This window comes from Paralimibaculum aggregatum (assembly GCF_030270585.1).
Taxonomy (GTDB): Bacteria; Pseudomonadota; Alphaproteobacteria; order Rhodobacterales; family Rhodobacteraceae; genus Thermohalobaculum; species Thermohalobaculum aggregatum.
In genome coordinates this window covers 1-89,572 of record NZ_BSYI01000018.1, presented here as the reverse complement: position 1 = coordinate 89,572, position 89,572 = coordinate 1, and the positions used below count along the sequence as shown (strand labels likewise).

Below are 89,572 nucleotides of genomic sequence, written 5' to 3'. Positions count from 1 at the left end.
GCCCGCGCCGGCGGGGCTGCCGCGGGTGCTGATCGCCGAGGACAACCGCACCAACCAGCTGGTCTTCCGCCGCATGCTCGAGGCGGAGCCCTGCGAGATCGCCTTCGCCGCCAACGGCCTCGAGGCGGTGCAGCTTTCCGAGAGATTCCGCCCCGATATCATCCTGATGGACATCTCGATGCCGGAGATGGACGGCTATGAGGCGACTGGGCGCATCCGCGAGACCGAGGCCGAGACCGGCCGGCCCCCGGTGCCCATCGTCGCGCTCACCGCCAACGCGATGTCCGGCGACCGCGAGCGCTGCCTGCAGGCGGGAATGACCGACTATCTCGCCAAGCCCGTGCGCAAGGCCGAGCTGAGCGAGGTGATCGCGCGCTATGCGCCGGAGGAGAAGATGCGCGCCTGAGCGCCCGCCATCGGCCCCCTGGCCTCAGCGCGGCCCGGGCAGCGCCTCCATCCGCTCCGCGAGCGCGATGTCCTTCTCCGTCAGCCCCCCGGTATCATGGGTGGTCAGCACCACCTCGACCCGGTTGTAGACATTCTTCCACTCCGGGTGGTGGTTCATTGCCTCGGCCTCGAAGCCGGCCCGCATCATCCAGGCCAGCGCATCGCGGAAACTGCGGAAGCGGAAGGTCTTGGCGATTGCCGCGCCATCGGCGGCGCGGGCCCAGCCGGCCTCCGCGAGCGCCGCCGGCACTGCAGTTTCCTCGGTCATCCGTCTCTCCTCCGGTCAGCCCCTCGGGTCGGCCGCCCGGATCGATCCCGGGGCCGGCCCGGGTCAACCCTGACCGGTGAACGTGGTGCTGTCGACCACGAGTTGCACCCGGTCGGAGCAGAACCAGGTGCGGCCATGCTCGATCGGGCGCCCCTCAGGATCGACGTCGAGCGCCTCGGTGAGCAGGACCGGATGCACCTCGGGCATCTTCAGGTGCCGCGCGATCATCACGCCGGGGCGCTCGGCGGTGAGCCGCGTCCAGAGCCGGCGGTAGTCGCTGATGCCGATCCGCGCCATCGCGCCGGTGACCGACTGCTCCGCCTTCAGCGCCTCGGCAAGGCCCTGCAGCCGCTCCAGCGGGAAGGTCGAGCGGGCATAGGTGATCGGCACCTCGTCGGCGAGGCCGATCGACTCGGTCACCAGCACCGGGGCGCCGGTCTCGATCTGCAGCGCCTTCGCTTCCACGGGTTCGGCCGGCAGGCGTTCCATGCGCAGCCAGATGCGGTTGGCAGCGCGGCCGCGGTCGGCGAGGTTGCGGCTGAGGCGGGTGCGCGGGCCGATCATGTAGTCGAAGCGGCCCTGGGTCACATAGGCACCCGAGCCGCGGCGGACATGGATCCGCCCCTCGCTGCGCAGGCTCTCCAGGGCGCGGCGGACGGTGTGCCGGTTCACGCCGAAGCGCTGCGACATTTCCGCTTCGGTGGGCAGCTTGGCGCCCGGCGGATAGAGACCTTCGTCGATCTCGTCGCTGAGCGTGTCGAATATGCGCTGCCACAACGGCATGCTGCGGGGGCGGTCGGACGCTGTCACAAAAGCTTCTCCGGTTTTCGACAGACTGGGCTGGTGCGTGGCTTGCCATGCTGATATGTTTAGACAACTAGACGTCATACAGCAGGGCAGGGTGGTGCACCCGGTTTTATTCATGTCATGACAGATCGCAAGCCCCAACGTAAGGACTGGATGTCGCTTTTTGCAAAAGCGGCGGAGGATCGGCTCGCCGAACTCTGGCAGGCGGCGGCGATGGCGCCGGATTTCACCTGGCTGCGCAGGCCCGAATCCGGGGCGGTCATGCTGCGCGGCCTGGCCGGCGGGCAGGGCGCTCCGTTCAATCTCGGCGAGATGACGGTGACCCGGGCCTCGGTGCGGCTCGCCGGCGGGCAGGTCGGCCATGGCTATGTCGCCGGGCGCAGCAAGCGCAAGGCCGAGATCGCCGCGCTCTGCGATGCGCTGATGCAGGACCCGGCGGCGGCCCCGGCGGTGGAGGCGGCGATCCTCGGCCCGCTGGCGCGCGAGGCCGAGGCGGCGGCGGCGAAGCGGGCCGCCAAGGCGGCGGCCACGAAGGTCGAGTTCTTCACCATGCAGCGGGGCGAGGACTGATGCGGGGCGAGACGGCCACAGCCGCGCCTGCGGCGGGGGATGCGCTTTCCGGCGGCTTTGCCGACCCGGCGCGCGACGGAGCGGCGGCGTTCCGCGCCGTGCTCTCGGCCATGGCGCATCCGGGGCGCATCGAGCGGCTCGCCGGGGCGGCGCCGCCGGCCGGGATCTCGCCCGCTGCGGGTGCGCTGATGCTGGCGCTGGCCGATGCGGAGACCCCGGTCTGGCTGCCGGAGCGGCTCGCCGGCGGGCCGGTGGCGGAGTGGTTGCGGTTCCACACCAATGCCCCCGCGGCAGCCGGCCGTTCCGCGGCGGCCTTCGCGCTCGGCCGCTGGGAGGAGCTGGTGCCGCTCGCCGACTATCCTGCCGGCTGCCCGTCCTATCCGGACCGCAGCGCCACGCTGGTCGTCGATCTGCCGGCGCTCGAGGGCGGCCCGGCGCTGACGCTCTCGGGGCCCGGGCTCGCCGCGCCGGCACGGTTCGCGCCGATGCTGCCGGCCGAGGCGGCCGCGGCGCTCGCGGAGAATGCCGCGCGCTTCCCGCTCGGCGTCGATGTCTGTTTCGCGGCGGCGGACCGGGTTGCCGCCCTGCCGCGCAGCACCAGGCTGGAGGGCTGACATGTATGTCGCGGTGAAGGGCGGCGAGCGCGCCATCGACAATGCCCATGCCTGGCTCGCGGAGGAGCGCCGCGGCGACCCCTCGGTGCCCGAGCTCAGCCTCGCGCAGATCGCCGGGCAGATGCGCCTCGCGGTCAACCGGGTGATGGCGGAGGGCTCGCTCTATGACCCGGAACTGGCGGCGCTGGCGCTGAAGCAGGCCCGCGGCGACATGGTGGAGGCGATCTTCCTGATCCGCGCCTACCGCACCACGCTGCCCCGCTTCGGCGAGGCCCGGCCGGTGGAGACCGCGGCGATGGCCTGCCAGCGGCGGATCTCGGCAACCTTCAAGGATGTCCCCGGCGGGCAGGTGCTGGGCCCGACCTTCGACTACACGCACCGGCTGCTCGACTTCAAGCTGGCCGCCGAGGGCACGCCGGCGCCCGCGCCGGAGGCCGCGCCGGGGCCGCAGCATACCCCGCATGTGCTGGGCATTCTCGACCGCGAAGGGTTGATCGAGGGCGAGCCGGAAGGCTCGGAGACCCCGCCCGATCTCACCCGCGAGGCGCTGGATTTTCCCTGTGACCGGGCGCTCCGGCTGCAGGCGCTGGCCCGCGGCGACGAGGGTTTCCTGCTCGGCCTCGCCTATTCCACCCAGCGCGGCTATGGCCGCACCCACGCCTTCGTCGGCGAGCTGCGCGTCGGCATGGTGGCGGTGGAATTCGAGATTCCCGAGCTCGGCTTCGCCATCGAGATCGCCGAGATCGAGCTCACCGAATGCGAGACGGTGAACCAGTTCGCCGGGAGCAAGTCCGAGCCGCCGCAGTTCACCCGCGGCTACGGGCTGGTGTTCGGCCAGTCGGAGCGCAAGGCGCTGTCGATGGCGCTGGTCGACCGGGCGCTGCGCTGGCGCGAGCTCGGCGAGGAGGATACCGGCGCCCCGGCGCAGGACGAGGAATTCGTTGTCGCGCATTGCGACAACATCCAGGCCACCGGTTTCCTCGAGCACATCAAGCTGCCGCATTACGTCGATTTCCAGGCCGAGCTCGAGCTCGTGCGGCGGATGCGCCGCGAGGCAGCGGCTTCGGCTGCGGCTGCGGCCAGCGAGGCGGCGGAATGAGCCGGTCGCTCAAGGCGGTGGTCTTCGATGTCGGCAATGTGCTGATCGGCTGGAATCCGCGCCTCGTCTATCCCGACCTCACCGATGCGCAGGTGCGCTGCTTCTTCCAGGAGGTGGGGTTCCAGGAGTGGAACGTGGCGCAGGACCGCGGGCGCAGCTGGGCCGAGGGCGTGGCGGAGCTGATCGCGCGCTATCCCCACCGCGCGCCGCTGATCGAGCGCTTCCGGCGGGACTGGCACAGGGCGGTTCCCGGCCCGGTGGACGGCATGGAGCAGCTGCTGGATACGCTCGATGCCCGCGGCGTCGCGCGGCACGCGATCACCAATTTCTCGGTGGAGCGCTGGATCGAGTGCCAGGCCCGGTTCCCCTTTCTTGCCAATGGCTTCGGGGTGACGGTTGTCTCGGGGCGCGAGCGCATGGTGAAGCCCGACCCGCGGATCTATCGCCTGATGCTGACGCGGGCCGGCCTCGCGCCGGAGGACTGCATCTTCGTCGATGACAGCGCGGCCAATGTCGCCACCGCGCGGGCGGTCGGCATGGAGGGCCACGAGTTCCGGACGGCGGCGGGGCTCGCCTCGGATCTGCGCAGGAGGGGGCTGCTGGCATGAGCGGGCACGAGAACGCATCCGGTGCGGCCGGGGCGGAGGCCTACAACTTCGCCTATCTCGACGAGCAGACCAAGCGGATGATCCGCCGGGCGATCCTGAAGGCGGTGGCGATCCCGGGCTACCAGGTGCCCTTCGCCAGCCGCGAGATGCCCATGCCCTATGGCTGGGGCACCGGCGGCGTGCAGGTGACCGCGGCCTGCCTGACCGCCGAGGACCGGCTGAAGGTGATCGACCAGGGCGCCGACGACACCACCAACGCGGTCTCGATCCGCAAGTTCTTCGAGCGCACGGCGGGGGTGAAAACCACCGAGGAGACGGAGCAGGCGACGATCATCCAGACCCGCCACCGGATCCCCGAGGCACCGCTGGCGGAGGGCCAGATCATGGTCTTCCAGGTGCCGATCCCGGAACCCCTGCGCTTTCTCGAGCCGCGCGAGACCGAGACCCGCAAGATGCATGCGCTCGAGGAATACGGGCTGATGCATGTGAAGCTCTACGAGGACATCTCGGTGCATGGCCACATCGCCACGACCTATGCCTATCCGGTGCTGGTCGAGGGCCGCTACGTGATGGACCCGTCGCCGATCCCGAAATTCGACAACCCCAAGCTCGACGACAGCCCGGCGCTGATGCTGTTCGGCGCGGGTCGCGAGCAGCGCATCTATGCGCTGCCCCCTCATACCCGCGTGCAGAGCCTCGATTTCGAGGATCACCCCTTCGATCGCGGGCACTGGGACGAGGACTGCGCGCTCTGCGGCGATGCCGGGAGCTATCTCGACGAGGTGATCACCGACGATGCCGGGGGGCGGATCTTCGTCTGCTCCGACACCGCGCATTGCCGCGCCCGCCGCCAGGCCGGCCATGCCGGCGCTGCCAGCGCACCCTATGAGGAGGCCGGAGCATGACCATGATGATGGATCGCCTGCGCAGCGCCGACCGCCGGCCCGCGCCGGTGGCGGCGGACGGCGCCCGCGGGCCCCTGCTGACGGTGGACGGGCTGGCCAAGCATTATGGCGCGCGGATCGGCTGCACCGGGGTCGGCTTCGATCTCTGGCCGGGGGAGGTGCTCGGCATCGTCGGCGAATCGGGATCGGGCAAGACCACGCTGCTGAAGGCGATCGCCGGGCTGGTGGCGCCGGATGCCGGCAGCATCCGCTACGACGCCGGCGCCGGGCCGGTGGAGGTGCGCGCGCTCTCCGAACCGGAGCGGCGCCGGCTGATGCGCACCGACTGGGCCTTCGTGCACCAGAACCCGCGCGACGGGCTGCGCATGGGGGTGTCGGCCGGCGCCAATGTGGGCGAGCGGCTGATGGCCCGCGGCCAGCGGCATTACGGACGCATCCGGGGCGCCGCGCTGGACTGGCTGGCCCGGGTCGAGATCGCCGGAGCGCGGCTCGACGACCGGCCCTCGGCCTTTTCCGGCGGCATGCAGCAGCGGCTGCAGATCGCGCGCAATCTGGTCAGCGAGCCGCGGCTGGTGTTCATGGACGAGCCGACCGGGGGGCTCGATGTCAGCGTGCAGGCACGCCTGCTCGACCTGATCCGGGCGCTGGTGCGCGAGCTCGGCCTCTCGGCCATCGTGGTGACGCACGACCTCGCCGTGGTGCGGCTGCTCGCCGACCGGCTGATGGTGATGAAGGACGGCCGCGTGGTCGAGGCCGGGCTGACCGACCAGGTGCTGGACGACCCGGCCCATGCCTATACCCAGCTTCTGGTGAGCTCGATCCTGCAGGTGTGAGGCGCGGGGCCCGGCGCCAGGCGCGCGCGGGCCCGCGGCCCACCCGCCCACCCCCGCGCGCCCGCGCGCGCATCGCCCGGCCCCGGGTGCCGCACCCGGAGGCCGCAACGCAAGCCAGCCAGAGGAGGCGCCGGCGATGGAGCCCCGGATCCGTGTCGAGAACGTGTCGAAGACCTTCACGCTGCACACCCAGGGCGGCACGCGGCTGGCGGTGATGGCGGGCGCCTCGCTGACGGTGCGCCCCGGCGAATGCGTCGCGCTGACCGGGCCTTCCGGCGCCGGCAAGTCGACGCTGATGCGCATCGTCTACGGCAACTACCGCGCCGATGCCGGCTCGGTGACGGTGGCGGGTACCGAGGTGGTGAACGCCGAGCCGCGCACCGTGCTGGCGCTGCGCCGCCATGTGCTCGGCTATGTCAGCCAGTTCCTGCGGGTGGTGCCGCGGGTGCCGACGATCGAGGTGGTGGCCGAGCCCTGCCTCGCGGTGGGGCGCTGCCCGGCCTCGGCGGAGGCGCGGGCCAGGGCGCTGCTGACCCGGCTCAACATCCCCGAGCGGCTCTGGGGGCTTTCGCCGCTGACCTTTTCCGGCGGCGAGCAGCAGCGGGTCAACATCGCCCGCGGCTTCGCCCATGCCTATCCGGCGCTGCTGCTCGACGAACCGACGGCCTCGCTGGACGCGGCCAACCGGGCCGAGGTGCTGCGGCTCATCGCCGAGGCCAAGGCGGACGGCGCGGCGATCCTCGGGATCTTCCACGACGCCGAGGCGCGCGCCGCGATCTGTGACCGGGCGGTGGATGTCGGTGCGTTCATGCCCGCCGCCGGGGCGGCGACGGAGGGCGCCGGATGACGCCCGCCGCTTCAGCCGGCGAGGCGATGGCGCGCCACCAGATGGAAGGCGGCGCCGGCGCCCGGATCGCCGAAGAGGCACAGCGCGTCGATCGCGAGCGGGCCGGCGATCGCCGGGCCGAAGGCCGCCGCGGCGCGCGCCAGCACGGCCGGCGCCGCCTCCGGGTGCAGCCGGCCCGAGAGCGTCAGGTGGAAGCGGAAGGCGTCGAGCACATAAGGATAGCCCCAGCGGCGCAGATGCGCCTCCTCGCGCGGCTCGAGCCTGCCGGCGCGGCGCTTCTCCAGCTCGGCCTCGGACAGCGGCGCGCGCAGCGGATCGAGCCGGGTCACGCAGGCCGCCGCCAGCGCGTCGAGTTCGGGGCAGGGGCCCGAGGGCCTGAGCGCGGCGAAGCCGAGAGCCGCATCGAGCGCGAGCGGCGGCGCCGCGACCGGGGCGATCTCCGCGGCCAGCGCCGCCAGCGCCGCATCGAGATCCGCCGGGTGCGTGCCCCGGTTCAGCCGGAAGGGCGGTTTCAGCGTGGCGTGGAAGCCATAGCGCCGGGGCGCTTCCGTGAGCGCCGCCTGCGCCTCGCTCTGTGGCCGCGGCTGGCATGCCGCCGGATCCCAGCCGAGCCAGTCGGCCCCGGCCTCGGCGAGCGCGCTGCCGGGCGCCGGCGCCCAGTAGACCGCGTAGCGTTCGTAGCCGTCGAGACCCATTTCCGCTCCCATTTCACCCCATGCGCGCAGGCCGGCTTGACAGCGCCGGCGCCGCACTGCAGCCGGGGACAGACCTGCCGAGGAGGCCGCCCATGTCAAGTCCGACCCGCCTGATGGCGCCTCCCGAAGGCGCTGCCCCGTCCGGGATGCCCGGGCCCGAGCCCGAGCCGGGTCTCGCGCCGCGCCCGGCGCCGCCGCTGGTGCTGGCCAATGCCCGGCTGGTGCTGGCCGGCGAGGTGGTGCGGGGCAGCGTCGCGCTCCGCGACGGGGTGATCGCCGACATTGCCGAGGGCGCGGGCGTGCCCGCCGGGGCGCTCGACTGCGACGGCGCGACGCTGATCCCGGGGCTCGTCGAGCTGCACACCGACAATCTCGAGAAGCATCTCCGCCCGCGCCCGGGCGTGCACTGGCCGCGGGCGGCGGCGGTTCTGGCGCATGACGGCGAGATCGCCGCGGCGGGCATGACCACGGTGTTCGATTCGATCCGCGCCGGCACGCTGAAGACCCCCTTCGAGAGCCATGAGAGCGTGCGCTATGCCCGCGAGGTGGCCGACCAGATCATCCGGCTGCGGCGCCAGGGCGCGCTCCGGATCCAGCATTTCCTGCATATCCGCGCCGAGATCTGCTCGCATACGGTGCTCGAGGAGCTCGACGAGTTCGCCGGCGAGGCGCTCGTGCGGATCGTCTCGGTGATGGACCATTCGCCGGGGCAGCGGCAGTTTGCCGACGAGGGCAAGTATCGCCAGTATTACCAGGGCCGGCACGGGCTCTCGGAGGCGGAGATGGCGGAGTTCACGCGCTACACCAAGGCGCTCTCGGCCGAGCGCGGGCCGGCGCACGAGGCCGGGATCGTGGCGCGGGCGCGGACGCTCGGCGCGGCGCTCGCCAGCCATGACGACACCACCGGGGACCATGTCGCGCAGTCGGTCGCGCTCGGCGTGCGCTTTGCCGAGTTCCCGACCACGCTCGAGGCGGCGCAGGCCTGCAAGGCGGCGGGGGTGCCGGTGATGATGGGCGCGCCCAACATCCTGCGCGGCGGCAGCCATTCGGGCAATGTCGCTGCGGCGGAGCTGGCGGCCGAGGGGCTGCTCGACATCCTGTCGTCGGATTATGCGCCCTCGGCGCTGGTCATGGGGGCGATGAAGCTCGCCGAGCTGACCGGGGACCTGCCGGGGGCGATCGCCACGGTGACGCGGGCGCCGGCCGAGGCCGCCGGGCTCGGGGACCGCGGCGAGATCGCCATCGGCAAGCGGGCGGATCTGGTGCTGCTGCGCGATCTCGATGGGCTCGCGGTGGTTGCCGGGGTCTGGTCGGGCGGCGCGCAGATCGGCTGACGGCGGCGCGGGAGGAGAGCGCGGGCCGCCACCTCCCCCACCCCTGAGATGTCGCGGCGGCTATGAGGGCAGCGCGGCCCACCCATGGGAGGTGGCGGGCTGCGCGGGCTCAGCCGGCAGCGCCCTCCCAGCGGGCGGCATTCTCGCGGATCGCTCTGGCACGGGCCTCCACCGGCGGGTGGCTGGCGAGCCAGGCGGCCGGCCCGGCGGCGGCCGTGACCCCGGGCACCAGTTCGCGCAGCTTCTCCAGCATCCGCGCCTGCGGCTCGGCGCCGAGGCCGGCCCGGATCATCACCGCGGTGGCATAGGCATCGGCCTCGAACTCGTCCTTGCGCGAGAGGGTGGCGACGAAGAAGCCCGAGAGCAGCCGTGCCAGATACCAGCCGATCACCGGGATCAGCCGGGCCAGCACGCCGCCGAGCACCGTGTGCACCGCCTGGGCGATGGCAATGTCGATGGCGCGCCGGCGGGTGTGTCCGAGCGCCAGATGGCCGAGCTCATGCGCCACCACGGAGGCGAACTCCGCCGGGCTGACGCGGCCGCGGCGGACTTGATCGACCAGCCCGCGGGTGACGTAAATCTCCCCCCCCGGCGTCGCCAGCCCGTTGACCATGGGCTCGTCGAGCACGCGGACCTGCACCTCCGCCACGCCGGCGGTGCGCGCGATCCGGCGCAGGATGCTCTCGAGCTGGTCGTTCTCGAGCCGCCGCGAGCGCCGGCGCAGGGCCGCGCCGCTGGTCCGCGAGGCGATCGAGAACCAGACGAGGGCGAGCAGCACCGGGGCGAGGATCAGGAGGAGCTTGAGCATGGGGTGAATGTAGGTGCAGAGGCGCCCGCAGTCATCCTCGGAAAGCGGCGTGCACGCACAATCCTTGCCCGGCGGGGAGGAGTGATTTGCGGGCATCGCCGGCTGACAGGCGCGGCTGGCAATGCCACATCGGAGGGAGAGGCGCCGGGGCGGTCCCGCCGCCGCGGCCCCTGGAGGAGCCCATGATCCCGCTCGAGCCCGCCGCCGCCGCCGTTCCCGGGGTGCGCATCGGCCATGTCCATCTGCGCGTCGCCGATCTCGACCGCGCCATCGCCTTCTATGGCGGCGTGCTCGGGCTCGACGTGATGCAGCGCTTCGCCAGCGGCGCGGCCTTTCTCGGCGCCGATGGCTATCATCACCATATCGGGCTCAACATCTGGGAAAGCGCCGGCGGCACGCCGCCGCCGCCGGGCCATAGCGGGCTCTATCACACCGCCTTCCTGTATCCGGACCGCCCGTCCCTGGCGCGGGCGGTGGCGCGGGTTCTGGCGGCGGGGATCCGCCTCACCGGCAAGGCGGATCACGGGGTCTCGGAGGCGGTCTATCTGAACGACCCGGACGGCAACGGGGTCGAGCTCTATCGCGACCGGCCGGAGCGGGACTGGCCGCGCGACGCCGGCGGCCGGCTTGCCATGGTCAACGCGCCGCTGGATCTTGACGACTTGCTCGCTGCCGGCGTGTAAGCTCGGGAGGGGCCGCGGCGAGGGGCTCCGAGTGGAGGGGCGTCCGGTGCCGATGCGCGTGCAATATGTCGAGGGCCATGCGGCGGTGATCGCCCGGCTGAGCGGCGTGGTCGAGGCCGGCGATATCCGCGCCTCGTTGCAGTTCGCCTTCGGTGCCGGGCTGGTCAGGCCGGGGGTCGCGCGGCTGGTCGCGGTGGATCAGGGCGCCGCGCTGCACCGGCTCGACCTGCCGGCACTGGCGCGAATCCAGCGTGCGGTGCTGCTGGAGGAGAGCCGCGGCGGCCGCGCGCCGGCCTTCCGGTCGGTGCTCTGCGCGCCGTACGGGCTGCACCGGCCGATCGCATGGCTCTACAAGGCGCAGTGGGACATGCTGGATCTGCCGGGGGTGCGCTTCGACGTGGTCGAGCGCGAGGCCGAGGCGCTGGCGCTGCTCGGCATCCCGGCGGATGCGACGCTGGGGCCGGAGATCGACCTCGACCGGCGCTAGCGCCCGGTGGCGGGCCGGGGCCGCCGCCTCCCCCACCCTGTCGAGGTCTCGCCCCCGGGCGGGCGTTTCAAGAGCCCACCCATGGGAGGCGGCGGGGGCCTCTGGCGGGCGCGGCGCCCGGGATCTCAGCGCTGCACCGGGCGGGTGTGGCGGAGCGGGCGGCGGCGGGCCCTTTCGCGCAGGAAGACGAAGAGCCCGGCGCCGGCGATCAGCGCGATCCCGGCGAGCACCCAGGGCCCCGGCAGTTCGTCGAACACCGCCCAGCCCCAGAAGATCGCCAGCGGCAGCGCGACGTATTCGAAGGGCGCCACGGTGGCGGCGGCGGCGGAACGGTAGGCCTGGCTCAGCGTGTAGCCGATCACCGCCGCGTTGAGCCCGAGGCCGAGGAACAGCAGCCGGTCCTCCGGTGCCGGCCAGACCCACGCGCGGAACAGGAAGACCAGGCTCTCGTTGGACAGCCCTTCGGTCAGGCGCCCGTCGCCGGTGGCCGCCCAGAAGCCGAGGCTGACCAGGATGAACATCACCTGCAGATAGATCGCCATCGCCGAGGCCTTGGAGCCCATGCCGAGCTTGCGCGTGAGCACCTGCAGCAGCGCATAGCAGAAGGCCGCGGCCACCGGCAGCAGCAGCACGCCGGTCGGCTGCGCGCCGGTGTCGGCCGGGCCCAGCATCAGCAGCACGCCGCAGAAGCCGACGGCCACCGCGCCGAGCCGCCAGGGGCCGACCTTCTCGCCCAGCACCGGGATCGAGAGCAGCGTGATGAAGAGCGGCGCAACGAAGAACAGCGCCGTCGCGGTTGCCAGCGGCAGCACCGCGAGGGCGGCGAAATACATCATGTTGGACGCCACCACCGCCAGCCCGCGGAGGACATGCAGCCAGGGGCGGTCGGTGCGCAGGATCTTCCAGCCGCCCTCGAGCTGCACGAGGCCGATGGTGAAGACGATGCCGATCGCCGAGCGCACGAAGACCATCTGGTGCAGCGGATAGCCGCCGGAAAGCTGCTTGATCAGCATGTCGTTGACAGAGATGCAGGTCATCCCGGCGAGAATGCACAGGATCCCGAGCGCCGGCGCGTGCTGCGCGGCGGGGGCGGCGATGGGCGCGGTCATGATGGTCCTCCTCGGACCGATCATTGGGGCGGGATGCCGGATTTGTCGAGGATTGCGGGCAGCGTCGGGCGGCAAGGGAGCCTTGCGCGGCGCGCAAGGCCGCCGCCCCCTGCGGCGGCGCCTAACCGAGGCCGGCTGGCGGATCGGCGGCCGCCAGCCGCGGCGGATCGTGCCGCGATCCGGAAGCGCGGCCGGAACAGCCCCGGCCAGGGTGCGATCACCGGCCGGGGCCGGGAACGCCGGCTCCGCGGCGGCAGCGAGCGGCAATCTCCGGGCGCGGTGCGCTGCGGGCCTTCAGCGGCTCAGTTCGCGGGTGGCGGCTTCGAGCCCGCTGAGGGTCATCGGATACATCCGGTCCTCCATGATCCGGCGGATCAGGCCGATCGACTGGGTATAGCCCCAGTGCGCCTCCGGCGTGGGGTTGATCCAGGCGGCCCGCGGGAACCGCGCGAGCGCCCGGCGCAGCCAGGTTTCGCCGCTCTCGGCGTTCCAGTGCTCGTTGGCGCCGCCCGGCATCACCACCTCGTAGGGCGACATCGCGGCATCGCCGACGAAGATCAGCTTCCAGTCCGGCCCATAGGTGCGCAGCACCTGCTCGGTGGGGGTCTGCGCATCCCAGCGCCGGCGATTGTCGCGCCAGACGCCCTCGTAGAGGCAGTTGTGGAAATAGTAGTATTCGAGGTGCTTGAACTCCGAGCGCGCGGCGGAGAACAGCTCCTCGCAGACCCGGATATGGTCGTCCATCGAGCCGCCGACATCGAACAGCAGCAGCACCTTCACCGCGTTGTGCCGCTCGGGCCGGAGCTTGACGTCGAGCCAGCCCTGATGCGCGGTGGCGCGGATCGTGCCGTCGAGGTCGAGCTCCTCGGCCGCGCCCTCGCGGGCCCAGCGGCGCAGGCGCTTCAGCGCCACCTTGATGGTGCGGGTGCCGAGCTCGCGGTCGCCGTCGAGATCGCGGAACTGGCGCTTGTCCCAGACCTTCACGGCGCGGCGGTGGCGCGAGCGGTCCTGCCCGATGCGCACGCCCTCGGGGTTGTAGCCATAGGCGCCGAAGGGCGAGGTGCCGGCGGTGCCGATCCACTTGCTGCCGCCCTGGTGGCGCCCCTGCTGCTCCTCGAGCCGCTGGCGCAGCGTTTCCATCAGCTTGTCCCATCCGCCGAGGGATTCGACGAGCGCCTTCTCCTCCTCCGAGAGATGCTTCTCGGCCAGCCGGCGCAGCCATTCCTCCGGCAGATCGACGGTCGCGACGCCATCCTCGGCATTGCCGGAGACCGCCTCCAGCCCCTTGAACGCCTCGGCGAAGACCCGGTCGAACCGGTCGAAGAAGCGCTCGTCCTTCACCAGCGCGGCGCGGGAAAGATGGTAGAACCCCTCGATGTCATAGGCCACCAGCTCCGCCTGCATCGCCTCGTGCAGCGTCAGATACTCGCGCAGGCTGACCGGCACGCCGGCGGATCTGAGACCGAAGAACAGCTTGAGAAACATGGTGACTCGCTTGCCGGTGTCGGGGCGGGTTCAGCCGAAGAGGCCGAGCCGCGCCGCCAGGATCTGCAGGGCCAGCATGGCCAGCATGGCGGGTATGGCATGGGCGAGGGCGTATTGCACGCGGTCGCCGGTGGTGCCGCCGCGGCGCCCGGCGCGCACCCAGCCGAGGAGGCCGGCGCCGAGAAAGGTCAGGATCAAGAGTGCCATGGCTCGGATCTCCTCCGCTTGGCTTCGGCGCATGGGGCCGGTCTGCCGTAGAGATGGCCCGGCGGGCCGGTGGTCAAGAGCCGGCGCCGCTCCTGCTGCGTCCGGTCGCATAGGCTTCCCAGGCGGCGGCGCGGCGCGCCTCTGCCCGGGCCTCGGCACTGCGGCCGAGCCCCTCGAGCGCCCGCGCCCTCAGGGAATAATGCGCCGCCAGCGCCTCGTCGAGCCCGTGTCCCGCCAGAACCGGCGCGAGCCCCTCGGTCAGCTCCAGCGCCTTTTCCGGCATCGCCATGTTGAGCGCGAGGCCGGCGCGGGTGAGCCGGGCCTGCGCGATCCGCGGATCCTCGGCCCCGTGCACCCTCGTGCAGACCCGCTCCGCGGTCACCAGCCGCGCCGCCGCCTGCTCCGGCATCTTCAGCTTCTCGAGATGGGCGAGCGTCACGAGGCTGTGGCAGTGCCAGGCGGTGCCGGGCAGCGCGACCTCGGCATAGCGCAGCGCCTCGGTCGCCGCCCTGCGCCGCTCGGAGGCCGAACGGTCGCCCCGGAACGCGCCGGCGATCAGCCGCCGCCAGGCCGGCTCGGCACGGTGGCGCACCGGGGGCAGCGGGCGGGCGCGCCTGCCCGCCGGGTTGATGCGCTCCAGAACCAGCCGCGCTCGCGCCTCGGTCTCGCTGCGGGAGAGCCCGGTCGCCATCTCCGGCGCATAGAGCACGCGCAGCATCAGCAGGTCGAGCCGCGTCGGCCAGACATGCCCGAAATCGTCGTTGAAGACCGACGGCCCCAGTCCGTAGAGATCGTTGAGCGGGCCGAGGCCCTGCGCGATCTCCTCCAGCAGGCAGCGCCGCACATCCGCGGGGATCGCATCGGCGGGGATGAAGATCGTCACCGCCTCGAGGCGCGGCGCGGCGGCCAGCGCGTCGCCGCCATTGCCCGCCGGGTCGCGCTCGAAATCGCGCCAGCGCCGGTCTCCGGCCACCAGAACGCAGGAGGCGGCGGGCAGCAGGTCGCGGAAATCGCCGCCCGGCACGAGCCGCACCACCATGTTGCGATCCACCGCGCCGCGGCGGATGTCGAGCCCGCCATGCTGGCGGAGATAGGCGAGATAGGTGTCGAGGAAGGGCTGGTGCAGCGCCGCGCCCGGCCCCTCGATGCCCACCACCACCGGCGCCTCGATGCGCACCAGATGCGGCCGCCGCCCGCCCCATTCGGTGTCGTGCGTCAGCAGCACGAAGAGCCGCGCCAGCGAGGCGTTGTCGTAGCCGGTATGGCCCGCCGGCAGGCGCGCATGGAGAACCGGCTCCGCCGGCGGCTCGGGCACCGCGGCGGGGCGCTGGCCGGGCAGGGCGCAGGCCGCCAGCGCCGGCAGCAGCAGCGCCGCCAGCATCGCGCGGATGGCATGGCGCATCAGCGGCTGTACTTGATGAAGGGCGTGAGCGTCGCCACCCGGTCGTAGAGCTTGCGGGCGGTGTGGTTGAAATCCTGCGTCAGCCAGTAGACCGAGGGGCAGCCGGCGGCATCCGCCGCAGCATAGACCGCCTCGATCAGCGCCCGCCCGGCGCCGGTGCCGCGGATCTCCGGATCGACATAGAGGTCCTGCAGATAGACCACCTTCTCGATCCGCCAGCCGTGGCGGTGATAGATGTAGTGCACCAGCCCGACGAGCCTGCCGTCCTGCTCGGCGACGAAGCCCTGGTAGTCGCCCTCCGCCTCGCAGAGCAGCCGCGCGAAGCTGGTCGCATAGACCTCCTCGGGCAGCTCGGTCTCGTAGAACGCGAGATAGCCGTGCCAGAGCCGGCGCCACTCCGCCTCGTCCGCCGCCGTCAACCGCCTGATCTGCATGGCCCCATACCTCCCGATCCCTTCCCCATGCCACGGGGCCGGAGAGGGGGCAACACCCGCGCGGGTCTCGCGATCGGGGGGCACGGGCGGCTTCGGCCGGCAGGGGCGCCGTGCTATGATCGGCCGCGCAGCGACCCCAGCCTCCCGAGAGACGCCATGCCCCCGCCACCGACGCCCCCGCCGGCCGAAATGGATGTCTTCAACGCGGCCAGGGAGCGCGCTGCCGGCGGGCCGCAGGTGGCCGATCTCGCGGCGATGCGCGGGCGGCGGGCGGTGTTCATCGGGCGGCAGACCAGGCACCCGGAGGCGCTGGCCCGGCTCGCGCCGCTCGACGGGCTGGCGATCACCGGGGTGAAGCCGGCACAGGCAGCGGAGGCCGTGCGCGCGGCCGATCCGGCGGCGCTCTGGCTGGTGGATCTCAGGCTCGAGGATCTCGGATTGCTGGCGGGGCTCACCCGGCTCGAGGCGCTCTGCCTCGAGGATCTGCCCCGGCTGACCGATCTGGCGCCGCTGGCGGGGCTGCGCGGGCTGCGTCTCCTCTCCATCAAGGGGCTGAAGCGGGTGGAGGACCTCGCGCCGCTGGCCTCCCTCGCCGGGCTGACCGCGCTGGAGATCGCGCCGGGCAGCGTGGTGGCAAAGGGGATCACGCTCGATCTCGGGCCGCTCCGGGCGCTGCGCGGGCTCGCGGTGCTGCACATTCCGGGCATTCGCACGCCGGACCTTTCCACCGCGGTGCTCGACGGCTTTCCAAAGCTCACGGATCTCGATATCGGCGGCAACTGGCCGGTGGCGGAGCTCGCCCGGCTCGCCGCGCGCTATCCGCAGCTCGAGAGCCGCTGGCTGAAGCCGCTCACCGCCAATGCGCATTACGGCGGGGGCGGCATTAGCACCACGCTCTACGATATCGACCCGGACGATCACCCGGAGGCGCGCATCACCCTCACCGCGAGCGGGCTGCGCAAGCCGCACGAGCTCGACCCGGAGAGGGATGCCGCCCGGATTGCCAGGCTGCGTGCCGAGTGGGCGAGCCATCTCGCCTGCTTCCGGCGGCACTACGGCATGGAGTGAGCGGTCCCTCAGCTCCGCTCGCGCCGGGCCAGGAACGCGAGCCGCTCGAAGAGATGCACGTCCTGCTCGTTCTTCAGCAGCGCGCCATGCAGCGGCGGTATCGCGGATTTCGGATCGGCCCGAAGGGTCGCGGCATCCACGTCGTCGGCCATCAGCAGCTTCAGCCAGTCGAGCACCTCCGAGGTGGAGGGCTTCTTCTTCAGGCCCGGGGTCTCGCGGATCTCGTAGAAGCGGGTGAGGGCGGCGCGCACCAGTTCCTGCTTGATGCCGGGGAAATGTACCTCGACGATTCTCGCCATGGTTTCGGCATCCGGAAACGAGATGAAATGGAAGAAGCAGCGGCGCAGGAAGGCGTCCGGCAGCTCTTTCTCGTTGTTCGAGGTGATCACCACAACCGGGCGCTGCACCGCGCGGATCGTCTCGCCGGTCTCGTAAACGTGAAACTCCATCCGGTCGAGTTCCTGCAGCAGGTCGTTGGGGAACTCGATATCGGCCTTGTCGATCTCGTCGATCAGCAGCACCACGCGCTCCGGCGCCGTGAAGGCCTCCCAGAGCTTGCCGGGCTTGATGTAGTTCTTCACGTCGCGCACCCGGTCGTCGCCGAGCTGGCTGTCGCGCAGCCGGCTGACGGCGTCGTATTCATACAGGCCCTGGATCGCTCGCGTCGTGGATTTCACGTGCCATTCCAGCAGCTTCATGCCAAGGCTTGAGGCAATTTGACGGGCCAGTTCGGTCTTGCCCGTGCCGGGTTCGCCCTTCACCAGAAGCGGCCGCTCGAGGCGGATCGCGGCGTTGACAGCGATCGTCAGATCCTCGGTGGCGATGTAGTCGGCGGTGCCCTCGAATCTGCTCATGGCGAAACGCTCCTCGGCTTGGTTCATCTGTCCTGCGGGATTGGTCTTCGGCGCCTATAACCCTTGCCGAGCATGAGTTTAAGGCGTGACATGAAGGTTCAAAGCGACTATAGCAGGCCCACGACATGGGGGGGTGCCGGGCCGCACCGGCGCTTAGCGTGATAGGGGCTGGATCCATGAATGTCGAGATACCAATCGACGCTGATTACCGACCTTCCGACGACGAACCGTTCATGTGTCCCCGGCAGAAGGAGTATTTCCGCCGGAAGCTGCTTGAATGGCGCAATTCGATCATCAACGAGAGCCGCGAGACGGTCGAGCACATGCAGGCCGAGACCAACAACATCCCGGACCTCGCGGACCGGGCCTCTGCCGAGACCGACCGTGCGCTCGAGCTGCGCACCCGCGACCGGCAGCGCAAGCTGATCTCGAAGATCGATGCGGCGCTGCGGCGGATCGAGGACGGCAGTTACGGTTACTGCGAGGTGACCGGCGAGCCGATCTCGCTGCGCCGGCTCGAGGCGCGGCCGACCGCGACGCTGTCGCTCGAGGCGCAGGAGGCGCATGAGCGCCGCGAGAAGGTCCACCGCGACACCTGATCCTGCTGAAATGCCCAAGCGTCGCCCCCCGGGGCGGCGCAGGTCTTTCGGGGTGGGCGGCGGTCAGACCGGCATGTCCTCCCAGCGCTCCACCAGGAGCGGGCGCGGCACCTTGGGGAGATAGTCCCCGTTCGCCAGCATCAGGAAATCCCGGAAGGCCGCCGAGGTCGCCGAGAGCTTCGCCTCCGCCGGGCGCACGAGATACCAGTGGCGGATGATCGGCAATCCCTCCATCCGCAGCATCACCAGCCGCCCGGCCTCGAGCTCCGGCACCACCGTATGTGCCGAGATCACCGCGAGGCCGAGCCCGGCCATCACCGCCTGCTTGATGGTCTCGTTGGTGCCCATCTCGACCATGCGATAGGGCCGGCCCTCGCCGATCCGGTCGAGATAGCGGCGCATCAGGATGCGGGTGCCCGAGCCCTGCTCGCGGCCGAGGAAGGTCTCCTCGAGCAGCGCCTCGGGCAGGATGTCATCGGCCAGCGCCAGCGGATGGTCCGGCGGCGCGATGATGATGTAGGGATGCTCGCCCAGCACCTCGGCCTCGACCGGCGGCTCCTGCGGCGGGCGGCCCATGATGGCGAGCTCGACCTCGCCGCGGGCGAGCGCCTCGACGATGGCCTCGCGGTTGCCGACCTTGAGCCCGATCTCGACATCCGGCAGCAGCGCCTTCATCCGCGCGACGAGACCGGGGGCGAAGTACTTGCCCGTGGAGACGACGCCGATCGAGACATAGCCCGCCATGCCCGCCTTCATCGCCTCGATCCGGGCAAAGCACTGCGACAGCGCGGTTTCGATCTTCTGCACCGTGCCGAGCAGCTCGCGGCCGATCGGGGTGAGGCTCACCTTGCCGTCGGGCCCACGGTTGAGCACCTGCGCGCAGACGCCTTCTTCCAGCGATTTCAGCTGGGTGGAGACCGCGGGCGGGGTCACGTGCAGCGTGCCGGCCGCCGCGGTGATCGAGCCGGTCTCGACGATCGCGGCGAGCGCGCGAAGCTGCTTCAGCGTGAGGGATTTGGGGTGCGCCATGGGTTCGATCTAAGCGGTGTTAAACGGATCTTACAACCCGGCCGCAATTCATGCGCGAAAAAAATGGAGCGACCCTCCGGCCGCTCCAGCGCAAGAACCGAACCCCTGGGAGAGTGTCCGGCCGACATGTCGGCATATCCCGACATACCTCGACCACAGCTATGACCCGCCCGGGCGCGAAAGAGAATTAGAAAAATATTCAAAGGGCTTAAGGTAGGCTGCGGTGCAGGGTCAGCGGCGCCAGAAGCTGGGGGTCAGCAGCACCAGCACCGAGATGAACTCGAGCCGGCCGAGAAGCATGCCCATCGAGCAGATCCATTTCGCCCCCTCCGGCAGGTCGGCATAGTTGCCCGAGGGCCCGATCTGCGTGCCGAGACCGGGGCCGACATTGGCCAGCACCGCCACCGCGCCCGAGATCGCGGTGATCGCCGGCAACCCGAACATCGAGAGCAGGATCGCCCAGACCGAGAGCGCGGTGACGAAGACGAAGAAGAAGGCCATCACCGAGGACAGCACCTCCGGCTCCACCGCGCGGTTGTCGTAGCGCAGCGGAAAGATGCCGGAAGGCGAGTGGATGCGGCGGATCTGCTGGATCAGCGCGGCGAACAGGATCTGGTAGCGGAACACCTTGGCCGAGCAGGAGGTCGAGCCGGCACAGCCGCCGATCAGCGCCACGGTGAAGAAGAGCGCGATGGGCAGCCCGCCCCAGCTGTCATAGGGCGCCGAGGCATAGCCGGTGCCGGTGGTGATCGAGGTGATGTTGAAGAGGCTGGCGCGGAACGCCGCCTCGACATCCGTGCGCCCCTCGAAGAGCAGCCAGAGCATCACCAGCCCCGATACCACGAGGACCACGCCGAGAAAGCCCTGCACCTGCCGGTCGCGGACGATCGGCCGCGCCCGGCCCCTGGAGAGCTCGATGAAGCGGATGAAGGGCAGCGCCGCCAGCATCATGAACAGCACCGCCACATACTGCGCGCCGGCGGAGAATCCCGCGAAGCTCGTGTCGTAGTTCCCGAGCCCGCCGGTGGAGACGGTGGTCATGGCATGGCAGATCGCGTCGAACGCCTCCATGCCGGTCGCCGAATAGGCCAGCACGCAGCCCACCGTGAGCGCGAGATAGATCCAGAAGAGCTGGCCCGCCACCTCGGCCGCGCGGGGCAGGATGTCGGTGCCGATGTCGAAGCTCTCGGAGCGGAAGAACTGCATGCCGCCGATCTTCATCGCCGGCAGGAAGACCATGGCGAACACCACGATCCCCACGCCGCCATACCATTGCAGCACCGCGCGCCAGAACAGCAGCCCCGGCGGCGCGGTGTCGAGCTGGGACATCACCGTGGCGCCGGTGGTGGTGAGCCCGGACACGGCCTCGAAATAGGCATCGGTGAAGTCGAGCCGGTAGGGGGTGTCGGCCGGCCCGTAGAGGAAGGGCAGGGCGCCGAAGACCGGCAGCACCACCCAGACCAGGGTGGTCAGCAGGAAGGCCTGCTGGCGCGAGAGCCGCTCCTCGATGGCGCTCCGGGTGACCAGCACCACCGCGCTCGAGGCGGTCAGCGTGAGGAAGGCGGCGAAGCCGGTGCCGCGCCAGTTCTCGTGCCCGCTATAGGCGTCGATCATGGCGGCGAGGATCATCGTCGCCCCGAGCACCGCGGTCAGCCGGCCGATGACCGAAGCGACGGGGCGGATGTCGTACATGCGCCGGGTGGCTCAGAAAGGCACGTCCGGGACGGCTGCGCCGTCCGGGGGCGACTGGTTCTCCGCGCGCGTCACATAGGCCGCCACCACCTTCTTCTCCCCCGCCTTCTCGAAGCGGACGGTGAGCTTGTCGCCCTCCACCTCGGTCACCTGACCATAGCCGAACTTCTGATGGAAGACACGGGTGCCGGGCTCGAAGGCCGGGTTCGCCTCGGCGTCGATCACCAGCGCGCGCGCCTCCTGCGGCTGGGCGATCGGGCGATCGCGGCCACGGGCGGCGAAGCGGCGCCAGCCGGGCGAATTGTAGCTGTCGGCCCGCGCGGCCTGGCTCTCGAGCTGCGAGCCGGTGCCGGCCTGCATCGCCGCCGCCTGGGTGCCGCCATAGAGCCCCGGCGGGGTCAGCACCTCGACATGCTCGCCGGGAAGCTCGTCGATGAAGCGCGAGGGCAGCGCGGATTGCCAGCGGCCATAGGTCTGACGGTTGGCGGCGAAGGAGATGGTGAGATGGGCCCGCGCCCGGGTGATGCCGACATAGGCGAGGCGGCGCTCCTCCTCGAGCCCCTCGAGCCCGCTCTCGTCCATCGAGCGCTGCGAGGGAAACAGCCCGTCCTCCCAGCCCGGCAGGAACACCAGCGGGAATTCGAGCCCCTTGGCGGCGTGCAGCGTCATGATCGAGACCTTGGGGCTGCCATCCTCGCTCTCGTTGTCCATCACCAGGCTGACATGCTCGAGGAAGCCCTGCAGGTTCTCGAACCCCTCCAGCGCGCCGACGAGTTCCTTGAGGTTCTCGAGCCGGCCCGGCGCCTCGGGCGACTTGTCGTTCTGCCACATCGCGGTATAGCCGGCCTCGTCGAGGATGATCTGCGCCAGCTCGACATGGGAGGGCACGCCGGCCTGCACCTGCGCGTGCCAGCGGTCGAAGCATTCCACCAGCTTGCCCAGCGAGGCGGCGGCGCGCTTGGTCATCCCGTGCCCGCCCGCGGCGCAGGTGCGCGCGGCGTCGATCAGCGGGATGCGCTCGGCCCGGGCGAGGCCCTGGACCGCCTGCATCGCCTTGTCGCCGATGCCGCGCTTCGGGGTGTTGACGATGCGCTCGAAGGCCAGGTCGTCGTCCGGGCTGACGGCGACGCGGAAATAGGCCATCGCATCGCGGATCTCCATGCGCTCGTAGAAGCGCGGGCCGCCGACTACGCGGTAGGGCAGGCCGATGGTGAGGAACCGGTCCTCGAAGGCGCGCATCTGGAACGAGGCGCGCACCAGGATCGCCATGCCGTCGGGCGAGAGCGGCGGGTTGCCGCGGCTGCCCTGGGAGGCCGCCTCGATCTCCTCTCCGATCCAGCGGGCCTCCTCCTCGCCGTCCCAGTGGCCGATCAGCCGGACCTTCTCGCCCTCGTTCGCCTCGGTCCAGAGGGTCTTGCCGAGCCGGCCCTGGTTGGCCGCGATCATGCCGGAGGCGGCGGCCAGGATATGCAGGGTCGAGCGGTAGTTCTGCTCCAGCCGCACGACCCGAGCGCCGGGGAAATCGGTCTCGAACTTCAGGATGTTGCCGACCTCGGCGCCGCGCCAGCCATAGATCGACTGGTCGTCGTCGCCGACGCAGCAGATGTTGTGATGCGCCTGGGCCAGAAGCCGCAGCCAGAGATACTGCGCGATGTTGGTGTCCTGGTACTCGTCGACGAGGATGTAGCGGAAGCGCTGCTGATACTGCTCTAGCACGTCCGTATGGCGCTGGAAGATCGTGAGCACATGCAGCAGGAGATCGCCGAAATCCACGGCGTTCAGCGTGCGCAGCCGGTCCTGGTAGGCGATGTAGAGCTCGCCCGCGCGGCCGTTGGCGAAGCCGAGCTCGTCTGCCGGCACCTGCGAGGGGCGCTGCGCCCGGTTCTTCCAGCGATCCAGCAGCCCGGCAAAGACCCGGGCCGGCCAACGCTTGTCGTCGATGCCCTCGGCCGAGAGGATCTGCTTGATCAGGCGGATCTGGTCGTCGGTGTCGAGGATGGTGAAGTTGGATTTCAGATCCACCAGCTCGGCATGGCGGCGCAGGATCCTGACGCAGATCGCGTGGAAGGTGCCGAGCCATGGCAGCCCCTCCACCGGCCCGCCAAGGAGCGCGGCGCAGCGCTCCTTCATCTCGCGCGCCGCCTTGTTGGTGAAGGTCACCGCGAGCACCTGGCTCGGGAAGGCGCGGCGGGTGTGGATGAGATGCGCGAGCCGGGTGGTCAGCACCCGGGTCTTGCCGGTGCCGGCGCCGGCGAGCACTAGGACCGGGCCGTCGAGCGCCTCCACGGCCTCGGCCTGCGCCGGGTTGAGCCCGTCGAGATAGGGCGGGGGCGCCGCCGCGCGTTCGGAGAGCGGGCGGGCATCGAAGGCCCCGAAGGCCTCTGCCTCGTCGAATTCGTAGCCAGCCATGCGCGGAGTGTAGCGCGGGCGCGGTGCTAGGGAAAGGGGGTGTTCCTGACTTGTTCACCTATTTCTTGTGGGTGAACCACGGCGCATCGCCAGGCCCACGCAGGATTGATTGCCGGCGCTGGCGCGGCGCCATATCTCTGGTCGAGAGGCATATGGAGGAGCCGATGTTCGGACTGTTCAGGAAACCGGAGGTGCCGGCGGCGGGGCGCGCCTTGCCAGGGCGGGCGGAGCCGATCCCCACCGCCGAGATGCATTTCGTCAATGGCCGGCCGCTGAAGGGGCCCTTTCCGGAGGGGCTGGAGCGCGCGGTCTTCGCCATGGGCTGCTTCTGGGGCGTGGAGCGCAAGTTCTGGACCCGGCCCGGCGTCTGGGTGACGGCGGTCGGCTATGTGGCGGGCGAGACGCCGAACCCGACCTATCGCGAGGTCTGCTCGGGCCAGACCGGGCACACGGAGGCGGTGCTGGTGGTCTTCGATCCGGCAGGGATCTCCTATGCCGAGCTGCTCCGGCTGTTCTGGGAGGGGCACGACCCGACCCAGGGCATGCGCCAGGGAAACGATGTCGGCACGCAGTACCGCTCCGGCATCTACACCATGGACGATGGCCAGCGCGCGGCGGCCGAGGCGTCGAAGGCGGGCTATCAGACCGAGCTATCGCGGGCCGGCCATGGCCAGATCACCACCGAGATCCTGCCCGCCGCGGAATTCTTCTACGCCGAGGACTATCACCAGCAGTATCTCGCGAAGAACCCCGGCGGCTATTGCGGGGTGGGCGGCACCGGCGTCAGCTGCCCGGAGGGGCTCGGCGCCTGAAGCGGCCCGGCGGTCGACATGCAACGGGGCGCGCCGTGCTGCCGGCGCGCCCCGTTGTCGTCCGTGGCGGGCCGGTGAGCCCGCCGCCTGTGCCTGCTACTGGGTGAGCTGCGGGGTGAAGCGCTCGAGTACCTCGCCCTCGCCGATCAGCTCCATGTAGACGCGGACCTCGTCGAGCCCGCCGGCGCCGGTGCTGTTGTCGCAGTCCAGCCGCTCCACGACATCGGTGGTGGCGCTGCCGATCGTGCCGTCCAGCACGAGGCTGTCGAGAATCGCCCGGTCGGCGGCATCGTCCGGATCGAGATAGCCGCAGAACATCGTCGCCGGGCGCGGCAGGAACCAGTCGACCGTGCCGAGCACCGGGGCGGTATAGTTGCCCGAGGTCGAGTCGACACCGCCATCCACCGCCGCCTGGCAGTCGATGATGATGCTGCGGAACCGGCGGCGTTCATGCTCCGGGTCGCCGTCGTTGGGATAGGCGAGGCAGGTCTCCGGATCGGCCGAGTTGCAGACCGAGGTGGAGCCGTCCGGCCGGGTGATGGTCTGCCCGTTCAGCAGCGCCGCGTGTTCCAGCGGGCGGACGATGACGTCCTCCGAGGCCCTGGCCGAGCCATAGGGCGAGGTGGTGGTGCTGTTGGCGTTGTAGATCTCGCTGGCGCCGCTGTGGTTCATCGGCGGTGTCGAGCTGTCGAAGACGCCGGCATAGGTCATCGACATGTCCTCGGCGCCATGCCCGTCCGGTGCCAGGGTCGACTCGTTGAGCCGGGCCCATGCGTAGAACTCGTACCAGGTGTCGACCGAGGCGGGGATGGTGACGGTGCTGCCGCTGCCGCCGCCGCCGAGGCCGCCGCCCAGACCGCCGCCCAGACCACCGCCGAGCCCGCCGCCCAGACCGCCGCCGAGGCCGCCGGAGCCGCCGCCGCCGGGATCATAGGCGTCGAGCATCGAGTCCATGCTCGCGCTGGAGGCGGTCTGGCTGTTGCCCACGAAGGGGATGGTGCACGGGGTCGGGCCGGTCTGGCCGAGCGCTGCCTGCTGGGTGCCGAGATGGCAGGAGTGATAGCCCCAGTCATGCCCGGTGATGCCGCCGAAGCCGTTCAGCGTGTAGCCCGGCGCCGGAATGCCCTGATAGCCCGGCTGCTCGTAGTCGAGATGGTCGTAGTAGATCGACATGCCGCCGGGTGTGGTGCTCGCGGTGGCGTGGCGCTCGTTGGTCTCGTCGTAGTCGGTGCGCATCTCCTCCCAGGCCATCAGCACGTCGAGATCCGGCTCGAAATACTGGCCTGCGGGCGAGCCGTTGACCGAGTAGGTCGGGTCATAGGTGAGCCCGTCGGTGGCGTCGTAGTCGAAGGGATAGTTGTAGAGGTCGAAGGTCGTGTTCAGCGCGGCGACCACGGTGCGGGCCTCCGCCGGGGCGATCTCGATCTCGTCGCCATAGCAGACCCGCTGCGGCTTCTGCGCCATCCGGCAGACCGAGGTCGCGAACGCGTTGTCGACGCCCGGGAAGATGTTGCCGACGGTGGTGCTGTCGCCGCAGGCGAGGCCGCCGTTCACCGGGTCCCGAAGCTCGAAGAGCTGGTTGCGCACCTGCCAGCCGAAGGGCGATTCGCTGCCGATCGGCTTGCCCGCGCCGCCATCGGCGCTGGCGAAGGTCATGATCGTGCGCCCGTCGATGTCGCCGTTGTCGAGGAGCGTCTCGTAGTCCGACCCGGTGCCCTCGTAGGGGTTGCACATCACCAGCGTGGTGACGTCGACGCAGGTGTCCTGCACCAGGTTGGCGGCGGCGACCACGTCGATCCGCGCCGAGCCGGGATCGGTGCGCGGCGAGACGCCGATCATCTGCGCCAAGCCCTGCATGATGCGGTACATCGCGCCGGCGAAGCTGTCGATCTCAACCGCCCGGACATGGGCAACGACATAGCGCGCCGACTCGCTCGCGGTGGCCAGCGTGGTCTGCGTGCCGGAATCCGAGGAGCCCACATCGTCGCAGCTCGCGCTCAGGGCGCCGCCCCAGGCGCTGCTGATGTCGGGCTGCGTCTTCGAGCCGTCGGTGTCGGGATCGAAGGTCGAGTAGAAGGTCAGGCTCTCGATCTCGAACTCTTGGCCGCCGCTGTCGAAATCGGTGATCAGCGCCTGCGCGGTCTCGAAGCCGTTCATCACCTGGCAGGCCCGCGCGATGGCGTCTTCCTCCCCGTCGAGCTCGGTGACCGCCGCATGGGCCACCTGGTCCGCGAACGACTGCATCTTCGAATGGATCTGGTAGATGCGCCCGGAATCGAGCACCATGCCGGTCGTCCCGAAGAGCAGGATCGACAGGATAAGCATCTGGATCGTCATGGTTCCGGCGCTGTTGCCGAGAAAATCGCGGGTGACACCCGCTTGACACCCCCAACGCCGAGAAAACTTAAACGTCAGCACTCCAGGCATCTGGCGCCTCCGATTCGCTTTTGCTCAGATATGGTCCCACATCGAGCAAAGTAGCGGCTTGACGGCGGAAATGCATCACCTTTCTGGCATAATCGGGCCCGGCGGAGGGGCCAGACCATGAATGACGCGACTTACACCGCCATCACCACACTGCCGGGGCGCGGGCCGGCCGAAGCACTTGGCGCGGCCCTCGAGGAGGTCGAGCCCGGCCCGACCGGGGTTGGCGTCTTCGAGGTCGAGGACGGCAGCGGCCTCTGGGAGGTGGGGGGCTATTTCCAGGGCCCGCCGCCGGAGGCCTCGCTGATGCTGCTGGCCGCGGCCTTCGGGGCGCGCCCCTTCGCCGTCAGCCGGCTCGACGATCGCGACTGGGTGGCTCAGGTGCGCCGCGAGCTGAGCCCGGTCGAGGCCGGGCGGTTCGTCGTGCACGGGGGCCATGACGCGCATCGCATCCCGCCTCAGAAGATCGGGCTAAGAATCGAGGCTGCAATGGCTTTTGGCACCGGCCATCACGCCACGACACAGGGCTGCCTGCTGCTGCTCGACCGCATCGCACGGGCCGGGCTGAAGCCGCGGCGCGTGGCCGATATCGGCTGCGGCACCGGTGTGCTGGCGATGGCGGCGGTGCGGCTCTGGCATGTCTTCGCGGTGGCGGGCGACATCGACCCCGTCGCGGTGGCGACGGCCAGCGCCAATGCCCGGGCCAACGGGCTGGCGCCCGCGCTGGTCACCGCCTGCGCGCCGGGCTTCCGCAACCCGGTGCTGCGGCGCACGGCGCCCTATGATCTGGTGTTCGCCAACATTCTCGCGGGCCCGCTCAAGCGGCTCGCGCCGGAGATCGCCCAGCACATGTCGCACGAGGGCATCGCGGTGCTCTCGGGCCTGCTGGATGCGCAGGCGCCGGGGGTGCTCGCGGTCTATCGCGGGGTGGGGATGACCCCGGTCGCGAGCGTCTCGCGGGCGGGCTGGACGAGCCTTGCCCTGTCGCGCGCGGCGCATCGCATCGCGTGACGCGGCATCGGGGCCCGCGTCACGCGCGGGCCCTCGGTACACCGGCGGAAAGTGCCGCTCAGCGGCGGATCACCACCGGCCGCGGCGGGCGAAGTTGTCGACCTCGTCCGAGGTCAGGCCGATGTCCTTGAGCTGCTCGGGGCTCAGGCGGCGCAGCTCGGACGCGGTCGCGCGGACCCGGCGCCACTCGGCGATGCGCTCGAGCAGGTCGGAACCGAAGCGGACGACGGTGTGGGCAGTGATCGCCCCGAAGGGCAGGCGGTTGGCAACATTGTCGGTCATGGCGATGTCCTCTGGTCGGTGGAGTGCGCAGCGCGGGGGAACGCGAGGCGCAAGGGAACGGGTTCCGGCGCCCTGGGGGAGGCACCGGAGATGCGGGCGCCGCCGGCCCCGGGGAGGGCAAGGCGGCGGATCGGGATTCGACTGCGGCCGGCCCGGACGGGCCGATTGGAGCTCAGGCGCCGAGGCGTCCCATATCGGCCAGGGAGAGGCCGAGATCCTCGCGCCGATCGGGGCTCATGGCCCGCAGGGTGTCGGCGGTGCGGAGTCCCTCGATCCAGGCGGCGAGCCGGGCGAGGAGGTGGGGCTGTTGACCGGCCGGGTGTGGCATGATGGTCATGGCGCTGTCGCTTTTCGTCCATTGCTGGCTTCCGGGACCATCCCGGCGCCGTCAGGCAGGGAAATGGACCGCGCAGGGCAATATCTCAATTGCTATAACTGCATGGCTTGCTTGCGTTTCCAGCAAATGCTGCATTGCGGTAACAGGCGGTCGGATGCAGATGGCGGAATGTCGCTTTCAGGCGATTTCCGGCCTCCCGCGGGCTGGCGGCCGTTCCCCTTTCGTGCTAGGCGTGAAAAAAACGTGTCGTGGCTGCTACGGTTGGGTGAAACCTGCCGGCATGCGGCGACATGCCGGAGGCGAGGAGCAGAGCGGCAATGCGCGTGATCGGGATCGATCCGGGGCTGAGACAGACCGGCTGGGGGGTGGTCGAAGCCGAGGGGCAGCGCCTCGCGGCGGTGGCGCACGGGGTCTGCCGCTCCGGCGAGGGAGCGCTGGCGGTGCGGCTGGCCCGGCTCTACAACGCGCTGGAGACGGTCTTCGCGGCACATGAACCGGATGCGGCGGCGGTGGAGCAGACCTTCGTCAACCGCGATGCGGCAGGCACGCTGAAGCTCGGCCAGGCCAGGGCGGTGGCGCTTCTGGTGCCGGCGCGGGCCGGGATCTCGGTGGCGGAATACGCTCCCAACGCGGTGAAGAAGGCGGTGGTGGGCGTCGGCCATGCCGACAAGGACCAGGTGGCCCACATGGTGAAGATGCTGCTGCCCGGCGTCGTTCCGGCCACGCCGGATGCCGCGGATGCGCTGGCGATCGCGATCTGCCATGCCTGGACGGCGGGAGCGGCGGGCCGGCGCGCCGCGGCGGTGCGCTGATGATCGGCAAGCTGAGCGGGCGGATCGACTACATCGCCGCCGATCACGTGCTGATCGAGGCTGGCGGCGTCGGCTACATGGTGCATTGCGCGCCCGGCACCCTGGCGCGGCTGCCGCAGCCCGGCGAGGCGGCGGCGCTCTATACCGAGCTGATCGTGCGCGAGGATCTGCTGCAGCTGATCGGCTTCCGCACGGTGGCGGAGCGGGAATGGCACCGGCTGCTGACCTCGGTGCAGGGGGTCGGCGCCAAGGTGGCGCTGGCGATCCTCGACGCGCTCGGGCCGGAGGGGGTGAGCCGGGCGCTGGCGCTCGGCGATGCGGCGGCGGTGAAGGCGGCGCCGGGCGTCGGGCCCAAGCTCGCCAACCGGATCGTGAACGAGCTGGCGGACAAGGCGGCGAGCGTCATGGCGCTCGGCGCGCAGGCGGGGCGGACGGCGGCGCCAGCCGCCGCCGTGGCCCCGGCGGTGCCGCTCGCCGACACCGCCCCGGCGCCGGAGGAGGACGACCCGCTGGCGGCGGCGGATGCGCTCTCGGCGCTGCTCAATCTCGGCTACGAGCGCGCGCAGGCGGCCCGCGCGGTTGCCGAGGCCGGGCGCGACGGCAGCAGCGGCACCGCGGATCTGATCCGCGCCGCGCTCCGCAGCCTCGCGCCCGAGAGCTGAGCCGATGGCCGAGCCCGACCCGATCCTGCGCCCCGATCCGCAGGCCGAGGACGAGCCGCAGCGCGCGCTCCGCCCGCAGCGGCTCGCGGATTTCACCGGCCAGGCGGAGGCGCGGGCCAATCTCGCGGTCTTCGTCGAGGCCGCCCGCCAGCGCGGCGAGGCGATGGACCACCTGCTGCTCTACGGCCCCCCCGGTCTCGGCAAGACCACGCTGGCGCAGATCGTGGCGCGCGAGCTCGGGGTGGGCTTTCGCATGACATCGGGGCCGGTGATCGCCAAGCCGGGAGACCTCGCTGCGGTGCTGACCAATCTCGAGGCGCGCGACGTGCTCTTCATCGACGAGATCCACCGGCTCTCGGCGGTGGTGGAGGAGATCCTCTATCCGGCGATGGAGGATTTCGAGCTCGATCTCGTGATCGGCGAAGGGCCGGCGGCGCGCACGGTGCGGATCGGGCTGCAACCCTTCACGCTGATCGGGGCGACCACGCGGCTGGGCCTGCTGACCACGCCGCTGCGCGACCGTTTCGGCATCCCGACCCGGCTCGAGTTCTACACGCGCGAGGAGCTGACGCAGATCGTCGGCCGGGCGGCGGGGCTGATGGGGCTGGAGGCCGAGCCCGACGGGGTGGCCGAGATCGCCGGGCGCGCCCGCGGCACGCCGCGCATCGCCGGGCGGCTGCTGCGCCGGGTGGCGGATTTCGCGCAGGTCGAGGCGGGCGGGCGGCTCACGCGCAAGCTCGCGGACCGGGCGCTGGCGCGGCTCGGCGTCGACAGCCTGGGGCTCGACGGGGCGGACCGGCGCTATCTCGCCCTGCTGGCCGAGCATTATGGCGGCGGGCCGGTCGGGGTGGAGACGATCTCCGCGGCGCTCTCGGAGGCGCGGGACGCCATCGAGGAGGTGATCGAGCCCTATCTGATGCAGGCCGGCATGGTTGCGCGCACCCCGCGCGGCCGGGTGCTGACCCAGGGCGCGTGGCGGCATCTGGGCCTCGCGCCGCCGCGGCCGCCGGAGCCCCAGCCGCGGCTCTTCGAGGACGACTGAGCCCGGCGGCGTGCTTGTGCGGCGCCGGGCGGCGCGGCAGGGTGGGACCGTCCAGTGATTGCCGGGAGGGTCCGCGATGCCATGTCGTCACCGCCTTATGCGCCTGCCGCTGGCCGGTCTCGCCGCTGTGCTGCTCGCCGTTGCTCCCGCCGGGGCCGGCCCGATCGCCACCAGCTTCGGCGAGCTCGGGCTCGAGGGCGATCCGGGGCTGCAGATGCGCCTGATGCGGGGCGGACGGCCGGTGCCCGGCGCCTCGGCGCCCTATGTCACGGTGGTGGAGATCGTCGCGCTGCCGGGCGGCGGGGATGCCGCGCTGGTCGAGCTGAGCGATGGCGGCAATGCCTGCACGGGGCGCTATCTATGGGTGCATGGCGCGGCGGCCGGCCGGGTGCGGGTGACGCCGGAGTTCGGCTCCTGCCTCGGGCTCATCGGCGGGGTGCGGACGGGGCCGGAGGGCCTCTCGGTCGCCTTTCGCACCGCCGATCCGGGGCTGACGCGCCGCATCGTCAGCTATGACGGCGCCCGGCTGCGCGAGATCGCGGTGCATGAGCACGAGTTCGGCGCGGCGGCGGCAGGGCCTGGTAAAGAGGTCTCCCGCTGGGACGGCGCCCATCCCTCGGAGATCCTCGATCTGGCCGGCGAGCGGCTGCGCTTCCTGCAGATCATGGGGCGGGCGGATCTCTCGGAACTGCGCCGTCGGCTGATGGTGGCCTCGGCCGCCGGAACGCATGACGGCGCGGTGATCGCCGAGGGCTGCATGGCGCATGACTGCGGCGACGAGCGCGGGCTGCTGGCGATCGAGATCGCCACCGGCCGGCCCTTTGCCGCGATTCTCTCCGAGGGGCATCCGGTGCGGCTGTTCGGCGGCGCGCCGGAGGAGCTGCCGGCGGCAATGCGCGCGCGGCTCGCGGCGGCCGAGTGACCCCTGCGGCGGCACCCGGCGAAGCCCGCGTCCGGGCGTTCTTCACCCGCTCCGGGGGCGGCTACCGTTTCGCGCGCTGGGGCCGGCCGCAGGTGCCGGCGATCTTCGGCGCCGCGCCCGAGGCCGAGCGCGCGCTCACCGAGGCGCTGCGGGCCGTCGCCGCGCTCTCGCCGCATGGGGTCGCGGCGGAGGACCGGGAGCTTGGCGCGAACGCGCTCGTCTTTCTCGCCGAGCGCTGGGCCGATCTGCGCGAGGTGCGCGGCCTGCCGCGGCTGGTGCCCGATCTCGACCGGCTGGCGGATGTCCTCGGCGCGACCGGGGCCAACCAGTACCGCATCTTCGATTTCGACGGGCGCGGCGCGATCCGCCTCTGCATCACGCTTCTGTGTGTCGATGACGATCTCGCCCGGCTGCCGCTGCCGGCGCTGGCGCTCTCGCAGGCGGCGATGGGGATGCTGCTCTGGTCCGACCGGGCATTTCTCTCCGAGAGCCCGGTGGCGCTGCTCGAGGGCGGTCGGGTGATCCTGCGCCCGGAGATTGCAGCGGTGCTGCGCGCGGCCTATGACCCGGAACTGCCCGATGCGAGCCTCGACCCGGCCCATGCCGCGGCGCTGGCCGCCCGCATCGGGGCCGAAGGGGAGGGCCCATGATCCACCGGATGGAGATCCGCGTCTATTACGAGGATACCGACCTCGCGGGCGTGGTCTATTACGCCAACTACCTGAAATTCCTCGAGCGCGGGCGCACCGAGGCGCTGCGGATGCTCGGCGTCGACCAGTCCCGGCTGAAGGCCGAGGCGGGCCTCGTCTTCGTCGTCACCCGGGTCGAGATCGACTATCGCCGCCCGGCGCTGTTCGACGACCAGGTGACCGTGGAGACCGCACTGGCGCGGCGCGGCGCCGCCCGCATCGTGATGGACCAGCGGGTGCTGCGCGGCGCGGCGCTGCTGGCCGAGGCGCGGGTCTCCCTCGCCTGCATGACCGCCGAGGGCCGGCCGACCCGGTTGCCGCCCGAGATCGGCGAGGCTCTGGACCGTTTCGCCGCAGATCGTTAAAAGGGAGCCTTAGAAAAGCGGTTCCTTGCGTGCTGAATGTGCAAATCGCCCCGGATACAGGGGCCAGCGGCGCGCTGCGTGAGAACCGGGCCGGGGGACGCCGCGGTCGAGGAGAGCAGGTCATGGACTATGCGGGTGTGACAACCCTGGCCGCGCTGGCTGCTGCGCAGGCGGCCGATCCGTCATCGCTGGGAGCAGCGCGCGCCGAGGCGGTGGATTTCTCGGTCCTCGCGATGTTCTGGCGGGCGACGCCCATCGTGCAGGCGGTGATGCTGCTGCTGCTGGCGGCTTCCTTCTGGTCATGGACGATCATCCTTTCCAAGGCGCTGGCGCTCGGGCGGCTGACCAGGCAGACTCGCGCCTTCGAGGCGAACTTCTGGTCCGGCCAGTCGCTCGACGAGCTGTTCGACCGGGTCGGCGCCCGCCCGCGCACCCCGATCGAGCGGGTCTTCGTGGCGGGGATGCGGGAATGGCGGCGCTCCTTCCTGCCCAATGGCAGCATCCTCGCGGGCACCCAGGCGCGGCTCGACCGGGCCATGGCGGTGGCCATCGCGCGCGAGGGCGAGCGGGTGCAGAGCCGGCTGGCCTTCCTGGCGACGGTGGGGGCGGTCTCGCCCTTCGTCGGGCTCTTCGCCACCGTCTGGGGCATCAAGCACAGCTTCGAGAGCATCGCCATCGCGCAGAACACCAACCTCGCCGTCGTCGCGCCCGGCATCGCCGAGGCGCTGCTGGCCACGGCGCTCGGGCTGCTGGCGGCGATCCCGGCGACCGTGGGCTACAACCGCCTCGGTGCCATGGCGGAGGGGGTGAGCGCCTCGCTCGAGAATTTCGCCGACGAGTTCTCCACCCTGCTCGCCCGCGAGATCGACCGCAGCCAGACGCCGATGGCCCAGCCCGCCGCGATGGGGATGCACTGATGGGGGCCGGCGTCGGCCAGGCGCGCGGCGCCCGCACCCGCGGGCAGGGCCAGGGGCTGCGCCCGATGTCCGAGATCAACGTCACGCCCTTCGTCGACGTGATGCTGGTGCTGCTGATCATCTTCATGGTGGCGGCGCCGCTGCTGACCGTCGGCGTCGCGGTGGAGCTGCCCGAGACCAACGCCCCGCCGCTGCCCAATGCGCAGGAGGAGCCACTCACCGTGACGGTCGATGCCGGCGGCGGCTTCTCGATCCAGAACCAGCCGGTGCCGGTGGCCGAGCTGCTGCCCAAGCTCGCCGCGATCCGCGCCGCCCGCGAGGACGACACGATCTATCTCCGCGCCGATGCGGGGATCGACTATGGCCGGGTCTCCTGGCTGATCGCCGAGCTGAACCGCGCGGGCTTCCTCAAGATCACCTTCGTGCACGACCAGCCGGCAGGGGGGCTGCCGGAGGGAGAGGACGCGGGGTGATGCGTCGCGCCAGGCGTCAGGCCGCCGGGAAGACCGGCACGGAGGCGGATCTCGTGGAGACCGGTGCCGGCGGCATGCGCGAGGGGCTGATCGCCTCGGGCGCGCTGCATCTGGGGCTCCTCCTGGCGGTCCTGGTGGGCCCGCTCTTCGCCGCGCGCGAGGAGCCGGCCCAGTTCATCACGGCGGAGGTTTCGGTCATCGACGGCGCCGATTTCGACGCGATGCTCTCCGCCGCCCCGGTGCGCCCCTCCGATGCGCCGGATGGGCCGGTGGCGCCCGAGCTGGCGGAGACCCCGCCGCTGCAGCCCGCGCCGCCGGCAGAGACCGCACCGGAGCGGGGCGAGCTCGGGCCCGTGGCCGCGGCGCCCCCCGATCCGCGCCCCGACCTGCCCGTGCTGGCCAGCCCGCCGCCGCCGACCACGGTGCCGACCGAGGCCGTGCGCCCCTCGATCGCCGAGATCCCGGTGCCCGATGCCCCGCCGGCCGAGGCGCCGGTGCCCGAGAGCCCGCCCGCCACCGAGCCGGTGCAGCCGCTTGCCTCGCGCCCCGTGCCGGTGCCAGGTGCACGGCCCGAGCGCCCGCCGGATCCGGAGCCTGCGCCCGCCGAGGCCGAGGCGCCGGAGCCCGAACCGGACGAGACCGAGACCCCGGAGGCCGAGGTCGCGCAGGAACCGGAGGCGCCGGAAGGCCCGGCGCCGCGCGAGGCCCGGCTGCCGGTGGCACGCCCGGCCGAGGTCGCCGCCGCCTCCGCCGCCTCGCAGGAGACCCGCCAGGCCGCGGCGACGCCGGAACCCTCGCCGGAGCCGGCGCCCGAGCCTGCTGCCCGCCAGGCCGCCGAGCCGACGCCGCCGCGGGCCGCCGGCGCCAGCCGTTTCGCCAGCCAGGTCAGCCGCGGCGAGAAGGACGCGCTGCGGCTCGGCATCCAGCAATACTTCACCTATGCCGGCAGCCGCGCCGACCGCAGCCTCGAGGTGACGGTGGCGATCGCGCTCGACCCGGCGGGCAGCATCGTCGAGGGGCCCGAGCTCGTCGAGGCCCGCGGCGGCGACCAGGGCGCGCAGCGGGCGCTGTTCCAGGCCGGCCGGCGCGCGCTGATCCGGGCAGCGAGCCAGGGCCGGGTCTTCGCCAAGCTGCCGAGGGAGAAGTTCTCCGCCTGGCAGCGCATCCACGTGACATTCACTCCCCATGGAGCCGGATTCAGCTCATGAGACATCTCCTTGCCCGTGCGGGCGCCGCACTCCTCCTCTCGCTCATCGCCACGGGGCTGGTGCCTGCCGGCCCGGCCGCGGCGCAGGCGCCGCCGCTGCAGCTGCGCATCGAGGGCGCGGAGTTCGCGCCGCTGCCGACGGCGCTGATGCCCTTCGCCGCCGGGGATGGCCTGGCCGCGGTCGCCGCCGAGATCGACCAGGTGCTGGAGGCCGATCTGGAGCGCTCCGGGCTGTTCGGGCTGATTTCGCCGGCCGCCTTCATCGAGGCGTCGCTGCCCTTCGACACGGTGCCGACCTATGCCAACTGGCGCGCCATCGACGCGCAGGCGCTGGTGACGGGCCGGGTGATGCGCGCCGCCGACGGCCGGGTGCAGGTGCAGTTCCGCATCTTCGACACGGTGGCCGAGACCGAGCTCGCCGGGCTGCAGCTGCTGGCCGACCAGGAGGCGCGCCGCCGGCTCGCGCACAAGGTGGCCGATCAGGTCTACACCGCGCTGACCGGCGAGGGCGGCTATTTCGACAGCCGCATCGCCTTCGTCGACGAGACCGGGCCGAAGGGCAGCCGGCGCAAGCGCATCGCGCTGATGGACCAGGACGGCGCCAATGTTCGCTATCTCACCGGCGCCGATGGGCTGGTGCTGACGCCGCGGATCTCCCCCGATTCCCGCCGCGTGCTCTACATCTCCTATGATCGCGGGCAGCCGGAGATCTGGATGCAGGAGATCGCCACCGGCGCGCGCGAGCGGCTCGGCAACTTTCCCGGCATGAGCTTCGCGCCGCGGTTCTCGCCGGCGGGCACGGAGGTCGCGCTGTCGCTCTCGCTCGAGGGCAACACCGATCTCTACGTGCTGACGCTGGGCGGGCGCCAGCTGCGCCGGCTGACCCGGCATCCCGGCATCGACACCGCGCCCTCCTTCTCGCCGGACGGCAACCGGATCGTCTTCGAGTCGGATCGCGGCGGCAGCCAGCAGCTCTACGTGATGTCGTCGATCGGCGGCCCGGCGCAGCGGATCAGCTTCGGCCAAGGCAGCTACGGCACGCCGGTCTGGTCGCCGCGGGGCGACCTGATCGCCTTCACCAAGATCCAGGGCGGGCGCTTCAACATCGGCGTGATGCGGGCCGACGGCTCGGAAGAGCGGCTGCTCGCCGCCGGCTTCCTCGTCGAGGGGCCGAGCTTCTCGCCGAACGGCCGCGTCATCGCCTTCATGCAGGAGAGCCCCGGGCAGAACGGCGCGCCGCGGCTGATGTCGATCGATGTCAGCGGGCGCAACCTGCGGCCCGTCCCCACCCCGAACGCCGCCTCCGACCCCGCGTGGTCGGCGCTCTTGCCCTGAGCGGTGACTGGGCCCGCCATCGGGCGCCCTTGCGGCCCGGCGGCTGCGCAGGGATACTGCGCGGCGCGGGAGACGGGGGCCAGCGGGGCGGGCCTGAACGAGAGACAAGAACTGCAATCCCAACTGAATCCCTGAGAGGCAGGACAGTCATGGCGACGCACCGGAAGACTTTCACGAGACTGGTAATGGCCGCGGCCCTGGCGTCATTGGCCGCGTGTTCGAGCTCGGACGAGGCGGGTCCCGCAACCGGCAGCGGTGCCGGCGGCGGCGACCCGACGGCGGGCGCGGGCGGCATTTCCGACATCACCTCCGTCGAGTACTTCAACGTGGTGGTGGGCGACCGGGTGTTCTTCGACACCGACCGGCACGATCTCGATGCCCCGGCGCAGGCGACGCTGGTCAGGCAGGCCGCCTGGCTGGCGCAGAACCCCGGCGCCACCGCCGTGATCGAGGGCCATGCCGACGAGCGCGGCACGCGGGAATACAACCTCGGCCTCGGCGCGCGCCGCGCCAATGCCGTGCGCAGCTTCCTGATCAGCCAGGGCGTGGCGCCGGGCCGGCTCTCGAGCGTGAGCTACGGCAAGGAGCGCCCGGTGGCGCTCTGCTCCGACGAGAGCTGCTGGTCGCAGAACCGCCGCAGCGTCAGCGTCGTCACCAAAGCGGCCGGGAGCTGAGCCATGGGGGCCGGGGTTTTCGCACGCGCCGCAGGTCTGGTCGTGATCGGGATGCTGGCGGCTCTGCCCGCCGGCGCCCAGCAATGGACCGGCAGCGGCGACACGGTGCAGGATCTGCGCTACCGGCTCGGCATTCTCGACGCCGAGATGGCCGATATCCGGGCGCGGCTCCAGGCGCTCGACGGCGGCGCCCCGGCCCCGCGTACCGGCGGCGGCGGCAGTGCCGGCGGCGGCGAGGCGCTGGTGCGGCTCGACCGGCTGGAGGCGGAGCTGGGCCGGCTCACCGGCATCGTCGAGCAGCTCGAGTTCCAGCAGCGCCAGATCGCCGAGGATGCCGGGCGGCGCTTCGGCGACATCGATTTCCGCCTGACCGAGCTCGAGGGCGGCGATGTCGGCAGCCTGGCGCCGCCGCAGCCGCTCGGCGGGCAGCGCCAGGCGGCGGCCCCGGCGCCGGCGCCCGTGCCCGTGGCCCCGGCGCCGCGGACCGGCGCCGGCGGCGGCGGGCGCACCGATCTCGACCTCGCGATCGCCGATATCCAGCAGGGCCGCTTCGACCAGGGCGAGGGGCGGCTCGAGCGCTATCTCGCCGAGAACCCCGGCCGCGCGGAGGCGGCGGAGGCGCAGTTCTGGCTCGGGCGGAGCAACTTCGTGCGCGGCAGCTTCGCCGAGGCAGCGCGGCGCCATCTCGCGGGCTACAACACCGACCGGCAGGGGCCGCTGGCCGCCCGCAACCTGCTGCAGCTCGGCGTCACGCTCGGCCGGCTCGGGCAGGTCTCCGAGGCCTGCCTGACACTGCGCGAGGTGCGCAACCAGTTCCCGAACGACCGGGAGATGATCAATGCCGCGGATGCGGAGCGCGACAGCCTCGCCTGCGGGTCCTGACCGGCGATGACCGCGGCCGGGTCGCCCGCACCTGCGGCTGATCCGGCCGCGACGGCCCGGGCCTTCTCCGCGACGATGGACCGGCTCGCGCCGCCGGCGCCGGCCGGGCTCGGCATCGCGCTCTCGGGCGGCGGCGATTCGGCGGCGCTGACGGTGCTGGCGGCGGACTGGGCGAGGGGCTCCGGCCATCGCCTCGCCGCCGCCACGGTGGATCACGGGCTGCGCCCGGAAAGCGGTGCCGAGGCCGCCGCTGCCGGGCGGCTGGCGGCCACGCTCGGCATTTCCCACACCGTGCTCAGATGGGACGATGCCCCCGGCCGCGGCAATCTGCAGGCGGCGGCGCGGGCGGCGCGGCAACGGCTCCTCGGGGCCTGGGCGGCGCGCGAGGGGCTTGCCGCGGTGCTCACCGGCCATACCCTGGAGGATCGGGCGGAGACGCTGCTCCTGCGCCTTGCCCGCGGCTCCGGGCTCGACGGGCTGGCGGCGCTGGCCCCGGCGGCAGAGGTCGCCGGCACGCGCTGGCTGCGGCCGTGCCTCGGGCTCCGGCGCGAGGCGCTGCGCGACCTGCTGCGTGCCCGCGGCATCGGCTGGGCGGAGGATCCCTCCAACGACGACCCGCGTTTCGAGCGGGTGCGCGCGCGGCAGGCGCTGGCCCTGCTGGCACCGCTGGGGATCGGGGCGGAGGGGCTGGCGGCCACGGCGGCGCGGCTCGGCGAGCAGCGGCTGGTGCTGGAGGATGCCGCGGCGGCGCTGGCGCTCGAGGCGCGCCGGCTCGGCCCGCTCGGCGAGGTGGTGCATGACGGCGCAAGGCTCGCCGCGGCCCGGGCCGACACCGCCTTCCGCGTGCTGGCGGACAGCCTCTGCGGCATCGGCGGAGCCGCGTATCGCCCGCGCCAGGAGGCGCTCGAGCGCATCCTCACGGCGCTCCCCGGCCCGGCGGAGGGGACGCTGGCCGGCTGCTGCTGGCGGGCGGACGGCGACAGCCTGACGATCTGGCGCGAGGCGGCGGCGGCGGCGGCCCCGGTGGCGCTCGTCTCAGGCGCGGTCTGGGACGGCCGCTGGCGGGCGGAGGCAGCGGGCCCCCCGGGCACCATGCTCGGCCCGCTCGGCGCGCCGGGCCTCGCCGCGCTCCGTGCCGCCGAGCGGTCCGGCGAATGGACCGCGCCCGTGCCCTTCCGGGCGGCCCCTGTGGCGCTCCGCCGCGTGCAGCCGGCGCTCTGGGGCGCGCCGGGCCTTCTCGCCGCGCCGACGGCGGGGTATACCGCACCGGACCATGGCGGAGCCGGGCCCGCGATCGCCGATCTGCTCGCGCAGGGATGCCGCCGCGCCCAGGGTCTGCCCTTTCGTCGCAGCGCTTGCCCTTAACCGGTGCCTGCACCAATTATGATAGTCTGAGGCCACGGCGGTGACACGACGGGCCGTGCATCTTGCCACCAGCGGGAGAAAACACTTGGGTAACGCGAAGAACCTGGCCTTCTGGGCGATTCTCATCCTGCTCCTGGTGACGCTGTTCAGCGTGTTCCAGGACGGGTCGGGCTCAGGGAGCGGACGGTCCACATCCTTTTCCGAATTTCTGAACTCCGTGGACCAGGGCGAGGTTAAGAAGGCCACGATCGACGGCGAGCAGATCACCTACGAGACGCTGGCCGGCGAGCGGCTGACCACGATCCAGCCCCCGGGCAGCGACGTGACCGGCGAGCTGCGCCAGTCCGGCGTCGATTTCGAGGCGGTGCCGCAGGAGCAGGGCGGCTTCCTCTCGACGCTCGGCTTCTGGCTGCCGATGCTGATCATCTTCGGCATCTGGATCTACTTCCTCAACCGCATGCAGTCCGGCGGGCGCGGCGCCATGGGCTTCGGCAAGTCCAAGGCCAAGCTGCTGACCGAGCGGACCGGCAAGGTCACCTTCGACGAGGTCGCCGGTATCGACGAGGCCAAGGAGGAGCTCGAGGAGATCGTCGAGTTCCTGCGCGACCCGCAGAAATACTCGCGCCTCGGCGGCAAGATCCCGAAGGGCGCGCTGCTGGTCGGCCCTCCGGGCACCGGCAAGACGCTGCTGGCGCGGGCCATCGCCGGCGAGGCGGGCGTGCCGTTCTTCACCATCTCGGGCTCGGATTTCGTCGAGATGTTCGTCGGCGTCGGCGCCTCCCGCGTGCGCGACATGTTCGAGCAGGCCAAGAAGAACGCGCCCTGCATCGTGTTCATCGACGAGATCGACGCGGTCGGCCGGCATCGCGGCGCCGGCTATGGCGGCGGCAATGACGAGCGCGAGCAGACGCTGAACCAGCTCCTCGTGGAGATGGACGGCTTCGAGGCCAACGAGGGCGTGATCCTGATCGCCGCGACCAACCGGCCCGACGTGCTCGACCCGGCGCTGCTGCGCCCCGGCCGCTTCGACCGGCAGGTGGTGGTGCCGAACCCGGATATCGGCGGCCGCGAGAAGATCCTCGCCGTGCATGCCCGCAAGGTTCCGCTGGCGCCGAACGTCGATCTCAAGGTGATCGCGCGCGGCACGCCGGGCTTCTCGGGTGCCGATCTCGCCAACCTCGTCAACGAGGCGGCGCTGATGGCAGCCCGGGCCGACAAGCGGCTCGTCACCATGGAGGATTTCGAGCTCGCCAAGGACAAGGTGATGATGGGCCCCGAGCGGCGCTCGATGATCATGACCGAGAAGGAGAAGACGCTCACCGCCTATCACGAGGCGGGGCATGCGGTGGTCGGCCTCAACGTGCCGAGCCACGATCCGATCCACAAGGCCACCATCATCCCCCGCGGGCGGGCGCTCGGCCTCGTGCTGAGCCTGCCGGAGCGCGACCACCTCTCCCAGACCCGCGAGCAGCTCACCTCGAAGATCGCCATGGCGATGGGCGGGCGCGTGGCCGAGGAGATCGTCTTCGGCGAGGACCAGGTGACCAATGGCGCGGCCTCGGACATCCAGCAGGTCAGCCGCATCGCGCGGGCCATGGTCACGCAGTTCGGCATGTCGGAGAAGCTCGGCGCGATCGACTATGCCAACGAGCAGGACAGCTATCTCGGCAACTTCCAGGCCGGCGGCAAGATCTCCGGCAACACCCAGAAGATCATCGACGAGGAGGTCAAGCGCCTCGTCGACGAGGGCTACCAGACCGCCAAGAAGGTCCTCACCGAGAAGCGCGACGATCTCGAGCGGCTGGCCCAGGGGCTGCTCGAATACGAGACGCTGACCGGCGACGAGATCGCGCGCGTCCTGGCCGGCGAGAAGCTCGACCGGTCCGACGACAGCGGCGTGCCGCCGGCGACGAGCGGCGGCGGCCATGCGGCAATTCCCAAGGCCGGCAAGCCGAAGCGCGGCGATGACGGGCTCGAGGGCGGGCCGGCACCGCAGCCGACCTGAGCCCGGACCCGGCGGAGTTTGAAGGGCCCTGCCTCGGCGGGGCCCTTTTTCGTTGCGATAGAGATACCATCGGTTGGGCTCGCTGCATTGCTCTTGGGGGAGCTTCAGTGATGTCTTTCAGACCCACTCTGGCTGCGGCAGCCGCGGCCGCCCTGTTGCTGGCCTCGGCCGCGCCGGCCGCGACGATCCTCGAGACCGCGTCGCTCGGGCCAACCGGGCAGAACTCGGGGTCAGGCCTGAGCGATCAGTACCTCGGCGCGCGGTTCTCGATCTCCGAGCGCACGCGGGTCACCGCGGTCGGGGGGCATGTCGGGCGGTCTTACGGCAGCCTGTTCGCCGCGATCGTCGCGCTTCCGTCAGCCGGTGCATTGCCGGACTTCGCCGATCCGATGGATATCGACGCGCCGGGCATCGCCCTTTTCGGGCAGAGCTTCGAACTGCCGCTCGCCTCCGGCGCAAGCGGGGATATCAGCACCCCCTCTCGGTCACGCTGGACCCGGGCTTCTACGCGCTGATCTTCGGGGCGGATACCGACCGCACGGACGGCGCGTTCGGAGCCGACGGACTCGGCTACATGCCGAGCAACAACGCCGAGATTGGGTCGCCGAGCTTCTTCTACACGCTTGACGGGAACTGGCAGAACGGGGCCGCGAACCTGCGCTTCGTCGTCGAGGGCGAGCCGGCAGCCGATATGCCGCTGCCGGCGGGCGCAGTGCTGCTGCTGACCGGGCTCGGCGGGCTCGGCCTGCTCCACCGCCGCGCCGCCCGGGCACCGGCGCTACTCGCTGGCGCCCGAGAGGTGATCGGCGGTGCTGGTCTCGGCGAAGGGCAGGGCCTCCGGCGCAGGGCCCGGCGGCGGCAGGGCGCTGCAGGCGGCGAGCGCAGCCGCCAGCGCTGCGGCCAGCAGCCTGCGGGGATGTCTGTCGGCGTGTCGCATGGGCTCCTCCCGTCATCGGGGATCGGCCGATCCTGCGCCTCCATCGCCCGGTTGTCGAGGGACGGGACGGGTCTCCCGCGCACCGGCCGCTTGCCGAATCGATCCATGTGTTCTAAAAATGTTCTCATCATCTGGGAGGATCGCATGACCGACGAGCTGAAACGCATCGGCGAGGCGCTGGTCGCCCATTGCCGCAACGGAACCGAGGCCGAGGGCCTCGCCGCGCTCTATGCCGAGGACGCCGTCTCGGTCGAGGCGATGGACATGGGGCAGGGCCGCGAGGCGCAGGGCCTCGAGGCGATCCGCGGCAAGCATGCATGGTGGGAGTCCGCGATGGAGGTGCATGAGAGCACCGCCGACGGGCCGTATCCGCACGGGCCCGACCGGTTCGGCGTGATCTTCACCGCCGACGCGACCAATCGCGAGTCCGGGGAGCGGCACGCGATGAAGGAGATAGCGATCTACACGGTGCGTGACGGAAAGATCGTCCGGGAAGAATTCTTCTACGGCTGAGGCGGCACACGGAGGGGGCAGGGTGGCCGAGGGGCTCGATTTCAACGAACGGGCGGCGGAGCGGCTCGAGCGGGTCTATTCCGGCGCGGATATCGTCGCGCAGCGCGCGGACACGTTGCGGCGCCTGGCGCTCCGACCGGGCGAGCGGGTGCTCGATATCGGCTCCGGCCCGGGCTTTCTCGCCGAGGCGATGGCCGGGGTCGTGGGGTCCGGGGGCCGGGTGCGCGGCATCGACATTTCCGAGACGCTGCTCGCGCGCGCGAGCGCGCGGGCAACGGTGCCCTGGCTCTCCTATGGCCGCGGCGACGCGCAGGCGCTCGACGAGGCTGACGGCGCCTATGACGTCGTGGTGAGCACGCAGGTCGCGGAATACCTGCCGGATATCGACGCCTTCTGCGGCGAGCTCGCGCGCGTGCTGGCCCCGGGCGGGCGCGGCCTCGTGATCGCCACCGACTGGGACGCGGTGATCTGGCATTCCGATCATCCCGCACGCATGGCGCGGGCGCTGAAGCTCTGGGAGGGGCATTGCGCCGATCCGCGGCTGCCGCGCCATCTCGCGCCGCGGCTCAGCGCTGCGGGGCTGGCGGTGGCGGGCGTGTCGGCCTTTCCGCTGCTGAACCTGCGTTTCGAGGAGGGCGCCTACAGCCAGGGGATGGCGGGCTTCATCGCCGGCTATCTGCGCCGCGAGGGGAGCATGCGGACCGCCGAGATCGAGGCCTGGGCCGCCGAGCTGGCGGCGCTCGACGCGGCGGGGCGCTATTTCTTCGCCTCGCAGCGCTTCGTCTTCGAGGTGACGAAACCGGCTCAGCCCATGTAGCCGCCGGCCGCGCGATAGGCGCGCTCCTCGTCGGTGTCGCGGCGGCCGAGGGCGGCATTGCGGCTCGGGAAGCGCCCGAAGCGGCGGATCACGTCGCGGTGCTTGAAGCCGTGGATGCGGTTCTCGGCGCCCGCTTCCGGCATGCGCATCAGGACGAGCCGTAGGCAGCGCTCCTGATGGGTGAGCGATTCCGAGTGCATCAGCGGCAGGTAGAAGAACTGCCGCTCGGGCTCCGGCACGCGGAGGTCGTGGCCGAGATCGACGGCGAAGATCGCCGCGGCGCGGGCGGCGCCGTCGGAGGCGAAGGCGCGTGCCGTGCCGCGGAACATGTTCCGCGGGAACTGGTCGAGCAGGATCAGCAGCGCCAGCGTGTCCTCCGCCAGTGTCAGCCAGGCGCGCGCGCCGCCGGCCCGTGCCACTTCCCAGGGGCCGGCGAAGCGGTCGCGGATTTCCGCGTCGAGGTCGGCATCCACGGCGTACCAGCCGGCCGGGCCGACGCGGTCGATCCAGAACGCGCGGATCTCGGCGGCGAGTTCGAGCGAAAGCGGTGCGGTCATGCGTCTAGCCTCCGTCGCGGCGCTCCGCCACCGTCCGTGGCTCGGCCGCCTCTTCCTCTTCCTCGGCGCGGGCCAGCGCCTCGGCCTCGGCCTGCTCGGCGACGATCTCCTGCGCATAGCTGCCGGCCACCGGGCCGGAGACCATCGCCATCGGCGCGATCGGCACGGTCTCGTCGACCGGCGTCGAGGGCCGCACGGTGCTGCGGTAGAGCGCGTAGAGCGCGATCCCGCCGAGAATGCCGCCGACGAAGATCATGAAGCTCGCAGGCCCTGCGATCTCCATGACATAGCCGACGAGGATCGGGGTGCCAACCGCGCCGAGCCCGTTCAGCATGATGAGGCCGCCGGCGGCGGAGGCCATCTCGTCATGCTCGAGGAAGTCGTTGGTATGTGCGATCAGCAGCGAGTAGAGCGGGTTAGCCATGCCGCCGATCACGAAGGCCGCGGCCACCAGGACCGTGAAGTTGCCGCCCGAGATCAGCGCGACCATCGAGGCAGCGGCGCCGATCGCGGTGCAGGAGATGATCAGCAGGCGGCGCTCCATCCGGTCCGACAGCCAGCCGATGGGATATTGCAGCAGCATGCCGCCGACATAGATCGCGCCGATGAAGATCGAGATCCGCTCGTTCGACAGCCCCATCTCGGTGGCGTAGACCGCACCCATGCCGAACAGGCAGGCGAAGACCCCGCCGAGCGCGACCGTGCCGACTACGCCGAGCGGCGAGGTGCGGTAGAGCGCGCCCAGCGACATCCGCTTGGTGGTCTCGAAGACCGGCACCGGCGTCGCCGAGAGCAGGATCGGCACCACCGCCACCGAGACCGAGACCGCCATCAGCACGAAGAGGTCGTAGCCCGCCGGATCGGCCAGGTTGAGTAGGCTCTGCGCCAGCACGATGCCCATCATCTGCACGATCAGATAGGCCGAGAGCACCTGGCCCCGATGGGCGTTGTCGGTGCTGTCGTTCAGCCAGCTCTCGGCGACGATATAGCAGCTCGACATGCAGAAGCCGACGAGGATGCGCATCAGCAGCCAGGCGATCGGGTCGACCAGCGCGGCATAGAGCACCATCGCCGCCGACATCAGCGAGGCCATCGCCGCGAAGACCCGGACATGGCCGACCCGCCGCAGCAGCCAGGGCGTGAGATGGGCGCCGAACAGGAAGCCGAGGAAATAGCCCGACATCACGAAGCCCATGGCGAGGTTGCCGAAGCCCTCGATCCCGCCGCGCACGCCGAGCGCCGTGCCCTGCAGACCGTTGCCGATCATCAGCAGGAACATGCCGAGCAGCAGTGGCGAGGCGTTGAAGTAGACGCGCGACATTTGGGCCTCCGTTGGGTTGCGCCCCTCCCTGCCAGAGCCGGCGCCGTCGAAACCGCCCAATTGCGCCAATCGGTGTCGCGACCAGACCGTTACGGTGACGTCTTCGCGACACGCCCCGGCGGAAGCCCCGGCAGCAGCAGCGAACTGTCGCCATAGGAGTAGAAGCGGTAGCACGCGGCGATGGCATGAGCATAGATCGCCTGCATCCGCTCGGTGCCCATCAGCGCCGCGGTCAGCATGAACAGCGTGGAGCGCGGCAGGTGGAAATTGGTCATCAGCCCGTCCACCGAGCGGATCGTCACGCCGGGATGCAGGAAGATGTCGGTCTCGCCGATGAAGGGGCGGATGCGGCCGCGCGCGTCGGCGGCGCTCTCGAGCAGGCGCAGCACCGTGGTGCCGACGGCGATGACGCGGCCGCCGGCGGCGCGCGCGGCATTGATCGCCGCCGCCGTGTCGGGGGTGATCTCGCCCCATTCGGCGTGCATCCGGTGCTCCTCGATGCGGCTCGCGGTCACCGGCAGGAAGGTGCCGGGGCCGACATGCAGCGTCAGCACCGCGCGGCCGATCCCGGCGGCATCGAGCGCGGCCAGCAGCGGCTCGTCGAAATGCAGCGAGGCGGTGGGGGCGGCGACCGCGCCCTCGCGGCGCGCGAGCACCGGCTGGTAGTCCTCCCGGTCCTGCGCATCCGCCGGGCGGCGCCGGGCGATATAGGGCGGCAGCGGCATCGCGCCCTCGGCGGCGATGGCGGCGTCGAGCTCGGCGCCGGCGCGGTCGAAGACCAGCACCGCCTCGGCGCCGGCGCGGGCCTCGACCGTGGCGGCGAGGCTGCCGAAGGCGATCCGGTCGCCGGGGGCGAGGCGCTTGGCGGGGCGGGCGAGCGCGGCCCATGCATCCGCGCGCAGGCGCCGGATCAGCGTCGCCTCGATGCGGGCGGTGCCCTCTCCGGGAGCGGCGCCGGCGCGGTGGCGGATGCCGGCGAGCTGTGCCGGGATCACGCGGGTGTCGTTGAAGACCAGCATGTCGCCGGGGGCGAGCAGGGCGGGCAGGTCGTGCACGTGGAGGTCGCGCGGCGGGCGGCCGCCGGGGCCGGCGCCCTCGGCCAGCAGCAGGCGCGAGGCGGGGCGCGGGCGCACCGGGCGGAGCGCGATCAGCTCCTCCGGCAGCGTGAAGTCGAAGGCGTCGAGATCGGTCCCCGTCCCGGTCGAGACCGGCGAGGCGGAAGAGGCACCGCCCGCGGGCGGTGCGTCGGGGCTCTCGGGCGCGGCCATGGCTGTCCTCCGGGCCGGGCGTGGAACGGCGCGTCAGCCTGCGCGGCACGGCCCCGGCAGGACCCGGACGGCGAAACCCTGCCATGCCGGACCCATGCCGAAGCCATATGCTGCGTTTCGGCCGATCAGTTGTCGGCGGCGACCGTCACCTTGACCATGCGGTCGGGATCGGGCACCGGCTCGCCGCGCTTGATCTTGTCGACATGCTCCATGCCGTCGATCACCTGGCCCCAGACGGTGTACTGCCCGTTGAGGAAGTGGCCCTCGGCGAACATGATGAAGAACTGGCTGTTGGCGCTGTTCGGGTCCTGGGTGCGCGCCATGCCGACCGCGCCGCGGTCGAAGGGCACCTTGGAGAATTCGGCCGGCAGGTCGGGCAGGTCGGAGCCGCCGGTGCCGGCGCGGCGCGCCTCGAAGCCGTCCTCCAGGTCGCCGAACTGCACGTCGCCGGTCTGGGCCATGAAGCCCTCGATCACGCGGTGGAAGGCGACGTTGTCGTACTGGCCGGAGCGGGCGAGCTCCTTGATCCGCGCGACATGCTCGGGCGCAACATCCGGCAGCATCTCGATATAGACCGGCCCGCTCTCGAGCTCGATCACCAGGGTGTTCTCCGGGTCCTTGATATCCACGGCGCTTGCCTCCGTCAGGCTGAGGGTGAGGAGGGCGACGGCGAGGCCGAGTTTCTTCAGCATGGTTGCGTTCCTCCGGTGGGTGGGTCGGGCGAGCCCTAACCGAGACCGTGCGCGCCGTCAAACGCGCACACGCCGAACGCGCATCACGAAGCGCGCAGCGCCGGCCGCGGGCCTATGCCGCGCGGCCGGCGGCGGCTCAGCCGGCCTTGCGGTGGAGCTTGTGGCGCAGCTCGCCGACCACGCGCTCCGGGACGAAACGGGAGACATCGCCGCCCATCCGCGCGATCTCCTTCACCAGCTTCGAGGCGATCGCCTGATGCTGCGCATCGGCCATCAGGAACACCATCTCGATCTCGTCGTTCAGCGCCCGGTTCATGCCGACCATCTGGAACTCGTACTCGAAGTCCGAGACCGCGCGCAGCCCGCGCACGATGACCTGCGCGCCGACCTCCTCGGCGAACCGCATCAGCAGGTTCTCGAACGGATGGGCCTCGATCACCGTGCCGGTGGCCTCGGAGATCTTCGCGGTTTCCGCCTCCAGCAGCGCGACGCGCTCCTCCAGCGTGAAGAGCGGGCCCTTGTCGCGGTTGATCGCGACGCCGATCACCAGCTTGTCGACCAGCTTGGCGGCGCGCCGGATCACGTCGAGATGGCCGAAGGTAACGGGGTCGAACGTCCCCGGATAGAGCCCCACGCGCATGCCTGCCTCCCCTTGCCGCGACCGGACGCAACGGATCACCCCGGCAGCGCCCGGTCAAGCAAGAAAATGTCGCGCATGACGCGCGAAGCGGCGGCCCGGCCTCAGCCGTGCAGCATGTTCACCATCTGGATGTTCTCCTCCTCCATCTGCTTGATGCGGGCCTTCACCACATCGCCGATCGAGAGGATGCCGATCATCCGCCCCTCCTGCACCACGGGCATGTGGCGGAAGCGGCCGTTGGTCATGCTCTCCATCACCGAGAGCACGCTGTCGTTCGGTGCGCAGGTCTCGACCTTGGCGGTCATGTGCACCGAGACCGGAACATCGAGGCATTGCGGCCCGTCGCGGCCGAGCGCGCGCACGATGTCGCGCTCCGAGATGATGCCCGAGACGGTCGCGCCGTCGTTCGACACCACGAGCGCGCCGTAGCGCTTCTCGCCAAGCACCTTGGCCGCGTCCCTGAGCTGTGCGGCCGGCGCGATGGTCGCAACGTCCGAGGAGCCCTTCATCGACAGGATCTGCTTGACATTCATCGGTATCTTCCTCCGCTTGGCTGAAAAAATCGTGGGGGCTGCCCGGGGCTCTGTCAATGCCGTTTGATCTCTGGCATGAGGGGGCCGGCGCCCTGCCGCGGGCACTGTTGCGGCATTCGGGCAGGATCAGACGAACGGTTTCCGAACGCCATGCTCAAGCTCGTGATCTTCGATGTCGACGGTACCCTGGTCGACAGCCAGACCAGCATCACCGCCGCGATGGCGGGCGCCTTCGCGGCGATGGACCTGCCGGCGCCGCCGCGCGAGGCGGTGCTCGGCATCGTCGGGCTCTCGCTGCCCGAGGCGATGGCGGTGCTCTCGCCGGAGCTGCCGGAGCCGACCCGCATGGCGCTCGTGCAGCACTACAAGGACTGCTACCACGCCCAGCGCATCGCCGGAGGCGGCGAGGCCGAGGCCGCGTTCTACCCGGGCGCACGCGAGGCGATCGACCGGCTCGACGCCGCCGGCTACCTGCTCGGCATCGCCACCGGCAAGGCGCGCCGCGGGCTCGACCATATCCTCGGCACTCACGGGCTGGCCGGGCGCTTCCTCGCGACCCAGACCGCCGACGACGCGCCCTCCAAGCCCGCTCCGGCGATGGTGTTCAACTGCCTCGCCGCCACCGGCGTCGCGGCCGAGCATGCGGTGGTGGTGGGCGACACCGAATACGACATGGCGATGGCCCGGGCCGCCGGTGTCCGGGCACTCGGCGTCGGCTGGGGCTATCACCGGCCGGAGCGTCTGGTCCGGGGCGGCGCCGAGGCGGTGCTCGAGAGCTTCGACCGGCTCGACGGCGCGCTCGAGGCGCTCTGGGGCGAACGGGGGGTGGCATGAAGCGGTTCTGGAAGGCTGCCGGCGTCGTCGAGGCGGAGGGCGCGGGCTTCGGCGTCGCGCTCGACGGCCGCCCGCTCAACACGCCGGCCAGGGCTCCCGTGGCGGTGCCGTCCCGCGCCGTGGCGGCCGCGATGGCCGCGGAATGGGAGGCGGTGGGGGAGACGGTCGATCCGCGCGCCATGCCGGTGACCCGCGCGGTCAATGTCGCGATCGACCGGGTGGTGCCGGAGCGCGCGGCGATCGCCGCCCGCGTCGCCGGCTTCGGCGAGAGCGACCTGCTCTGCTACCGTGCGCCGCATCCGCCCGAGCTCGCCGAGCGGCAGGCCGCCGTCTGGGACCCGCTGCTGGCCTGGGCGGCCGAGGCCCATGGCGCCCGGCTCGTGCAAACCGTGGGGATCGTGCATGTCGCGCAGCCGCCGGAGGCGCTCGCCCGTCTCGCCGCGGCGGTGGAGGCGCGCGACCCCTGGGAACTCACCGCGCTGCACGAGCTGGTGACGCTGTCGGGCTCGCTGGTGATCGGGCTCGCGGTGCTCTCCGGCGATCTCGCCGCGCAGGATGCCTGGCATGCCAGCCGGGTCGACGAGGACTGGAACATCGAGCAGTGGGGCGAGGATGCCGAGGCGGCCGCCCATGCGGCCCGGCGCGAGGCGGATTTCCACGCTGCCGTGCGGCTCCTGCACCTGCTCGCCGAGGGCTGAGGGCCCAAGGCCGGAAGAGGGCAATCGCGGTCAAGCGGCGGCGCGGCGAATCGGGCACGCTGCCGTCATCGAGCCGAAGCCACCGGATGCCCGCCGCATGCAGATCGTCGCCCGCGCCCTCTGGTTCATCGAGACCAACCGCTGCCGACCGCTGACGCTGGCCGACATCGCCCGTGATGCCGGGGTCTCGCGCCACCATCTGGCGCGGAGCTTCCAGCGCGCCACCGGGCGGCCGGTGATGGGCTATCTCCGCGGCCGGCGCCTGGCCGAGGCGGCCCGCATGGTGGCCGGCGGCAGCGCGCGCCTCATCGAGGTGGCGCTGGAGAACGGCTACGGCTCGCACGAAGCCTTCACCCGGGCCTTCCGCCAGGAATTCGGCGTGCCGCCGGAGGCGGTGCGGGCGGCCCGGTCCACCGCAAGCCTCAGCATGCAGGAGCGCATCGCCATGCCGAACGACACCGCCCCCACCAACCTTCCCGAGCCGCGCATGGTCGAGGCCGGCCCCATCCATCTTGCCGGGCTGGAGGGCCGCTACACCGCCGCGACGCGGGCCACCATCCCGGCGCTCTGGCAGCGTTTCGGCGAGGTGGTGGACGAGATCCCCGGCCGCAGCGGCGCCGAGGTCTACGGCCTCTGCCGGGATTTCGACGGGGAAGGCGGCTTCGGCTACATGGCCGCGGTCGCGGTCACGGATCCGGGCGCGGTGCCGCCGGATTTCGCCACCGCGCGGCTGGCGACGGCGCGATACGCGGTCTTCGAGCACCGGGGGCAGGTCACCGAGATCCACCGCAGCTTCCGCGCGATCTTCGGCACATGGCTGCCGCGGTCGGGATTTGCCGCCGCGGGCCCGGAATTCGAGCGCTACGACGACCGCTTCGACCCGGGCACCGGCACCGGTCTGGTGGAGATCTGGGTGCCGGTCACGCCGAAGAGCGGCTGAGCCCGGCTGGCACGGCCGCGGGCCGGGCAGGGCTCCGGCGCGCTCCCGCGGGGAACCATCCCCCGCCGGGCATGCAGGGCCGCCGCCGCGCGCCCCGCCCGCGTCTCCGGGATCAGACCTGGCGCTCGACCATCATCTTCTTGATCTCGGCGATCGCCTTCGCCGGGTTCAGCCCCTTCGGGCAGGTCTTGGCGCAGTTCATGATGGTGTGGCAGCGATAGAGCCGGAACGGGTCCTCGAGATCGTCGAGCCGCTCGCCCGTGGCCTCGTCGCGGCTGTCGATCAGCCAGCGATAGGCATGCAGCAGCGCTGCCGGGCCGAGATAGCGGTCGCCGTTCCACCAGTAGCTCGGGCAGGAGGTCGAGCAGCAGGCGCACATCACGCACTCGTAGAGCCCGTCGAGCTTCGAGCGGTCCTCGATGGACTGGCGCCACTCCTTCTCGGGCGTCGGCGTCTCGGTCTTGAGATAGGGCTGCACCTCGGCGTGCTGGGCGTAGAAATGCGTCAGGTCCGGCACCAGGTCCTTCACCACCGGCATGTGCGGCAGCGGGTAGATCTTGATGACGCCCTTCACCTCGTCGAGGCCCTTGGTGCAGGCCAGCGTGTTGGTGCCGTCGATGTTCATCGCGCAGGAGCCGCAGATCCCCTCGCGGCAGGAGCGGCGGAAGGTCAGCGTCGGGTCGATCTCGTTCTTGATCTTGATGATCGCGTCGAGCAGCATCGGCCCGCAATCGGCGGCATCGATGAAATAGGTGTCGACGCGCGGCGTCTCGTCGCCGTCCGGATCATAGCGATAGACACGGATCTCGCGGAGGTCCTTGGCGTTCTCCGGCTTCGGCCAGGTCTTGCCGACGCGGATGCGCGAGTTCTTGGGGAGCGAGAATTCAACCATCGTTACCTCCGGGTCGCGTGGGATCTGTGGGGGCCCGGGCGGCGGCGTGCCGGGCGGGCATGTCTGGTATCGGTCACGGCGCGGCCTCCGGCCTGGCGGCGAGGAAGATCCGCTCGCCCCGGTGCAGCGCATGGGCTGAGACGTCCGGCTCGACCGCGGCGAACTCGCCGAGGCGAAAGCCGGCGGCGCGGACCCGGTCGCGGAGATCGCGGCCATAGAAGCGCCGGTGGTCGGCATCGCCATAGCGCAGCGCGCGGGTCTCGGCATCGAGGCCGGGCACCTCGTAGGTCTGCTCCCAGCCCTCGACCAGCGGCACCGTCAGCACCGCCAGCCCGCCCGGGCGCAGCACCCGGAACAGCTCGGCCAGCGCCCTGGCATCGTCCACATGCTCGAGCACGTGGTTGGCGATCACCATGTCGAGGCTGGCATCGGGCAGGGCGATCGCCTCGAGATCGAGGCGGAGATCGAAGGCATCGGTGATGTCGGCCGTGCGGTAGCGCGCGCCGCGGGCCTCCATCTCCGCCCGCACCCAGGGTTCGGCGGCGAAATGCAGCACCTCCGCGCCGGCGGGCAGGCGCATCTCGCGGTCGATCCAGAGCTTGAGCAGCCGGTGGCGGGGGCGGCTGTCGCATTGCGGGCACCAGATGCCGGGCTTCTGGCGCACCGGGGCGAAGCGCCCCTCATGGCCGCAGACCGGGCAACGCCGCACCGGCCCCTCGGCCGCCAGCCGCTCGAGATGGGCACGGGCACGGGCCTCGCGGAAGGCGAGGATCTCGGCGATCTCGGCGGCGCCGCGGCTGCCGGGGGCCGACCAGACGGGGCGGGCAGGGCCGGTGCGCGCGGCCTTGCCGGCCGGCTCGGGGCCGGGGCTCGCGGGCGCGGCGGTGGCGGTGTGCTCGTCCATGGGTCGGGTCGCGGTCCTGGTCAGCGGGCGGGCTCAGCCGCGCCGGTAGAGCGTGAAGAAGGCGAAGCTGCCCTCCGGCCAGGGGCCGGCATGGGGGTTCTCGAGACGCGCGGCACAGGTCCAGTCCGGCCGGTTGGCGGCGACCCAGGCGCTGTGGCGGCGATGGCGGACATGGCTGTCCGGCGTCTGCTCGTCATGGTCGGAGGCGTAGATCATCACATGCCCGCCGGCATGGTCGAAGAGATCGGCCATGTAGCGGTCGAAGACCTCGTCCTCCACCAGATGATAGATCACGTCGAGCGAGAGCGCGAGATCGTAAGTGCCTGAATAGGCGCCGCGATCCGCGGTCTCGAAGAAGTGCCGGCCGGGCAGGTGGCCGAGCTTCTCCCGGCAGAGCGCCACCGCCTTCGGCGAGATGTCGATGCCGGTATAGTCAGCGATCTCGAGCAGCGCCGCCTGGTTGCCGTCGCCGCAGCCGAACTCGATCGCGCGGGTCAGCCCGTGCTCGGCGACATGGGCGTTGATCGCGGCGGCCTTGTACTCGGCGAACTTGCCGTAGGAGCCGCTGCCGGAATTGCCGCCGCTGCGATAGCGCCCGTCCCAGTAGGCGGCGGAGGAGAACTCCCCCGCGCGTGCCGCCGGGCGTGGCCGCAGGCGCTCGACGATCCGGCCGAGCACCGACATCAGTAGACGCGCGCCTTGGGCGCGATGCGGGCCAGCGGGATGCCGCCCTCGTTCTCCGGCGTCAGCGGCTGCACCTTGACGGGCCGGTAGTCGAGCTTCACGTCGCCCTCGATCCAGGCGAGCGAATGCACGCGCCAGTTCTCGTCGTCGCGATCCGGGAAGTCCTCATGCGCATGGGCGCCGCGGCTCTCCTTGCGCGCCTCGGCCGAAAAGACGGTGGCCAGCGCCGAGGGCAGCAGGTTGGAGAGCTCGAGCGTCTCCATCAGGTCCGAGTTCCAGATCAGCGAGCGGTCGGTCACGCCGACATCGTCGAAGGCGGCGTCGACCTTGGAGACGCGCGCGCAGCCTTCCTTGAGCGATTTCGAGGTGCGGAAGACGGCGGCGTCCTCCTGCATCGCCTTCTGGAGGTTGAGGCGCAGCGTCGCCGTTGGCACCGCGCCCTTGGCATGGCGCAGGCGGTCGAAGCGGTCCATCGCCTCGTCGCAGGCGCGCATGTTCAGCGTCGGGTTCGGCGCATCGGGGTCGATCACCGCCGCGGCCCGGATCGCCGCGGCGCGGCCGAACACCACGAGATCGGTCAGCGAGTTGGAGCCGAGCCGGTTGGCGCCGTGCACGCTGGCGCAGGCCGCCTCGCCGCAGGCCATCAGGCCGGGCACCACGCGGTCCGGATCGTCCGCGGTGGGGGAGAGCACCTCGCCCCAGTAGTTCGTCGGGATGCCGCCCATGTTGTAGTGCACCGTCGGCAGCACCGGGATCGGCTCGCGGGTGAGATCGACGCCGGCGAAGATCCGCGCCGATTCCGAGATGCCCGGCAGGCGCAGCGCCAGCTGTTCCTGCGGCAGGTGGTTGAGATGCAGGAAGATGTGGTCCTTCTCCGGCCCGACACCGCGGCCCTCGCGGATCTCCATGGTCATGCAGCGCGAGACGACGTCGCGCGAGGCGAGATCCTTGTAGGTCGGCGCGTAGCGCTCCATGAAGCGCTCGCCCTCGGAGTTGGTGAGATAGCCGCCCTCGCCGCGGGCACCCTCGGTGATCAGGCAGCCGGCGCCGTAGATCCCGGTGGGGTGGAACTGGACGAACTCCATGTCCTGCAGCGGCAGGCCGGCGCGGGCCACCATGCCATTGCCGTCGCCGGTGCAGGTATGGGCCGAGGTGCAGGAGAAATAGGCCCGCCCGTAGCCGCCGGTGGCGAGCACCACGGTCTTGGCGGAGAAGCGGTGGAAGGTGCCGTCGTCGAGCTTCCAGGCGATGATGCCGGTGCAGGCGCCGTCGTCCGACATGATCAGGTCGGTGGCGAAATACTCGATGAAGAACTCGGCGTTCTCCTTCAGCGCCTGGCCGTAGAGGGTGTGCAGGATGGCGTGTCCGGTGCGATCGGCGGCGGCGCAGGTGCGCTGCACCGGCGGGCCCTCGCCGAACTCGGTGGTGTGGCCGCCGAAGGGGCGCTGGTAGATCTTGCCCGCCTCGGTCCGCGAGAACGGCACGCCGTAATGCTCGAGCTCGAGCACCGAGGCCGGGGCCTCGCGGGCGAGATATTCCATCGCGTCCATGTCGCCGAGCCAGTCGGAGCCCTTGATGGTGTCGTACATGTGCCACTGCCAGTCGTCCGGGCCCATGTTCTTCAGCGAGGCGGCGATGCCCCCCTGCGCCGCGACGGTGTGGCTGCGGGTCGGGAAGACCTTGGAGATGCAGGCGGTCTTGAGCCCGCGCTCGGCCATGCCGAGGGTGGCGCGCAGGCCGGCGCCGCCGGCGCCGACGACGACGACGTCATAGCTGTGATCGGTGAAATCGTAAGCGGCCATCTGGTCCTCTCTCGCAGGCGGAAGCTCAGGCGCCGGGCGCCGTGAACGCGATCTTCAGAAGCGCGAAGACCCCGGCGAAGCCGAGCGCCGCGCAGAACAGGGAATTGGCCACCAGCAGCCCGGTGCGCCAGCCCTTGGCGTGGACATAGTCCTCGATCACCACCTGCAAGCCCTGCGCGAGGTGATGGAAGCTGACCGCGACGAAGAGCGCGGCGACGATCGCGTGGAACGGGTTGGCATAGAGCGCGAGGACGGCGGCATGGCCCTCGCCCAGGGTCTGGGCGAAGGGCACGACCCAGAGCAGGCCCAGCGGCACCAGCGCCACCGAGGTGAGCCGGTGGGTCCACCAGTGATGCACGCCGGAACCGGCGGAGCCGAGACCCGTGACGCGGGCTTTCGCAGTGCGGTAGCTCATGGCTGGCGTCTCCTCAGGCGAGCAGGATCAGCAGGAGGGTGAGCGCGACCGAGGCCGCGACCGCGGCATAGCCCGTGGCCTGCGCGGTGGGGAGATCGAAACCGAGGCCGAGATCCCAGGCCAGGTGCCGGAGCCCGTTGGCCAGGTGATAGAACAGCGCCCAGGCGGAGCCGATCATCACCAGGGTGCCGATCCAGGAGGTCATCAGCCCGTCGACGAACGCGAAATAGTCCGGCCCCGTGGCGGCGGCGACCAGCCACCACACCACCAGCACCGCGCCGACCATCATCCCCGCGCCGGTGATCCGGTGGGTGATCGACAGCAGCATGGTCCACTGCATCCTGTAGACCTGAAGATGCGGCGACAGGGGCCTGCCGCCCCGATTCACATCGGCCATCCTTGCCTCCCGGTAGATTGCTGGCCGGGAGATTAGGATTCCGGCAGGGCTGTGGCTACCGGTGATTTGCCGCAGCAGCGAAAGGAGGGGTTGCCCCGGCTTCCGCGGGCCCGGGGCGAGGCCGCGGCGGGGTCTGCGGGGGGCGGCGCCCGGCCCCTCCGGTGCGGCTGGCGCGGCGTTTCCCTTGCCAACATCGTTGACGGCGGCGACGCGGGGTGCAGACTGTCGCGGAACGGTCATAACAGGGAGTTTTGCAATGACCCGTCTCCTCGCTGCCGCGCTTGTCGCGCTTGCTGCCGGACATGCCGCCGCCGCGGATCTCAGGATCTGCGTCGAGGGCGCCTACCCGCCGTTCTCCGAGGTGACGCCGGATGGCAATCTGGTCGGCTTCGACATCGACATCGCCGAGGCGCTCTGCTCGGAAATGGGCAAGAGCTGCGAAATGGTCCAGACCGAGTGGGACGGCATCATCCCGGCGCTGCTCGAGCGCAAGTGCGACGCCATCGTCGCCTCGATGTCGATCACCCCGGATCGCCAGAAGGTGATCGATTTCACCAAGAAGTATTACAACACCCCGGCCAAGTTCGCCGCCAAGGAAGGCGCCGGCTACGAGGCCACCGCCGAGGGCATGGCGGGCAAGACCGTGGGCGTGCAGCGCGGCACCATCCATCACGACTTCATGGAGGGCGAGTTCCCCGAGGCCGAGCTCAAGCTCTACGGCACCCAGGACGAGGCCTATCTCGATCTCCAGTCGGGCCGGGTCGATGCCATCATGGCCGACTCGGTGGTGATCGCCGAGGGCTTCCTGAAGACCGAGGCCGGCGCGGGGTTCGCCTTCTTCGGGCCGGGCTTCTCGGTGCCGGAATACCATGGCGAGGGCGTCGGCATCGGCCTGCGCAAGGATGATGACGATCTCGAGGCGGCCTTCAACGCGGCGATCGACGCGATCCGCGGCAACGGCACCTACGAGGCCATCCAGGGCAAGTATTTCGACTTCGACATCTATGGCGGCTGACCGCGGCATGGGGAGGCGAACCGGGGGGCGGGCCTGAGCCATGGGCACGCTCCTCGAATATGCGCCGCTGCTCGGCGAGGGCGCGCTGGTGACGATCTCGCTGGCGGTGCTCGCGCTGGTGCTGGCGACCGCGCTCGGCGTCGCCGGCTGCGCCGCCAAGCTCTCGCGCGGGCTTGCCTGGGAATGGCTGGCCGCGGTCTACACCACCATCGTCCGCGGCGTGCCCGATCTCGTCCTGATCCTGCTGATCTATTTCGGCGGCCAGCGGCTGGTGAACCAGATCGGCGGCGCGCTGGGGGCGGGCTATATCGAGGTCTCGGAATACTGGGCCGGGGTGATCTCGATCGGCTTCATCTACGGTGCCTATCTCACCGAGACCTTCCGGGGCGCCTACCAGTCGATCCCGCACGGGCAGGCGGAGGCGGCCAACGCGCTCGGCCTCTCGGCCTGGCAGCGGCTGCGGCTGGTGATGGCGCCGCAGGTGCTGCGGCTGGCGCTGCCGGGCTATGGCAATGTCTGGATGGTGCTGGTGAAGTCCACCGCCGTGGTCTCGGTGATCGGCCTGCATGATCTCGTCGGGCTGGCGGACAAGGCCGGCAAGGCGACCCGCGAGCCCTTCCTCTTCTTCCTCGCGGTGATCGCCGTCTATCTCGCGATCACCAGCGTCTCGAACTGGGGCCTCGCCCGGCTCGAGGCGCGCGTCAACAGGGGTCAGCCCGGATGGATCTGAGCCTGCCGCTCAAGCACTGGGACATGTTCGCCGCCGGCGTCTGGATGACGCTGCAGCTCACCTTCCTCGCGCTGGTGGTGGGCTTCTGCATCGCGCTGCCCTCGGCGCTGGCGCTCTGCCGGGGCTCGCGCTGGTCGCCGCTGATCCGGTCCTATGTCTACGTGTTCCGCGGCACGCCGCTGATCGTGCAGACCTACCTGATCTATTACGGCCTCGGGCAGTTCGAATGGGTGCGCGAGAGCGTGCTCTGGCCGCTGCTGCGCGAGGCCTGGTGGTGCGCGCTGATCGCCTTCTCGCTGAACTCCGGCGCCTATGCCACCGAGATCCTGCGCGGCGCCATCGCCACCACGCCGAAGGGCGAGCTGGAGGGCGGCCGCGCGCTCGGCCTTTCCGAGCCGCAGATCACCCGGCTGGTCCTGCTGCCCTCTGCGCTGCGCCGCGCGCTGCCGCAATACGGCAACGAGATCGTCTTCATGCTGCACGGGAGCGTGGTCGCCTCGGTGATCACCATCCAGGACATCCTCGGCGCCGGGCGCACGCTGAACGGGCGCTACTACGTGGCCTATGAGGGCTTCGTGACGGCGGCGCTGCTCTACATGGCGATCACCTTCGCCATCGTCTTCGTGTTCCGCCAGATCGAGCGGCACTATCTGCGCCACCTCAACATCCAGCCGGCGACGCGCAAGGGGATCGGGCCGACCGGGGTCGGTGCGCTCGACCCTGCCGCGGCGCGCTAGGGCCGCCGGCGCCAGGGCCGCAGGGCCCGTATCCTCGAACCGGTGTTCCGCGCCGGCCGCTTGTCGCGACGCCCAAGGCGGGCGCGGCGACGAGCGGCGATGCGGTGCTTCCGCCCCACGCCGCTCCGGGAAAACCCCCGTTCCGACAGGGGTTTATCGGGGCATGAACACCCAGTAGTCGAAGTCAAGCACCACGCCCTCGGCATATTTGCCGTCGGCATCGCGGAGCGGGAAATCCGCCGCCGGGCGGTTCTTCACAGCCACCGTGCGGATCCGCAGCGCACCGGCGGTCGGCTCGGTGGTCTCGGCCTTGTCGAGCACCTCGGACCAGGCATGGATGGTGTCGCCGGCGAAGCAGGGCGCGACATGGGTGCCGGCGTTGATCCCGGCGATCATCTGCGCATTGGCCAGGCCGTTGAAGCTCAGCGCCCGCGCCAGGCTGATGATGTGCCCGCCATAGATCAGCCGGGGCTGGCCGCCCCGGGCCGCGGTGGAGAAATGCACCTTGGCGGTGTTCTGCCAGAGGCGCGTGGCCATCATGTGCTCGGATTCCTCCATCGTCATGCAGTCGGCATGGTCGATCTTCTCGCCGACCTCGTAATCGGCCCAGAGATGCGGGCTGCCGGCGGCGGGCGCGTCATAGGCCCGGAAATGCATGTGGAAGGGCACGGCGAGATCCTCGGCGGTCAGCGCCGGGGCGAGCTCGGGCACCACCGGCTCGGGCGCCGGCGAGGCGGCGTCGCGCTTGCGCACCAGCACCCAGCGGACATAGCGCAGCACCGCCCGGCCGCGCTGGTTGAGCCCGGTGGTGCGCACCCAGACCACCCCGGCATCGCCCTTCGACGTCTCGCGCAGGCCGATCACCTCGGAGCTCGCCGAGAGCGTCTCGCCGGAATAGACCGGCGCTAGGAACCGCCCCTCGGCATAGCCGAGATTGGCGATCGCGTTGATCGAGATGTCCGGCACCGTCTTGCCGAACACCGTGTGGAAGGCGATCAGCTCCTCCACCGGGCGCCCCGGCAGGCCGCAGCCATGCGCCAGCACCTCCGAGGCATAGAGCGCGAAGCGCGTCGGGTAGAGCGCGGTGTAGAGCGCCACGTCGCCATCAGTGATGGTGCGCGGCGTGGCGTGCTGGATCACCTCGCCGAGGCGGTAGTCCTCGAAGAAGCGGCCCGGGTCGGTCTTGCCGGATTTCGCCCCGGCCGTCTTCGCCACATCGGTCTCGGTCATGTCGGTCTCCCTTCAGGCGGCCGGTCGGGCGCGGCCCCCGGCCCGCAATGGCGGACGGGCAGCGCGCATCGGCCGCGGGTTCTGCGAAAGCGTCAGGCCGGCGGTGAGCCGGCGAAGGGCCAGACGCCCAGATGGTTGTGCAGCCAGCCGATGCCGGCGACCAGCGCCAGCGCGACGACGATGTTGACCCCGTCCCAGATCCAGGAGCCCGGCGCCGGCTTCGGCCCCTTGCCGTCGCGCTTGTTGACGCCGATCATGGTCGCCACCGCCCAGGCCAGCAGCCCGCCGAAGAGCAGCACCGAGGCGAGATCGCCATTGGCGATCAGATGCGCCGTGGCCCAGATCTTGGTGGCGGTGAGCTGCGGATGGCGGATCCAGGCGCGCAGATGCCCGGGGATCGCGCCCGAGGCATAGATCGCCAGCGCGGCCAGCATCAGCAGGTTGTTGAGATGCACGGTCCAGGCCGGCGGCGTCCACAGCGCGACAAAATCCGCCCGCTGGTAGCCGAGCGCCATCAGCGCCACCGCCGCGATGATCGCGAGCGCTACCGCGCCCTTCACCGGCGTCTCGCCGAGCGATGCCGCCCAGCGTGCCCGCAGCCCCGGCGCAAAGACCTTGAGCCCGTGCGCCAGCGTCCAGAGGACCAGCCCCGCGATCAGCAGCGTCATGCCCGTACCCCTTCTTCCGGCCGGCGCAGCCGGCTCACTCCGCGGCCGCGGCCAGGTCGGCCTCCAGCGCGCCGATCATCTCGGCCTGCTCGAGCAGGCGCTTGGCGGTCTCGACATGCAGGTTCTCGACCAGCCGGCCGTCGACCACCGCGACCCCGCGGCCGGCCGCCTCGGCCTCGCGGAACGCCGCGACATAGCGCTTGGCGAGATCGATCTCCTCCGGCGAGGGCGCGAAGATCCGGTTGGTGACGTCGATCTGGCTCGGATGGATCAGCGTCTTGCCATCCATGCCGAATTCCTTGCCCTGGCGACAGCTCTGGGCCAGCGCCTCCTCGTCCTTGATCGCGTTGTAGACGCCGTCGAGGATCGCCAGCTTGTGGGCGCGCGCCGCCAGCAGGCAGAGCCCGAGCGCGGTGATCACCGGGGTGCGGGTCTCGGTGTGCTCGGCATGGAGTTCCTTGACCAGATCGTTGGTGCCCATCACCAGGCAGGCGAGGCGCGGATGGCTGGCCGCGATTTCCGGCGCGCGGAGCATGGCGAGCGGCGTTTCCATCATCGCCCAGATCGCCACCTTGTCGGAGGCGCCCAGCGTCGCCAGCCGCCGCGCCACATAGGTCACGGTGTCCGGGTCCTCGACCTTGGGGATCAGGATCGCGTCCGGCGCGACGAAGGCGGCCATCTCGAGATCCGCCTCGCCCCATTGCGTGTCGAGCCCGTTGATGCGGACGATCACCTCGCGCCTGCCGAAGCCCTTCTCGCGGACCGCCGCGGCCACCAGCGAGCGGGCGGTGTCCTTCTCGGCGATGGCGACGGCGTCCTCGAGATCGAGGATCAGCGCGTCGGCGGGCAGGGTCCTTGCCTTCTCGAGGGCGCGCTGGCGCGAGCCCGGCATGTAGAGGACAGAGCGGCGGGGACGCACGGGATGCTGCATGAATGGGCTCCGGCTTTCAGAATGCTGCGGCTGCGTTCTACGCTGCGATGCAATCTTGCGCAATGATCCTTGCGCCGCAGGGGCGGGCAGGGCACCACTTCGGGGTGGTGTGCGCAGGCCGGAGGACAGGATGGAGACGCGCGAGACCGATCCGGCGATCCCGCCCGAGGGCGCGGGCCGGCCCGATGCCGCCGCCTTCGGCCGGGCGATCCCGCCGGGGCTGGGGGTGAACCTGCTGGTCCGCGCGGTCGCCCCGGCGATGCGCTGGCAGGTGGCGGTGCTGGGCGCGCGGGTGCGCTACTGGGACGCGGATTTCGCGCTGCTGGAGGCGCAGGGCGCGGTCTGGATGCTGCACCGCGACGGGACCTATGCGCGGCACCCGCTGGCCGGCATCGCCGCCGGCGCGGAGGCGCGCGGCGCGGGGGCGGAGCTGCGCCTCTATGGCCGCGACCCGGATGCCGCGGAGGCGGCGGCCGAGGCGGTCTCGGGCACGCTCGGCGGCCTGGTGCTCGACGCCGCGGCAGACAAGCCGCACGGCGTGCGCGAGGTCTATCTGCTCGATCCCGAGGGCTATTGCTGGGTGCCGACGGCGCCGCTCCCCGGCTGATGCGGGCGAGGGCAGGGATTTCTTAACGATTTCATGGTGCTGTCCCGGTCGAGCGTGCCGATCTGCGCGGTTTTTAGCGATCTTTACCGGATCTTAGGGTTCTCCCAAGGCTGCGTTAACCATTCCGCCCCATGCTTGAGCGATCGACGGCACGACGGGTTCCCGTATCGCGCGGGGCACCGGCCGGGGCGGCAGCCCCCGCATCGGAAGCAGAGGCGCCCTCACGGCCTGCGGCCCGCGCATCCCTCTCCTTCCCTCCGCCGGCCCGGGCGCAGAAAGGTGATATGCAGATGAAACGCGCAGTCCGACCGACGATCAGCCTTCTGGCCACCCTCGGCCTCGCCGCCGCGCTCGGCGCGGCCACCGCGCCGCCGGCACAGGCGCAGCAGATGCGCTGCGGCCCGCGGGCCAAGATCGTCGCCCATCTCGAGAAGAAATACGGCGAGACGCGCCACTCCGTCGGCCTGCAGCAGGGCCGCGGGCTGGTCGAGGTCTATGCCAATGCCGATTCGGGGAGCTGGACGATCCTGCTCACCACGCCGCAGGGGCTCTCCTGCCTGATGGCGGCGGGCGATGCCTATCAGGCGATGGAGGCGAGCCTGGCCGACACGCCGGCCTGATCCGCGGCCTCGCTTGCGGCCCTGACGGCGCCGCCCGCCCGGGCGGCGCTCCGCCCCATGCCGCGCTTCGTCGCCGGTTCACGCGGAATTGCCGCCCTGCCGCCGGCTTGCACCGGCGCGGCGCGCTCCGCCCCGAAATCCCCGCTCCGACAGCATGAAATCCCGCGCGCGGGCGCGCGCGATGGCCCTGGGAGGCCCGGAATCGACGCTCTGCGGGCGCGTCACGACGCCGCCTGCCTTCCGGCAATGCTTGTCATCGCGCGGCGGATGGGGCACCTCGTGCCAACCTGCCCCATGCGGCGCGGCTCGGCGGCGACGCGGTGCGGCCCCCAAGGGTGCGGCCGGGGCAGGGGGACGCAGAGGAGAGAGTTCATGTCCAGAAGCAAGATCGCGCTGATCGGCGCCGGCCAGATCGGTGGCACGCTGGCCCACCTCATCGGGCTCAAGGAACTCGGGGATGTCGTGCTCTGCGACATCGCGGACGGCATCCCGCAGGGCAAGGGGCTCGACATCGCCGAGAGCTCGCCCGTCGACGGCTTCGACGCCGCCTTCGCCGGTGTCAGCACCGAGAAGGACAATGTCGCGAGCTACGCGCCGATCCAGGGCGCCGATGTCTGCATCGTGACCGCCGGCGTGCCGCGCAAGCCCGGCATGAGCCGCGACGACCTGCTCGGGATCAACCTGAGCGTGATGAAGGGGGTCGGCGAGGGCATCGGCAAGTATGCCCCGGACGCCTTCGTGATCTGCATCACCAACCCGCTCGACGCGATGGTCTGGGCGCTGCAGCAGTTCTCCGGCCTGCCCAAGCCCAAGGTGGTCGGCATGGCGGGCGTGCTCGATTCGGCGCGCTTCCGCTATTTCCTGGCCGAGGAGTTCAAGGTCTCGGTCAAGGATGTGAGCGCCTTCGTGCTCGGCGGCCACGGCGACACCATGGTGCCGCTGACCCGCTATTCCACCGTCGGCGGCATCCCGCTGCCCGACCTGGTGAAGATGGGCTGGACCACGCAGGAGAAGCTCGACGGCATCGTGCAGCGCACCCGCGACGGCGGCGCCGAGATCGTCGGCCTGCTGAAGACCGGCTCGGCCTTCTACGCCCCGGCCGCCTCGGCGGTGCAGATGGCTGAGGCCTATCTCAAGGACCAGAAGCGGGTGCTGCCCTGCGCCGCATGGGTCGAGGACGCCTACGGGCTCGACGGCATGTATGTCGGCGTGCCCACGGTGATCGGCGCCGGCGGCATCGAGAAGGTCGTCGAGATCTCGCTCAACAAGGACGAGCAGGCGATGATGGACAAGTCGACCGAGGCGGTGAAGGGCCTCGTGGCGGCCTGCAAGGCGATCGACGGCAGCCTCGCCTGAGGCGGGCCGCAGGGCCGGACGGAGCGCTTGCGCTTCTTCTGGCATCTGGTATACCAACAAGACCGGGCCGGTGCGCGAGCGCGGCGGCCCGGCGGCGCGGGCGGCGCAGCCGCGTGCCCGATGATAAGAGACGAGGGGCTGTCCGCGTGGCGGGCGGCCGTCCAACCGGGCCCTGCCGGGCCCTCGGCGCCCGACGGGCGCGTGGAGGGGAGAGGCGCATGAACATCCACGAATATCAGGCGAAAGAGATCCTGCGCAGCTATGGCGCGCCGGTGGGCAAGGGCGTGCCCGTGCTGAAGGCCGAGGACGCGGCCAAGGCGGTCGAGGAGCTCGGCGGCCCGGTCTGGGTGGTCAAGGCGCAGATTCATGCCGGCGGCCGCGGCAAGGGCACCTTCAAGGAGGCCGAGGCCGGCGAGAAGGGCGGCGTGCGCGTGGTCAAGGCCGAGGACGAGGCCATCGCCATGGTCGAGCAGATGCTCGGCAAGACCCTGGTGACGCACCAGACCGGCCCGGCCGGCAAGCAGGTCGGCCGGGTCTATGTCGAGGCCGGCGCCGGCATCGCGCGCGAGCTCTACCTCTCGCTGCTGGTCGATCGCGAGACCTCGCGGATCTCCTTCATCGCCTCCACCGAGGGCGGCATGGACATCGAGGAGGTGGCGGCCGAGACGCCGGAGAAGATCCTGACCTTCTCGGTGGATCCGGCGACCGGGGTGATGCCGTTCCACGGCCGCAAGGTGGCCAAGGCGCTCGGCCTCGAGGGGCTGGCGGCGAAGCAGTGCATCAAGCTGATCGGCACGCTCTACCGGATGTTCGTCGAGAAGGACGCCTCGCTCGTCGAGATCAACCCGCTGATCGTCACCGAGGACGGCAACCTGCTCTGCCTCGACTGCAAGATGAACTTCGACAGCAACGCGCTCTACCGGCACCCGGAGATCATGGAGCTGCGCGACGAGACCGAGGAGGACGAGAAGGAACTCGCCGCCTCGAAATACGACCTCAACTACATCTCGCTCGACGGCGAGATCGGCTGCATGGTCAACGGCGCCGGCCTCGCCATGGCGACGATGGACATCATCAAGCTCTACGGCTCGGAGCCGGCCAACTTCCTCGATGTCGGCGGCGGCGCGACCAAGGAGAAGGTCACCGAGGCGTTCAAGATCATCACCTCCGATCCCAACGTGAAGGGCATCCTGGTGAACATCTTCGGCGGCATCATGCGCTGCGACGTGATCGCCGAGGGCGTGATCGCCGCGGTCAAGGAGGTCGGGCTCAAGGTGCCGCTGGTGGTGCGCCTCGAGGGCACCAATGTCGAGCTCGGCAAGGACATCATCAACAAGTCCGGCCTCGACGTGATCGCCGCCGACAACCTCGCCGACGCGGCCGAGAAGATCGTCAAGGCGGTCAAGGGCTGAGCCATGGCCGGGGCTGAGGCGAAGGCCCCCGAGCCCGACGACCTGGCGCGGCCGGTGTCGCTTCGGATGCTCTCGGCGTTCAACCGCCTGCGCGGCGCGCTGCCGGAGCCTCATGGCGTGGTGATGGCGCTGCAGGGGCTCGGCTTCGCGCTGGTCCCCGGCCCGGCCGAGGACCGCCCCCGCAGCACCATCGCGGGGATGTCGATGGACAGCCTGCTCGGTGTCGTCGCGACCATCGAGGACCAGCCCGAGCGCATCGCGGTGGCGGTGTCCTCGGCGCCCGAGGCCGGGGTCGAGACCGAGGAGGTCTATGCGCTGGTCACCCGGGTCTACGGGCTCGACGGGCACCAGCCGGCGGGCGCGGTGCCGGGGCTCGCGGAGGGCTTCGCCTGGCCCGTCGTGTTCGACGGCGCGCCGCAGCTCCTCAGCCTGGTGCGCTTCGAGGACGGCACGCACCGGCTGATGGCCGAGGCGGACGAGACGATCCGGGCCATGGCGGCCCGGGCACTTGCGGCGGGGGGCATGGCATGAGCCGGCGCTCGCGCGGAGAGGGGCGGCCGGGCCGGACGGGTCCGTTCGTTTGCAGACATCAGAGAAAAGATCGCGCGGGCATGCGCTTCGTGGCCCGCTCCAAACCGGCGGAGGAGGACTGAGATGGCCGTGCTCGTCGACGAAAACACCAAGGTGATCTGCCAGGGGCTGACCGGCAGCCAGGGCACCTTCCACACCGAGCAGGCGATCGCCTACGGGACCAACATGGTCGGCGGCGTGACCCCGGGCAAGGGCGGCGGCGAGCATATCGGCCTGCCGGTCTTCGACACGGTCGCCGAGGCGGTCGAGAAGACCGGGGCGAACGCCACCGCGATCTATGTGCCGCCGCCGTTCGCGGCCGATGCGATCATGGAGGCCGCGGATGCCGGCATCGCGCTGATCGTCTGCATCACCGAGGGCATCCCGGTGATGGACATGATGAAGGTCAAGCGCATGATCGAGGGCATGGACGTGACGCTGGTCGGGCCGAACTGCCCCGGCGTGATCACCCCGGATGCCTGCAAGATCGGCATCATGCCGGGCCATATCCACCGCCGCGGCACCTGCGGGATCGTCTCGCGCTCCGGCACGCTGACCTATGAGGCGGTGGCGCAGACCACCGCGGCCGGCCTCGGCCAGTCGACCTGCATCGGCATCGGCGGCGACCCGATCAAGGGCACCGAGCACATCGACGCGCTCGAGCTCTTCCTCGGCGATCCGGAGACCGAGAGCATCATCATGATCGGCGAGATCGGCGGCTCGGCCGAGGAGGACGCGGCGCAGTTCATCGCCGACGAGAAGAAGCGCGGCCGCTCCAAGCCGATCGCCGGCTTCATCGCCGGGCGCACCGCGCCTCCGGGTCGGCGCATGGGCCATGCCGGCGCCATCATCTCCGGCGGCAAGGGCGGCGCCGAGGACAAGATCGAGGCGATGCGCTCGGCCGGGATCGTGGTCGCGGAGAGCCCGGCGGGCCTCGGCGAGGCGCTCCTCAAGGCGATCGGCTGAAACCGACGACCGCCCGGGCCCCGTCTGGACCCGGGACGCAGCGCCAGAAAAGGGGCCGCGGCATGGATTTTGCCGGTGCCGTCAGCACCTGCTTCGCGAAATACGCGACGTTCTCCGGCCGTGCCTCGCGGCCGGAATTCTGGTATTTCGTGCTGTTCATCGTGCTCGTCTCGATCGCGCTGATGATCCTCGACAGGTGGTTCTTCGCCGTGCCCTACGGCGAGAACGGCCCGCTCGGCGCGGTCTTCAACATCGCGATCCTGCTGCCCAACCTCGCGGTGAGCTGGCGCCGGCTGCACGACACCGGCCGCTCGGGGCTGTGGAACTTCCTGCCGCTGGCCGGCGCGCCGGTGATGATCCTGGCCGGGGTCGGCGGCGCACCGGCGCTGGCCTATCTCGGCTTCGGCATCGGCGCGGTCGGGCTGGTCACCGTGCTGGTCTGGTATGCCAGCCGCGGCGAGGACCGGCCGAACGCCTTCGGCCCGCCGCCGCGCTGAGCGCCCGCGGCGGCGCGGCTCCCAGCGAGCCCGTTGCCCCCCTCCCATCGCAATTTGACACGACGTCGCAACGCGCTTAACCGCGCCGGGGATCGGTGGATATTCCCCCGGAGCCGTGCTAGCCCTTTTCTGGACCAATCAAGGAGGCGAGGCCCGCCGGCCTCAGACGCGCTCATGAACGACCAGACCCCCAACGACCAGTTTCATGCCTCGTCTTTCCTGCAGGGGCACAACGCCACCTATATCGAGCAGCTCTATGCCGCCTATGCGCGCAACCCGGCCTCGGTCGACAAGAGCTGGCAGGACTATTTCGCGGGTCTGGGCGACGACGGCTCGGAGGTGACCGCCGAAGCCGCCGGCGCGCCCTGGAAGCGGGCCGACTGGCCGCCCTCGCCGGTCTCGGAGGAGATCGCCGCGCTCGACAGCAACTGGGACGTGCTGCCCGACCCGAAGGCGCTGAAGAAGAAGATCGAGGCGAAGGCCAAGGCCGAGCCGGCCGGCGGCATCTCGGAGGACGAGCTGCGCGCGCGGCTGCTCGATTCGATCCGCGCCATCATGTATATCCGCTCGTTCCGCTCGCGCGGCCATCTCGGCGCCGATCTCGACCCGCTGGGCCTGCAGGGGCGCCAGGACCATCCCGAGTTCGACCCCAAGTTCTTCGGCTTCCAGGAGAGCGATCTCGACCGGCCCATCTTCATCAACATGGTGCTGGGCCTCGAGATGGCGACGATGCGCGAGATCCAGACGCTGCTCAAGCGCACCTACCAGGGCACCTTCGCGCTGCAGTTCATGCACCTGATCGACCCCGAGGCGAAGGGCTGGCTGCAGAGCCGCATCGAGGGCCTTGGCAAGGAGATCCAGTTCACCAAGCCGGGCCGCAAGGCGATCTTCAACAAGCTGGTCGAGGCCGAGGGCTTCGAGAAGTTCCTGCACGTGAAATACCAGGGCACCAAGCGCTTCGGCCTCGACGGCGGCGAGGCGCTGATCCCGGCGATGGAGCAGATCATCAAGCGCGGCGGCGCGCTCGGGGCGCGTGAGATCGTCTTCGGCATGCCGCATCGCGGCCGGCTCAACATCCTCGCCAACGTGCTCGGCAAGCCGTTCCGCGCGATCTTCAACGAGTTCCAGGGCGGCAGCTTCAAGCCCGAGGATGTCGATGGCTCGGGCGACGTGAAATACCATCTCGGCGCCAGCTCGGACCGCAGCTTCGACGGCAACAACGTGCATCTCTCGCTCACCGCGAACCCCAGCCATCTCGAGGCGGTGAACCCGGTGGTGCTCGGCAAGGTGCGCGCCAAGCAGGAATTCTACGACAACGACCGGCGCGCGGTGATCCCGGTGCTGCTGCACGGCGACGCGGCCTTTGCCGGGCAGGGCGTGGTGGCGGAGTGCTTCGGCCTCTCGCAGCTCAAGGGGCACAAGACCGGCGGCACCATCCACCTGATCGTGAACAACCAGATCGGCTTCACCACGGCGCCGCATCACAGCCGCTCGAGCCCCTATCCGACCGACATCGCCAAGATGGTCGACTGCCCGATCTTCCACGTCAACGGCGACGACCCGGAGGCGGTGACCCATGCCGCCAAGGTCGCCACCGAGTTCCGCCAGAAGTTCGAGCGCGACGTGGTGATCGACATCTTCTGCTACCGGCGCTTCGGCCACAACGAGGGCGACGAGCCGATGTTCACGCAGCCGCTGATGTACAAGGCGATCAAGAAGAAGCCGACCACGCTGCAGATCTATGCCGACCGGCTGATCGAGGACGGGCTGCTGTCCTCCTCCGAGGTCGAGGAGGCCAAGACCGCGTTCCAGGCCTTCCTCTCCGACGAGTTCGAGACCGGCAAGGCCTACAAGCCCAACAAGGCCGACTGGCTGGACGGGCGCTGGTCGGGCATGGAGACCTCCGAGGGCGAGTACCAGCGCGGCCAGACCGCGGTGCCGATGGAGCTGCTGACCGAGGTCGGCGCGGCGCTCACCCGGGTGCCGGAGGGCTTCAACACCCACCGCACCGTGCAGCGGCTGATCGAGGCCAAGCGCCAGGCCATCGAGGCCGGCGAGGGGATCGACTGGGCCACCGCCGAGGCGCTGGCCTTCGGCACCCTGCTCTGCGAGGGCTACAAGGTGCGCCTGTCCGGGCAGGACTGCACCCGCGGCACCTTCTCGCAGCGCCATTCCGCCTTCGTCGACCAGCAGACCGAGGAGCGGCACTACCCGCTCAACCACATCCGCCCCGAGGGCGGGCAGAAGAACTTCGAGGTCATCGACTCGATGCTCTCGGAATACGCGGTGCTGGGCTACGAATACGGCTTCTCGCTGGCCGAGCCCAACGCGCTGACGCTCTGGGAGGCGCAGTTCGGTGACTTCGTGAACGGCGCGCAGATCATGATCGACCAGTTCATCTCGTCGGGCGAGCGCAAGTGGCTGCGCATGTCGGGCCTGGTGATGCTGCTGCCGCACGGCTTCGAGGGGCAGGGGCCGGAGCACAGCTCGGCGCGCATCGAGCGCTTCCTGCAGCTCTCGGCCGAGGACAACTGGATCGTCGCCAACTGCACGACGCCGGCGAACTATTTCCACATCCTGCGCCGGCAGCTGCACCGCTCGTTCCGCAAGCCGCTGATCCTGTTCACGCCGAAATCGCTGCTGCGCCACAAGATGTGCGTCAGCCGGATGGACGAGATGGCCGAGGGCTCGTCGTTCCACCGGGTGCTGTGGGACGATGCCGAGCAGGGCAATTCCGAGGTGACGCTGAAGCCCGACGAGGAGATCCGCCGCGTGGTTCTCTGCTCGGGCAAGGTCTATTTCGATCTGCTGGCGGCGCGCGACGAGCAGGGGCTCGACGACATCTACCTGATGCGCCTCGAGCAGCTCTATCCCTTCCCGGCGCTGTCGATGACGCGGGAGCTCGCGCGCTTCCCGAATGCCGACATCGTCTGGTGCCAGGAGGAGCCGAAGAACCAGGGCGGCTGGTTCTTCATCGAGCCCAACATCGAGTGGGTGCTGGGGCGGATCGGTGCCAAGGTGGGCCGTCCGGTCTATGCCGGACGGCCGGCCTCGGCCTCGCCGGCGACGGGTCTTGCATCGCAACACAAGGCAGAGCAGGAAGCGCTGGTGAGCGCGGCGCTGACGATCTAATCGAGCGGAGGATAGAGTAAGATGGCGATCGAAGTCCGCGTCCCCACCCTCGGGGAATCGGTGACCGAGGCAACCGTGGCCACCTGGTTCAAGAAACCGGGCGAGCAGGTGACCGTCGACGAGACCCTGGCGGAGCTGGAGACCGACAAGGTCAGCGTCGAGGTCCCGGCCCCCGCCTCGGGGACCATTGCCGAGCTGGTGGCGAAGGAAGGCGAGACCGTGGGCGTCGATGCGCTGCTCGCGACCATCGAGGAAGGCGCCGGCGCCTCCTCCGGGTCCGCGGCCCCTGCCGAGCCGAAGGCCGAAGCCGATGCCGAGACCGGCTCCGCCGCGGGCAACGGCGCGATGCCGGCGGGCGAGCCGGTGGAGATCCGCGTGCCGACGCTCGGCGAGTCGGTCACCGAGGCGACCATCGCCACCTGGTTCAAGCAGCCCGGCGAGGCGGTGACCGCTGACGAGGTCGTCGCCGAGCTGGAGACCGACAAGGTCAGCGTCGAGGTCACCGCGCCGGTCGCCGGCCGGCTCGGCGGGCACGAGGCGCAGCAGGGCGCGACCGTCGGGCTCGATGCGCTGCTGACCACCGTGATCCCCGGCGCCGGCGAGCCTGCCGCGGCGGCCTCCTCCGGCGGCGGCGAGAGCGCCCCGGCCGGCTCCGGCGGCAGCGGTGCCGATATCGAGCACGCCCCCTCCGCCAAGCGCGCCATGGCCGAGAAGGGCCTGACGCCGGACCAGGTCAAGGGCACCGGCCGCGACGGGCGGATCATGAAGGAGGACGTCGCCCGCACCGAGGCGCCGCGCACGCCCTCCGCGCCGTCGTCCCCCGCGCCCGCGCCCGCCGCGCCGGCGCCGCGCCGCGAGCCGATCGCGGTCGAGGACGCCCCGCGCGAGAAGCGCGTGAAGATGACCCGCCTGCGCCAGACCATCGCGCGCCGGCTCAAGGATGCGCAGAACACCGCCGCGATGCTGACCACCTACAACGAGGTGGACATGACCGGCATCATGGACCTGCGCAACGAGTTCAAGGAGCCGTTCCAGAAGAAGCACGGCATCAAGCTCGGCTTCATGTCGTTCTTCGTGAAGGCCTGCGTGCACGCGCTGCAGGAGGTCCCGGCGGTGAACGCCGAGATCGACGGCACCGATCTGGTCTACAAGAACTACTACCATGTCGGTGTCGCCGTCGGCACGCCCACGGGCCTCGTGGTGCCGGTGGTGCGCAATGCCGACCAGCTCTCCTTCGCCGGGATCGAGAAGACCATCTCCGAGCTCGGCGTGCGGGCGCGCGACGGCAAGCTCGCCATGGCCGACATGCAGGGCGGCACCTTCACGATCTCGAACGGCGGCGTCTACGGCTCGCTGATGTCGAGCCCGATCCTCAACCCGCCGCAGGCCGGTATCCTGGGCATGCACAAGATCCAGGAGCGTCCGATGGTGATCGGCGGGCAGATCGTCGCCCGGCCGATGATGTATCTGGCGCTCTCCTACGATCACCGGATCATCGACGGCAAGGAGGCGGTGACCTTCCTCGTCCGCGTCAAGGACAGCCTCGAGGACCCGCGCCGGCTGCTGATGGATCTCTGACTTGGCGGCGCGTCCGCCGGACATCCTGCCCTATCTGACGGTCCGCGACGCGCGGGCCGCCCTTGCCTTCTATGCCGCGGCCTTCGGCGGGGAGACGGTGATGCTCCTCGCCGGCGGCGATGCGGTGCGCCACGCCCGGCTGCGCATCGGCGCGGGGATGGTGATGCTCTACGAGGAGCGCAGCGGCGCGCCGGCCGGCAACGGCGCGCCGGCGACGCTGGGCGGCTCGCCGGTGGCGATCCGGATCGAGCTCGAAGACGCCGCGGCGGTAGATGCCGGCTTCGCGCGGGCGATCGCGGCCGGGGCCGAGGCGGTGATCGAGCCGCAGAACCGGGACTGGGGCCGGCTCGCCGAGATCCGCGATCCGGAGGGGCATTTCTGGCGCCTCGCGGCGACCGCCGAGGCCGAGCCCGGCGCTTCCGAGCCGGGCGCTTCCGGCACGGCGGGGACCGCCTGAATGGCCGTCGAGCTCCAGGTGCTGGCGGCGGCGGTGCTGCTGGCGGGGGTGCAGCTCGCGCTCTTTGCGGTGCCGGCCAATCTGGAGATCGGCAGCGACTACACCACCGGCCCGCGCGACACGCCGCCGCCGCGCCCGCTCTCGGTGCGCTGGGCGCGGCTGCAGCGGGCCTTCGCAAACCACATCGAGAACCTCGTGCTGTTCGGCGCCGCCGCTGCCGCGGTGGTGCTGGGCGGCAAGTCCTCGGCGCTGACCGAGGCGCTGGCGCTGGCCTATATCCTGGCGCGGATCGCCTATGTCCCGGCCTATGCCAGCGGGGTGCGCTATCTCCGGAGCGCGGTGTTCGGCATCGGCTGGGCCGCGACCATGGCGCTGGCGGCGGCGGCGCTGCTGTGAGCGCGGCCCTGCGGCACCGCACGCGGTTCCGCATCGCCGGCGCGGCGGCTAGGAAGGGGTGCGCGCGGCGCCGGTGTCGGGGCCATACCGGAACCATACCGAACCCATAGCGAAACCATGTCGGCCCGAGAGCGCCGTTTTGAGAGGGAGATCGCACATGGCGAACTACGACGTAATCGTGATCGGCGGCGGCCCGGGCGGCTATGTCTGCGCGATCCGCGCGGCGCAGCGCGGGCTCAAGGTGGCCTGCATCGAGGGGCGCGGCAGCCTCGGCGGCACCTGCCTGAATGTCGGCTGCATTCCCTCCAAGGCGCTGCTGCACGCCACCGAGCTGCTGCATGAGACCCAGGGGAACTTCGCCAGGATGGGCATCAGGACCGAGGGCGTCTCGGTCGATCTGCCGCAGATGATCACCTACAAGGCCGAGGTGGTCGAGGCCAACACCAAGGGCATCGAGTTCCTCTTCAAGAAGAACAAGGTGGACTATATCCGGGGCTGGGGCCAGATCACCGGCCCGGGCAAGGTCGCGGTCGGCGACGACACCCACGAGGCGAAGAACATCGTGATCGCCACCGGCTCCGAGCCGGCGGCGCTGCCGGGGATCGAGATCGACGAGGAGCGGGTGGTCACCTCCACCGGCGCGCTCGAGCTCAAGGAGGTGCCGAAGCGTCTCGTGGTGATCGGCGCCGGCGTCATCGGGCTCGAGCTCGGCTCGGTCTGGAGCCGGCTCGGCTCGGAGGTGACGGTGATCGAGTATCTCGAGGAGATCACCCCCGGGCAGGACGCCGAGGTGCAGAAGAACTTCCAGCGCATCCTCAAGAAGCAGGGCATGACCTTCATCCTCGGCGCCGCGGTGCAGGGGGTCGAGAAGGGCGATGCGCTCACGGTCAGCTACCAGCTCCGCAAGGACGACAGCGAGCAGGCGATGGAGGCCGATGCGGTGCTCGTCGCGGTCGGCCGGCGGCCCTACACCACCGGGCTCGGGCTCGAGAGCGTGGGCGTGGAGACCGAGCGCGGCCGGATCAAGACCGACGAGCGCTGGCACACCAACATCGACGGGATCTGGGCGATCGGCGACGTCACCGCCGGCCCGATGCTGGCGCACAAGGCCGAGGACGAGGGCGTCGCGGTGGCCGACTGCATCGCCGGCGGGCATGGCCATGTGAACTACGGCGTGATCCCGGACGTGATCTACACCAGCCCGGAGGTCGCCAAGGTCGGCGCCACCGAGCAGGCGCTGAAGGCCGAGGGCCGGGCCTACAGGGTCGGCAAGTTCCCCTTCATGGCGAACGGCCGGGCCAAGGCCAACCTCGCCACCGAGGGCTTCGTCAAGCTGCTCGCCGATGCCGAGACCGACCGGCTGCTCGGCGCGCACATCATCGGCCCGGGCGCCGGCGACCTGATCCACGAGATCTGCGTGGCGATGGAGTTCGGCGCCGCGGCGGAGGACGTGGCGATGACCTGCCATGCGCATCCGACCTATTCCGAGGCGGTGCGCGAGGCGGCGCTGGCCCTCGGCGTCGGCCCGATCCACGCCTGATCGCCGGGCCGCGCCCCGCCCCCGAACTGCCGGGCCGCCGGGCGCGGCCCTCCCCACGCCCGGCGGCCCGGCCGGGCGCGGGGGTGGTCTGTCGGCGGCGGGGGGCTAGGTTGCGCCGCAGAACCTGCAAGGAGGGGACATGACCAAGCTTCTGGGAATCTCGGGCTCGCTGCGCCGGGAGAGCACCAACACGAAACTCGTGCATGCCGCGGCGCGGGCCTTCGCGCCGGACCATTTCGAGATGGCCGATCTGCGCCTGCCGCTGTTCGACGAGGATCTCGAGGCAAAGGGCCAGCCGCCGGCGGTGGCGGCGCTCTGCGAGAAGATCCTCTGGGCCGATGCCATCGTGATCTCGACGCCGGAATACAATGGTGCGCCGCCGGGCCTGCTCAAGAACGCGCTCGACTGGGTGAGCCGGCCGAAGCCGATGCCGACCGCGGGCAAGCCGGTCGCGGTGGTCTCCGCCGCCGCCGGGATCGCCGGGGGGCAGCGCTCGAAATCCGCGCTCTACCTGATGCTGCTGCCCTTCGGCATGCACCGGGTTCATGCGCCGGAGGTCAATCTCGGCCAGTCGGGCAGGAAGTTCGACGAGGCGGGCAACCTCACCGACGAGATGGCGGTGAAGCTGCTCGGCGACCTGATGGGGGCGCTGAAGGCCGCGATCTGAGCGGTGCGGCCGGCGGCCCGGGCATGGCGGCCGCGCCGCGCCGGCAGGCTCAGCCCCGGCCGCCGCCCTGCGGGCCGTTCGGGTTGTGCGCCCGGGTGAACAGCCCGGTCGCCTGGGTCTGGTCCTCGGCCATGTCGCCGGTCACCTGCTGCGCCGGCGCCGGGGTCTGGACCTTCGGCGCGGCCGGCGGCGCGGCGCCGATGGTGGTGGCGTCCGGCGCGTCCTGGCCGCCGGGCGCCGGAGTGACGCCGGTCTGCTGCGCCATGGCGAAGACCGGATGGGTGGCGAGCATGGCCGATTGCAGCTGCTCCGGGGTCGGCGGCCGGATCTGCGTGCGGTCCGGCTGCGCCGCGGGGGCCGGCTCGGGCGCGGCGATCCGGGTCTCCTCGGGCGGTGCAGCCTGCGGGGCGGATTGCGGGGCGGCTTGCGGCATCGGCCGCGGCGCCTGATCGGGGGTGTGGATCCGGGTGGTCTCGACCTGCGGCGCGCGGAACTGGGTGAGTTCGGGCTCGGCCGGCTGCGGCGCCTGCGGCGGCTGCAGCCGGGTCGGTTCCGGCTGCGGGCGGCCGGCCTCCACGGCCGGGGACGGGGCGCTCTGCAGGCGGGCCGCCTGCTGCGGCACCTGGCTCTCGGCGATGAGCTCCTGCGGGCTCGGCGCGCTGCGCGGCTGCGGCGCCGGCGGGGTCGCATGGCCGGTGCCGGGGCCGGTGGACAGCCCGGTGGCGAGCCCGGCGCCCTGGCTGCCGCGCGCCTCGGCCATGTCGTCGAGCGCCTCGGGCGCCGCCTGGGCGCGCATCGGCTTGCCCTTGCCGGGCTTGCCGCCCTTGCCGGCCATGCCGAAGATCCGCGCCGCCTTCTTGCTCAGCTCGGTGCGGCTGTCGGCCGGGCGGCTGCGCGGACGGCGGAACACCAGCACGGCGCAATGCACCACCCGTTTCGGCGAGAGCAGGCTCGAGCGCTCCTCGATCGGCACGAGATCGGTGCGCAGGTATTCCCAGCCCTCGGCGGATTCGCGCCGGATGATTTCCTGCATGGCCACCGCCACCCGGTCGGCGGTGGTCTTGCAGCCGCGCCTGTTCTTGCCACGATCCGGCCCGCCGACCGCCTTGTATTCGTATTCCATCGCACCACTCCGGATTGTTCGGCTGCACTCTGGCGAATCCGGCCCCCTTGCTCAAGGGCGAAGCGCCGCGGTGCGGTGTCTTTCGCTCCGCGGCGGGTCGGACTAGTGTCGCCCCGGAGCGGCAGCGGAGGCAAGCGGCATGACGCGGATGGTGGCGGCAATCTTCGGCGCGGCGGTGCTCGGGCTCTGTTTCGGCGCGGGCGAGCCGCGGGCGCAGGCGCAGGGGGGCGTGCTGGCGGGCTGCGCCGATGCGAGCCTGCCGCCGGGCGACAGCCTGACGCTCTGCCAGCGGGCGCTGCGCGACGTGCAGCTGCGCCCCGGCCAGCGCGCGGCGGTGCTGGTCAATCTCGGCGTGGCGCAGGCGGCGCTCGGGCGGCACTCCGATGCGGAGACCTCCTTCGGCCTCGCCATCGCCACCGATCCCGACCTCGTGGGCGCCTATGGCAACCGGGCGCGGGCGCGGCTGGCGCAGGGCAAGTATGCCGAGGCGCTGGAGGATTTCGACGCCGGCATCGCCCGCTCCCCGGCCGCGGCGGAGCTCTGGCTCGGCCGCGGCGCAGCGCATCTGCGCGGCAGCAACCCGCGCGCGGCGGTCTCCGACCTGACCCGGGCGATCCAGCTCGACGGCGGGCTGGACGCGGCGCATTTCAACCGCGGGGTCGGCTATCTCCTGCTCGGCGACGGCGCAGCGGCGGCGGCGGATTTCTCCACCGTGATCGCGCGCAACCCGACGGATGCCGGGGCCTGGCTCAATCGCGGCCGGGCGCGGGCGGCCTCCGATCCGCGCGCCGCCGAGGCGGATTTCGACCGCGCCATCGAGCTCGACCCGGAATGGGCCCGGGCCTGGGGCGCGCGCGGCCTGTTCCTCGAATCGCAGGGCCGGCAGGAGGCGGCGCAGCGCGACTTCCTGCGCGCCTACGAGCTTGGCGAGACGGCGAAATGGCTGCGCGACCGGGTGGAGCGCCGCTGAGCGCGCTGCCGCTTCCGCGCAGGCTCCGCCTCCGGCTCCGGCCCGGGTCTCACGGCCCCAGCAGCCGCGGCAGCCAGAGCGCCAGCCCCGGCACCGCCATGAGGCAGGCGAGCCGGAGCAGATCCGCCGCGACGAAGGGCAGCGCGCCGAGCATCGCCGCGCGGGTCGAGATGCCGGGCGCGGCGGCGCGCACCACGAAGAGGTTCATGCCCACCGGCGGCGAGATCAGCCCGGTCTCCACCACCATCACGCAGACCACGCCGAACCAGATCGGGTCGAACCCCGCGGCCACCACGATGGGATAGAAGACCGGCACGGTGAGCAGGATCATCGCCAGGCTCTCGAGCACGCAGCCGAGCACCAGATAGGCGACGAGGATCACCGCCAGCGTCTCCCAGGGGCCGAGCCCGCCGGCGGCGATGGCGTCGGCCAGCGCGCCAGAGAGCCGGCTGACCGAGAGCAGGTAGCCGAAGACCTCCGCGCCGATCAGGATCACGAAGAGCGTCGCCGACATCCGGATCGTCTCGGCCAGCGCGGCGCGGATGCCGTCCCAGCGCACGCCGCGGGCGAGCGCCAGCAGGAGCGCCAGCCCGGCGCCGGCGCCGCCGGCCTCGGTCGGGGTGAAGAGCCCGCCATAGAGCCCGCCCATCACCAGCGCCAGCAGCGCCAGCGGCGCCAGGATGCGCGCCGCGCCCCCGGCGGCCGGCGGCGGCAGCGGCAGGCTCTCGCCGCGCCAGACCCGCGCCATCAGCGCCGCCGCCCCGGCATAGAGCGCGAAGCCCAGCAGCCCCGGCAGCAGCCCGGCGAGGAACAGCGCGCCGACCGACTGCTCGGTGATCAGCGCATAGAGCAGGAGAGCGATCGAGGGCGGGATCATGATCCCCAGCGTGCCGCCGGCGGCCAGCGCCCCGGCGCCGAGCCGCGGGTCGTAGCCCGCCGCCTGCATCTCCGGCCAGGCCACGCGGGTCATCGTCGAGGCGGTGGCCAGCGAGGAGCCGGACATCGAGGCGAAGGCCGCCGAGGCGCCGAGCCCGGCCACCGCGAGCCCGCCGGGCCAGCCGCCGGAGACCCGCCGCGCCGCCTCGAACAGCTCGCGCGCGACGCCGGCGCGGGAGATCAGCGCGCCCATCAGGATGAAGAGCGGGATCAGCGTGAAACCGTGGGTCGAGGCGACGTCGATGATCGAGCGCTCGAGGATCGACAGCGCCGGCCCGGTGCCGATGGCGATGGCGAAGCCGCCGCCGCCGACCAGGATCAGCGCGAGCCCCACCGGGCAGCCGAGCGCGAGCAGCGCGATCAGCACGCCGAGCGCGGCGATGCCGGTTTCCTGCGGGCTCATGGGCGGGGCTCCGGCGCAGTCATCGGCAAGGCCATCGGCGCGGCCATCGGCGCGGTCATCGGCCGGGCCGCATGCCGAGCGCGCAGGCCAGCCCGGTCAGCGCGAAGATCCCGAGCGCCGCGGCGGCGAAGGCGGTGACGGGCCAGAGCGGCAGGCCGAGATCCTGGGTGAGATCGCCGCGCGCCGCCTGGTCCGCCGCCTTGATCGCCAGCCGCCAGAGCGCGACCCCGCCGATCGCCGCGGCGAGCAGGTGCCAGAGCCGCTCGAGCAGCGCGGCAAGGCCGGCCGGCAGCCGCTCGATCAGCAGGTCGACCCGCACCAGCCCCGAGGCCAGCGCCCCCGGCAGCGCCGCCAGCACCGTCACCAGCAGCGCATAGCGCGAGAGCTCGATGGCGCCGGAGAGCAGGACATTGACCGCCCCCCCGGTGAGATCGAACAGCAGCCGCGCGAGGATCGCCCCCGCGACCACCGCCAGCAGCAGGGCCGCGGCGAGCATGGCCAGCCCGTCACAGCCGCGCAGGAGCCATCCCAGCGCGCGTGTCATCGCCCGTTCCCCCGTCAGCGGCGTCGTGTCAGCCGTCGATCTCCGCGCGGCATTCGGCGACATAGCCCTGCACCGCGGCATAGGTCTCGCGGCCCGGCAGGCCGGCCTCCTCGAGCTGGGTGAGGTAGGTCTCGGTCAGGCGCGCCGCGGCGGCCTCCCATTCGGCACGTTCCTCGCCGGCGATCTCGTGCACCGTGCCGCTCTCGCGCGTCACGGTCTCGCCGCGGGCATCGCCGGCATCGAAGCCGGCACCCGCGATGCGCGCCCATTTCATCCCGGTATTGGCGTCGATCGCTGCCTTCGCCTCGGCCGGCAGCGCCTCGTAGCGCGCCTTGTTCATCGTGGTGACGAAGGCCAGCGCGTAGAAGCCGAAGAGGGTGTGGTTGTCGGAGACCTCGTGCAGGCGGAAGCCGGCGATCGCCTCCCAGGGCAGCATGTAGCCGTCGATGGTGCCGCGGCTCATCGCCTCGTAGATCGCCGGCGCGGGCATGCCGACCGGTTCGGCGCCGAGCTCGGTCAGCAGCTCGCCGATCACCGGGGAGGGCCGGCGGATCTTCAGCCCCTCGAGATCCGAGAGCCGGGTGACCGGCTTGCCGCGGGTGTGCAGGTGGCCCTGGCCGTGGGTATGCACCCAGAGCACGTGGGTCTCGGCATATTCCGCATCGAGCACGCCCGAATCGTAGAGCTTCTGGAAGGCGCAGGAGCCGATCTCGGCGCGCTCGAACAGCCCCGGCAGCTCGATCACCTGGCTGAGCGGGAAGCGGCCGGGGGTGTAGCCCTGCACCGTCCAGGCGATGTCGGCGATGCCGTCGCGGGCGTTGTCGTAGCCCTGCGGCGCGCGGCCCAGCGTCTGCGCCGGGAACACCGTGACGTCGAGCTCGCCGCCCGATGCCTCTTCCACCGCTGCGGCCCAGTCGGCGAAGAGCGCCTCGTTCTGCCAGGAGGTGACCGGCATGAAATGGGCGAAGCTCAGCGCCTCGGCGCCGATGGCGGGAAGGCTCGGCAGGGCGAGGGCGGCGGCGACGGCCGCGGCGGCGATGCGGGACATGGGCTTCCTCCGGGGTGACGTTCGGCACAGTACAAGCATTGCGGGGGCGGCTGCGCAAGCGCGGAGCGCGGCTGGCGGCGCTCAGGCTGACCCTGCGGCAAAGAGCGCCACCCGCCCGGCCCGCGCGGCTGCCGGGTCGGCGGCGAAGGCGGCCAGCACGCGGGGGTAGAGCCGGTGCTCCTGCTCGAGCACGCGGGCGGCGAGGCTGGCCTCGGTGTCGCCGGGGCGCACGGGCACCGCGGCCTGGCCGAGGATCGGGCCGGCATCGAGCTCCTGCGTCACCTCGTGCACCGTGCAGCCATGGATCGCGACCCCGGCAGCGAGCGCGCGGGCATGGGTGTCGAGCCCCGGGAACAGCGGCAGCAGCGAGGGGTGGATGTTGAGCATTCGCCCGGCCCAGGCGCCGGTCAGCACCGGGGTCATGATCCGCATGAAGCCGGCGCAGGCGACCAGCTCGACCCCGGCCTCGGCGAGCCGGGAGTTGACCGCGGCGTCGAAGCGCTCGCGGTCCGGGAAGGCGCGGTGGTCCACCACCGCCGTCGGCACGCCGAGCCGGGCCGCGGTCTCGAGCCCGCCGGCGCCGGGGCGGTTGGACAGCACGAGCGCCGGATGCGCCGGGCCGGGGGCGCGCTGCATCGCCTCGACCAGCGCGGTCATGTTGGAGCCGCGCCCGGAGATCAGGATGCCGACGGCGCGGCTCACACGAGGCTTCCCGAGAGCGCGAGGCCGGCGGTGCCGGTAACCGCGCCGATCACGCGGGTGTCGATGCCGGCGGCGCCGAGCTCGGCGGCGCGGGCCTCCGCCGCCTCGGGCGCCACCACGGCGACCATGCCGATGCCGCAGTTGAAGGTGCGCAGCATCTCCGCCGCCTCGATTCCGCCGGCCGTCGCGAGCCAGCCGAAGCAGGCCGGCAGGTCCCAGGCGCCGAGGTCGATGCGCGCGCCGAGGCCCTCGGGCAGGATGCGCGGCAGGTTCTCGGTCAGCCCGCCGCCGGTGATATGGGCGAGCCCGTGCACCCCGCCGGCGCGGATCGCGGCGAGGCAGGGGCGGACATAGATCCGCGTCGGCGCCAGCAGCGCGGCGCCCAGGGTCTCGGCGCCGGCGGGGTCGTCGAAGGGGCAGGGCGCGTCCCAGCCGAGGCCGGCCAGCTCCGCCACCCGCCGCACCAGCGAGAAGCCGTTGGAATGCACGCCGGAGGAGGCGAGGCCGAGCAGCACGTCGCCCTCGGCGATGCCGCGGGGCAGGTCGGTGCCGCGCTCCAGCGCGCCGACGGCGAAGCCCGCGAGGTCGAAATCCCCCTTCGCATAGAGCCCCGGCATCTCTGCCGTCTCGCCGCCGATCAGCGCGCAGCCGGCATCGGCGCAGCCCTCCGCGACACCCTCGATCACCTCTGCCGCGGCCTCGACCGCGAGCTTGCCGGTGGCGAAATAGTCGAGGAAGAACAGCGGCTCGGCGCCCTGGCAGACGAGATCGTTGACGCACATCGCCACGAGGTCGATGCCGACCCCGCCGAGCCGGCCGGTGTCGATCGCGATGCGCAGCTTGGTGCCGACGCCGTCCGTCGCCGCCACCAGCACCGGGTCGGAGAAGCCCGCGGCCTTCGGGTCGAACAGCGCACCGAAGCCGCCGAGCCCGGCCATCACGCCGCTGCGGCTGGTGCGCGCCGCCGCCGGCCCGATGCGCGAGACCAGCGCGTTGCCGGCATCGATGTCGACGCCCGCCTGGGCATAGGTGAGGCGATTCGGTCTGTCGCTCATGCTGCGCTCCGTCTCCTGCGGCGATGCCGCTCCTTGTGTCACGGGCGAGCTTTATCCGAGCCGGGCCGCCGCGGAAAGCCGATGCGCAACTGTTGTGAACCTCTTCTTGAGGCCGTGGGCACTAAACCTCACACTGGGGAAACCTTCCCCGCGCTGGGAGACAGACATGACAGGACCGGTGACGCACACGGTGCGCAAGGGCGAGACCCTCGGCAAGATCGCGAAGAAGCACGGCATCGACAGCTGGAAGCTGATCTACCAGGCCAAGGAGAACGCCAAGTTCCGCAAGCTCAGGCCCGATCCCAACCAGATCGAGCCCGGGGACAAGATCGTCATCCCCGACATCCCGAAGAAGCCGGCCAAGACCGCCTACAAGAAGGACCTGCCGCGCATGTCGATCAGCATCAACGCCGAGAAGAAGCTGATCTTCGTACAGCAGAAATGGCAGTACATCTACAACAAGCGCGCCACTGCGAAGAAGTGGACCTCGAAGGAGAAGATCGGCTTCCATAACAAGGTCGACAAGGCGATATGGGCGAAGTGGAGTGGGAAATACAAGATCGTCTGCAAGGGGACGTCGGATTTCGCCAGGTACTACAAGGACACGGTGTTCGATGTGAGCTTCGACATCAAGTACGTGACCTCGGGCGGGCACTGGACGGTGACGGTGACCAAGATCCCGAAGGGCGACAGCAAGGGCAGCAAGGTGAACTGGAACGCCCAGACCATCCAGCTCGACACCGAGGACCTGGTGCCGAACGAGTTCGAGGAGGACGGGAAGAAATACGAGAACCTCCCCGCCGCCCACGAGTTCGGCCATGCGGTCGGCAACTCCAAGCACGCGGCCTCGGGCCATGGCCATGGCGACGAGTACAAGGACGGCAGCGACTACAAGGAGGAGCGCGCCAGCATGATGAACTGGGGCACCGAGCTGAAGAAGCGCCATGCCGACCACATCATCTGGGAGCTGAACAAGATCATCCCCAACACGAGATTCGAGGTGAAGAGCGTCGGATGAGCGGGCGCTGGATCGGCCCGGTCGCCGGGGCGCTGCTGGTGGTGGCGGCCGCGGCGGAAGACCTGCAGCCAGAGAGGGAGGCCGCCATGGGCGCGGAGCGGAACGAGGCCGGCGGCGAGGCCACGGCGCTGTCGGGGCTGAGCCTCGCCGAGGCGGAGGCGCGCTTCGGCCCACCGGCAGAGGCGGAGGAAATCCTGCTGGACGGCAATGTCTCGGAGTTCCGGATAGAGCTCCTGAACCATCTCGACCGGGCGGCGCTCGCCGCTGCGCCCGAGCGCCTGCTTGAGGCCACCTGGTCCTTCGGCCCGGCGGAGAACGTCACCGCCTGGTATCGCCGCGAGGACGGGCGCTGGGCCTTCCTCCACGCCATGCGCTGGGCCCCGGGCGACGAGTTCTGAGCCCGCCCCGCCGGCGCCGCTCCGGCCCGCGCGGGAGATTGACCCCGGCCGCCCCGCCGGATTATCGACGGGGCGGGGGCCTGTAGCTCAATTGGTCAGAGCAGACCGCTCATAACGGTTTGGTTGGGGGTTCGAGTCCCTCCGGGCCTACCACGCGCCGCGACGTCAGGGTCCTTGCGGCCCGCCTTTGCACGGCTGGGCATCCGCGACCGCCGACAGGCCGTGGGTGCCGGTTCCGGCGTCGTGGCCGATCTGCCCTTTCTTCGCATTCTCCAGTCAATGCGCCGCGCGTTGCTTCCAGGCCGTGCAAGATCTCGTCATACGGAAGTTTGTCTTCAGGGTTTCAAGCGAATTGTCTGTAAATCCGGTGATGCCCAGGGTGTTGCGTGCGCGTCGTTATTCGGGGCGCCGCGCCTTGCGCCCCTGGCGCCAGCGCCGCCGGGGATGCCGCGGCGCGCGACAGCTCACGAATGAGTCGCATCCGCACCGGGCGCCAGAAGATTGACTTTCCTCGCGATTGCGTGATCCTGACCGTGAGGGAACGGGGCCTGCTTGTCACTCGGCCCGGAAGGTTTCAGGCGCGGAAGTGATCCCATGAGTTCGACATTCGACAGGCTCGCCGATATCATCGCGGAAAACACCGATGTCGAGCGCGACGCGATCACCATGGACAGCCACCTGACCGAGGATCTCGGGCTCGACAGCATCGACATGTTCGACGTGACCTTCGCCATCGACAAGGCCTTCGACGTCGAGGTGCCGGTGGAGGAATGGGCGGAGAAGGTCGAGAAGGGCGAGGTTCCGGCGGAGCACTACTTCCTGATGCGGAACTTCTGCGCGCGGATCGAGGAACTCGCGGCGCAGGCCTCGGCGTGAGCCCGGCCGGCCAGGCTGGGCGCGCGTCGCCTGGGGGAGCGGGATGCGCCTCGAATATCTCGAGCTGATCGACGAGGTGGTGGCGCTCGACGCCGCCGGCGGAACCCTGCGCGCGCGCTCGCGGCTGCCGATGGAGAGCCCGGTCTTCGAGGGCCATTTCCCGGGGGCGCCGCTGGTGCCGGGCACCATGCTCACCGAGATCATGGCGCAGGCCTGCGGCTTCCTCATCCTCAAGCGGCGCGATTTCGCCCGGCTGCCGGTGCTGATGGCGATCGACCGGGCGCGCTTCCGGGCCTATGTCGGCCCCGGCGCGGCGCTGGAGATCGCGATGGCGGTGGAGACCGAGGGCTCGGGCTATGTCGCGGCCACCGCCGAGATCCGCAGCGAGGGGCGGCAGGTGGCCGATGCCGCGCTGCGCTTCCGCCTCGCGGCCGAGTTCGGCCAGGTGCTGGACATCCTGCGGGCGCGGGCCGAGGCGCTCGGGCTGATCGGGGCGGCGGGCGGATGAGCGGCGGGGCGATCAGGGGCGCGGCGATCACGGGCATCGGCATCGTCTCGGCAGCGGGCGAGAGCCCGGAGGCGCATCTTGCGGCGCTGCGGGCGCGGCGCGGCCCGGTGCCGGACAGCGAGACCCACCCGCCCTTCGCCTTCCATGCCGCGGCCGATGTCGATCTCGAGCGGCGGGTGCCGAAGCGCAGCGACCGGCGGCAGATGGAACACTGGCAGCTGCTCGGCGTCACCGCCGCGGGCGATGCGCTGGAGGCGGCCGGGCTGCTTGGCGACGTGGAGGCGATGGCGCGTGTCGAGCTGCATGTCGCCGCGGATGGCGGCGGGCGCGACCCGGAGGCGGATGCCGCAGTGATCGGCGCGCTGGCCGGCATGGCCGACTGGGGGCCGGAGCTCAACGCCCGGCTGCAGCGCGAGCTGAAACCCTCCTCGATGCTGGCGCAGCTGCCCAACATGCTCGGCGGCAACATCGCCATCGTGCACGGGCTCGGCGGCGGCTCGCGCACCTTCATGGGCGAGGAGACCGGCGGCATGCAGGCCCTGGCCGCGGCGCTGGCGCGGATCGAGGCGGGGCAGAGCGCGGGGCTGCTGGTGGGCGGGGCCTACAATGTCGCGCCGCCGGACCGGATCCTGGCGCTGGCCATCGGCGGGCTCCTGCACGAGGGGCCGGTGGTGCCGGTCTTCGATGCCGGCCGGCGCGGGATCGTGCCGGGGGCGATGTCGGCCTTCCTGATGCTGGAGCCTGCCGCCGCGGCGGCGGCCCGCGGCGCGCCGGTGCTGGCGCGGCTCTCTGGGCTGGTCTCCTCCTGGACCGGGCCGGGTGGCGGCAGTGATCTCGGGCCCCTTGCCGCGGCGCTGGCCGGCCTCGCGGCGGGCGCCGCGGTGCCGCTGGCGATCTCGGCGGCCTCGGGCATGCCGGCGCGGAGCCAGGCCGAGCTGGCGGCGATCCGGGCGGCCTGCCCGGCGGCGGAGATCGTCGCGCTCGGCGATCTCGCGGGGCACGGCATGGATGCCTCATTTCCCGCCGCGGTGGCGCTCGCCGCCCTGGCGGTGGCGGCCGGAGACGCGCCGCGGGTGCTCGTCAGCGGCGGTGCGCACTGGCGGGGCGAGGCGGCGGCGCTGGTGGAGGCGGCGGCATGAGCGGGCGCGAGGTTGTCGTCACGGGGATCGGCATCGTAACCGCGCTGGGCATCGGCGCGGCGGATAACTGGGCGGCGATGCGCGAGGGCCGCTCCGGCGCCCGGATGCTGACGCGCTTCCCGGTCGAGGGCCAGCGCACCCAGTTTGCCGCCGCGGTGCCGCTGGCGGGGACCGAGGGGCAGCGGCCCGGAGACCTCGCCGAGCATTATGGCGCGCTCGCCATCGAGGAGGCGCTGGCCGAGAGCGGTCTCGGCGGCAGTGCCTTTCCCGGGCCGCTGGTGATCGGCCTGCCGCCGATCTTTCTCGACTGGCCGGACCGGCTCGCCCTCGCCGCAGGGGCGGAGATGCCGGCCGGCGGCGACACGGCGCTGCTCGCGGTGGCCGGCCAGCCCGGGTTCCGCCCGCTCTACGGCCGGATCCGCTCGCATCACGTGGCCGCGCGGCTGGCCGACCGGTTCGCGATCCGGGATATGCCGGTGGTGCTCTCCACCGCCTGCTCGTCGGGCGCCACGGCGATCCAGACGGCGGCGGAGGCGATCACCCGCGGCGATTGCGAGGCCGCCATCGCAGGCGGCGCGGATGCCTCGCTGAGCCCCGAGATGCTGACGCGCTTCTCGCTGCTGGCGGCGCTGTCGCGGCGCAACGACAGCCCGGAGACCGCCTCGCGCCCCTTCGATGTGGACCGCGACGGCTTCGTCCCCGGCGAGGGGGCCGGCGCGCTGGTGCTCGAGAGCCGGGCGGCGGCGGAGGCCCGCGGCGCGCGGATCCTCGGGCGGATCGCCGGCTGGGGCGAGACCACCGACGGCCATCACCGCACCCGCTCCGACCCGAGCGGGATGCCGGCGGCGACGGCGATGCGGGCGGCGATCGCGCGGGCCGGGCTGGCGCCGGACGATATCGACTATGTCAACGCCCACGGCACCTCGACGCCGGAGAACGACAAGATGGAGGCGCTGAGCTGCGGCCTCGTCTTCGGCGAGCGGATGCCGCGGCTGCCGGTCTCCTCCACCAAGTCGATGATCGGGCACACGCTTTCGGCGGCCGGCGCCATCGAGGCGGTGGCGGTGCTGATGATGCTGCGCGAGCAGGTCATCCTGCCGACGATCAACATCGAGACGCAGGACCCGGAGATCGCGCTCGACCCGGTGGCCGAAGGCGCGCGCCCGGCGCGGCTGCGGCACGTGTTGTCGAATTCTTTCGGGTTCGGCGGCCAGAATGCCTGCCTGGTGCTTTCCGCCGGGCCGGGGAACCGAGCGGGGGGCTGACCCGGCCCGCGTATGCAACGACGTGGCGGCGGGTCCGCGAAAGGGATAGACTGGACCATGGTCATGGACGCTTTTCTCAACGCCATCGGCACCGGTGTGCCCGATCACGACATCCACGCCGCCTTCGTGGATGCCGTGCCGGGGCTGCTCCCCGGCGACAAGGAGCGCAAGGCCTTCGGCAAGCTCGCCGAGCGCTCCGGCATCGAGCACCGCTATTCCTCGATCGAGCCGGTCTCGCCCGAGGAGATGGCCGAGCGCTACTGCCGCGACGGCTTCTACCGCCCCGGCGCCTTCCCGACCACCGGCACGCGGATGCGCCGCTTCGAGCAGGACAGCCCGGCGCTGGCCGACCGGGCGCTGGCCGATCTCTCGGCGCGGCTCGGGCACAATGCCGCCGAGGGGGTCACGCATCTCGTCATCACCTCCTGCACCGGCTTCGTCGCGCCGGGGCTCGACGGCCACCTGATCGCGAAGCACGGGCTCGACAGCCGGGTCGAGCGCACGCTGATCGGCTTCATGGGCTGCAACGCGGCGATGAACGGCTTCAAGACCGCGCGCCACATCGTCCGCTCGGAGCCGGAGGCGCGGGTGCTGACGCTCAACATCGAGCTCTGCACGCTGCATCTGCAGGAGATCACGCCGGACACGCCGCTCAACACCGCGCTGATGTTCCTGCTGTTTGCCGACGGCGCGGCGGCCAGCATCGTCAGCGCCGAGCCGACGGGGCTGCGGCTCGACGGCTTCGCCTCCGACATCGCGCCGGAGACCGAGGACAAGATCACCTGGAACATCGGCGATGACGGCTTCGACATGTGGCTCTCCGGCCAGGTGCCGCGGATCATCGCGCGCACCGTGCCGGGGCATGTCGCCGGGCTGAAGGCGCGGATCGAGGGCGGCGAGGTCGGGCTCTGGGCGGTGCATCCGGGCGGGCGCACGATCCTCGATGCGGTGGCGAGCGGCCTCGACCTGCCGGAGGCGGATCTCGCCACCTCGCGCTCGGTGCTGCGGGATTATGGCAACATGTCCTCGGCCACGCTGTCCTTCGTGCTCAAGCGGATGCTCGAGGCGCCGCAGTCGGGGCGCGCCGGCATCGCCATCGGCTTCGGGCCGGGGCTCAGCATCGAGAGCATGATCTTCCGGGAGTCGGCGACGGGGTGAGCGGGCCGGCGCCGCTGCTCCCCGGGCGGGTGCGGCGGGCCGAGAGGATGGATGTCGAGAGGGTCTCCGCCGCCGAGATGGACCGCTGCCTGCGCGACATCGAATGGCTGGACGGCCTGGTGCGCGGCCATCGCCCGACGCTGGCCTGGCTCGATCGGGTGGCCGGGGATCGCAGACGCCTCGCCATCGCCGATATCGGCGCCGGCCGCGGCGCCATGCTGCGCCGGATCGCGGCATGGGGCCGGGCGCGGGGCATCGCGCTGGAGCTCACCGGCATCGACATCAACCCGGCGGCGACGGCCGCGGCGCGCGCCGCCACCCCGGCCGCGGACGGAATCCGCTACCTCGCCGCCAACGTGTTCGACTGGGAGCCGGAGCGCCCGGTCGACCTGGTGATCAGCGCGCTGCTCGCCCATCATCTGGACGACGGGGATCTCGTGCGCTTCCTGCGCTGGCAGGAGCGCCAGGCGCGGATCGGCTGGTTCATCAACGACCTGCACCGCCATCCGGTGCCGGCGGGGTTCGCCGGTCTCGTCACCCGGCTGGTGCCGCTGCACCGCTTCGTGCGCCACGATGCGCCGCTCTCGGTGCGCCGGGCGTTCCGCCGGAAGGACTTCCAGGTGCTCGGCCGTGCCGCGGGGCTGGCGCCGGACGCGCTCGAGATCGGCTGGTGGTTTCCCTATCGCTGGGGGATCGGCCGGCGCCTCCCGGATTGAGCGGTCCGGAGAGGGTTCCGCGGCATGGCACGCCGCGCTGGTGCCGTGCGCCGCATGGCGGCTGCGGCGGCGCCCCGGCCGGAGGGTCTGTCTGATGGTTGCGCGTGTTGTTCCTGTCGGGGCCTTCGATCTCGTGGTGTTCGGCGCGACGGGGGATCTGGCGCGGCGCAAGCTGATCCCGGCGCTGTATCACCGGCTGCATGACGGCCTGGGCCTGGATCGATCCGATCATTGCCGGCTGGGAGGAGCGT

The 89,572-nt window shown here is 71.3% G+C and carries 97 protein-coding genes, 1 tRNA gene and 1 pseudogene; 62 read left to right on the top strand and 37 right to left on the bottom strand.

Annotation, left to right across the window (positions count from 1 at the left end):
* A partial coding sequence (locus QSJ97_RS12855; protein ID WP_285672175.1) for a response regulator occupies window positions 1-406 on the top strand: 406 nt, incomplete at its 5' end.
* Between the two features lie 24 nt (window positions 407-430).
* Here QSJ97_RS12855 and QSJ97_RS12850 read toward each other — a convergent pair.
* Together QSJ97_RS12850 and phnF are read right to left on the bottom strand one after the other, a co-directional pair.
* Window positions 431-715 (bottom strand): 4a-hydroxytetrahydrobiopterin dehydratase, encoded by a 285-nt coding sequence (locus QSJ97_RS12850; protein WP_285672174.1) that lies wholly within the window; start codon window positions 713-715, stop codon window positions 431-433.
* A gap of 63 nt (window positions 716-778) precedes the next feature.
* Entirely contained in the window at window positions 779-1,492 is a 714-nt protein-coding gene (phnF, locus tag QSJ97_RS12845) for a phosphonate metabolism transcriptional regulator PhnF (protein WP_285672173.1), read from the bottom strand.
* Window positions 1,493-1,642: 150 nt separating this feature from the next.
* On the opposite strand from phnF, the gene phnG reads away from it, so the two are divergent.
* From phnG to phnL, 7 genes are all read left to right on the top strand, one after another.
* Complete coding sequence (phnG, locus tag QSJ97_RS12840) at window positions 1,643-2,092, top strand: phosphonate C-P lyase system protein PhnG (RefSeq protein ID WP_285672172.1); 450 nt, start codon at window positions 1,643-1,645, stop codon at window positions 2,090-2,092.
* On the top strand, window positions 2,092-2,706 hold the full coding sequence (phnH, locus tag QSJ97_RS12835; protein WP_285672171.1) for a phosphonate C-P lyase system protein PhnH: 615 nt from the start codon (window positions 2,092-2,094) through the stop codon (window positions 2,704-2,706). The genes phnG and phnH overlap by 1 nt, the downstream gene beginning before the upstream one ends.
* 1 nt (window position 2,707) lies before the next feature.
* A complete protein-coding gene (locus QSJ97_RS12830; protein WP_285672170.1) occupies window positions 2,708-3,805 on the top strand; it encodes a carbon-phosphorus lyase complex subunit in 1,098 nt (365 codons plus the stop codon).
* Window positions 3,802-4,413 carry an HAD family hydrolase gene (locus QSJ97_RS12825; RefSeq protein ID WP_285672169.1) on the top strand — a complete coding sequence of 204 codons (612 nt, stop codon included), beginning with the start codon at window positions 3,802-3,804 and terminating at the stop codon, window positions 4,411-4,413. The genes QSJ97_RS12830 and QSJ97_RS12825 overlap by 4 nt, the downstream gene beginning before the upstream one ends.
* A complete protein-coding gene (locus QSJ97_RS12820) occupies window positions 4,410-5,318 on the top strand; it encodes an alpha-D-ribose 1-methylphosphonate 5-phosphate C-P-lyase PhnJ (RefSeq protein WP_285672168.1) in 909 nt (302 codons plus the stop codon). The genes QSJ97_RS12825 and QSJ97_RS12820 overlap by 4 nt, the downstream gene beginning before the upstream one ends.
* Window positions 5,319-5,320: 2 nt before the next feature.
* Window positions 5,321-6,151 (top strand): phosphonate C-P lyase system protein PhnK, encoded by an 831-nt coding sequence (gene phnK / locus QSJ97_RS12815; RefSeq protein WP_434220916.1) that lies wholly within the window; start codon window positions 5,321-5,323, stop codon window positions 6,149-6,151.
* A 136-nt stretch (window positions 6,152-6,287) separates the two neighbouring features.
* Window positions 6,288-6,998 carry a phosphonate C-P lyase system protein PhnL gene (gene phnL, locus QSJ97_RS12810; RefSeq protein ID WP_285672166.1) on the top strand — a complete coding sequence of 237 codons (711 nt, stop codon included), beginning with the start codon at window positions 6,288-6,290 and terminating at the stop codon, window positions 6,996-6,998.
* 11 nt (window positions 6,999-7,009) lie between these two features.
* On the opposite strand, the gene QSJ97_RS12805 is transcribed toward phnL, so the two are convergent.
* Window positions 7,010-7,693 carry a DUF1045 domain-containing protein gene (locus QSJ97_RS12805; protein ID WP_285672165.1) on the bottom strand — a complete coding sequence of 228 codons (684 nt, stop codon included), beginning with the start codon at window positions 7,691-7,693 and terminating at the stop codon, window positions 7,010-7,012.
* 146 nt (window positions 7,694-7,839) lie between these two features.
* Between QSJ97_RS12805 and QSJ97_RS12800 the strand changes: the two genes are divergently transcribed.
* The gene (locus QSJ97_RS12800; protein ID WP_285672178.1) at window positions 7,840-9,027 is read left to right on the top strand and encodes an alpha-D-ribose 1-methylphosphonate 5-triphosphate diphosphatase; all 1,188 of its coding nucleotides are present in this window, start codon (window positions 7,840-7,842) and stop codon (window positions 9,025-9,027) included.
* 109 nt (window positions 9,028-9,136) lie between these two features.
* On the opposite strand, the gene QSJ97_RS12795 is transcribed toward QSJ97_RS12800, so the two are convergent.
* Entirely contained in the window at window positions 9,137-9,835 is a 699-nt protein-coding gene (locus QSJ97_RS12795) for a M48 family metallopeptidase (RefSeq protein ID WP_285672164.1), read from the bottom strand.
* Window positions 9,836-10,017: 182 nt separating this feature from the next.
* Here QSJ97_RS12795 and QSJ97_RS12790 point away from each other — a divergent pair, with 182 nt between their 5' ends.
* Window positions 10,018-10,518, top strand: coding sequence for a VOC family protein (locus QSJ97_RS12790; RefSeq protein ID WP_285672163.1), 501 nt, complete (start codon window positions 10,018-10,020; stop codon window positions 10,516-10,518).
* Window positions 10,519-10,549: 31 nt separating this feature from the next.
* Window positions 10,550-11,005, top strand: coding sequence for a hypothetical protein (locus QSJ97_RS12785; protein WP_285672162.1), 456 nt, complete (start codon window positions 10,550-10,552; stop codon window positions 11,003-11,005).
* Window positions 11,006-11,130: 125 nt separating this feature from the next.
* Here QSJ97_RS12785 and QSJ97_RS12780 read toward each other — a convergent pair whose 3' ends face one another.
* The 5 genes from QSJ97_RS12780 to QSJ97_RS12760 all read right to left on the bottom strand — a co-directional run bounded on the left by QSJ97_RS12780 (window position 11,131) and on the right by QSJ97_RS12760 (window position 15,642).
* The gene (locus QSJ97_RS12780; RefSeq protein ID WP_285672161.1) at window positions 11,131-12,114 is read right to left on the bottom strand and encodes a DMT family transporter; all 984 of its coding nucleotides are present in this window, start codon (window positions 12,112-12,114) and stop codon (window positions 11,131-11,133) included.
* 294 nt (window positions 12,115-12,408) lie between these two features.
* Window positions 12,409-13,599 carry a vWA domain-containing protein gene (locus tag QSJ97_RS12775; protein ID WP_285672160.1) on the bottom strand — a complete coding sequence of 397 codons (1,191 nt, stop codon included), beginning with the start codon at window positions 13,597-13,599 and terminating at the stop codon, window positions 12,409-12,411.
* A gap of 30 nt (window positions 13,600-13,629) precedes the next feature.
* Window positions 13,630-13,806, bottom strand: coding sequence for a hypothetical protein (locus tag QSJ97_RS12770; RefSeq protein WP_285672159.1), 177 nt, complete (start codon window positions 13,804-13,806; stop codon window positions 13,630-13,632).
* Between the two features lie 73 nt (window positions 13,807-13,879).
* Window positions 13,880-15,208, bottom strand: coding sequence for a DUF2927 domain-containing protein (locus tag QSJ97_RS12765; RefSeq protein WP_285672158.1), 1,329 nt, complete (start codon window positions 15,206-15,208; stop codon window positions 13,880-13,882).
* Window positions 15,208-15,642, bottom strand: coding sequence for a GNAT family N-acetyltransferase (locus tag QSJ97_RS12760; RefSeq protein WP_285672157.1), 435 nt, complete (start codon window positions 15,640-15,642; stop codon window positions 15,208-15,210). Before QSJ97_RS12760 ends, QSJ97_RS12765 begins: the two co-directional genes overlap by 1 nt.
* A gap of 156 nt (window positions 15,643-15,798) precedes the next feature.
* On the opposite strand from QSJ97_RS12760, the gene QSJ97_RS12755 reads away from it, so the two are divergent.
* Window positions 15,799-16,710 (top strand): hypothetical protein, encoded by a 912-nt coding sequence (locus QSJ97_RS12755; protein ID WP_285672156.1) that lies wholly within the window; start codon window positions 15,799-15,801, stop codon window positions 16,708-16,710.
* 8 nt (window positions 16,711-16,718) lie between these two features.
* On the opposite strand, the gene QSJ97_RS12750 is transcribed toward QSJ97_RS12755, so the two are convergent.
* Window positions 16,719-17,564 carry an AAA family ATPase gene (locus tag QSJ97_RS12750; protein WP_285672155.1) on the bottom strand — a complete coding sequence of 282 codons (846 nt, stop codon included), beginning with the start codon at window positions 17,562-17,564 and terminating at the stop codon, window positions 16,719-16,721.
* Between the two features lie 176 nt (window positions 17,565-17,740).
* On the opposite strand from QSJ97_RS12750, the gene dksA reads away from it, so the two are divergent.
* Window positions 17,741-18,163: an RNA polymerase-binding protein DksA gene (gene dksA, locus QSJ97_RS12745; protein ID WP_285672154.1), complete on the top strand. Its 423-nt coding sequence runs from the start codon at window positions 17,741-17,743 to the stop codon at window positions 18,161-18,163.
* Between the two features lie 63 nt (window positions 18,164-18,226).
* On the opposite strand, the gene QSJ97_RS12740 is transcribed toward dksA, so the two are convergent.
* The 3 genes from QSJ97_RS12740 to QSJ97_RS12730 form a co-directional block, all read right to left on the bottom strand.
* Entirely contained in the window at window positions 18,227-19,192 is a 966-nt protein-coding gene (locus tag QSJ97_RS12740; RefSeq protein ID WP_285672153.1) for a LysR family transcriptional regulator, read from the bottom strand.
* 231 nt (window positions 19,193-19,423) lie between these two features.
* Window positions 19,424-20,884, bottom strand: a complete 1,461-nt coding sequence (locus QSJ97_RS12735; protein ID WP_285672152.1) for a TrkH family potassium uptake protein — start codon at window positions 20,882-20,884, stop codon at window positions 19,424-19,426.
* 12 nt (window positions 20,885-20,896) lie between these two features.
* A complete protein-coding gene (locus tag QSJ97_RS12730; protein ID WP_285672151.1) occupies window positions 20,897-23,293 on the bottom strand; it encodes a DUF3553 domain-containing protein in 2,397 nt (798 codons plus the stop codon).
* A gap of 164 nt (window positions 23,294-23,457) precedes the next feature.
* Here QSJ97_RS12730 and msrA point away from each other — a divergent pair, with 164 nt between their 5' ends.
* Window positions 23,458-24,105 carry a peptide-methionine (S)-S-oxide reductase MsrA gene (msrA, locus tag QSJ97_RS12725; protein ID WP_285672150.1) on the top strand — a complete coding sequence of 216 codons (648 nt, stop codon included), beginning with the start codon at window positions 23,458-23,460 and terminating at the stop codon, window positions 24,103-24,105.
* A 96-nt stretch (window positions 24,106-24,201) separates the two neighbouring features.
* Here the strand turns inward: msrA and QSJ97_RS12720 are convergent, their stop codons facing one another.
* A complete protein-coding gene (locus tag QSJ97_RS12720) occupies window positions 24,202-26,442 on the bottom strand; it encodes a TadE/TadG family type IV pilus assembly protein (protein WP_285672149.1) in 2,241 nt (746 codons plus the stop codon).
* 207 nt (window positions 26,443-26,649) lie between these two features.
* Here QSJ97_RS12720 and QSJ97_RS12715 point away from each other — a divergent pair, with 207 nt between their 5' ends.
* The gene (locus QSJ97_RS12715; RefSeq protein ID WP_285672148.1) at window positions 26,650-27,540 is read left to right on the top strand and encodes a 50S ribosomal protein L11 methyltransferase; all 891 of its coding nucleotides are present in this window, start codon (window positions 26,650-26,652) and stop codon (window positions 27,538-27,540) included.
* Between the two features lie 69 nt (window positions 27,541-27,609).
* On the opposite strand, the gene QSJ97_RS12710 is transcribed toward QSJ97_RS12715, so the two are convergent.
* Window positions 27,610-27,822 (bottom strand): DUF1127 domain-containing protein, encoded by a 213-nt coding sequence (locus tag QSJ97_RS12710; RefSeq protein WP_285672147.1) that lies wholly within the window; start codon window positions 27,820-27,822, stop codon window positions 27,610-27,612.
* A 172-nt stretch (window positions 27,823-27,994) separates the two neighbouring features.
* A complete protein-coding gene (locus tag QSJ97_RS12705) occupies window positions 27,995-28,159 on the bottom strand; it encodes a hypothetical protein (RefSeq protein ID WP_285672146.1) in 165 nt (54 codons plus the stop codon).
* 317 nt (window positions 28,160-28,476) lie between these two features.
* On the opposite strand from QSJ97_RS12705, the gene ruvC reads away from it, so the two are divergent.
* From ruvC to QSJ97_RS12620, 17 genes are all read left to right on the top strand, one after another.
* Window positions 28,477-28,971 carry a crossover junction endodeoxyribonuclease RuvC gene (ruvC, locus tag QSJ97_RS12700; protein WP_285672145.1) on the top strand — a complete coding sequence of 165 codons (495 nt, stop codon included), beginning with the start codon at window positions 28,477-28,479 and terminating at the stop codon, window positions 28,969-28,971.
* Window positions 28,971-29,633 (top strand): Holliday junction branch migration protein RuvA, encoded by a 663-nt coding sequence (ruvA, locus tag QSJ97_RS12695; protein ID WP_285672144.1) that lies wholly within the window; start codon window positions 28,971-28,973, stop codon window positions 29,631-29,633. The genes ruvC and ruvA overlap by 1 nt, the downstream gene beginning before the upstream one ends.
* A 4-nt stretch (window positions 29,634-29,637) precedes the next feature.
* Window positions 29,638-30,675, top strand: a complete 1,038-nt coding sequence (gene ruvB, locus QSJ97_RS12690) for a Holliday junction branch migration DNA helicase RuvB (protein WP_285672143.1) — start codon at window positions 29,638-29,640, stop codon at window positions 30,673-30,675.
* 76 nt (window positions 30,676-30,751) lie between these two features.
* The gene (locus tag QSJ97_RS12685) at window positions 30,752-31,597 is read left to right on the top strand and encodes an Ivy family c-type lysozyme inhibitor (RefSeq protein ID WP_285672142.1); all 846 of its coding nucleotides are present in this window, start codon (window positions 30,752-30,754) and stop codon (window positions 31,595-31,597) included.
* Complete coding sequence (locus tag QSJ97_RS12680; RefSeq protein WP_285672141.1) at window positions 31,594-32,247, top strand: hypothetical protein; 654 nt, start codon at window positions 31,594-31,596, stop codon at window positions 32,245-32,247. Before QSJ97_RS12685 ends, QSJ97_RS12680 begins: the two co-directional genes overlap by 4 nt.
* Window positions 32,244-32,651 carry a tol-pal system-associated acyl-CoA thioesterase gene (ybgC, locus tag QSJ97_RS12675; RefSeq protein WP_285672140.1) on the top strand — a complete coding sequence of 136 codons (408 nt, stop codon included), beginning with the start codon at window positions 32,244-32,246 and terminating at the stop codon, window positions 32,649-32,651. The genes QSJ97_RS12680 and ybgC overlap by 4 nt, the downstream gene beginning before the upstream one ends.
* A 233-nt stretch (window positions 32,652-32,884) precedes the next feature.
* Window positions 32,885-33,568, top strand: a complete 684-nt coding sequence (gene tolQ / locus QSJ97_RS12670; protein WP_285672177.1) for a protein TolQ — start codon at window positions 32,885-32,887, stop codon at window positions 33,566-33,568.
* Window positions 33,568-34,041: an ExbD/TolR family protein gene (locus QSJ97_RS12665; RefSeq protein WP_285672139.1), complete on the top strand. Its 474-nt coding sequence runs from the start codon at window positions 33,568-33,570 to the stop codon at window positions 34,039-34,041. The genes tolQ and QSJ97_RS12665 overlap by 1 nt, the downstream gene beginning before the upstream one ends.
* Window positions 34,041-35,249, top strand: coding sequence for a hypothetical protein (locus QSJ97_RS12660; RefSeq protein ID WP_285672138.1), 1,209 nt, complete (start codon window positions 34,041-34,043; stop codon window positions 35,247-35,249). Before QSJ97_RS12665 ends, QSJ97_RS12660 begins: the two co-directional genes overlap by 1 nt.
* A complete protein-coding gene (gene tolB / locus QSJ97_RS12655) occupies window positions 35,246-36,583 on the top strand; it encodes a Tol-Pal system beta propeller repeat protein TolB (RefSeq protein WP_285672137.1) in 1,338 nt (445 codons plus the stop codon). Before QSJ97_RS12660 ends, tolB begins: the two co-directional genes overlap by 4 nt.
* 185 nt (window positions 36,584-36,768) lie before the next feature.
* On the top strand, window positions 36,769-37,257 hold the full coding sequence (gene pal, locus QSJ97_RS12650) for a peptidoglycan-associated lipoprotein Pal (protein WP_285672136.1): 489 nt from the start codon (window positions 36,769-36,771) through the stop codon (window positions 37,255-37,257).
* Between the two features lie 3 nt (window positions 37,258-37,260).
* On the top strand, window positions 37,261-38,139 hold the full coding sequence (locus QSJ97_RS12645; protein ID WP_285672135.1) for a tetratricopeptide repeat protein: 879 nt from the start codon (window positions 37,261-37,263) through the stop codon (window positions 38,137-38,139).
* A gap of 75 nt (window positions 38,140-38,214) precedes the next feature.
* Window positions 38,215-39,504 carry a tRNA lysidine(34) synthetase TilS gene (gene tilS / locus QSJ97_RS12640; protein ID WP_285672134.1) on the top strand — a complete coding sequence of 430 codons (1,290 nt, stop codon included), beginning with the start codon at window positions 38,215-38,217 and terminating at the stop codon, window positions 39,502-39,504.
* Between the two features lie 85 nt (window positions 39,505-39,589).
* Entirely contained in the window at window positions 39,590-41,509 is a 1,920-nt protein-coding gene (ftsH, locus tag QSJ97_RS12635) for an ATP-dependent zinc metalloprotease FtsH (protein ID WP_285672133.1), read from the top strand.
* Window positions 41,510-41,619: 110 nt separating this feature from the next.
* A complete protein-coding gene (locus QSJ97_RS12630) occupies window positions 41,620-42,024 on the top strand; it encodes a hypothetical protein (protein ID WP_285672132.1) in 405 nt (134 codons plus the stop codon).
* A gap of 59 nt (window positions 42,025-42,083) precedes the next feature.
* On the top strand, window positions 42,084-42,959 hold the full coding sequence (locus tag QSJ97_RS25005) for a SnoaL-like domain-containing protein (RefSeq protein ID WP_352231085.1): 876 nt from the start codon (window positions 42,084-42,086) through the stop codon (window positions 42,957-42,959).
* A 22-nt stretch (window positions 42,960-42,981) separates the two neighbouring features.
* A complete protein-coding gene (locus QSJ97_RS12620) occupies window positions 42,982-43,776 on the top strand; it encodes a methyltransferase domain-containing protein (RefSeq protein ID WP_285672131.1) in 795 nt (264 codons plus the stop codon).
* Here the strand turns inward: QSJ97_RS12620 and QSJ97_RS12615 are convergent.
* The 6 genes from QSJ97_RS12615 to QSJ97_RS12590 form a co-directional block, all read right to left on the bottom strand.
* Window positions 43,764-44,333, bottom strand: coding sequence for a DUF924 family protein (locus tag QSJ97_RS12615; protein ID WP_285672130.1), 570 nt, complete (start codon window positions 44,331-44,333; stop codon window positions 43,764-43,766). The two genes, QSJ97_RS12620 and QSJ97_RS12615, sit on opposite strands and share 13 nt — an antisense overlap.
* 4 nt (window positions 44,334-44,337) lie before the next feature.
* Window positions 44,338-45,654 carry an MFS transporter gene (locus tag QSJ97_RS12610; protein ID WP_285672129.1) on the bottom strand — a complete coding sequence of 439 codons (1,317 nt, stop codon included), beginning with the start codon at window positions 45,652-45,654 and terminating at the stop codon, window positions 44,338-44,340.
* An 89-nt stretch (window positions 45,655-45,743) separates the two neighbouring features.
* A complete protein-coding gene (gene queA / locus QSJ97_RS12605) occupies window positions 45,744-46,922 on the bottom strand; it encodes a tRNA preQ1(34) S-adenosylmethionine ribosyltransferase-isomerase QueA (RefSeq protein ID WP_285672128.1) in 1,179 nt (392 codons plus the stop codon).
* 125 nt (window positions 46,923-47,047) lie between these two features.
* Window positions 47,048-47,614, bottom strand: coding sequence for a peptidylprolyl isomerase (locus QSJ97_RS12600; protein ID WP_285672127.1), 567 nt, complete (start codon window positions 47,612-47,614; stop codon window positions 47,048-47,050).
* A 136-nt stretch (window positions 47,615-47,750) separates the two neighbouring features.
* A complete protein-coding gene (gene coaD, locus QSJ97_RS12595; protein ID WP_285672126.1) occupies window positions 47,751-48,254 on the bottom strand; it encodes a pantetheine-phosphate adenylyltransferase in 504 nt (167 codons plus the stop codon).
* A 101-nt stretch (window positions 48,255-48,355) separates the two neighbouring features.
* On the bottom strand, window positions 48,356-48,787 hold the full coding sequence (locus QSJ97_RS12590) for a CBS domain-containing protein (protein WP_285672125.1): 432 nt from the start codon (window positions 48,785-48,787) through the stop codon (window positions 48,356-48,358).
* A 150-nt stretch (window positions 48,788-48,937) separates the two neighbouring features.
* Here QSJ97_RS12590 and QSJ97_RS12585 point away from each other — a divergent pair, with 150 nt between their 5' ends.
* The 3 genes from QSJ97_RS12585 (at window position 48,938) to QSJ97_RS12575 (ending at window position 51,259) form a co-directional block, all read left to right on the top strand.
* Window positions 48,938-49,621, top strand: coding sequence for an HAD-IA family hydrolase (locus QSJ97_RS12585; protein ID WP_285672124.1), 684 nt, complete (start codon window positions 48,938-48,940; stop codon window positions 49,619-49,621).
* Window positions 49,618-50,319, top strand: a complete 702-nt coding sequence (locus QSJ97_RS12580) for an ATP12 family chaperone protein (protein ID WP_285672123.1) — start codon at window positions 49,618-49,620, stop codon at window positions 50,317-50,319. The genes QSJ97_RS12585 and QSJ97_RS12580 overlap by 4 nt, the downstream gene beginning before the upstream one ends.
* A 97-nt stretch (window positions 50,320-50,416) precedes the next feature.
* Window positions 50,417-51,259 (top strand): AraC family transcriptional regulator, encoded by an 843-nt coding sequence (locus QSJ97_RS12575; RefSeq protein ID WP_285672122.1) that lies wholly within the window; start codon window positions 50,417-50,419, stop codon window positions 51,257-51,259.
* A 112-nt stretch (window positions 51,260-51,371) separates the two neighbouring features.
* Here QSJ97_RS12575 and QSJ97_RS12570 read toward each other — a convergent pair whose 3' ends face one another.
* From QSJ97_RS12570 to sdhC, 6 genes are all read right to left on the bottom strand, one after another.
* Complete coding sequence (locus QSJ97_RS12570) at window positions 51,372-52,151, bottom strand: succinate dehydrogenase iron-sulfur subunit (protein WP_285672121.1); 780 nt, start codon at window positions 52,149-52,151, stop codon at window positions 51,372-51,374.
* A gap of 73 nt (window positions 52,152-52,224) precedes the next feature.
* A complete protein-coding gene (locus QSJ97_RS12565) occupies window positions 52,225-53,055 on the bottom strand; it encodes a methyltransferase domain-containing protein (protein WP_285672120.1) in 831 nt (276 codons plus the stop codon).
* Between the two features lie 33 nt (window positions 53,056-53,088).
* Window positions 53,089-53,739: a class I SAM-dependent methyltransferase gene (locus tag QSJ97_RS12560; protein ID WP_285672119.1), complete on the bottom strand. Its 651-nt coding sequence runs from the start codon at window positions 53,737-53,739 to the stop codon at window positions 53,089-53,091.
* The gene (gene sdhA / locus QSJ97_RS12555; protein WP_285672118.1) at window positions 53,739-55,541 is read right to left on the bottom strand and encodes a succinate dehydrogenase flavoprotein subunit; all 1,803 of its coding nucleotides are present in this window, start codon (window positions 55,539-55,541) and stop codon (window positions 53,739-53,741) included. Before sdhA ends, QSJ97_RS12560 begins: the two co-directional genes overlap by 1 nt.
* Window positions 55,542-55,566: 25 nt before the next feature.
* The gene (gene sdhD, locus QSJ97_RS12550) at window positions 55,567-55,956 is read right to left on the bottom strand and encodes a succinate dehydrogenase, hydrophobic membrane anchor protein (RefSeq protein ID WP_285672117.1); all 390 of its coding nucleotides are present in this window, start codon (window positions 55,954-55,956) and stop codon (window positions 55,567-55,569) included.
* Between the two features lie 13 nt (window positions 55,957-55,969).
* Window positions 55,970-56,353: a succinate dehydrogenase, cytochrome b556 subunit gene (gene sdhC, locus QSJ97_RS12545; protein WP_285672116.1), complete on the bottom strand. Its 384-nt coding sequence runs from the start codon at window positions 56,351-56,353 to the stop codon at window positions 55,970-55,972.
* Between the two features lie 256 nt (window positions 56,354-56,609).
* Between sdhC and QSJ97_RS12540 the strand changes: the two genes are divergently transcribed.
* Genes QSJ97_RS12540 through QSJ97_RS12530 form a run of 3 tightly spaced genes read left to right on the top strand, consistent with a single transcriptional unit; the run spans window position 56,610 to window position 58,835 of the window.
* Window positions 56,610-57,368, top strand: coding sequence for a lysine/arginine/ornithine ABC transporter substrate-binding protein (locus QSJ97_RS12540; RefSeq protein ID WP_285672115.1), 759 nt, complete (start codon window positions 56,610-56,612; stop codon window positions 57,366-57,368).
* A 40-nt stretch (window positions 57,369-57,408) separates the two neighbouring features.
* Window positions 57,409-58,098 (top strand): ABC transporter permease, encoded by a 690-nt coding sequence (locus QSJ97_RS12535; RefSeq protein WP_285672114.1) that lies wholly within the window; start codon window positions 57,409-57,411, stop codon window positions 58,096-58,098.
* Window positions 58,089-58,835: an ABC transporter permease gene (locus QSJ97_RS12530; protein WP_285672113.1), complete on the top strand. Its 747-nt coding sequence runs from the start codon at window positions 58,089-58,091 to the stop codon at window positions 58,833-58,835. Before QSJ97_RS12535 ends, QSJ97_RS12530 begins: the two co-directional genes overlap by 10 nt.
* A 153-nt stretch (window positions 58,836-58,988) precedes the next feature.
* Here QSJ97_RS12530 and QSJ97_RS12525 read toward each other — a convergent pair whose 3' ends face one another.
* The 3 genes from QSJ97_RS12525 to QSJ97_RS12515 all read right to left on the bottom strand — a co-directional run bounded on the left by QSJ97_RS12525 (window position 58,989) and on the right by QSJ97_RS12515 (window position 61,664).
* Window positions 58,989-60,065 carry a MaoC family dehydratase gene (locus QSJ97_RS12525; RefSeq protein WP_285672112.1) on the bottom strand — a complete coding sequence of 359 codons (1,077 nt, stop codon included), beginning with the start codon at window positions 60,063-60,065 and terminating at the stop codon, window positions 58,989-58,991.
* Window positions 60,066-60,157: 92 nt separating this feature from the next.
* On the bottom strand, window positions 60,158-60,733 hold the full coding sequence (locus QSJ97_RS12520; RefSeq protein ID WP_285672111.1) for an NnrU family protein: 576 nt from the start codon (window positions 60,731-60,733) through the stop codon (window positions 60,158-60,160).
* A gap of 34 nt (window positions 60,734-60,767) precedes the next feature.
* Entirely contained in the window at window positions 60,768-61,664 is an 897-nt protein-coding gene (locus tag QSJ97_RS12515; protein ID WP_285672110.1) for an HpcH/HpaI aldolase/citrate lyase family protein, read from the bottom strand.
* Window positions 61,665-61,794: 130 nt separating this feature from the next.
* Here QSJ97_RS12515 and QSJ97_RS12510 point away from each other — a divergent pair, with 130 nt between their 5' ends.
* From QSJ97_RS12510 to QSJ97_RS12450, 13 genes are all read left to right on the top strand, one after another.
* Window positions 61,795-62,271 carry a glyoxalase gene (locus tag QSJ97_RS12510; protein ID WP_285672109.1) on the top strand — a complete coding sequence of 159 codons (477 nt, stop codon included), beginning with the start codon at window positions 61,795-61,797 and terminating at the stop codon, window positions 62,269-62,271.
* 290 nt (window positions 62,272-62,561) lie between these two features.
* The gene (locus tag QSJ97_RS12505; RefSeq protein ID WP_285672108.1) at window positions 62,562-62,891 is read left to right on the top strand and encodes a hypothetical protein; all 330 of its coding nucleotides are present in this window, start codon (window positions 62,562-62,564) and stop codon (window positions 62,889-62,891) included.
* A 372-nt stretch (window positions 62,892-63,263) separates the two neighbouring features.
* Window positions 63,264-64,247: a malate dehydrogenase gene (gene mdh, locus QSJ97_RS12500; protein ID WP_285672107.1), complete on the top strand. Its 984-nt coding sequence runs from the start codon at window positions 63,264-63,266 to the stop codon at window positions 64,245-64,247.
* A gap of 218 nt (window positions 64,248-64,465) precedes the next feature.
* Window positions 64,466-65,659 (top strand): ADP-forming succinate--CoA ligase subunit beta, encoded by a 1,194-nt coding sequence (gene sucC / locus QSJ97_RS12495; protein WP_285672106.1) that lies wholly within the window; start codon window positions 64,466-64,468, stop codon window positions 65,657-65,659.
* A gap of 3 nt (window positions 65,660-65,662) precedes the next feature.
* Complete coding sequence (locus tag QSJ97_RS12490; RefSeq protein ID WP_285672105.1) at window positions 65,663-66,190, top strand: hypothetical protein; 528 nt, start codon at window positions 65,663-65,665, stop codon at window positions 66,188-66,190.
* A gap of 123 nt (window positions 66,191-66,313) precedes the next feature.
* Window positions 66,314-67,195 carry a succinate--CoA ligase subunit alpha gene (gene sucD, locus QSJ97_RS12485; protein ID WP_285672104.1) on the top strand — a complete coding sequence of 294 codons (882 nt, stop codon included), beginning with the start codon at window positions 66,314-66,316 and terminating at the stop codon, window positions 67,193-67,195.
* Window positions 67,196-67,257: 62 nt separating this feature from the next.
* Window positions 67,258-67,692 (top strand): DUF805 domain-containing protein, encoded by a 435-nt coding sequence (locus QSJ97_RS12480; protein ID WP_285672103.1) that lies wholly within the window; start codon window positions 67,258-67,260, stop codon window positions 67,690-67,692.
* Between the two features lie 174 nt (window positions 67,693-67,866).
* Window positions 67,867-70,824 (top strand): 2-oxoglutarate dehydrogenase E1 component, encoded by a 2,958-nt coding sequence (locus QSJ97_RS12475; protein ID WP_285672102.1) that lies wholly within the window; start codon window positions 67,867-67,869, stop codon window positions 70,822-70,824.
* 21 nt (window positions 70,825-70,845) lie between these two features.
* Window positions 70,846-72,402 carry a 2-oxoglutarate dehydrogenase complex dihydrolipoyllysine-residue succinyltransferase gene (odhB, locus tag QSJ97_RS12470; protein ID WP_285672101.1) on the top strand — a complete coding sequence of 519 codons (1,557 nt, stop codon included), beginning with the start codon at window positions 70,846-70,848 and terminating at the stop codon, window positions 72,400-72,402.
* Between the two features lies 1 nt (window position 72,403).
* On the top strand, window positions 72,404-72,859 hold the full coding sequence (locus tag QSJ97_RS12465; protein WP_285672100.1) for a VOC family protein: 456 nt from the start codon (window positions 72,404-72,406) through the stop codon (window positions 72,857-72,859).
* Window positions 72,860-73,255, top strand: a complete 396-nt coding sequence (locus QSJ97_RS12460; protein WP_285672099.1) for an MAPEG family protein — start codon at window positions 72,860-72,862, stop codon at window positions 73,253-73,255.
* A 157-nt stretch (window positions 73,256-73,412) separates the two neighbouring features.
* Window positions 73,413-74,795 carry a dihydrolipoyl dehydrogenase gene (gene lpdA / locus QSJ97_RS12455; protein WP_285672098.1) on the top strand — a complete coding sequence of 461 codons (1,383 nt, stop codon included), beginning with the start codon at window positions 73,413-73,415 and terminating at the stop codon, window positions 74,793-74,795.
* Between the two features lie 139 nt (window positions 74,796-74,934).
* A complete protein-coding gene (locus QSJ97_RS12450) occupies window positions 74,935-75,462 on the top strand; it encodes an NADPH-dependent FMN reductase (RefSeq protein ID WP_285672097.1) in 528 nt (175 codons plus the stop codon).
* A 49-nt stretch (window positions 75,463-75,511) separates the two neighbouring features.
* Here the strand turns inward: QSJ97_RS12450 and QSJ97_RS12445 are convergent, their stop codons facing one another.
* Entirely contained in the window at window positions 75,512-76,585 is a 1,074-nt protein-coding gene (locus tag QSJ97_RS12445; protein ID WP_285672096.1) for a hypothetical protein, read from the bottom strand.
* 139 nt (window positions 76,586-76,724) lie between these two features.
* Here QSJ97_RS12445 and QSJ97_RS12440 point away from each other — a divergent pair, with 139 nt between their 5' ends.
* Window positions 76,725-77,555 carry a tetratricopeptide repeat protein gene (locus QSJ97_RS12440; protein ID WP_285672095.1) on the top strand — a complete coding sequence of 277 codons (831 nt, stop codon included), beginning with the start codon at window positions 76,725-76,727 and terminating at the stop codon, window positions 77,553-77,555.
* A 49-nt stretch (window positions 77,556-77,604) separates the two neighbouring features.
* Here QSJ97_RS12440 and QSJ97_RS12435 read toward each other — a convergent pair whose 3' ends face one another.
* The 5 genes from QSJ97_RS12435 to purM all read right to left on the bottom strand — a co-directional run bounded on the left by QSJ97_RS12435 (window position 77,605) and on the right by purM (window position 82,243).
* Complete coding sequence (locus QSJ97_RS12435; RefSeq protein WP_285672094.1) at window positions 77,605-78,894, bottom strand: TRAP transporter large permease; 1,290 nt, start codon at window positions 78,892-78,894, stop codon at window positions 77,605-77,607.
* 55 nt (window positions 78,895-78,949) lie between these two features.
* Window positions 78,950-79,438: a TRAP transporter small permease gene (locus QSJ97_RS12430; RefSeq protein ID WP_285672093.1), complete on the bottom strand. Its 489-nt coding sequence runs from the start codon at window positions 79,436-79,438 to the stop codon at window positions 78,950-78,952.
* A 28-nt stretch (window positions 79,439-79,466) separates the two neighbouring features.
* The gene (locus QSJ97_RS12425; RefSeq protein WP_285672092.1) at window positions 79,467-80,486 is read right to left on the bottom strand and encodes a TRAP transporter substrate-binding protein; all 1,020 of its coding nucleotides are present in this window, start codon (window positions 80,484-80,486) and stop codon (window positions 79,467-79,469) included.
* A gap of 81 nt (window positions 80,487-80,567) precedes the next feature.
* Window positions 80,568-81,188 (bottom strand): phosphoribosylglycinamide formyltransferase, encoded by a 621-nt coding sequence (gene purN, locus QSJ97_RS12420; protein WP_285672091.1) that lies wholly within the window; start codon window positions 81,186-81,188, stop codon window positions 80,568-80,570.
* The gene (purM, locus tag QSJ97_RS12415; RefSeq protein ID WP_285672090.1) at window positions 81,185-82,243 is read right to left on the bottom strand and encodes a phosphoribosylformylglycinamidine cyclo-ligase; all 1,059 of its coding nucleotides are present in this window, start codon (window positions 82,241-82,243) and stop codon (window positions 81,185-81,187) included. Before purM ends, purN begins: the two co-directional genes overlap by 4 nt.
* Before the next feature lie 166 nt (window positions 82,244-82,409).
* On the opposite strand from purM, the gene QSJ97_RS12410 reads away from it, so the two are divergent.
* The 10 genes and pseudogenes from QSJ97_RS12410 to QSJ97_RS12365 form a co-directional block, all read left to right on the top strand.
* Window positions 82,410-83,261 (top strand): LysM peptidoglycan-binding domain-containing protein, encoded by an 852-nt coding sequence (locus QSJ97_RS12410; protein WP_285672089.1) that lies wholly within the window; start codon window positions 82,410-82,412, stop codon window positions 83,259-83,261.
* Window positions 83,258-83,659, top strand: coding sequence for a hypothetical protein (locus tag QSJ97_RS12405; protein WP_285672088.1), 402 nt, complete (start codon window positions 83,258-83,260; stop codon window positions 83,657-83,659). The genes QSJ97_RS12410 and QSJ97_RS12405 overlap by 4 nt, the downstream gene beginning before the upstream one ends.
* A 76-nt stretch (window positions 83,660-83,735) precedes the next feature.
* Window positions 83,736-83,812 (top strand) — tRNA-Ile (locus QSJ97_RS12400).
* Window positions 83,813-84,253: 441 nt separating this feature from the next.
* Window positions 84,254-84,535, top strand: coding sequence for an acyl carrier protein (locus QSJ97_RS12395; RefSeq protein WP_285672087.1), 282 nt, complete (start codon window positions 84,254-84,256; stop codon window positions 84,533-84,535).
* 43 nt (window positions 84,536-84,578) lie between these two features.
* Window positions 84,579-85,043: a 3-hydroxyacyl-ACP dehydratase FabZ family protein gene (locus QSJ97_RS12390; RefSeq protein WP_285672086.1), complete on the top strand. Its 465-nt coding sequence runs from the start codon at window positions 84,579-84,581 to the stop codon at window positions 85,041-85,043.
* On the top strand, window positions 85,040-86,182 hold the full coding sequence (locus QSJ97_RS12385; RefSeq protein ID WP_285672085.1) for a beta-ketoacyl-ACP synthase: 1,143 nt from the start codon (window positions 85,040-85,042) through the stop codon (window positions 86,180-86,182). Before QSJ97_RS12390 ends, QSJ97_RS12385 begins: the two co-directional genes overlap by 4 nt.
* A complete protein-coding gene (locus tag QSJ97_RS12380) occupies window positions 86,179-87,447 on the top strand; it encodes a beta-ketoacyl synthase N-terminal-like domain-containing protein (RefSeq protein WP_285672084.1) in 1,269 nt (422 codons plus the stop codon). The genes QSJ97_RS12385 and QSJ97_RS12380 overlap by 4 nt, the downstream gene beginning before the upstream one ends.
* Before the next feature lie 63 nt (window positions 87,448-87,510).
* A complete protein-coding gene (locus QSJ97_RS12375) occupies window positions 87,511-88,605 on the top strand; it encodes a type III polyketide synthase (protein WP_285672083.1) in 1,095 nt (364 codons plus the stop codon).
* Window positions 88,606-88,652: 47 nt separating this feature from the next.
* Window positions 88,653-89,321: a methyltransferase domain-containing protein gene (locus QSJ97_RS12370; protein ID WP_285672082.1), complete on the top strand. Its 669-nt coding sequence runs from the start codon at window positions 88,653-88,655 to the stop codon at window positions 89,319-89,321.
* Between the two features lie 94 nt (window positions 89,322-89,415).
* Window positions 89,416-89,572: pseudogene (locus QSJ97_RS12365) on the top strand (glucose-6-phosphate dehydrogenase); the annotation flags it as partial.

Bases quoted from the DNA above. Each gene is read 5' to 3' on its own strand.
- QSJ97_RS12580 (WP_285672123.1), top strand. From the start codon at position 49,618: ATGAAGCGGTTCTGGAAGGCTGCCGGCGTCGTCGAGGCGGAGGGCGCG.
- QSJ97_RS12530 (WP_285672113.1), top strand. From the start codon at position 58,089: ATGGATCTGAGCCTGCCGCTCAAGCACTGGGACATGTTCGCCGCCGGC.
- QSJ97_RS12380 (WP_285672084.1), top strand. From the start codon at position 86,179: ATGAGCGGGCGCGAGGTTGTCGTCACGGGGATCGGCATCGTAACCGCG.
- QSJ97_RS12780 (WP_285672161.1), bottom strand. From the start codon at position 12,114: ATGACCGCGCCCATCGCCGCCCCCGCCGCGCAGCACGCGCCGGCGCTC.
- QSJ97_RS12665 (WP_285672139.1), top strand. From the start codon at position 33,568: ATGGGGGCCGGCGTCGGCCAGGCGCGCGGCGCCCGCACCCGCGGGCAG.
- QSJ97_RS12480 (WP_285672103.1), top strand. From the start codon at position 67,258: ATGGATTTTGCCGGTGCCGTCAGCACCTGCTTCGCGAAATACGCGACG.
- QSJ97_RS12440 (WP_285672095.1), top strand. From the start codon at position 76,725: ATGACGCGGATGGTGGCGGCAATCTTCGGCGCGGCGGTGCTCGGGCTC.
- lpdA (WP_285672098.1), top strand. From the start codon at position 73,413: ATGGCGAACTACGACGTAATCGTGATCGGCGGCGGCCCGGGCGGCTAT.
- tilS (WP_285672134.1), top strand. From the start codon at position 38,215: ATGGACCGGCTCGCGCCGCCGGCGCCGGCCGGGCTCGGCATCGCGCTC.
- purM (WP_285672090.1), bottom strand. From the start codon at position 82,243: ATGAGCGACAGACCGAATCGCCTCACCTATGCCCAGGCGGGCGTCGAC.
- QSJ97_RS12460 (WP_285672099.1), top strand. From the start codon at position 72,860: ATGGCCGTCGAGCTCCAGGTGCTGGCGGCGGCGGTGCTGCTGGCGGGG.
- QSJ97_RS12445 (WP_285672096.1), bottom strand. From the start codon at position 76,585: ATGGAATACGAATACAAGGCGGTCGGCGGGCCGGATCGTGGCAAGAAC.
- QSJ97_RS12510 (WP_285672109.1), top strand. From the start codon at position 61,795: ATGGAGACGCGCGAGACCGATCCGGCGATCCCGCCCGAGGGCGCGGGC.
- QSJ97_RS12575 (WP_285672122.1), top strand. From the start codon at position 50,417: ATGCAGATCGTCGCCCGCGCCCTCTGGTTCATCGAGACCAACCGCTGC.
- QSJ97_RS12410 (WP_285672089.1), top strand. From the start codon at position 82,410: ATGACAGGACCGGTGACGCACACGGTGCGCAAGGGCGAGACCCTCGGC.
- dksA (WP_285672154.1), top strand. From the start codon at position 17,741: ATGAATGTCGAGATACCAATCGACGCTGATTACCGACCTTCCGACGAC.
- sdhA (WP_285672118.1), bottom strand. From the start codon at position 55,541: ATGGCCGCTTACGATTTCACCGATCACAGCTATGACGTCGTCGTCGTC.
- QSJ97_RS12535 (WP_285672114.1), top strand. From the start codon at position 57,409: ATGGGCACGCTCCTCGAATATGCGCCGCTGCTCGGCGAGGGCGCGCTG.
- QSJ97_RS12820 (WP_285672168.1), top strand. From the start codon at position 4,410: ATGAGCGGGCACGAGAACGCATCCGGTGCGGCCGGGGCGGAGGCCTAC.
- QSJ97_RS12450 (WP_285672097.1), top strand. From the start codon at position 74,935: ATGACCAAGCTTCTGGGAATCTCGGGCTCGCTGCGCCGGGAGAGCACC.
- QSJ97_RS12775 (WP_285672160.1), bottom strand. From the start codon at position 13,599: ATGTTTCTCAAGCTGTTCTTCGGTCTCAGATCCGCCGGCGTGCCGGTC.
- ybgC (WP_285672140.1), top strand. From the start codon at position 32,244: ATGATCCACCGGATGGAGATCCGCGTCTATTACGAGGATACCGACCTC.
- sucD (WP_285672104.1), top strand. From the start codon at position 66,314: ATGGCCGTGCTCGTCGACGAAAACACCAAGGTGATCTGCCAGGGGCTG.
- tolQ (WP_285672177.1), top strand. From the start codon at position 32,885: ATGTTCTGGCGGGCGACGCCCATCGTGCAGGCGGTGATGCTGCTGCTG.
- QSJ97_RS12405 (WP_285672088.1), top strand. From the start codon at position 83,258: ATGAGCGGGCGCTGGATCGGCCCGGTCGCCGGGGCGCTGCTGGTGGTG.
- pal (WP_285672136.1), top strand. From the start codon at position 36,769: ATGGCCGCGGCCCTGGCGTCATTGGCCGCGTGTTCGAGCTCGGACGAG.
- QSJ97_RS12385 (WP_285672085.1), top strand. From the start codon at position 85,040: ATGAGCGGCGGGGCGATCAGGGGCGCGGCGATCACGGGCATCGGCATC.
- QSJ97_RS12565 (WP_285672120.1), bottom strand. From the start codon at position 53,055: ATGGACGAGCACACCGCCACCGCCGCGCCCGCGAGCCCCGGCCCCGAG.
- QSJ97_RS12475 (WP_285672102.1), top strand. From the start codon at position 67,867: ATGAACGACCAGACCCCCAACGACCAGTTTCATGCCTCGTCTTTCCTG.
- QSJ97_RS25005 (WP_352231085.1), top strand. From the start codon at position 42,084: ATGCCGAGCAACAACGCCGAGATTGGGTCGCCGAGCTTCTTCTACACG.
- QSJ97_RS12755 (WP_285672156.1), top strand. From the start codon at position 15,799: ATGCCCCCGCCACCGACGCCCCCGCCGGCCGAAATGGATGTCTTCAAC.
- msrA (WP_285672150.1), top strand. From the start codon at position 23,458: ATGTTCGGACTGTTCAGGAAACCGGAGGTGCCGGCGGCGGGGCGCGCC.
- QSJ97_RS12740 (WP_285672153.1), bottom strand. From the start codon at position 19,192: ATGGCGCACCCCAAATCCCTCACGCTGAAGCAGCTTCGCGCGCTCGCC.
- phnK (WP_434220916.1), top strand. From the start codon at position 5,321: ATGATGATGGATCGCCTGCGCAGCGCCGACCGCCGGCCCGCGCCGGTG.
- QSJ97_RS12610 (WP_285672129.1), bottom strand. From the start codon at position 45,654: ATGTCGCGCGTCTACTTCAACGCCTCGCCACTGCTGCTCGGCATGTTC.
- phnG (WP_285672172.1), top strand. From the start codon at position 1,643: ATGACAGATCGCAAGCCCCAACGTAAGGACTGGATGTCGCTTTTTGCA.
- QSJ97_RS12850 (WP_285672174.1), bottom strand. From the start codon at position 715: ATGACCGAGGAAACTGCAGTGCCGGCGGCGCTCGCGGAGGCCGGCTGG.
- QSJ97_RS12805 (WP_285672165.1), bottom strand. From the start codon at position 7,693: ATGGGTCTCGACGGCTACGAACGCTACGCGGTCTACTGGGCGCCGGCG.
- QSJ97_RS12825 (WP_285672169.1), top strand. From the start codon at position 3,802: ATGAGCCGGTCGCTCAAGGCGGTGGTCTTCGATGTCGGCAATGTGCTG.
- QSJ97_RS12685 (WP_285672142.1), top strand. From the start codon at position 30,752: ATGCCATGTCGTCACCGCCTTATGCGCCTGCCGCTGGCCGGTCTCGCC.
- QSJ97_RS12630 (WP_285672132.1), top strand. From the start codon at position 41,620: ATGTCTTTCAGACCCACTCTGGCTGCGGCAGCCGCGGCCGCCCTGTTG.
- QSJ97_RS12830 (WP_285672170.1), top strand. From the start codon at position 2,708: ATGTATGTCGCGGTGAAGGGCGGCGAGCGCGCCATCGACAATGCCCAT.
- QSJ97_RS12730 (WP_285672151.1), bottom strand. From the start codon at position 23,293: ATGGCTGGCTACGAATTCGACGAGGCAGAGGCCTTCGGGGCCTTCGAT.
- QSJ97_RS12750 (WP_285672155.1), bottom strand. From the start codon at position 17,564: ATGAGCAGATTCGAGGGCACCGCCGACTACATCGCCACCGAGGATCTG.
- QSJ97_RS12795 (WP_285672164.1), bottom strand. From the start codon at position 9,835: ATGCTCAAGCTCCTCCTGATCCTCGCCCCGGTGCTGCTCGCCCTCGTC.
- QSJ97_RS12395 (WP_285672087.1), top strand. From the start codon at position 84,254: ATGAGTTCGACATTCGACAGGCTCGCCGATATCATCGCGGAAAACACC.
- QSJ97_RS12515 (WP_285672110.1), bottom strand. From the start codon at position 61,664: ATGCAGCATCCCGTGCGTCCCCGCCGCTCTGTCCTCTACATGCCGGGC.
- QSJ97_RS12520 (WP_285672111.1), bottom strand. From the start codon at position 60,733: ATGACGCTGCTGATCGCGGGGCTGGTCCTCTGGACGCTGGCGCACGGG.
- QSJ97_RS12490 (WP_285672105.1), top strand. From the start codon at position 65,663: ATGGCCGGGGCTGAGGCGAAGGCCCCCGAGCCCGACGACCTGGCGCGG.
- QSJ97_RS12765 (WP_285672158.1), bottom strand. From the start codon at position 15,208: ATGCGCCATGCCATCCGCGCGATGCTGGCGGCGCTGCTGCTGCCGGCG.
- sdhC (WP_285672116.1), bottom strand. From the start codon at position 56,353: ATGGCCGATGTGAATCGGGGCGGCAGGCCCCTGTCGCCGCATCTTCAG.
- odhB (WP_285672101.1), top strand. From the start codon at position 70,846: ATGGCGATCGAAGTCCGCGTCCCCACCCTCGGGGAATCGGTGACCGAG.
- QSJ97_RS12435 (WP_285672094.1), bottom strand. From the start codon at position 78,894: ATGAGCCCGCAGGAAACCGGCATCGCCGCGCTCGGCGTGCTGATCGCG.
- QSJ97_RS12800 (WP_285672178.1), top strand. From the start codon at position 7,840: ATGCCCGGGCCCGAGCCCGAGCCGGGTCTCGCGCCGCGCCCGGCGCCG.
- QSJ97_RS12660 (WP_285672138.1), top strand. From the start codon at position 34,041: ATGCGTCGCGCCAGGCGTCAGGCCGCCGGGAAGACCGGCACGGAGGCG.
- ruvA (WP_285672144.1), top strand. From the start codon at position 28,971: ATGATCGGCAAGCTGAGCGGGCGGATCGACTACATCGCCGCCGATCAC.
- QSJ97_RS12710 (WP_285672147.1), bottom strand. From the start codon at position 27,822: ATGACCGACAATGTTGCCAACCGCCTGCCCTTCGGGGCGATCACTGCC.
- QSJ97_RS12570 (WP_285672121.1), bottom strand. From the start codon at position 52,151: ATGGTTGAATTCTCGCTCCCCAAGAACTCGCGCATCCGCGTCGGCAAG.
- QSJ97_RS12615 (WP_285672130.1), bottom strand. From the start codon at position 44,333: ATGACCGCACCGCTTTCGCTCGAACTCGCCGCCGAGATCCGCGCGTTC.
- QSJ97_RS12585 (WP_285672124.1), top strand. From the start codon at position 48,938: ATGCTCAAGCTCGTGATCTTCGATGTCGACGGTACCCTGGTCGACAGC.
- sucC (WP_285672106.1), top strand. From the start codon at position 64,466: ATGAACATCCACGAATATCAGGCGAAAGAGATCCTGCGCAGCTATGGC.
- phnL (WP_285672166.1), top strand. From the start codon at position 6,288: ATGGAGCCCCGGATCCGTGTCGAGAACGTGTCGAAGACCTTCACGCTG.
- QSJ97_RS12790 (WP_285672163.1), top strand. From the start codon at position 10,018: ATGATCCCGCTCGAGCCCGCCGCCGCCGCCGTTCCCGGGGTGCGCATC.
- mdh (WP_285672107.1), top strand. From the start codon at position 63,264: ATGTCCAGAAGCAAGATCGCGCTGATCGGCGCCGGCCAGATCGGTGGC.
- QSJ97_RS12425 (WP_285672092.1), bottom strand. From the start codon at position 80,486: ATGTCCCGCATCGCCGCCGCGGCCGTCGCCGCCGCCCTCGCCCTGCCG.
- QSJ97_RS12525 (WP_285672112.1), bottom strand. From the start codon at position 60,065: ATGACCGAGACCGATGTGGCGAAGACGGCCGGGGCGAAATCCGGCAAG.
- QSJ97_RS12600 (WP_285672127.1), bottom strand. From the start codon at position 47,614: ATGCTGAAGAAACTCGGCCTCGCCGTCGCCCTCCTCACCCTCAGCCTG.
- phnH (WP_285672171.1), top strand. From the start codon at position 2,092: ATGCGGGGCGAGACGGCCACAGCCGCGCCTGCGGCGGGGGATGCGCTT.
- coaD (WP_285672126.1), bottom strand. From the start codon at position 48,254: ATGCGCGTGGGGCTCTATCCGGGGACGTTCGACCCCGTTACCTTCGGC.
- ruvB (WP_285672143.1), top strand. From the start codon at position 29,638: ATGGCCGAGCCCGACCCGATCCTGCGCCCCGATCCGCAGGCCGAGGAC.
- QSJ97_RS12430 (WP_285672093.1), bottom strand. From the start codon at position 79,438: ATGACACGCGCGCTGGGATGGCTCCTGCGCGGCTGTGACGGGCTGGCC.
- QSJ97_RS12540 (WP_285672115.1), top strand. From the start codon at position 56,610: ATGACCCGTCTCCTCGCTGCCGCGCTTGTCGCGCTTGCTGCCGGACAT.
- QSJ97_RS12375 (WP_285672083.1), top strand. From the start codon at position 87,511: ATGGACGCTTTTCTCAACGCCATCGGCACCGGTGTGCCCGATCACGAC.
- QSJ97_RS12590 (WP_285672125.1), bottom strand. From the start codon at position 48,787: ATGAATGTCAAGCAGATCCTGTCGATGAAGGGCTCCTCGGACGTTGCG.
- QSJ97_RS12705 (WP_285672146.1), bottom strand. From the start codon at position 28,159: ATGACCATCATGCCACACCCGGCCGGTCAACAGCCCCACCTCCTCGCC.
- QSJ97_RS12505 (WP_285672108.1), top strand. From the start codon at position 62,562: ATGAAACGCGCAGTCCGACCGACGATCAGCCTTCTGGCCACCCTCGGC.
- queA (WP_285672128.1), bottom strand. From the start codon at position 46,922: ATGGCCGCGCCCGAGAGCCCCGACGCACCGCCCGCGGGCGGTGCCTCT.
- QSJ97_RS12390 (WP_285672086.1), top strand. From the start codon at position 84,579: ATGCGCCTCGAATATCTCGAGCTGATCGACGAGGTGGTGGCGCTCGAC.
- QSJ97_RS12645 (WP_285672135.1), top strand. From the start codon at position 37,261: ATGGGGGCCGGGGTTTTCGCACGCGCCGCAGGTCTGGTCGTGATCGGG.
- tolB (WP_285672137.1), top strand. From the start codon at position 35,246: ATGAGACATCTCCTTGCCCGTGCGGGCGCCGCACTCCTCCTCTCGCTC.
- QSJ97_RS12770 (WP_285672159.1), bottom strand. From the start codon at position 13,806: ATGGCACTCTTGATCCTGACCTTTCTCGGCGCCGGCCTCCTCGGCTGG.
- QSJ97_RS12760 (WP_285672157.1), bottom strand. From the start codon at position 15,642: ATGCAGATCAGGCGGTTGACGGCGGCGGACGAGGCGGAGTGGCGCCGG.
- QSJ97_RS12560 (WP_285672119.1), bottom strand. From the start codon at position 53,739: ATGTCGGTGCTCGGCCGGATCGTCGAGCGCCTGCGGCCACGCCCGGCG.
- QSJ97_RS12715 (WP_285672148.1), top strand. From the start codon at position 26,650: ATGAATGACGCGACTTACACCGCCATCACCACACTGCCGGGGCGCGGG.
- QSJ97_RS12735 (WP_285672152.1), bottom strand. From the start codon at position 20,884: ATGTACGACATCCGCCCCGTCGCTTCGGTCATCGGCCGGCTGACCGCG.
- sdhD (WP_285672117.1), bottom strand. From the start codon at position 55,956: ATGAGCTACCGCACTGCGAAAGCCCGCGTCACGGGTCTCGGCTCCGCC.
- ruvC (WP_285672145.1), top strand. From the start codon at position 28,477: ATGCGCGTGATCGGGATCGATCCGGGGCTGAGACAGACCGGCTGGGGG.
- QSJ97_RS12720 (WP_285672149.1), bottom strand. From the start codon at position 26,442: ATGACGATCCAGATGCTTATCCTGTCGATCCTGCTCTTCGGGACGACC.
- QSJ97_RS12370 (WP_285672082.1), top strand. From the start codon at position 88,653: ATGGATGTCGAGAGGGTCTCCGCCGCCGAGATGGACCGCTGCCTGCGC.